74 protein-coding genes and 3 pseudogenes (1 of these 77 running past the window's edge) are annotated in these 93,379 nt (G+C 49.2%); 38 read left to right on the top strand and 39 right to left on the bottom strand.

From position 1 onward, the window contains the following. The first annotated feature begins 489 nt into the window (after positions 1–489). The 11 genes and pseudogenes from BWI97_RS12130 (at position 490) to BWI97_RS28335 (ending at position 13,903) form a co-directional block, all read left to right on the top strand. Positions 490–2,025, top strand: a complete 1,536-nt coding sequence (locus BWI97_RS12130; RefSeq protein WP_102201191.1) for an alpha-N-arabinofuranosidase — start codon at positions 490–492, stop codon at positions 2,023–2,025. Positions 2,026–2,046: 21 nt separating this feature from the next. After that, positions 2,047–3,996, top strand: a complete 1,950-nt coding sequence (locus BWI97_RS12125) for an alpha-L-arabinofuranosidase C-terminal domain-containing protein (RefSeq protein WP_102201190.1) — start codon at positions 2,047–2,049, stop codon at positions 3,994–3,996. A 113-nt stretch (positions 3,997–4,109) separates the two neighbouring features. Then, the gene (locus BWI97_RS12120) at positions 4,110–5,033 is read left to right on the top strand and encodes an arabinan endo-1,5-alpha-L-arabinosidase (RefSeq protein WP_102201189.1); all 924 of its coding nucleotides are present in this window, start codon (positions 4,110–4,112) and stop codon (positions 5,031–5,033) included. Between the two features lie 204 nt (positions 5,034–5,237). Then, the gene (locus BWI97_RS12115; protein ID WP_094810528.1) at positions 5,238–5,933 is read left to right on the top strand and encodes an NUDIX domain-containing protein; all 696 of its coding nucleotides are present in this window, start codon (positions 5,238–5,240) and stop codon (positions 5,931–5,933) included. A 158-nt stretch (positions 5,934–6,091) separates the two neighbouring features. Continuing rightward, entirely contained in the window at positions 6,092–7,756 is a 1,665-nt protein-coding gene (locus tag BWI97_RS12110; RefSeq protein WP_102201188.1) for a ribulokinase, read from the top strand. A 112-nt stretch (positions 7,757–7,868) separates the two neighbouring features. After that, positions 7,869–9,352, top strand: a pseudogene (araA, locus tag BWI97_RS12105) (L-arabinose isomerase). A gap of 318 nt (positions 9,353–9,670) precedes the next feature. After that, positions 9,671–10,372 (top strand): L-ribulose-5-phosphate 4-epimerase, encoded by a 702-nt coding sequence (locus BWI97_RS12100; protein ID WP_094810522.1) that lies wholly within the window; start codon positions 9,671–9,673, stop codon positions 10,370–10,372. A 106-nt stretch (positions 10,373–10,478) separates the two neighbouring features. Continuing rightward, complete coding sequence (locus BWI97_RS12095; protein WP_102201187.1) at positions 10,479–12,134, top strand: sodium/sugar symporter; 1,656 nt, start codon at positions 10,479–10,481, stop codon at positions 12,132–12,134. A gap of 175 nt (positions 12,135–12,309) precedes the next feature. Beyond that, positions 12,310–12,966 carry an HAD family phosphatase gene (locus BWI97_RS12090; protein ID WP_094810518.1) on the top strand — a complete coding sequence of 219 codons (657 nt, stop codon included), beginning with the start codon at positions 12,310–12,312 and terminating at the stop codon, positions 12,964–12,966. Positions 12,967–13,189: 223 nt separating this feature from the next. Further along, positions 13,190–13,435, top strand: a pseudogene (locus BWI97_RS28340) (DUF3667 domain-containing protein); the annotation flags it as partial. Between the two features lie 135 nt (positions 13,436–13,570). Then, positions 13,571–13,903: a hypothetical protein gene (locus BWI97_RS28335; RefSeq protein ID WP_233207826.1), complete on the top strand. Its 333-nt coding sequence runs from the start codon at positions 13,571–13,573 to the stop codon at positions 13,901–13,903. A 353-nt stretch (positions 13,904–14,256) separates the two neighbouring features. Here the strand turns inward: BWI97_RS28335 and BWI97_RS12080 are convergent, their stop codons facing one another. From BWI97_RS12080 to folP, 6 genes are all read right to left on the bottom strand, one after another. Beyond that, the gene (locus tag BWI97_RS12080) at positions 14,257–15,285 is read right to left on the bottom strand and encodes an OmpA family protein (RefSeq protein ID WP_102201185.1); all 1,029 of its coding nucleotides are present in this window, start codon (positions 15,283–15,285) and stop codon (positions 14,257–14,259) included. Positions 15,286–15,909: 624 nt separating this feature from the next. Further along, complete coding sequence (locus BWI97_RS12075; protein WP_102201184.1) at positions 15,910–17,076, bottom strand: metallophosphoesterase; 1,167 nt, start codon at positions 17,074–17,076, stop codon at positions 15,910–15,912. Between the two features lie 140 nt (positions 17,077–17,216). Continuing rightward, positions 17,217–17,696 carry a peptidoglycan-binding protein LysM gene (gene lysM, locus BWI97_RS12070; protein ID WP_102201183.1) on the bottom strand — a complete coding sequence of 160 codons (480 nt, stop codon included), beginning with the start codon at positions 17,694–17,696 and terminating at the stop codon, positions 17,217–17,219. A gap of 124 nt (positions 17,697–17,820) precedes the next feature. Next, complete coding sequence (locus tag BWI97_RS12065; protein ID WP_146010925.1) at positions 17,821–18,867, bottom strand: M15 family metallopeptidase; 1,047 nt, start codon at positions 18,865–18,867, stop codon at positions 17,821–17,823. Continuing rightward, complete coding sequence (locus BWI97_RS12060; RefSeq protein WP_094810508.1) at positions 18,864–19,685, bottom strand: aminotransferase class IV; 822 nt, start codon at positions 19,683–19,685, stop codon at positions 18,864–18,866. The genes BWI97_RS12065 and BWI97_RS12060 overlap by 4 nt, the downstream gene beginning before the upstream one ends. 567 nt (positions 19,686–20,252) lie before the next feature. Continuing rightward, positions 20,253–21,104 carry a dihydropteroate synthase gene (gene folP, locus BWI97_RS12055; protein ID WP_102201182.1) on the bottom strand — a complete coding sequence of 284 codons (852 nt, stop codon included), beginning with the start codon at positions 21,102–21,104 and terminating at the stop codon, positions 20,253–20,255. A 175-nt stretch (positions 21,105–21,279) separates the two neighbouring features. Here folP and atpD point away from each other — a divergent pair, with 175 nt between their 5' ends. From atpD to BWI97_RS12040, 3 genes are all read left to right on the top strand, one after another. Next, on the top strand, positions 21,280–22,797 hold the full coding sequence (gene atpD / locus BWI97_RS12050) for a F0F1 ATP synthase subunit beta (protein ID WP_102201181.1): 1,518 nt from the start codon (positions 21,280–21,282) through the stop codon (positions 22,795–22,797). A 119-nt stretch (positions 22,798–22,916) separates the two neighbouring features. Then, positions 22,917–23,159, top strand: a complete 243-nt coding sequence (gene atpC / locus BWI97_RS12045) for an ATP synthase F1 subunit epsilon (RefSeq protein ID WP_094813947.1) — start codon at positions 22,917–22,919, stop codon at positions 23,157–23,159. Positions 23,160–23,327: 168 nt separating this feature from the next. Continuing rightward, positions 23,328–24,596 carry an OmpA family protein gene (locus BWI97_RS12040; protein WP_094813949.1) on the top strand — a complete coding sequence of 423 codons (1,269 nt, stop codon included), beginning with the start codon at positions 23,328–23,330 and terminating at the stop codon, positions 24,594–24,596. Between the two features lie 20 nt (positions 24,597–24,616). Here BWI97_RS12040 and BWI97_RS12035 read toward each other — a convergent pair whose 3' ends face one another. From BWI97_RS12035 to proS, 9 genes are all read right to left on the bottom strand, one after another. Further along, positions 24,617–26,275: a hypothetical protein gene (locus BWI97_RS12035; protein WP_102201180.1), complete on the bottom strand. Its 1,659-nt coding sequence runs from the start codon at positions 26,273–26,275 to the stop codon at positions 24,617–24,619. An 81-nt stretch (positions 26,276–26,356) separates the two neighbouring features. Beyond that, positions 26,357–28,849, bottom strand: a complete 2,493-nt coding sequence (locus tag BWI97_RS12030; protein ID WP_102201179.1) for a YfhO family protein — start codon at positions 28,847–28,849, stop codon at positions 26,357–26,359. A 219-nt stretch (positions 28,850–29,068) separates the two neighbouring features. Then, positions 29,069–29,239: a twin-arginine translocase TatA/TatE family subunit gene (locus tag BWI97_RS12020; protein WP_102201177.1), complete on the bottom strand. Its 171-nt coding sequence runs from the start codon at positions 29,237–29,239 to the stop codon at positions 29,069–29,071. Between the two features lie 152 nt (positions 29,240–29,391). Beyond that, on the bottom strand, positions 29,392–30,813 hold the full coding sequence (locus BWI97_RS12015) for a TolC family protein (protein WP_233207825.1): 1,422 nt from the start codon (positions 30,811–30,813) through the stop codon (positions 29,392–29,394). Between the two features lie 44 nt (positions 30,814–30,857). After that, a complete protein-coding gene (locus BWI97_RS12010; protein ID WP_102201175.1) occupies positions 30,858–32,225 on the bottom strand; it encodes an HlyD family secretion protein in 1,368 nt (455 codons plus the stop codon). Positions 32,226–32,269: 44 nt separating this feature from the next. After that, complete coding sequence (locus BWI97_RS28330) at positions 32,270–33,583, bottom strand: peptidase domain-containing ABC transporter (RefSeq protein ID WP_233207824.1); 1,314 nt, start codon at positions 33,581–33,583, stop codon at positions 32,270–32,272. Between the two features lie 64 nt (positions 33,584–33,647). Further along, complete coding sequence (locus tag BWI97_RS28325) at positions 33,648–34,382, bottom strand: hypothetical protein (RefSeq protein ID WP_233207823.1); 735 nt, start codon at positions 34,380–34,382, stop codon at positions 33,648–33,650. Positions 34,383–34,648: 266 nt separating this feature from the next. Next, entirely contained in the window at positions 34,649–37,123 is a 2,475-nt protein-coding gene (locus BWI97_RS12000) for a glycoside hydrolase N-terminal domain-containing protein (RefSeq protein ID WP_102201174.1), read from the bottom strand. Between the two features lie 178 nt (positions 37,124–37,301). Continuing rightward, positions 37,302–38,774, bottom strand: coding sequence for a proline--tRNA ligase (proS, locus tag BWI97_RS11995; protein WP_102201173.1), 1,473 nt, complete (start codon positions 38,772–38,774; stop codon positions 37,302–37,304). Between the two features lie 230 nt (positions 38,775–39,004). Between proS and BWI97_RS11990 the strand changes: the two genes are divergently transcribed. Next, the gene (locus BWI97_RS11990) at positions 39,005–40,123 is read left to right on the top strand and encodes a hypothetical protein (RefSeq protein ID WP_102201172.1); all 1,119 of its coding nucleotides are present in this window, start codon (positions 39,005–39,007) and stop codon (positions 40,121–40,123) included. Positions 40,124–40,279: 156 nt separating this feature from the next. Continuing rightward, the gene (locus BWI97_RS11985) at positions 40,280–41,932 is read left to right on the top strand and encodes an OmpP1/FadL family transporter (protein WP_146010924.1); all 1,653 of its coding nucleotides are present in this window, start codon (positions 40,280–40,282) and stop codon (positions 41,930–41,932) included. Positions 41,933–42,000: 68 nt separating this feature from the next. Here the strand turns inward: BWI97_RS11985 and BWI97_RS11980 are convergent, their stop codons facing one another. Beyond that, entirely contained in the window at positions 42,001–42,519 is a 519-nt protein-coding gene (locus BWI97_RS11980) for a shikimate kinase (RefSeq protein WP_102201170.1), read from the bottom strand. 225 nt (positions 42,520–42,744) lie between these two features. After that, positions 42,745–43,842, bottom strand: coding sequence for a BT_3928 family protein (locus BWI97_RS11975; RefSeq protein WP_094808482.1), 1,098 nt, complete (start codon positions 43,840–43,842; stop codon positions 42,745–42,747). Between the two features lie 288 nt (positions 43,843–44,130). Between BWI97_RS11975 and BWI97_RS11970 the strand changes: the two genes are divergently transcribed. The 3 genes from BWI97_RS11970 to BWI97_RS11965 are packed head-to-tail and all read left to right on the top strand — an operon-like array spanning position 44,131 to position 51,594. Next, complete coding sequence (locus tag BWI97_RS11970; RefSeq protein WP_102201169.1) at positions 44,131–49,236, top strand: translocation/assembly module TamB domain-containing protein; 5,106 nt, start codon at positions 44,131–44,133, stop codon at positions 49,234–49,236. 31 nt (positions 49,237–49,267) lie between these two features. After that, positions 49,268–49,843 carry a hypothetical protein gene (locus BWI97_RS28320; RefSeq protein ID WP_233207822.1) on the top strand — a complete coding sequence of 192 codons (576 nt, stop codon included), beginning with the start codon at positions 49,268–49,270 and terminating at the stop codon, positions 49,841–49,843. A gap of 38 nt (positions 49,844–49,881) precedes the next feature. Next, a complete protein-coding gene (locus BWI97_RS11965) occupies positions 49,882–51,594 on the top strand; it encodes a BamA/TamA family outer membrane protein (protein ID WP_233207821.1) in 1,713 nt (570 codons plus the stop codon). 37 nt (positions 51,595–51,631) lie between these two features. On the opposite strand, the gene BWI97_RS11960 is transcribed toward BWI97_RS11965, so the two are convergent. The 3 genes from BWI97_RS11960 to BWI97_RS11950 are packed head-to-tail and all read right to left on the bottom strand — an operon-like array spanning position 51,632 to position 53,477. Next, positions 51,632–52,357, bottom strand: coding sequence for a phosphatase PAP2 family protein (locus tag BWI97_RS11960; RefSeq protein WP_102201168.1), 726 nt, complete (start codon positions 52,355–52,357; stop codon positions 51,632–51,634). Between the two features lie 29 nt (positions 52,358–52,386). Further along, positions 52,387–52,938, bottom strand: a complete 552-nt coding sequence (locus tag BWI97_RS11955; RefSeq protein ID WP_102201194.1) for a DUF1599 domain-containing protein — start codon at positions 52,936–52,938, stop codon at positions 52,387–52,389. Positions 52,939–52,982: 44 nt separating this feature from the next. Then, positions 52,983–53,477, bottom strand: coding sequence for a hypothetical protein (locus BWI97_RS11950; RefSeq protein ID WP_141217319.1), 495 nt, complete (start codon positions 53,475–53,477; stop codon positions 52,983–52,985). A 219-nt stretch (positions 53,478–53,696) separates the two neighbouring features. Here BWI97_RS11950 and BWI97_RS11945 point away from each other — a divergent pair, with 219 nt between their 5' ends. The 5 genes and pseudogenes from BWI97_RS11945 to BWI97_RS11925 all read left to right on the top strand — a co-directional run bounded on the left by BWI97_RS11945 (position 53,697) and on the right by BWI97_RS11925 (position 59,637). After that, positions 53,697–56,138 (top strand): tetratricopeptide repeat protein, encoded by a 2,442-nt coding sequence (locus BWI97_RS11945; protein ID WP_146010923.1) that lies wholly within the window; start codon positions 53,697–53,699, stop codon positions 56,136–56,138. A 282-nt stretch (positions 56,139–56,420) separates the two neighbouring features. Beyond that, positions 56,421–57,293, top strand: a complete 873-nt coding sequence (locus BWI97_RS11940; RefSeq protein WP_102201166.1) for an alpha-1,2-fucosyltransferase — start codon at positions 56,421–56,423, stop codon at positions 57,291–57,293. Positions 57,294–57,368: 75 nt separating this feature from the next. Continuing rightward, positions 57,369–58,379, top strand: a pseudogene (locus tag BWI97_RS11935) (glycosyltransferase); the annotation flags it as partial. Between the two features lie 101 nt (positions 58,380–58,480). Then, complete coding sequence (locus BWI97_RS11930; RefSeq protein WP_094808472.1) at positions 58,481–59,188, top strand: ABC transporter ATP-binding protein; 708 nt, start codon at positions 58,481–58,483, stop codon at positions 59,186–59,188. Positions 59,189–59,226: 38 nt separating this feature from the next. Further along, entirely contained in the window at positions 59,227–59,637 is a 411-nt protein-coding gene (locus BWI97_RS11925) for a DUF4260 domain-containing protein (protein WP_094808493.1), read from the top strand. Here the strand turns inward: BWI97_RS11925 and BWI97_RS11920 are convergent. Together BWI97_RS11920 and BWI97_RS11915 are read right to left on the bottom strand one after the other, a co-directional pair. After that, positions 59,579–59,977 (bottom strand): response regulator, encoded by a 399-nt coding sequence (locus BWI97_RS11920; protein WP_102201165.1) that lies wholly within the window; start codon positions 59,975–59,977, stop codon positions 59,579–59,581. The two genes, BWI97_RS11925 and BWI97_RS11920, sit on opposite strands and share 59 nt — an antisense overlap. Before the next feature lie 111 nt (positions 59,978–60,088). Then, a complete protein-coding gene (locus tag BWI97_RS11915) occupies positions 60,089–60,520 on the bottom strand; it encodes a peptidylprolyl isomerase (protein ID WP_094808492.1) in 432 nt (143 codons plus the stop codon). A gap of 208 nt (positions 60,521–60,728) precedes the next feature. Between BWI97_RS11915 and BWI97_RS11910 the strand changes: the two genes are divergently transcribed. After that, a complete protein-coding gene (locus BWI97_RS11910; RefSeq protein ID WP_102201164.1) occupies positions 60,729–62,045 on the top strand; it encodes a DUF4876 domain-containing protein in 1,317 nt (438 codons plus the stop codon). Between the two features lie 2 nt (positions 62,046–62,047). On the opposite strand, the gene BWI97_RS11905 is transcribed toward BWI97_RS11910, so the two are convergent. Continuing rightward, on the bottom strand, positions 62,048–62,524 hold the full coding sequence (locus BWI97_RS11905) for a hypothetical protein (RefSeq protein WP_094808468.1): 477 nt from the start codon (positions 62,522–62,524) through the stop codon (positions 62,048–62,050). Positions 62,525–62,739: 215 nt separating this feature from the next. Between BWI97_RS11905 and BWI97_RS11900 the strand changes: the two genes are divergently transcribed. Next, positions 62,740–64,230, top strand: a complete 1,491-nt coding sequence (locus tag BWI97_RS11900; protein WP_158242742.1) for a S41 family peptidase — start codon at positions 62,740–62,742, stop codon at positions 64,228–64,230. Between the two features lie 100 nt (positions 64,231–64,330). Here BWI97_RS11900 and BWI97_RS11895 read toward each other — a convergent pair whose 3' ends face one another. From BWI97_RS11895 to rplS, 6 genes are all read right to left on the bottom strand, one after another. Further along, positions 64,331–64,852 carry a DUF6702 family protein gene (locus BWI97_RS11895; protein ID WP_102201163.1) on the bottom strand — a complete coding sequence of 174 codons (522 nt, stop codon included), beginning with the start codon at positions 64,850–64,852 and terminating at the stop codon, positions 64,331–64,333. Then, entirely contained in the window at positions 64,853–66,247 is a 1,395-nt protein-coding gene (gene rseP / locus BWI97_RS11890; protein WP_102201162.1) for an RIP metalloprotease RseP, read from the bottom strand. A gap of 288 nt (positions 66,248–66,535) precedes the next feature. Then, positions 66,536–67,888 carry an L-fucose:H+ symporter permease gene (fucP, locus tag BWI97_RS11885; protein ID WP_102201161.1) on the bottom strand — a complete coding sequence of 451 codons (1,353 nt, stop codon included), beginning with the start codon at positions 67,886–67,888 and terminating at the stop codon, positions 66,536–66,538. A 300-nt stretch (positions 67,889–68,188) separates the two neighbouring features. Further along, on the bottom strand, positions 68,189–68,977 hold the full coding sequence (locus tag BWI97_RS11880) for an SDR family oxidoreductase (RefSeq protein ID WP_102201160.1): 789 nt from the start codon (positions 68,975–68,977) through the stop codon (positions 68,189–68,191). 93 nt (positions 68,978–69,070) lie between these two features. Then, the gene (locus tag BWI97_RS11875) at positions 69,071–69,898 is read right to left on the bottom strand and encodes an amidohydrolase (protein WP_102201159.1); all 828 of its coding nucleotides are present in this window, start codon (positions 69,896–69,898) and stop codon (positions 69,071–69,073) included. Positions 69,899–70,035: 137 nt separating this feature from the next. Next, positions 70,036–70,392 (bottom strand): 50S ribosomal protein L19, encoded by a 357-nt coding sequence (gene rplS, locus BWI97_RS11870; protein ID WP_094814135.1) that lies wholly within the window; start codon positions 70,390–70,392, stop codon positions 70,036–70,038. 213 nt (positions 70,393–70,605) lie between these two features. Between rplS and BWI97_RS11865 the strand changes: the two genes are divergently transcribed. From BWI97_RS11865 to BWI97_RS11835, 7 genes are all read left to right on the top strand, one after another. Then, positions 70,606–71,298: a head GIN domain-containing protein gene (locus tag BWI97_RS11865; protein WP_094814161.1), complete on the top strand. Its 693-nt coding sequence runs from the start codon at positions 70,606–70,608 to the stop codon at positions 71,296–71,298. A 232-nt stretch (positions 71,299–71,530) separates the two neighbouring features. After that, the gene (locus tag BWI97_RS11860) at positions 71,531–71,767 is read left to right on the top strand and encodes an acyl carrier protein (RefSeq protein WP_094814133.1); all 237 of its coding nucleotides are present in this window, start codon (positions 71,531–71,533) and stop codon (positions 71,765–71,767) included. Between the two features lie 162 nt (positions 71,768–71,929). Next, positions 71,930–73,177 (top strand): beta-ketoacyl-ACP synthase II, encoded by a 1,248-nt coding sequence (fabF, locus tag BWI97_RS11855; RefSeq protein WP_094814131.1) that lies wholly within the window; start codon positions 71,930–71,932, stop codon positions 73,175–73,177. 43 nt (positions 73,178–73,220) lie between these two features. After that, positions 73,221–74,006, top strand: coding sequence for a ribonuclease III (gene rnc / locus BWI97_RS11850; protein WP_094814129.1), 786 nt, complete (start codon positions 73,221–73,223; stop codon positions 74,004–74,006). Positions 74,007–74,087: 81 nt separating this feature from the next. Further along, the gene (locus BWI97_RS11845; protein ID WP_102201158.1) at positions 74,088–74,564 is read left to right on the top strand and encodes a DUF456 domain-containing protein; all 477 of its coding nucleotides are present in this window, start codon (positions 74,088–74,090) and stop codon (positions 74,562–74,564) included. 85 nt (positions 74,565–74,649) lie between these two features. After that, on the top strand, positions 74,650–75,630 hold the full coding sequence (hemB, locus tag BWI97_RS11840; protein WP_102201193.1) for a porphobilinogen synthase: 981 nt from the start codon (positions 74,650–74,652) through the stop codon (positions 75,628–75,630). Between the two features lie 69 nt (positions 75,631–75,699). After that, positions 75,700–77,070 (top strand): dihydroorotase, encoded by a 1,371-nt coding sequence (locus BWI97_RS11835; RefSeq protein ID WP_102201157.1) that lies wholly within the window; start codon positions 75,700–75,702, stop codon positions 77,068–77,070. Positions 77,071–77,229: 159 nt separating this feature from the next. Here the strand turns inward: BWI97_RS11835 and BWI97_RS11830 are convergent, their stop codons facing one another. After that, the gene (locus BWI97_RS11830) at positions 77,230–77,457 is read right to left on the bottom strand and encodes a hypothetical protein (protein WP_094814123.1); all 228 of its coding nucleotides are present in this window, start codon (positions 77,455–77,457) and stop codon (positions 77,230–77,232) included. A gap of 63 nt (positions 77,458–77,520) precedes the next feature. On the opposite strand from BWI97_RS11830, the gene BWI97_RS11825 reads away from it, so the two are divergent. The 3 genes from BWI97_RS11825 (at position 77,521) to BWI97_RS11815 (ending at position 81,949) form a co-directional block, all read left to right on the top strand. After that, a complete protein-coding gene (locus BWI97_RS11825; protein ID WP_094814121.1) occupies positions 77,521–78,930 on the top strand; it encodes a BatD family protein in 1,410 nt (469 codons plus the stop codon). A gap of 77 nt (positions 78,931–79,007) precedes the next feature. After that, the gene (gene aroC / locus BWI97_RS11820) at positions 79,008–80,087 is read left to right on the top strand and encodes a chorismate synthase (RefSeq protein ID WP_094814157.1); all 1,080 of its coding nucleotides are present in this window, start codon (positions 79,008–79,010) and stop codon (positions 80,085–80,087) included. Next, positions 80,084–81,949 (top strand): ABC-F family ATP-binding cassette domain-containing protein, encoded by a 1,866-nt coding sequence (locus BWI97_RS11815; protein WP_094814119.1) that lies wholly within the window; start codon positions 80,084–80,086, stop codon positions 81,947–81,949. Before aroC ends, BWI97_RS11815 begins: the two co-directional genes overlap by 4 nt. Before the next feature lie 35 nt (positions 81,950–81,984). Here the strand turns inward: BWI97_RS11815 and BWI97_RS11810 are convergent, their stop codons facing one another. The 5 genes from BWI97_RS11810 to rsmH form a co-directional block, all read right to left on the bottom strand. Next, a complete protein-coding gene (locus BWI97_RS11810) occupies positions 81,985–83,499 on the bottom strand; it encodes a capsule assembly Wzi family protein (protein WP_102201156.1) in 1,515 nt (504 codons plus the stop codon). Between the two features lie 162 nt (positions 83,500–83,661). Beyond that, positions 83,662–85,176: a penicillin-binding protein gene (locus BWI97_RS11805; RefSeq protein ID WP_102201155.1), complete on the bottom strand. Its 1,515-nt coding sequence runs from the start codon at positions 85,174–85,176 to the stop codon at positions 83,662–83,664. A 29-nt stretch (positions 85,177–85,205) separates the two neighbouring features. After that, complete coding sequence (locus BWI97_RS11800; protein ID WP_102201154.1) at positions 85,206–85,928, bottom strand: hypothetical protein; 723 nt, start codon at positions 85,926–85,928, stop codon at positions 85,206–85,208. A gap of 55 nt (positions 85,929–85,983) precedes the next feature. Further along, entirely contained in the window at positions 85,984–86,355 is a 372-nt protein-coding gene (locus BWI97_RS11795) for an FtsL-like putative cell division protein (RefSeq protein ID WP_102201153.1), read from the bottom strand. A gap of 51 nt (positions 86,356–86,406) precedes the next feature. Beyond that, a complete protein-coding gene (rsmH, locus tag BWI97_RS11790) occupies positions 86,407–87,339 on the bottom strand; it encodes a 16S rRNA (cytosine(1402)-N(4))-methyltransferase RsmH (protein WP_233207818.1) in 933 nt (310 codons plus the stop codon). A 282-nt stretch (positions 87,340–87,621) separates the two neighbouring features. Here rsmH and BWI97_RS11785 point away from each other — a divergent pair, with 282 nt between their 5' ends. Then, positions 87,622–88,830: a TlpA disulfide reductase family protein gene (locus BWI97_RS11785; protein ID WP_102201152.1), complete on the top strand. Its 1,209-nt coding sequence runs from the start codon at positions 87,622–87,624 to the stop codon at positions 88,828–88,830. Positions 88,831–88,904: 74 nt separating this feature from the next. On the opposite strand, the gene BWI97_RS11780 is transcribed toward BWI97_RS11785, so the two are convergent. After that, a complete protein-coding gene (locus BWI97_RS11780) occupies positions 88,905–89,561 on the bottom strand; it encodes an ATP-binding cassette domain-containing protein (RefSeq protein ID WP_102201151.1) in 657 nt (218 codons plus the stop codon). Continuing rightward, the gene (locus BWI97_RS11775) at positions 89,558–89,860 is read right to left on the bottom strand and encodes a hypothetical protein (RefSeq protein WP_102201150.1); all 303 of its coding nucleotides are present in this window, start codon (positions 89,858–89,860) and stop codon (positions 89,558–89,560) included. The genes BWI97_RS11780 and BWI97_RS11775 overlap by 4 nt, the downstream gene beginning before the upstream one ends. Before the next feature lie 345 nt (positions 89,861–90,205). Between BWI97_RS11775 and BWI97_RS11770 the strand changes: the two genes are divergently transcribed. Next, positions 90,206–91,255 (top strand): calcium:proton antiporter, encoded by a 1,050-nt coding sequence (locus BWI97_RS11770; protein ID WP_233207817.1) that lies wholly within the window; start codon positions 90,206–90,208, stop codon positions 91,253–91,255. A gap of 119 nt (positions 91,256–91,374) precedes the next feature. On the opposite strand, the gene BWI97_RS11765 is transcribed toward BWI97_RS11770, so the two are convergent. Both BWI97_RS11765 and BWI97_RS11760 read right to left on the bottom strand, forming a co-directional pair. Then, positions 91,375–92,619, bottom strand: coding sequence for an efflux RND transporter periplasmic adaptor subunit (locus tag BWI97_RS11765; RefSeq protein WP_102201149.1), 1,245 nt, complete (start codon positions 92,617–92,619; stop codon positions 91,375–91,377). Between the two features lie 44 nt (positions 92,620–92,663). After that, positions 92,664–93,379, bottom strand: the 3' end of a protein-coding gene (locus BWI97_RS11760) for a CusA/CzcA family heavy metal efflux RND transporter (protein ID WP_102201148.1). Its footprint extends 3,622 nt past the window's final position; only the last 716 of its 4,338 coding nucleotides appear in the window; the start codon falls outside the window, past its right edge — the gene reads right to left on this strand; it ends in the stop codon at positions 92,664–92,666.

Below are 93,379 nucleotides of genomic sequence, written 5' to 3'. Positions count from 1 at the left end.
AGGGAAAAATTACGCGTATGGCCGAATCGGGGTAAAACGGCCGGGGTGGCCGAATTGCTGTACTCGCCCGTGCAGGAAATTAAATGGTAAAGTAAACAAACCGATCGTCCCCAAATAGAGGGTTTAAGGATTCGCTCGTACTCATTCATTCCATGCTACCGTATCGAATGAATGGGTACGAATGAATTCAGTTGAGGTTAGTGCGAAAGTGTTTACAGGATCATGAAAATCCGTGAATCGGGGCTGGATTGAATCCTATTCAGGTAAAGACACGAAAGAATTACTGCTACAAATCTTTCAGGTAGATGACATTAAACACTATTTTGACTATATTTTTTTAGATGTCTTGCAGAAATGTCAAAATAAAGGAATAAACAGGTAAACCGTAGGGAGTCAAACCCTTTTCAACCTTTTACTTTTGAAGGTAGTATCGTAGCGTTGAACAAGAACATTTCGCCTAAACACATTGAATCGCGGCCTTGACTTACTATGAAAAAAGCACTTACTACGCTAGCCTGTGCGTTGGTTTCCAGCTGGGCGGTTGCCCAAAATCAGCTGACGATCAGTACTTCTTCGGAAAACGTTATCATTGACAAACACATTTACGGCCACTTTGCTGAACACCTTGGACGCTGTATTTACGACGGCATTTACGTGGGGGAAAAGAATACAAAAATTCCCAATCAAAAAGGCATACGCAACGATCTGGTCGATGCTCTCAAGAAATTGAAAATACCCAACCTTCGCTGGCCCGGCGGCTGTTTTGCGGATACCTATCACTGGAAAGATGGCATTGGCCCCAAGGGCAAGCGTCCGTCCATGGTCAATACCTGGTGGGGTGGGGTAACGGAAGATAACAGCTTCGGTACGCACGACTTCCTCGACTTGTGCGAACGCCTGGGAGCGGAGCCGTATCTGGCGGGTAACGTCGGTAGTGGAACAGTTCAGGAACTGACCGAATGGGTACAGTACGTGAACTTTGAAGGCAAAAGCCCCATGTCGAACCTGCGGCAGGAAAACGGCCGGGCAAAACCCTGGAATGTTAAATATTGGGGGGTCGGTAACGAAGCCTGGGGCTGCGGCGGTAATATGAAGCCCGAATATTACGCCAACGAATACCGTAAGTACGCCACCTTTATGCCGGACGGCAATGGAGCCAAGTTGTTCCGAATCGCCTCCGGGGCCAATTCCGCCGACTACAACTGGACGGAAGTGCTCATGCGGGACATTCCCCATGAATTACTGGCGGGGGTGGCTCTGCACCACTATTCAGTAACGAACTGGCAGAAAAAAGGACCTTCGACGGAATTCGACGAAAAACAGTATTTCGGCACGATGAAGCAGGCTTTGTTTATGGAAGAACTCGTCCAGAAGCACAGTGCCATCATGGACAAGTACGACCCGAAGAAAAAAGTAGCTCTGGTGGTGGACGAATGGGGCGGCTGGTACGAGGTAGAGCCGGGAACCAATCCGGGTTTTCTGTACCAGCAGAATACCATCCGGGATGCCATGATTGCGGGCGTAACCCTGAACATTTTCCATAACCACGCCGACCGGATTCGGATGGCCAATCTGGCTCAGGTCGTGAACGTACTACAGTCGGTTATTCTAACGAAGGGCGAAAAAATGATCCTGACGCCTACGTACCACGTCATGGAAATGTACAACGTGCACCAGGACGCCACCCTGCTACCTGTTCAGTTGAAAAGCAACGATTACAACTTCGAATCAGATAAGCTGAAAGCCGTTTCGGCGTCGGCATCAAAAAATAAAAGTGGTTTGACGCACGTATCACTGGTGAACATTGATCCGAAAAAAGAGCAGGATATCATCGTGGATCTGAAAGGAATGAACCTGGAAACGGTAAGCGGTCGGATACTGTCTTCCGGCAAATTACAGGATTACAACACCTTCGAAAATCCTAACAAAATACATCCGGTTGCGTTCAACGGAGCGAGCCTGTCGGGCAATCAGCTGAAGGTAAAACTTCCTCCGGCGTCCGTCGTCGTACTGGAACTCAAGTAAACAACATTAACCGCATACGTAATGCAAAAGTGGTATACAACCGTGTTGGCTCTGGGTTTAGCCGGACAGGTACTAGCTCAGAATCCGCTGGTGGTGAAAGTGAATCAGCCCAAAGCAGAGATTCAACCGACCATGTGGGGCCTGTTTTTCGAGGATATTAACATGGGAGCTGACGGCGGCCTGTACGCCGAACTCATCAAAAACCGCTCTTTTGAGTTCGAGTCTCCGATGATGGGCTGGAAAGAGCAGAAAAACCCGAAATCAACCGTGTTGGTACTCAACCGGCAGGATCAGCCCGAAAACCCCCGGTTCATTCGCGTGAAGACCGAAGGGGGGAAGTACGGGTTGACCAACGAAGGTTTTCGGGGGATGGGCGTTAAACAGGGCGTTGGCTACGATTTTTCCGTACTCTCGCGAAACGTCGAAGGAAATCTGACGCTGAAACTCGAACTCGTGAAACCCGACGGTCAGGTACTCGGCACGGCTTCGTTGCCCCTCAACAGTACCGACTGGGAAAAGCATTCCGTACGTTTCACGTCGAATGGTACCGAGCCCAAAGCCAGGCTCAATCTCTGGTTTGAAGGAACCGGAACGGCTGATCTGGACATGCTTTCGCTTTTCCCGCAGGACACCTGGAAAAACCGTCCGGGCGGCTTACGGGCCGATCTGGTCCAGTTGCTGGCCGATATGAAACCCGGTTTTCTGCGGTTTCCCGGGGGCTGCATCGTGGAAGGCATGGACCTGAGCAATCGGTATCAGTGGAAGAAGACGGTAGGACCGTTGGAAGGTCGTGAAGTAGCGATTAACCGCTGGAATAAGGAATTCAAACACCGGCTGACGCCCGATTATTTCCAGACGTTTGGACTGGGTTTCTTCGAATACTTCCAGCTGGCGGAGGACATTGGAGCTGAACCCCTGCCCATTCTGAATTGCGGCATGGCCTGTCAGTACAACACGGCGGAAGTAGTACCGGTCGAGGAACTGGATCCGTACGTACAGGATGCTCTGGATCTGATTGAATTCGCGAATGGATCGACGGACACCAAATGGGGAAAACTCCGAGCAGACATGGGGCACCCGGCTCCGTTCAACCTCAAGTTACTGGGGGTCGGTAACGAGCAGTGGGGACCGCAATACATTGATCGGTACGTAGTCTTTGAGAAAGCGATCAAGTCCAAATACCCGGAGGTTCGCCTGATTTCGAGTGCCGGACCAAATCCGGATGGGGAAGTCTTCGGTTTTCTCAATGGGAAATTACGATCGCTGAAAGCCGATATTATCGACGAGCATTACTACCGCAAGCCCGAGTGGTTTCTGGAAAATGCCACGCGTTACGACGATTACGATCGCAACGGTCCCAAGATTTTCGCCGGCGAGTACGCGTCTCAAAGTAAAGATATTGCCAGTCCTGAGAACCGGAATACCTGGCTTTGTGCCCTATCGGAAGCGGCTTTCATGACGGGTCTGGAACGGAACGCCGATGTTGTGCACATGGCCTCGTACGCTCCGCTGTTTGCCCACGCCGACGGCTGGCAATGGACGCCTGACCTGATCTGGATGAACAACCTGCAGTCGTACGGAACGCCCAACTATTACGTGCAGAAGCTGTATTCGACCAATAAGGGTACCAAAGTGCTGCCCATTCTTTCCAATAATCAATTGATTACGGGCAAGGAACAACTGTACGCATCGGCTACCTGGGACGAACCGACGAAAGAGGTAATTCTGAAACTCGTCAACGCTTCCAGTCAGCCTCAAACGCATACGGTCAATCTGGAAGGTGTCAAAAAACTGGGAAATAAAGGCAAACGATTTACGCTGAAAAGTAGCGAACCGGGAGCCGTGAATAGCTTCGATCAGCCCAAGCAGGTGAGTCCGACGGAGGAAGAGCTGGCCGTAAAAGGAACGAAGCTCAACCTGACACTGGCTCCGCAGTCATTCACGGTTGTACGGGTAAAAGTAGTAAAGTAGTACTTGTTCTGTTGGTGCTCATGCAAGGCCGGGTTTGGTAATCCCGGCCTTCTTTTTAAGTCGACTACAAGATTGAAATTCAGATTTCCTACGCTAAACCTCTGGACTATTCTATGCTTCGCTGGCTTTTGTTTCTTCTACCGGTATGGGCTTTCTCGCAGGCTCCTGCTACGCACGATCCGAGTACCATTCTAAAAGAGGGCGATAAGTACTATTTCTTCTCAACCGGGCACGGCATCACAGTACACACCTCCACGGATTTAAAAAGCTGGCAGCAAAGCGAACCGGTATTCAAAAAGGGTACCTGGCCGGAATGGATCAACACCAGCGTTCCCGGGTTCAAAGGCCACTTCTGGGCTCCCGATCTGCTATTTATGAATGGAAAGTATTATCTGTACTATTCCTGTTCAACGTTTGGGGCTTCGACTTCGGCTTTGGGACTGGCGACGAACGTCACGCTCGATGCCGCTTCCCCGCAGTACCAGTGGCAGGATCAGGGCCTGGTGATCGAATCCAGCGACCGTAAAGGCTATAATGCCATCGACCCCAATCTGTTTCACGATACGGACGGCAGAGTTTATCTAACGTACGGTTCGTTTTTTGGTGGAATTGCGACGGTGGAACTGGATACGTCAACCGGAAAAATCAAGACGGGAGCTACGCTAACGAAAGTCGCGGGCGGCAACGCTTCGGACTGGGAAGCCGCCTGCCTGATCAAAGAAGGAAAGTACTATTACCTGTTCGTCAATAACGGTCTATGCTGTAAGGGAGTAAATAGTACGTATACCATCGTAGTAGGCCGCTCGGAACAACCCTTGGGCCCATTTCTGGATGATACGGGTAAAGATCTGACCAAGGGAGGAGGAACGATAGTACTGCGAACGTCAGGAGAGTTTATTGGTCCGGGCCACGTGGGATTACTCGCTGAGAAACGACTGGTATCTACCCATTACTACGATGCTAATGATAATGGTAAATCGAAACTGCGATTACTGAAGCTTCAGTTTAAAAAGGGCTGGCCGATACTAACTCCCTAAGTTTAGGCATCAAAACCAAGCTAACGGACTTCGCATTTGGTTACAAGCTATCGTTAAAACGTAGTAGTGAACCGCCCGTCCATTCCTATCTTTATTTCCCATTTCGAAGCTTAAATAATTTTAAAAAATATATGGTAAATACAAAAATATTGTGTTATTTCGACACGATTTAAGCGTATTGTTCCGCAGCCACCTTGTACCTCCATGCTTCTAAAGTATCCTCATTCCAACCGCGTGCTGGTTGCCACCGATTGTATCATTTTTGGCTTCGATGGCGAGGAACTGAAGTTGTTAGTCATTAAACGGAACTTCGAGCCGGAGCAGGGAAAATGGTCTCTGATGGGCGGATTTTTGAATGAAAACGAAGATCTGGAAGTAGGGGCCAAACGCATTTTGCATGAACTGACGGGCCTGGAGAATGTGTACATGGAACAACTGCATACCTTCGGTGAGGTGCAGCGTGATCCAGTCGAGCGGACCGTATCCGTCAGTTTTTACGCGTTAATCAACATCTCCGACCATGACGCAGAATTAGCCCGTTCGAAAAATGCGTACTGGCAAAGTCTGGAAACCATGCCGGATCTGATTTTCGATCACGGCCGGATGGTACAAATGGCCCTGCAACGTCTGCGGTACAAAGCGGCCCTGCACCCCATTGGTTTTGAGTTACTTCCCGAAAAATTTACGATTCCTCAGCTACAGCGTTTATACGAAGCCATTTACAGTCAGGCTTTCGACCGCCGGAATTTCAGCCGTAAGATTCTTTCCACGAAACTGCTGAAAGATACAGGCGAAAAAAACGAACAGAGTCTGACGAAAAAAGCCATCCTGTACCGACTCGATCAGGAACGATACCAGAAACAGTTTAATGCTTTCCTTCACTTTATCAGTGATTTTTAATCGCCAGATTGTAAGGTTTTCAAAGGCGAACCAACGTCTTGAGTAGAGTCAAGAAGCGAGAGGAAATACAGGTTCAAGCCATAAAAAATGCAGGAAAAAGCGTCGAATGGCGTCCGTGTACGATAATGAATGTGTCAGATTAACACTTTAGCATACAAATGGAAACAAAATACGTCATTGGCGTAGACTACGGAACGGATTCCGTACGGGCTCTGGTCCTGAATGCTCAGACGGGAGCGGAGGTAGGAACGGCGGTATACGAGTACCCCCGCTGGAAACAGGGTTTGTACTGTGATGCTCCACATTCCCAGTTTCGCCAGCATCCCCTGGATTATCTGGAAGGATTGGAATTTTCTATCAAAGGAGCCCTGGCCAATACTACGGACGAAGTACGTCAGAACGTAGTTGGGATCTCCGTAGACACCACGGGTTCCACCCCCGGCCCGGTGGATGAAAACGGTACGCCCTTGTCCTTGTTGCCCGAATTTGCCGAGAATCCCAATGGTATGTTCATCCTCTGGAAGGATCATACGGCGAATAAGGAAGCTCAGGAAATCAACGATTTAGCCCATTCCTGGGACCTTGATTTTACGAAGTACGTCGGTGGTATCTATTCTTCCGAGTGGTTCTGGGCAAAGATTCTGCGTACACTTCGCGTGGATGAAAAAGTACGGGAAAAAGCGTTTTCCTGGGTGGAACATTGCGACTGGGTGTCGGCCGTTTTGACGGGAAATACGAACCCATTGACGCTGAAACGCAGCCGTTGTGCCGCCGGCCATAAAGCCCTCTGGCACGAAGACTTCGACGGGCTGCCTTCCGAAGAATTCCTGACTCAACTCGATCCGCTACTGACGGGTATTCGTGGTCGCCTTTTCCACGAGACCTATACGTCGGACGAAGCCATGGGCAAAATCTCGAAGGAATGGGCTGAAAAGCTGGGTATTTCCGATGAGGCTATCATTGGCGTAGGAGCTTTCGATGCCCACATGGGAGCCGTAGGCGGTACCATTGAAGCTTATTCGCTTTGCAAAGTGATCGGTACGTCTACCTGCGATATGCTGGTAGCTCCGACGGAAGAAATCGGTAATCTGCTGGTACGCGGCATCTGCGGTCAGGTGGATGGTTCGGTCATTCCCGGTATGTTGGGGATGGAGGCGGGGATGTCGGCCTACGGGGATATTTACGCCTGGCTGCAACGCCTGGTATTGCAACCCGTTCGCGAATTGCTCGGCGAGGAAGCAGCCGAAACGCTGCGTAAACAACTCATTCCGCACTTATCCGAAAAAGCGGCTCAACTACCCGTGACCGAAAACGATGCCGTCGCGATCGACTGGTTCAACGGTCGCCGCACGCCCGACGCTAATCATACGCTAAAGGGAGCCATCATGGGCCTGAATCTGGGAAGTGATACCGCTCGGGTATTCAAAGCTCTGGTGGAAGCAACGGCTTACGGATCCAAAAATATCGTGGATCGTTTCGTGCAGGAAGGCGTCCCCATCAAGCAGGTCATTGCCATTGGTGGCGTAGCCCGCAAGTCGGCTTTTGCCATGCAAACCCTGGCGAACGTGCTGGACATGCCCATCAAAATTGCCAAATCCGATCAGGCCTGTGCCCTGGGTGCGGCCATGTTTGCCTCCGTGGCAGCGGGTCTGTACGCCAACGTGAGCGAGGCTCAGGAAGCCATGTCTTCCGGGTTCGATGCCATTTACGAACCACAGCCAGATAAGGTGGAAGTTTATAAAGTGCTCTATCAAAAGTTCCTGGAACTTGGTCAGTTTGTGGAGTTTGGCCCGCAGGAGCCGGCGATACTCGGGCATTCGTAAGGTGAAGTCCAAATTCACTACAGGTTAATTCGGGATTTGCAATCCGGAAGCAAACGCTCAGGAATTTATAATTCCAGTATAAACTAGTCATTGATATTCAGAAGTATACACCATGATTGACTTAAAACAATTTGAAGTCTGGTTCGTAACGGGTAGCCAGCATTTGTACGGCGAAGAAACGCTTCGTCAGGTAGATGAACATTCTAAAACCATCGCCGAGCATCTGGATCGGTCGTTGCCCGTACGGGTGGTTTTCAAACCCGTTGTGAAGACTTCGGAAGAAATTTACCGCATTATTCAGGAGGCCAACGTAGCTCCGAACTGTGCCGGGATCATTACCTGGATGCACACGTTTTCGCCCGCTAAAATGTGGATTCTGGGGTTGAAAGCTCTGCAAAAGCCCATGCTGCATTTGCATACGCAATTCAACCGGGATATTCCCTGGGGTGAAATCGATATGGATTTCATGAACCTGAACCAGTCGGCCCACGGGGACCGCGAATTCGGTTTCATGATGTCCCGGATGCGACTGAACCGGAAAGTGGTGGTCGGTCACTGGGAGCAGGAAGATGTAATTGCACAAATCAGCACCTGGGCTCGCGTATCGGCGGCTCGTTACGAAATGCAGGGCATGAAAGTCGTTCGTTTCGGCGACAACATGCGATACGTAGCCGTCACGGATGGAAACAAAGTATCCGCGGAAATGACCTTCGGGTACTCGGTGAATACGCACGGCGTTGGTGATCTGGTACAGGTCGTAAACCAGATTTCGGACGCGGAAATCGACCGACTGGTTGCCGTTTACGAAGAAGAATACCACGTGGTAAACTCGCTTCGGCAAAATGGTGAATTCCGCCAGTCGCTGCGGGAAGCGGCTCGTATCGAGCTGGGGCTGAAAGCATTCCTGGAAGACGGAAATTTCAAAGCCTATACCGATACCTTCGAAGACCTGCACGGACTGGTCCAATTGCCCGGTATTGCTTCGCAGCGACTGATGGCGGCGGGTTACGGTTTCGGTGGCGAGGGCGACTGGAAAACGGCGGCGATGGTACGTACCATGAAACCATGGCAAGCGGTCTGCCGGGCGGTAACTCGTTCATGGAAGATTATACCTACCACTTCAATCCGGCGAATAAACTCGTACTGGGTTCACACATGCTGGAAATCTGTCCGTCGATTGCCGACGCTCAGCCTTCCTGCGAAATTCATCCGCTGGGTATCGGTGGTAAAGCCGATCCGGTGCGTCTGGTATTCAATTCAGCGGCGGGTCCGGCGATCAACGTTTCAATCATCGACGTTGGAAACCGTTTCCGGATTCTGGTGAACGAAGTAGAAGCCGTAGCCGCTCAGGAAGAACTGCCCAAGCTGCCCGTGGCCCGCGTGCTGTGGAAACCCCAGCCCGATATGCAAACGGGTTGTGCGGCCTGGATTCTGGCTGGCGGTGCTCACCATACGGTATACAGCCAGAACCTGACGACGGAATACATCGAGGACTTCGCCGATATGTTCGGTACCGAACTCGTAGTCATTGATAAAGATACTACCCTGCGTCAGCTCAAAAACGAGCTTCGCTGGAATGACGTAACGTATCGCTAGTAGGAGGGGAAGTTTGAGGTTTGAGTAGGTTTGAAGGGTATAACGTTTGAGCGTTTTGAAGTTTGGAAAGTATAAGGTTTGAAAAGGGTTAGGTTGACAGGAGTAGAACGGGACCGTTTCGGGTTCGTGCATTCCTGAATAACAAGGACTTTTCAAAAAACAGACCTTATACTTTTCAAACCTACTCCAACCCGTAAGATCAGGTTATAAAGGAAAACACTCTTTCAAACCTTCTACTCTTCAAACGTCAAACCTCTTATACTTCTCAAACTCACTCAGACTGCAACCCCCTGCCAGCTTACTCAACATTCAAACCCCATGAGTTATCAAAGCTTAAAAGAAGAGTGCTACGAGGCGAATATGCTGCTACCCAAGCTCAATCTCGTTGTATTTACGTTCGGCAATGCTTCGGTAGTAGACCGGGAGAAGGGCGTATTTGCCATCAAACCCTCGGGTGTACCCTACGAATTTTTGCGTCCCGAAGACATCGTCATCTGTGATTTCGATGCCCAGGTAGTCGAAGGTACCAAACGTCCTTCGTCGGATACGAAGACGCACGCCGTACTCTTCAAAAACTGGGAAAAGATCGGTGGCATTGTGCATACGCACAGTACGTACGCAACGGCCTGGGCTCAGGCTCAGCTGGATATTCCGATTCTGGGAACGACCCACGCCGATCACCTGACCACGGATATTCCCTGTGCTCCGCCGATGGACGATGAAATGATCAAAGGCAACTACGAATACGAAACCGGTTATCAGGTTCTCAACGAATTTGAGCGGCGTAACCTTTCCTACGAAGAAGTCGAGATGGTTCTACTGGGCAATCACGCTCCGTTTACCTGGGGAAAAACGGCGGAAAAAGCCGTGTATAATGCCGGTGTACTCGAAGCTGTGGCCCAGATGGCGTATTTGTCCTGTACCCTGCGTCCGGACGTGCCCCGCCTGAAACAGACGCTGATTGACAAACACTTTTTCCGGAAACACGGGAAAGATGCTTACTACGGACAAGGCTGCTAAGCAATTCTAACCCACGAAAAAACACGTATCGCTATGGACGATGCCGTCGGTAGCGGTACGTTTAACAATCCCCTTCTGCAAAACTAATCTTACTCTAAACCCATTTATGACACTCGGTCTTGAATCGCTGGACTACACGATTTTCCTGGTTTATTTCGTGATAGTGGCCGTATACGGTTACTGGGTCTTCAAAAACAAAGGCAAACAAACCGCCGACTCCAAGGATTTTTTCCTGGCGGAAGGTTCGCTTACCTGGTGGGCCATTGGTTCCTCCATCATTGCTTCTAATATTTCTGCCGAACAGTTTATCGGTATGAGCGGTCAGGCTTTTCAATTGGGGCTGGCGATTTCGGTTTACGAATTAGTCGGTGCGTTTTCCCTGATTATCATCGCCGTGTACTTCCTGCCGATGTACATCAAGAACAAGATTTACACCATGCCGCAATTCCTGCAGGTTCGTTACGACGGACGGCTGGCAACGATCATGGCAGTATTCTGGCTCTTGCTGTACATCCTCGTCAACCTGACCTCGATTATTTACCTGGGTGCCATCAGTCTGGAAAAAATGACGGGTTTTGGCTTCATGCCCTCAGCTATTTTCCTGACGGTTTTTGCGGTATTTATCACGCTAGGTGGGATGAAGGTAATCGGTTACACCGACGTGATTCAGGTAGTCTGTCTGGTAGTAGGGGGTCTGGCTACGACCTATCTGGCTCTGGATTTGCTGTCCGACCGGGTGGGTACGGGAGCAGGCGTTTTTGAAGGGTTGGGGCTGTTGAAAGAAAAAGCCGACAGTCACATGCACATGGTCTTTTCGCCGGGCGAGTATCAGGTACACGACGGTCGCGGTGGCTTCATTGATGCCTACAATCAGTTACCGGGTCTGATGATGTTCATCATTGGTGGTCAGTGGATTGTGAACTTTAACTACTTCGGCTGTAACCAGTACATCACGCAACGGGCTCTCGGAGCCGACCTCAAAACGGCCCGAAACGGTCTGCTGTTTGCTTCTTTCCTGAAAGTTATGATGCCTTTCATCGTGGTATTACCCGGTTTAGCGGCGTACGTTTTGTTCCAGGAAAATGCGGATCCGGCGATTGTGAGCGGCATTACTGAAGGAGGCGTCGTCAAACCTGATAACTCCTATCCGGTACTGCTGAACCTGTTACCTACGGGCTTGAAAGGACTGGCCTTCGCAGCTCTGACGGCGGCTATTGTAGCTTCACTGGCTGGAAAAGCGAACAGTATCTCGACCATTTACGTACTCGATATTCACAAGAAATTCTTCAATGCCAATTTAAACGAAAAGCAGACCGTACGCCTGGGTCGTCTTTCCATCGTAGTGGCATTTGCTATCGCGTTGCTGCTGAGTCCGTTCCTGCGGAACTTTGGTCAGGGCTTTGAGTACATTCAGGAATATACAGGCTTCATTTCACCGGGTATTCTCGCGATTTTCCTACTGGGTTTCTTCTGGAACAAAGCCACGGCCAATGGTGCTTTGGTGTCGGCTCTGCTGAGTATTCCACTCTCAACGCTGTTCAAATATCAGGCTCCGGATATGCCCTTCCTCAACCGGATGGGTACGGTATTCTGGATTTGCGTAGCGGTGCACGTAGCCATCAGTTTACTGGAATCCAAGGGTAAGGCCAACCCCAAAGCCTTTGCTGTTGAATCCAGCTGGTTTAAAGTATCCACCTCCTTCCTCGTTGGTGCCCTGACTATTACCGGGTTGATTCTGACGATTTATGGGGTCTTCTATTAAGCGTTGTTACGTTTTGAGTTTAGGGTTTAGAGTTGTTTTCTCCCAAATCGTTCATGATTCGTTTTTGGAATTATAACCTACTGAGAAATCAGAAAGCTCGAGATAGAGGTAAAGAGGGGATAATTAACTCTAAACCCGAAACCCCAAACTCAAAACCCACCATTACCTTTGCCGCATGAAAAAGAAAGCTTTGATCTTCGATATGGATGGGACGATGGTGGATAACATGATGGTGCACCACCACGCCTGGCAGTCGAAACTGGCCGAGGTAGGGAAGGAGCTGACGCTGGATGAAGTCATTGCTACCTGCCACGGTATGAATGACGATATTCTGGTTCGGATCTTCGGCGACCAGTATGCGTTTGAAGAACGCGACCGCATTTCCGCCGAGAAGGAAGCCCGCTACCGGGAAATTTTCCTGGAGCAGCTTCGCCTCATTGATGGTTTACCCGAGTTACTGGCCAGAGCCGCTGAACTGGATATTCCGATGGGCATCGGTACGGCGGCCCGGTACGAAAACGTGGATTACGTGCTGGATAATCTCAACATTCGGCATTACTTCAAAGCCATCGTTTGTGATCGGGACGTCAAGAAAGGCAAGCCCGATCCCAGCGTATTTTTCCAGGTTGCTCAAACACTGGGTGTAGAACCCGAGGAATGTCTGGTGTTCGAAGATTCCCCCACGGGAGCCCGTACGGCCTTCAACGCCGGGATGGAAGCCATCATCCTGACAACCACGCACAAAGCCGAAGAATTCGAAACATTTACCAGCGTTCGGAAATGCGTGAAGGACTATACGGAGCTTGATCTGGAAGAAGAATTAGCGAAGTAATAGGGTATAAAATAGTAGTACGAGATTTCGATTTTACTTAACGGCAGGTTCCTACCTGCCGTTTTTTTATTGAATAAAGATTTAATACATTGATAACCAGTGAACTGCTGAGTTATTAAATGTAATTTTCTTACATTTACAAAATGTGCGTATTAAATTTCATCTTTTAAATACCCAATCCTAGTACGCCGTATCCAGTACTTGAAGATCGAATCCCCTACCTATGAATTGTAAAAATTGTAACACGGAAATTAACTCAAATTACTGCCCTGGGTGCGGACAACCAGCTAAACTCAAACGGATTGACGGGCATTACATCGTGCATGAAATTGAACATGTGCTCCACTTTGAACGTGGTATCTTATACACGATTAGAGAACTTTTAACGCATCCTGGCCAAAATGTAAGAAACTATATTTCAGATAACAGAAGTCGGCTCGTTAAACCCATTATTTTCATTATTGTTACCTCTCTAATCTATACGATTGTAAGTCATTTTTTTCATATCGAAAATTCGTATATACAATATAATGAAATAACAAAAACTACCGTTAGCGTAGTCTTTAAATGGATTCAGGATCACTATGGGTACTCCAATATTATCATGGGGGTATTCATTGCTGGTTGGTTAAAGGTTTTCTTTAGAAAGTATGATTATAATTTTTTTGAAATACTTATTCTCTTATGTTTTGTAATTGGAATGAGTATGTTGATTTATACCCTTTTTGCAATTTTTCAGGGAGTAACGGGTTTTAGACTGATGCAGATCGGAGGTATGATCAGTATTGTGTATAATACCTGGGCCATTGGTCAATTTTTTGATAAGAAAAAAGTAGGAAGTTATATCAAAGCACTGGCTTCTTACCTCTTAGGAATGATCACCTTTATGTTAACAGGCGTTTTTATGGGAATAGCCATTGACACGTTGATGAGGTAGTTAAATAGTACTGTTTATAGGTTCGTAATAGATTTAAATGAAATGGTTTAACTTGTTCATTGGAAAGAAAACTACTTAAGTATTTTATTAATCCTAACTTAAATATTTTTACTTGATTAAAATACAGTTGAAATAAGGTTAGATACCTTACAAATCTCCTGCTAAAGTTTGGTATAGATACGTTAATAACAAAGAGCTACTTCGCGTATCGAAGTAGCTCTTTGTTATTAAAATAAAAACTATTTTAAAGCTATAGTAAACCTTGCCTAATTTAAGAATCGATCATCGTATGAAACGCTGATTCTGGAAGGCGGTACCGTTTACTACGTTAAGCCAAGGCAACCGTTGTACGGCTACATTTTTACTAGTTCTACGCGTCGATTCTTGGCTTTATGTTCTTCCGAATCATTCGGTACTAACGGTTTTTGTGCACCATATCCGACGGCTTTCAAGCGGGAAGGATTGGTGCCGGACGCGACTAATGCCTGTAGTACAGTTTTAGCCCGATCTTCCGACAGCTTCTTGTTGTGGTCCGCATTGCCGGTATCATCGGTATGCCCTTCGATGCTAAGCTTAAGGCCTTTATCGCTGTTGAGGACTTTCTCGATTTCCTTCACTGCTTCCTGTCCCTCTGGTTTCAACGTGGCCTTGTCGACATCAAAGTTAATATACAGGACCGCTTTTCCTTTTTCCGCCAGCTGGCTCTGGATTTGATCGGCTTTCAGCAGGGTAATGGTTTGCTTGAACGCTTCCTTTTGCAGGATATTGAGTTTACCGGAAGCACTGTTCCCGCTGAGCTGAATATAGATGTCGCCACCATCCACCCGGCGAATTACGTACACTTTTATGTTTTCTTCGGTATAACCGATCGAGCCATCTTCGCCTAAGTAAGGGGCCTGATTGTGGTAACGCTCGTATTCTGCACTGGTAATTTCACCATCAAAGACCTTGACGCCACCCACTTTAGTGATGGCGTCATCGTAGCTTTTTTCAAAATAGGGCAGTGACCACTCCTCCGTGCTACCCGGCTGCGTAACGATATAACTCTTCCAGACTTTTCCTTCCAGCGGCGTCATGACACCGTTTAATGCAAAGAACAATTTGTCAAAAGACCGCTGGACGGGCTTGTTTTGTTCGGCTAAGCCCTTGGGAAGGCTAAAAAAGGGAAAGGCTTCGAGGGGATGAGTAGATACCGGAAGGGTACTCACATCAAAAGGTTTGGCAGTCGCTGTACCCGAGGGCTCGGCTTTGGGCTCCGTTTCATTGGATTGGACGGCCTCGGTAGCTTTCTCATTTTCCTTACCGGACTTCTGGCAGGATGTACTTGAAATAATCCACCCAAAGCAAGCCAGCAGAAGCAGTGATTTGAAGGATCTGATCATAAGCGGTTGTACGTTTAGCGTCTGTTAAAAGAAAAAAGGTTGAGCGTGGCGGCAGTGTTGAGGATTAGCCAAACACCGCGTCTTTTAATCGGCGGTAATTTGGGCCTTACCGGAGTAGTAATGCAAGCCTAAGCGGACTATCGGCAAAATAGGAAAGGTATCCTGCCGATAGTCTGGACCAGCGGTTCGGGCGATCATTCGTTTAGTCCTGATTGGTAGCGACCACTGACTTTTGATCCTGTTTCCTGCAAAAGGTAAAACGACCCAGGATCATTTTCTGCTTTTCGCCGGCTAACTTACTACCGTCTGGCTCGAAGGTGAGTAGATGTGATTACCCCGGATTTACTTCCCCAGGAAAGCCTTTAAAAATGACGGAATGTCAAGGCGTGAAGTTTGGATTTCCCAGTGTTTAGCTTTTCCCGAAGTCAACATTTGTACGGATAATAGAATAGCAGGAAGTGACCTTAGGGTAAGGTTACCCAAAAGTGTTTAAGCGTTAATCCAGAAGATATTTACTCGGAACTTTAGCCAGTTATAACCGATGACGGTTCACCTTCTAATGAGGTAGGGGTAGAGTAATAGGGTCGAATCTATACGCTCATTCAATTTTGCTCAATCTTGTTATTACACCGCATCCGCCTTTTCCACAATCACTGCCCCCTTTTCTACCCGCCAGTTCTCCTGAAAAATCATGGTATCCTCTACGTCGATGTACTTCATTACGGCATTCGGGCCCTGTAGCGTCAGGTAGGCGAAGCCGTTGTAGCTCACATCCCGACGGCGAAGACGAGTCCGGATGCGGTCGTCCATGAAGTAGATTGGATCGTGAGTTTCGGGGGCTTTGAGTTCTACGGGCATACCGCCGTGGCCGATGCAGCGGCCGTGTACGGTCAGGCTGTTTTTCAGTTCCTGCGTATGATAAATCACCATGCGATGTTCGTGTCCGTAAATCCACGCGACGGGACGGTTGGCTTCGCCCAGAATCTCGCGGAGCTGCTCACCGGGCTTGGGAAAGGCATTTCTGAACACCGAAAAAACGGGATGGTGACTCAGAAAAATAAGGCCGCGGCTATCGCTGGCATCACCCATTTTTACCTGCTCCCGTAACCATTGCACCTGCGAATCTTTCAGCCGACAGTCCGGTGGGTTGATGATTTCCATGATCGGATTTCGTACGGAGGTATAACCCGTATCCAGTCCAATGATCCGCCAGTGATCGTTTTCCATACAGAAAAATCCCGCCTTCTGCGAAACGCGTACACCCGCCTGATCGACGCCCATGCGGGGAAGCAATTCTTCAAAGTAACCACGACCGTTGGAGTACATCTCATGATTCCCCGACAGAGCCAGACTGCCCTGCGTACCCCAGGGCCAGGAAGCATCCGGATTCAGAAAGTTGGCCCGTATCTCTTTCGGAGCCCCGACGAAATAGACGTCTCCCAGGTGTAAGGTATAGTCGGCCTGATACCGGGCTACCAGGCGTCCCACCAGATCGGATTCAATGGTATCCGTGGCCCAGTCGGAAAGCAGGGCCAGGGTCGCATCGTTTGGAATTTGATACACACCCGAATCCCCGTCCTTGGGATACGACTGATACGGATAGCGTTTCCCGAATCGACTTTTAAAATAATGGTAGACGAAACCGAAGAAATTCGACCAGAAAAACTGCCGGAGTTTATAAGTGACGGTATCCGTTGGTACTACCTCTTCCTCAAACTCATTTTGCAGGGTTTTGAGGTGGTTTTCTACCTTGTTATGACTCAGATTAACGTATTGCTTGCTGGAACGCACGGATGATCAGTTTTGCAGAGAAACATTTCTTTAGAAGAATTACCAAAAGCCAGCGAAGATGTTTTCACATGAGAAAATCTTAATAATAAAAAACGTCCCTTCCGGTGAGAAAGGGACGTTTTTGTACGCAAATCAAAGGACTAGCTCTCCAGCGGTGGAATCCGCAGTACCTGACCGGGATAGATCAGATCGGGATCTTTCAGCATGGGCTTGTTAGCTTCAAAAATGACGGGGTATTTCATGACATCGCCATAAAACTTACCCGCAATTTTAGAGAGTGAATCGCCTTTTTCTACGGTGTGATACTGAGCCTCGGGTTTCGGAGCCGTCACGCGGATGCGGTTGTCTACCTGTTCTACGCCGGTGACATTACCCACGGTCAGGGCAATTTTTTCAGCGTCTTCCTGCTTGTCTACTTCGCCTTCCAAAACAACTGTTGAACCAGCAGTTTTGATCGTCAGGTTTTTGTAGGTCAGACCCAGGCTTTTTACTTTTTGTAACAAAGCTCCGGCACGCAGCGGTTCTACTTCTTCCGGCTTGGCCTGAGCTACTTTGGTTTCTTCATCTTTACTACCAAAGAGGTTTTCGCCGACCCCCTTCATGAATGAAATCAGTCCCATAAGGATTGAGAGTTAAGGTTGAATATAAGTGAGTATTCCTAGAAATATGGAAAATGTCATTCCAGCACATCTTCAGATCAGGAACGGGCGAAAAGTAAGTATTTTTCCGGAAACTATTGAGGAATTACTGCCAAATTCCCAAGCGGTACGAAATCAACAACTCGTTGCCCCGCCAGAAGGATAAGCGTTGATTCCGTAAATCGCCGAAAATCAGTACGTCTTCTGAGGTAAGCGAGGGGACTTTCGCCAGCTGAGGCAACGAAGTTTTTAACGAATCTCCTTGACAGGCACAGGGCATCCGTTGCCGGAATTCGTTGAGGATCATTAATAAAGCTTTGGTGTCTTCAACTTCATTTTCCCGATTATTCTCAATTTTTTGCCGTACGCGTCGCAGGTAATTTTCGTAAAAAGGCTCAAACTCAAAGCGGAGCATGGGGAAATCCCGCAGAAATACCGCCGCGTTTTTGTACAGTTGAAAGTGGGGAGGATCGACAAAACCCACAAAATTTCCGCCCCATATTAATTGATAGTACGGCGTCAATTCCCCAATGGCCTCGTAGGGACCCGCGTTACGGACCAGGCGGCCCCGCCGGAAAAAGCCCAGGTCAGCAGCCAGTCCCAGCTGGTGAAACGAAATGGGAGCCATACTACGGCCTCGCCCCAACAGTTTGGTCTGTAATTCCGCACTTCGCAGGTCGGAAATCACTTTTATTTCATAATTCGGCAACTGACGACGCAGCGAATCCACGAGTGAATCCCGGCGAGTCAGAAATACTTCACGCGTGGTATTGAGCAGCCAGGACCAGCGATCGTACAGATAAATGGGCTCGTCGGTTGCCGAAGCGAGGTACGTGTGCCGTTGTATACTGTCTAAAGGTGTAGTGGGGGAGCCTAGCGAGTCCGCGATTGAACCCGTCCGATGCGAACCCAGAAACCGAACCGTACCTTTTTCATCCGCCACAAAGGCCAGCACGCGGTTGACGCCAATGGTTTTTTCGCGGATACTGTCCGTGCTGTACAGGGGAAGAATCAAATCATACAGGCTTAAAGCACTAACGCGTTGAGTACTGTCACAACGCAAAGCTTCCCAGCCGGGCAGGGCCTGCGGGAGTTGCCCGCAAGCCTGAAAGATAGTTCCGAAAAACAGGCAAAAGTGAATGAATCGCTTCAAATCGTTTCTTGTTCGTACTTTAAAAAAAGCTCGTAAAGCTTACGGGTAACGGCCCCCGGCTGTCCGGTTCCGATGGGTTTCTGATCAATTTTAGTAACGGGTACAATCCGTTTGGTCGATCCGGTGGTGAAAAGCTCGTCGGCCTGCAGCGTCTCTTCCAGCGTAACCGGACGCTCTTCCACCCGCATAATCTGGGGAGCAAATTGCAGGATGTGTTTCCGGGTAATGCCGCGTAACATGCCTTCGGCAGGTGTAATGAGCGTATCGCCTTTGACCACAAACACATTGGAACGGGACGATTCGGTAATCAGACCGTTTTCGTAATACAATACGTCGTCGGCTCCTATTTCGCGTTGCTTTCGTAATAAATAAATCGGCAACAGGTAATCGAGTGACTTGACTTCAGCCAGCTGACGTTGGTGTTCGACGCTCATGAAGTGCAGGCCTTCGTCCGGACTTTTGAACTCGAAGGGCTTCGGAATGACGAAGAAATTGGGCGTTTCGGCGGGAGCAAACCCATCCGGTGAATAACCACCCGTAAGCACCAGCTTCAAACCCAGCAGAGCATGCGGATTCAGACGAATCAGTTCGGCAATGATTTCGCGAAGCTGTTCCCGACTGGCGGGAATCGTCAAGCCCATCAGTTCCGCTGAACGCTCAAAGCGGTCGAGGTGGTCTTCCTGAAAAATGGGCTGACCGTCCATGGCCCGGAAAAAATCAAAAATGCCATAGGCCCGCAACAGGCCCAGGTCGGTAATATGAAGTTGGGCTTGTTCTTCGGGAACGAACGAACCGTTGACAAAAAAAGTAGCTGCCATGTTGAAGAAAGATATCGTCGGTCAAAGATAAGGATGGGATTTTTGATTCTTTCCCAAAGACTAATGATTACGTTTTGTAAGCAAGGTTTGATTAGTGTCTGGGTATTCTGTGTAGGAGTAGTTTAAAACCAACAACTTTTGATTACAGGGGCACTATATCGTTCTGCTGAGTTGGCTGGTTTTTCAGTCCGCATGGAATGCGATAGGACGGGGATCGGGTGTATGCCGTCTAATAGGGTATTCGATTGTCTTCTATGAACCTATAACTAACAACCATCAACTTTCAAAAGATGTCAGAAAATTGAAAACCTCTCCCGCCCGGAAGCCATTCCATGGCGGCAACTGAACGACCTACGGCAGCCGCAATGCGGTGGGCCAGAGGAGGCGGTCGCCCCCATGGAATGGTTAGTCGTGGAGAGGTCCAGCCTGGAAGGCTTCCGGGCTATCGAACAGCCCTGTCTATAGTACTAAACTCCGTCCAGGTGAATAACGAAATTTAGTAAAAGCAACAGGCGATGGGAATAAGCTACTAGCCCAAACAAGGCCCAGATACATTCTGGCCAACCGCTAGGTCTTCTGCATCCACTCCATAATCTGAATCACCTCACAGGCTTCCCGTACATCATGCACCCGCAGGATCTTCGCTCCTTTTTGCAGAGCAATCGTATTGAGCACCGTCGTACCGTTGAGAGCTTCGGCGGGAGGAATACCCAGTTTTTTCCAGATCATACTCTTGCGGGATAGGCCAATCAGGAGCGGTAACTGAAAAATTTGCAGGGCTTCGGACTGAGCCAGCAACTCATAATTCTGATCCGCATTTTTGGCAAAACCAAAACCGGGGTCCAGAATAATATCCTTGATGCCGGCCTGCCGGGCCAGGTGTACCCGTTGAGCCAGTTCATCGATGACCTCCGTCAGCAGGTTTTGGTATTGATTCAGACTGCCCATCGTCTGGGGTGTCCCCCGCATGTGCATGAGTACGTAGGGCACGTTGAGTTCGGCAACAGTGGTAAACATCGCCTCGTCCAGTAAACCACCTGACACATCGTTGACCAGTACTGCTCCCGCTTCAACGGCCCGGCGGGCAACGCCCGAACGGAAGGTATCCACCGAAATCAATGCTTCGGGAAAGGCTTCTAAAATGGTATCTATGGCAAGTACAACCCGACGGACTTCTTCTGCTTCCGAAACTTCGGCCGCACCGGGCCGGGTGGAGTACCCGCCAATATCCAGAAAAGTAGCCCCTGCAGACAGCATCTGCTGAGCCTGCTGGCGAATCCGATCCGGGTCTTCAAAACGGCTGCCCGCGTGGAAGGAATCGGGCGTAATATTGAGTATTCCCATCACGACCGGCTTTTCCAGTGAGACGATTCGCCCCCGGCAATTAAGGGTAAATGGGGTAGAAAGGAGTGCTTGCATGGCGTAAAATTACGATCAGAAGGGTCGAAAAAGGGCCTATCATCCAATTCTGACAACTATATAATAGCTATTCAGGAATTTTCCCGGAAATATCCAATATTGACTTTGGCAATCCGCGAATCGTGGGCTATTTTTGCGGGCAAATTTGCAATCTCCCAGTAACTACTCATATTCAATGGCAAACGCAGTCAATAAAGGTAAGATTACCCAAGTGATCGGACCGGTTGTGGACGTGAGTTTCGAAGAAGAAGGTTCGTCCTTGCCGGCAATCCTTGATGCCCTCGAAGTAACGAAACCCAACGGTCAGAAAGTCGTCCTGGAAGTACAACAGCACTTAGGCGAAGACCGCGTACGTGCGATCGCCATGGACGCGACCGAAGGTTTGTATCGGGGTATTGAGGTGCTTCACTTTGGTTCGACCATTGTAATGCCATCCGGCGATGCCATCCGTGGTCGCCTCTTTAACGTGGTAGGTGATGCCATCGACGGTATGCCACAACCCAGTGCACAAGACAGCCTCTCCATTCACCGGAACGCTCCCAAGTTCGACGAACTGGCTACTTCAACGGAAGTATTGTTCACGGGTATTAAAGTAATCGATTTGCTCGCTCCTTACGTAAAAGGAGGTAAAATTGGTCTGTTCGGTGGTGCCGGTGTAGGTAAAACCGTATTGATCCAGGAGCTGATCAACAACATTGCTAAAGTATACGGTGGTTTGTCCGTATTCGCTGGTGTAGGTGAACGTACGCGGGAAGGAAATGACCTGCTTCGCGAGTTTATTGAATCAGGCGTAATCAAGTACGGCGAAGCCTTCAACCACTCCATGGAAGCGGGTGGATGGGATCTGTCGAAAGTAGACGACGAAGCGTTGAAAGATTCCAAAGCTACGCTCGTGTTCGGACAGATGAACGAGCCTCCGGGAGCACGTGCACGGGTAGCCCTATCGGGTCTGACCGTAGCTGAGCACTTCCGCGATGGTGACGGCGAAGGTCAGGGTCGCGACATCCTGTTCTTCATCGACAACATCTTCCGCTTTACGCAGGCTGGTTCTGAAGTATCGGCTCTATTAGGCCGGATGCCTTCAGCCGTAGGGTATCAGCCCACGCTGGCTACCGAAATGGGTGCCATGCAGGAGCGGATTACGTCAACCAAGCGTGGTTCCATTACTTCCGTACAGGCCGTTTACGTACCTGCGGATGACTTGACTGACCCCGCTCCGGCAACGACGTTTGCTCACTTGGATGCTACCACGGTATTGAGCCGTAAACTTTCTTCGCTGGGTATCTATCCCGCCGTGGATCCGCTGGATTCAACCAGTCGTATCCTGAGCCCGGATGTATTGGGTGATGCTCACTACAACTGTGCAATGGCCGTGAAAATGATTCTGCAACGGTATAACGAATTGCAGGACATTATCGCCATCCTTGGTCTGGACGAATTGTCAGAGGAAGATAAACAAACGGTATCACGGGCTCGTCGCGTACAACGCTTCCTGTCTCAGCCCTTCCACGTAGCCGAGCAGTTTACGGGTCTGAAAGGCGTATTCGTTTCGATTGAAGAAACCATCAAAGGCTTCAACAAAATCATGTCGGGTGATTACGATCACCTGCCAGAAGCGGCATTCAACCTGGTAGGTACGATCGAAGACGCGGTCGTAAAAGGGGAGAAACTGCTGGCAGAAGCTTCTAGATAGTTTACAGTTTTTGGTTTTCAGTTGACAGCGAAAGCTTGGTGAGCCTTTACAGTCAACTGAAAACCGCAAACTGAAAACCGCAACGGCGGCCGCTGTAAACTCAAAACAGAAGACTGACTATGTTCATCGAAATCATTACTCCCGATAAGAAAGTTTTTGCCGGAGAGGCTACTTCGGCTTCATTTCCGGGTACGCAGGGTTCCTTTCAGATCTTAAACCATCACGCCCCCCTGGTGAGTACACTGGGTAAAGGCGAAGTGATCGTAGAATCAAAAGAGGGCCAGAAAACGTACATCGTAGATGGGGGCGTAGTGGAAGTACTCAACAATAAGATTCTGGTTCTGGCCGAAGCCATTTTATAAGAGCTGTGCTAACGTTTCGTGCGTTAGTCGCTGATAGTCCCGCAAGTTTTAAAACCTGCGGGACTATTTTTTTTGCCGTTTATCCGAAAGCGGGAATTTGGTAGTTTTGCTCCGAAAATATTTGGATGAAGTTCGGCGTTAACGAAGGTATTTTAAGTACAACATTCCATGAAAAAGCGACTACTTTTTAGTTTGATCGGGGCTCTGTTGCTCGGAGCCGTGCAGGCCCAGGTGACAGTGAAACCCCGGGTGGAAGGGCAAACGGCCGCGGATGTGTTCATTACCAAGGTAGAGCTAACCAGCCAGTTTACCATTGTGTACATGCGGTACGAAGATCCGCCACTGAATATTCAGGACCGCTGGTTGCGAAAACTGAATCCGCAAATGCAGGAGACGTCGTACAGCAACGTCGCCGTTGATCCAGAGAGCGATTTACGGGTGAATCAGAAGGGAAATTTGTACTCATTCAAGTTCATCAAGGCCGTAGGCATCCCGGTAAGACCCGATAAACGGGACGTACAGCCGGGGGACGTGATCAGTTTCGCGGTGTATTTCGAACGTCTCGAACCCGGCATGGAGGATTTTGATCTCTTCGAATGCCGGGATCGGGCAAACGGTTGGCGGTGCTGGAATTTTTATCACATTCATATTAAAAATCCAGCGGACAAAACGAAAAAGGATACAAAAGCTCCAGCGGTTGCTCAGGCCTCTAAAAAAACGCCTGAAGTCGCCACGGTGTTGCTGAGTGGTCAGGTGTACGACGCCGTAACGAAAGAACCGCTGGAAGGGAAAATCGCTGTATTGCGGGCGGGAGCGAAAGCAGATACGCTTCGAACCATTGGTAGTACGGGCGTTTTTCGGAAAAGCGTACGACCCGGAAGTTATCAGCTTTCAACGGTAGTACCGGGTTACGAAACGATGACGGCGACGGTAACGGTGAAGGATAATGCCGTAGAAAAAGACTTCTATTTACGTACGGGGAAAAGACAATCTGCACCCGCCGTTGCTCCGCCCGTAGCGACTGCTCCGGTTAAGCCAACACCTCCACCCGCGACTACATCATCGTCTATGGAAGATTTGAAAGCGGAAGTAGGCTCCAAGATTGAATTGAAGAACATTCTCTTTGAAACCGGCAAAGCCGTACTACTCATCGAATCGCAGGAAAATCTGGCTCAGGTGGTTGCGTGGATGAAGAAAAATCCGACGGTTGAAATCCGACTCGAAGGCCATACGGATGCCATCGGCGATTCGCAGAAAAACATGGAATTATCCATCGAACGGGTGGAAACCGTTAAACGGTACCTCGTCACTAATGGGATTAACGCCTCGCGTATCGAGGCGAAAGGCTTCGGTGATACGCGGCCGCTGAGTACTGCTAAAAGTGATCAGGAACGCAAGGTCAACCGACGGGTTGAACTCATCGTAACCAAGAAGTGATAGATCAGGTAGAGACGCGATTATCGCGTCTCTACTGCTTTAAAACCTTCCGATAAAGTGGTTCCCCGCAAACGCAGCGAAGGATTATAATACGGAGAGCAGGGCAGGGCCGCATCCTGGCAACTACTCCAATACCCCTTGATGCCGTGAATCACGCGGGGATCGTCCGTGGCGACGTACATTCGCTGGCCCTGTAACGGGTAGGAAGTCAGCTGAGCCGCTGGATACGCATCAGGAAATACCAGCGGACTGGCTTGCCGCTTGAAAGAGGCATACAGCAGGGCCAAACTCAATACGCCAACGATTCCAAAACGGTACAAAGCGGGGACGGCCCTTGGATAGGGAAGATACCCTACGACCAGAGCCGCGATGATGAAACCCATACCAAAGCGGAATTCCGGAGCCGTGATAAACCAGAAAGCCACTCCGGCGTACGCCGTCACCAGTACCCAAAACCAGTTGGGATACTGCATCAGAAAAGCAACCGTCTTCTTCCAGCGAAAACTGGCAAATAGCGGCCAGCCAAACAGGCATACCAGCAGCAATTGATCGGGTACGAGTTGTTGGGTAAACCAGTACGGTACCCAACTGAAATCGAATAGTCCCTGCACCGGACTAAGTTTCGTACCGCCCGAAAGATTCAGTAATCCTTGTTCAATGACGATTTTAGGTACTTTCCAGTCGAACGAAAACCAGTCGAGTAAGGGGGAAGTCGTAGGGTACAGGATATAACCCGTCAGAATTACATTGGCCGTCAGCCACCAGAGCAGCGGGAGCAGTCCTACTGCAATCAGGCGGGGCAGGAAGGCGTAATCTTTCTTGCGAAACGCATCAACGAATAAAAGAAGGGGAATGAGTAGAGCGACGAGTGTACTCATTTTGATGGTAAACGCCAGCAACGTCAGCCACACCATCAGCAGGCGTTCGGACGGATTGGCGGGGGCTTCCATTTGCCGGATCAGCAGGAAAAAAAGTAAACCCACCAGCAACTGAGCCGGGTGGTCGGGACTCGGCGAAGCGAGCCGCCAGTGCGAATGCCACAGGTACCATACCCCCAGTACTACAATGAGTACTTCACTGGGTTTGAAGCGTACGTTTCGTAAAAGGAGCAAGGCCCAGCACCAGACTACCGCCATGAGCCAGCCATTGAGCACGTGAAAGGCATCGCCCCCCAGAAATCGCAGGCTGAAAAAAGCCTCGGTCAGAAAGGACGCGTTGTTGAAGCCAAAGCGATAGTTTACGTTAGCCAGCCCCGGTACCACGGCGTATTCCGAAATCCAGCGAATCATGGGAGCGTGGTAGCCACCCGTATCCGCTACGCGGGGCAGGTGCGTTGTACGGGTCAGAATGACGAGAAAACCAAGTAAACTCACTACCCAGAAGAGCCAGGAACGCGGTAGCTGTAGTGTCCGAACGACGCTAAGCCAGTAGTTTCGACGAACCCAGCCGCCTATCAATAGTCCTGTTAATACCAACAGGTGAACCGCTTGCCCTACGGGGACCAACAGCCAGCCATAGCCCAATCCATTCATCAGACCCGCCCAGCCGAGTATTGCCAGAAAAGGAAGCGGCACCTCCAGAGAAGTACGGCCCAGTTTCTGAAAGCCCATTCGTACCAGATCTCCCGCCAGAAGACAAAGCAGCGAGATGTACAGCCAGAGCAGCAGGGTAATCAGCATGAGAAAACAAGGTTAAACCGGGGTAACACAAATGGCTGATGCAAGCACCAGCCATTGTTTAAAAATAGTACAAAGATACGCTTACTTCCGTCGGGAATCAATGACTACGCCCGCGACGATGAGCAGGATCAGGGCAATGTTGCTGATCAGATCAATCGTCATCCCGGTTTTCCAGACGGGGGGATCGAACTTGAATTCAATCGTATGCGTACCCGCCGGAATGCGTAAACCGCGTAAGAGGTAGTTCACCCGGATGTGCGGCACTTCCTTGCCATCGATGTAGGATTTCCAGTCGGTATTGCCTTTGTAGAAAATTTCCGAAAATACGGCCAGCTGTTCGCTCTTCGCCTTACTCTCGTACTTGAGTTGATCGGGTTGGTAAGCAACCAGTTGAATCGTATTTGTAGAATCGTACTGAATAGTCGTCAGACCTTTCAGATCACCCGCGTACCGTTGATCAATCACGGCCGTTTGTTTGGGATTGAGCGTTTGCAAAGCCGTCATTTCCGCATTGGCATCGGGAACCAGACGGTAATTTTGCACGAACCAGGCATTACCCAAAGCTTCGGGATTCTGCTGGGCGACGTCCTGGTTGCTCTGCGGATCGCGTTGAATAACGTACTTGGCGTTGAGCATGTTAATAACGCCCATGAAGTTTTTGGGCAACGCATACTCCATCAATTCCGAGTATCGCTTGAGTTTAGCCGCGTGGTATCCGCCCAGGGATTTGTGGAAGTACGAAGCAGTAGCATCGCTCATGAAGTTACTACGGTTATCCATGACCCGGTAACTCAGACTTTTATCCTGCAAAATCTGTTCGTCCACGGGCGAAGGAGCAATCCGCTCCTGTGCCTGCCGCTTGGTGGTAAAGTCGTCGTTATTGAAATATCGCTTGTCGATGAAGAAGAGATCGAAGTACGTTAGTGCAATCAGAGCGACGACCAGTACCATTTCTTTTACCTTGTTCGTCACGTACAACCACACCAAACCTGCTGCCAGTACGATAAAAATCAGGGTACGCAACGCATCGGCCCGAAGAATGGAACCCCGATCTTCAATCAAAGCCCGCAAAATGTCCGGACCAAATGCCGGATCGCCGAACATTTGTCCGAGCATTGTGCTCTCGTTAGGCTTACGTAGTTCGAGGATGGAAGGGCCCACCAGCCACAACAGCAGAGCCAGACCACCGGTAAGGGCAAAGCTGGCGATGAGTCCGGTTTTGATTTCGGCAAAGCTGGGCTTTCGTGTGAGTAAGACCTCGATGGCCAGCACCGCCAGTAAAGCCAGCAGAAACTGAATGATACTGAGCGTCATGGTAACCGCCCGGAACTTGTTATAGAGCGGGAAGTGATCGAACATGAAGTCACCGAAGGCCGCAAAGTTTTTACCCCAGGCAATGAACAGCATCAGGATCGTAGCTCCCAGGACCCACCATTTGATGCGATGCTGAACGATAAACATGCCCAGAACGGCCAGGAAAATCAGTACTGCACCCGCGTAAGCCGGACCACCATTGATGGGGAGATCACCCCAGTAGGTGTACATGCCATTTTCGACAATCTGCTTGGCCTGAGTCGGATCAAGTCCACGTTGTACCAGGAGTTTATACGTATCAGATCCATCCGTCAACGGTTCAACGGTAGCTCCGCCGTAGACGCGGGGAATCAGTAAAGTCAGGGTTTCTCCGACTCCATAACTGTATTCAAACGCATAGCTGCGATCCAGACCGTTTTGGGGAGCGGTAGTTGCTTCTGCCGTTGGAGCCGCCTGGCCGGGTTGGGTAGGTTTGGCCAGGGTAAGTTCGGTTTTGCCACGAGTGGTTTCTTTCGTATAGTCCAGCGTGACCAGCAAACGGCCACCGTAGCTGCCGATACCAATAGCCGCCGAAACCGCCAGGACAATACCCGTCGTGATCAGGTTTTTGAGTCGACCTTCCTTAATCTGAACCACGGCTTCCATAATAATATAGGGAACCAGGGCCAGACCGAAATAGTAGGTAATCTGTAAGTGATTCGAGGCTAGTTCCAGACAGAGAAACAAGGCCGTAACCGCTCCGCCGATCCAGTATCTGCCCCGTAAAGCCAGCATTACCCCAGCCAGAATACCCGGCATATAAGCCAGAGCGTACATTTTGGAAACGTGTCCGGCTTTAATGAAAATCATGTTGTATGAACCGAAGGCAAACGCTACGGCTCCAAGTACCGCCAGCCAACGGCGTACGCCCATGGTAGTCAGCAGTACGTACATACCCAGCATCATCAGAAAAACGATGCGGATGGTTTCGGGAATGATGAGTAAGGTAACGGCTACAGTCTTACCGACGAAGGTGTACGGGTAATCGCCGGCCACCATGTAGGCGGGCATCCCACTGAACATGGAATTGGTCCAGAGAGCCCAGCGGCCCGTTGCTTTGTAAAATTCATTGAGTTCCTGAGCACCCGCCTGGGCCTGCTGAATATCGTGCATACCCAGCACCTTGCCCTGCAAATTGGGCGAAGCGTATAGAGCAGCGAGTACAAACAGAACCAGTAGGGCGAGTAAATGAGGGAGTAACTTGCTTAGCGTGGATTTCATGCGTGCAGAGATAGAAACCACAAAAATAGAAGATACGGCAGACTGTGAAGCGTTGCAGGAGAAAAAGGTTTACTGGACGGAGACTGTAGCAGGAATAAATGTACGACGTACCCTACAGAGAACGGATGAACCAGATAGAAATCATGAGCAAGCGGAAGGGGGCAACAAAAAAAGCTTACTCCACTAAAGAAGTAAGCTTTTTATAGGGTCCATACGAAACTATTCTTTCGTCGAATTTTCGATATTCTCCCGAATTTCTTTAGATGCATCCTTGAATTCACGGATACCTTTACCCAGCCCCCGTGCGAGCTCGGGAATTTTCTTGGCTCCGAAAAGCAGAACAAAAGCCCCAACGATAAGGGCGATTTCGGGTCCTCCCATTCCAAACATAGCGATGGTCGTTTTTTAGTGAATAAAATTGCTAGGATAAAAGTACATACTAAAACCATTGCTTGTTTAGTGCACTTGTCCTATTAGCTAAGAATCAGCCTAATTAGTTTCAAAAAAATGAAAATTTAAGGTAATCTTAATCGAAAACAGCCCTATTGTTGCGGATTTCCACCGGCGGCGTACAGACTGTTAGCCCAGGCTTTCGCGTACTTCGCCCGCAGAGACTCCGTCTTGATTTGCATATCAATCAGCTTGCTTTCCTGCGTATTGACTAAGAAAAGGGTACTCTCTCCGATGTCAAATTTCTGCTGTTCGGCCCGTACCAGCAGCAACTGATTGGCCGTTGCCTGACCTTGCGTCTCGGCCTGTTGCTGCAAAGCCCGGGCTTCATTGAATACCTGCCGAACAGTGATCGTAATCAAACGCCGGGTCTGTTGCTGATCAAATCGCATATCGGCCTGTTTAATGCGAACCTGCTGGAGTTTGCCCCGTTCCTTTCGTAGAAACAGCGGGAAACTCACTTCAGCACCAACTTTGTAATTATTGGTAAGCCACCAGCCCGCGTCATACGATTTGCCGACCGCTACGGGTTCGCGAATGAAGTTATAATTGACATTAACCGTCGGTAAAAGCTGATTTTGCCGGAATCGTCGCTCAATGTCCAATTGCTGGAGTTTGAAATCCAGCTTGATCAGATCCGGATGTTGTCGGTTCGCCCGAGCCAGTAACTCGTCGAGCTGCTCCTGAGTAGGTTCGGGAATGGTTACACCCCCCGGAATCGCGTTTTCGGGCAATTCTACGGGTTCGTTGTTCTCGTTCCAGAGATTATTCGAAATGCCCAGTCGGGTATTCTGGAATTCCAGCAACGCGGCCTGATAGGAAGCCAGACGTTCTTGTACCGTGATTTTAGCCTGCACGGAATCAATGGCGGCCAGGTCACCAATTTCCACGCGTTGCTTGACCGCCCGGTATCGAATATCAGCCAGATTGAGCCCATCCGCCGTAAATCGAAACTGCTGGTAGGCAAAATACCAGTCCCAGTACGTCTTGGCAGCATCGTACATGGTTTTGTTGATCAACTTCTGACGATCCGCTTCGGCAATATTCTGGAGTAGCTTGGCCTGCCGTAACGTTGAGCGGCGAGCATCAATCAGCAATCCCTGAGCCAGGGGTACGCTCAATCCCGCATACACCAACCCAGCATCGGGCGTGTAATACTGCGGATTGATGTATGGCCCCGTGTTCCGGTCATAACCCGCTTTCAGGTCAATACCCGTCCAGGTCGGTATTTTCAGCGAATTTTCCCAGTGATTATAGTATTCCTTGTCCTTATACTCTTTCCGACTGAAATCCGAGGCCAGTTTCGGATCGAACATGCCGCGGGCCTGTAGCAATTCGGTACGGGCGTCGGCTGGAATCAAGTCCGCCTGTTTTACAATGGGGTGGTATCTTAAAATCAAATCTGCATAATCACTGAAACTAAAAATGCGTACTGAATCCTGAGCCCACAGTGGAGCGGCAACGGCTGTCCAAAGGAAGAAAACCAAGGTAAAAACGCCAGTTCTGGGCGGCAAGACCGTAGGGATACGCCCCCCAGACCAGCGAGCAATTAGAAACCTCATTTTTTCGCCCCCTTTCCGGCGTAATCGCCTTTGGGCTCCTCTTTTAAGCTAGGTGGGAAGCCGTTAAGTTGTCGCCAGATTTCGTACCACACCGGTACGCTGTCGAGCATGACCCAACCGTACACACCCGAACCCAGTCGCAATTGAGCGGGCCAGGGGTGATCCCGACGTTCTTCTACTTTCTCCGTCACCAGAATTCGGTATTCGCCACTGGTCGAGTTTACCTGGTCAATAACGGCTACACGACCCCCGAAGGTACCCACACTGACGGAAGGCCAACCCGAAAACTGCAGGGCGGGCCAGCCATCAAACTGAATTCGTACTTCACGACCTTTCTGAATCAGCGGCACGTCCATGGCTTTGATATACAACTCAACTGCCATTTGAGGATTTTGCGGCTGTAAGGTACAGATGGGTTCCCCTTCTTTAATGGTTTCACCAACCCCGGCTTTCAGGGCTTTCACCACGATACCCCCCTGCGGAGCCCGTAACACGTACTGGTTGCGGCGAACATTGACGTTGGCTACTTTATTCCGTAGTTCCGAAAGCTCTTTCTGACCATCGCCCAGCGATGAAACAGCTGAACTTCGATCGGATAATGATTTGGCAATTTCCTTCTGATAATCAGCCTCAATCGAATTAAGCTCGATCCTGGAGTTGATTAGGTCCTGTCGGGAGATATTGAGTTTATTCTGAGCAGAAACCACTTTTGCCTGAGCCGCCTGAAAGGTAAGTTCACGACCTTCAAGGTCCGTTTTCGAAAACAGACCCTGTTGGTACCCTTGCTGAAAACGCTCAAACCGTACTTCAGCAATTCGGAACTGAATACGCTCATTGGCCAGGTCAACGCTATCTGACTGAACTTTGGCCTGTGCCTGTAGCACTTTGTTACGGGCCTTTTCCAGACTCAACCGCAGGGCGTTTCGTAGGGCAGTCAACTGGTTTTCTACGGCTTCAATTTTGTTCTCGTACCCATCCACGGCCGTTTCTTTGGCATCGACCTGTTCGGACAAACGCAGGGGTAGATTCGGATCAAAATATTCATCCTTGATCTCCGATAACGTTAAAATGGTGTCGCCTTTTTGTACGGCCTGTCCCTCGCGAACGTGCCATTTTTCGATACGTCCGGCAATAATATTTTGTACCGTCTGCGGACGATCCTGGGGCGTTAGGGCCGTGACCGTACCCGTTCCATTGATATTCTGCTGCCAGGGCATGAACAGTACAATGAAGAGTACGGACAGAATACCCACAATCCAGCGGGCCAGCTTCCGACCCGTCCGGTGGGTAGAAAGCGTTTTGAGGGACTGAATTTCGTTTTCCGAAAGATCCGGGTCCACTCGTTTGGGAGATATGTTAAGCATGGTTTGAGTTGAGTTAAACGTTTTCAGCAGCTGAAAACAAATGACTAATACGGTCCGTCACTGACAATTTTTCCATTTTCCAGAATCAGCACGCGATCGCAGGCGGCCAACACTTCCGGATCGTGCGAAATAGTGATAAAGGTCCAGGGATGAGCTTTGTCGCATACAAACTTGATGAGTTTCAGCTTTTCTTCCCGGTCCAGTAAGCCATAAAAGTCCGTAAACATCAATAGTTTAGGGCGTTCTACAATACAACGGGCGGCTGTAACTTTCGCCTTAAAGCTCTCAGAAAACCGTTGACCCTCGGCCAGCATTGGGGTGTTAATACCATCGGGAAGCTGACCGATTTTATCCGTCAGACCGAGGTTTTCAAGCGTCCAGCGAATATCATCCAGCGAAATATTCGTACGGCCCATCGTAATGTTTTCGAAAATGGTTCCGTCAAAAATTTCATTGGGTGCTACGTTTTTCGCCACCGCATTCCGAAAATCGTTCAGATGAATGTCTCGCAACGAAAAGCCATTAACTGAAATACTGCCATCGTATTCCGTCATTAAACCACTCAGTAACGTTAGCAGTGTATTTTTACCGCCTCCGTTCGAGCCCGTAATCGCCACACGTTCCCCCTGTTTGATGGAGAAACTCAGGTTTTGCAGAACGGGACGTTTGCCATCCGGGTAGCGGAATGAAAGGTTGTGCACCTCTAAAGCCAGATTCTGTTTATTAATCGGCATCCGTAAGCCTCCTTCCCGTTCGAGTGGCAGATCGGTAACATTCCCCATCTTTTCGGTAGCCGTTACCAAATCAAAGATGGTATCAATACTCGTGATCAGTTTTTCTACGGAGTTGACGATCAATACAATAATAATGTCGGAAGCAACAAACTGACCGAGTGTAATCTGCCGGTCAACCACCAGGAAAATACCCAGAATCAGTAGTGCTGCGATGACCAGAGTTTTGAAGGCCACCATATAGTAAAAAATCCGCAACAGAATTTTGAAGTGTTTCTGCCGGTAAAGCAGGTAACGACTTACCAGCTCATCCATTTTCTGTACGGGCAGGTTCGTATTGCCAATTACCTTAAAGCTGAATAAGGTACGGGCAATGTCTTCGAGCCACTGAGCAACCTTGTACTTGTATTTGGATTCATACAAACTGGTCTCCAAACCTTTGCTGGCATTAAAGCGAAATACCAGAAAGATGAGTAAAATTGTCAACAACCCAAAAACAATGAACATGGGGTGATACGCAAAGAGCAGTAGCAGACCAAAAGCAATCTGAATGACAGCTCCCGTAATATCGATAAGGATTTTAGGTAATGCCTTTTGTACGGTCAGGATGTCAAAAAAGCGGTTCATTAGCTCTGGAGCATAGTACCGGTTGAGTGCTTCCACTTTAATCCTCGGAATCCGGTAAACAAACTCAAAAGCTGCTTTTGCGAAAATGCGTTGTTGCAAAACTTCCACAATTGATACCTGGACGATCTGTAAAATCCCCGTAATGAGTACCTACAATAACCAGAGCCGCCAGCAGGTACACGGAAGAAAAGACCAATCCCCCCTGAATCAGTCCGACGATCGCCTGGCTACCCAGGGGTAAGCTCAGAGCAATCAATCCGGAAACGATGGCGTAGAGGTACAGATAATAGATGTCCCGCCGTTCGTTTCTGAACAATTGCAGCGTACGCTGCCAGGGCGTCATGTGCTTTTCGTTCGTGCTGGAATCATCACTGGCCAGAGGCTGAATCGGAAATGCGGTTAAAAACAACACTTTTCCGTTGTCGTTCTTTGCGGGCGTCAGGCCTTCGCCACTGATAAGTTCGGGGCCATGGTCATTAATGGCGTAGTGATAGGGTTTCCCTTTTTTCAGATCCCGGCCCGCAATGATGGGACGCATCCCCTCGGATGTCTGGTCAAAAAAGACAAATGGATGCTCGCTGTTTTCTTTCCAGTCCCAGAATTCGTTTTCAGCTTTCTCGTGTTTCACCAGAGCCAGGTTCACACTGAAGGCCTGTTCGATCAGATCTCCTACGAAAACTTCTAGTGTTTCGGGTTCGTAGGTGGAGGCAGAATGATTGGAAGAAGCAAGCGTTGGGGTTTCGGGGAAAAAGAGTTCGGCTAGTTTCCGAACAGTATGGTCTAATACGGGAATGGTCATATAGTTAAATATTCAAATGAGGGGTCACTTGAAAAGGGAAATGGGTTTAAAGTTTTAGGGTTTTTAACCCATCTATTTCTTATAAATCAATGCCAGCATAGTGCTTCACCAACAATGACTAACGACAAAACTAAATCTGTGGGTTCCTGAAGAAAAGATTCTCATTAACTTCTAATAATTTCAGTCTCTACACTTTAGCGAGGGAAACGAAAAAAGGTACGGAAACTTTGCTTCCGTACCTTTTAAAAGATGTTTGATGAGGAGAACTACTTCGAAACGAGTTCGTAAGTTTTTCCTGCCTGCGTAGGGAATGAGAGTAGGTAATACGAACCTGACTGTTCGGCCTGCGTACGTAGTCCTTTAACGGACAGGGGCTGAGCCGAACGAATTTTGCAGGGTTCCCCATTCAGCGATTTGATCGTAGCCGTCGTTAACTTGCCGTTTTTCCACTGCATGGCTAATTCAAAGCCTCCACGAGCCCGCAGACCCTGCACCTGACCGGCTTTCCAGGCGTCAGGCAGAGCGGCCAGGAGGTGAATGTCGTCCAAATGACTTTGGACCAGCATTTCAGTCATACCTGCCGTACCGCCGAAATTACCGTCGATTTGGAAGGGCGGGTGAGCATCGAAAAAGTTAGGATATGTACCCCCGCCGCGTTGATAAGCAGTTCCGTTTTCTCTCGTGTAACGAAGGAGCTGCCGAACCAGCGAATAGGCATGGTTCCCGTCGAGCAAACGAGCCCAGAAGTTGATTTTCCAGGCTTTACTCCAACCCGTACCTTCATCGCCGCGTAACTCGAGGCTACGGCGGGCGGCCTGAGCAAACTCAGGCGTGCTCAGCGGGGCAATCTGCCGTCCGGGATGCAGGCCAAACAGGTGTGAAACGTGCCGGTGGTGAGGGTCCTGATCCTCCCAGTCCTTGTACCATTCCTGTAGGTTGCCTTTATGACCGATATGGAGCGGTAAGAGCTTTTTCTTCTTTTCGATCAGCAGGTTGCGGAATTCCGTATCCGTCCCCAGGGTTTGCGAAGCTTCAATCAGATTGGTAAACAAGTCCCAGATAATCGACATATCCATCGTGGAGCCAACCGTTACGTAAGCCGGTTTGCCCTTGGAGTCCAGGAACGAGTTTTCGGGAGAAGTCGAGGGCGAGGTAATCAGATAACCATCCTTATCTTCGACCAGATAGCCCAGCAAAAAAGTAGCGGCTCCTTTCATGAGCGGATAAGCCGTTTCTTTCAGGAACTGGCGATCACCCGTAAAGCGGTAATGTTCCCACAAGTGCTGCGAAAGCCAGCCTGCCGCTTCATTCCAGTTGGCCCACATCGGATCGCCATCGCCCATATCGCCCACGGCGTTGGACAACGCCCAGATGTCCGTATTATGGTGAGCCACCCAGCCCGGAAGTTTATAATAGGTCTGAGCCGTTTGCTTACCCGTTTTGGATAAATCTTTAATGAGTTCGAACAGCGGCTGGTGCAGTTCTGAAAGATTAGTCACTTCAGCGGGCCAGTAATTCATCTGCGTATTGATGTTGATCGTGAAGTTTGAACTCCACGGGGCCCGCATATGCTGATTCCAGATGCCCTGTAGGTTGGCTGGCGTACCACCGGGCCGCGAACTCGAAATGAGCAGATAGCGACCGTAATGGAAGTACAGCGTTTCCACCCCTGGATCGTACGTACCCTTGCCGTATTGCTCCAATCGCTGATCGGAAGGTAAAGCCAGGTTGGGGTTGGTACGGGTAGAATCCGTTAGCGTGAAGGAGAATCGGTTGAAATACTTTTGATAATCAGCTGTATGCTTACTCAATAAACGATTGTACGGCTGTGTGGCAGCTTGATTGAGGTACTGAGCGGCCAGTTTGGCTTCGTCTTTGCCCTCTTTGTCGGGGCATTTGTCAAAGCCGTTAAAACTGGTGGCTGCGGATACCAGCAAGACCACTTCCGACGCATTACGTACGTGAATGCCTGCCGTATCCGTCTGTACCTGTCCCTGCACGGGCAGAGCTTTGATCCGAAACTGGTACCGCATGCCATTGCAGCCCGCCGGATCGTCGTAAATGATGGGATTTCGGCCGGGGGCGTTGTAGTAATTCGGATCAACGTGGGCCGGAGCTTTGCCTTTCACAATCAGCTCATTCGTACCCTGCGTCTGCTTCTCGAATCGTAGCTTGCTGCTGCCTTTTACGTCAAAGTTAAGTTGACCGGACTTGCTGGCTTTCAGGCGAATGACAAGTACCTGGTCCGGAGCAGAGCTGAACACTTCCCGGGTATACTCGGTGCCGTTGACTGTAAAACGCGTGGTAGCCAGAGCCTTGCTCAGGTCCAGATCACGCGTGTAGCTGGACGGTTGTTGTCCCTTTAAATCCTGTTGAATGAGCAGATCGCCTAGCGGCAAATACGTTTGGGTATAACGGCCCTGCATTTTCTTCAGCAGTTGTACTGCTTTGGGATACTCCTCAGCCGCCAGAGCTTCCCGCACCTGGGGCAAGTACGTATAGGCGTTAGGGTTTTCGTTTGGTTTGACGGGGCCTCCCGACCAAAGTGTACTTTCATTAAGCTGGATGAGTTCCTGAGCGGGGCGTCCAAAAACCATCGCACCCAGTCGACCATTGCCTACAGGAAGGGCTTCCGTCCAGACTTCGGCAGGTTGTTGGTACCAAAGTTTGAGATTTGACTGACTTAGAGCAGGAAAGAAGGTAAAGGCAAAGAGGAGCGTACCAGCCAGTTGCTTAATCATGCAAAGGTTATTTTGAATGAAGTTCAGAGAAAGGAACGTGAGTCATCGACAGACGTCCTTTATGAACATAAGAGGGCTAGCGACTCGCTTGATACTCTAGGAAAGTAAACTATTTTGTAAAAAACAGGCAAGAAAACCAGGAGAAGTGTACTACTTCTCCTGGGAATAATCAAATTAATTAGTACGCCCGGGCAAAAATCACGCGGCGTTTGGAAGGCTTACCGGAGAATACGCAGGCACCTTCTTCTTCGGCAGCATCCAGGGGAATGCAACGAATGGTGGCCTTGGTAGCTTCCTTGATTTGCTCTTCCGTTTCGGAGGTTTCATCCCAGTGAGCCAGCAGGAAACCACCTGTTTCAATTTTCTCCTGAAACTCCTCCCAGGTATCCACTTTGAACGTGTTTTCTTCCCGGAATTTCAGGGCTTTCTGATAGATGTTGGTCTGAATTTCTTCCAGCAAGGACTGAATTGTATCGGCTACACCTTCAATCGATACGATCTGTTTTTCTTTCGTATCCCGACGGGCCAGTTCAGTCGTACCATTTTCCAGATCACGGGCTCCAATGGCCATCCGTACGGGTACGCCGCGAAGTTCGTACTCGGCGAATTTCCAGCCGGGTTTTTCGTTGGTAGAATCGTCGAATTTTACCGAAATTCCTCTGGACTTCAGATCTTTGATGATGGGTTCCAGCCGGTCGTAGATGGCATTCAATTGTTCATCATTCCGGAAAATGGGAACGATCACGACCTGAATCGGAGCCAGTTTGGGAGGTAGTACCAAACCCTGATCATCCGAGTGAGCCATAATCAAAGCTCCCATCAGACGCGTAGAGACGCCCCAGCTCGTTCCCCACACGTAGTCGAGTTTATTATCTTTACCCAGGAATTGTACGTCGAAAGCTTTCGCGAAGTTCTGCCCCAGAAAGTGGGAAGTACCCGCTTGTAGTGCTTTTCCATCCTGCATCATGGCTTCGATACAGTACGTTTCTACGGCTCCGGCAAAGCGTTCGTTGGGCGTTTTTACGCCGCGAATGACCGGCAGAGCGAGCCACTCTTCGGCGAACTTGGCGTACACTTCCAGCATTTGTTCCGCTTCGGCTACCGCTTCTTCCGAGGTAGCGTGGGCGGTGTGGCCTTCCTGCCAGAGGAATTCCGCCGTACGCAGGAAAAGCCGCGTACGCATCTCCCACCGAACCACGTTGGCCCACTGGTTGATGAGTAAAGGCAGGTCGCGGTAGGACTGTACCCAGTTTTTATACGTGCTCCAGATGACCGTTTCTGACGTAGGCCGAACGATGAGTTCTTCCTCCAGTTTTGCCTCAGGATCAACGGTTACACCCGAACCATCCGGGGCGTTTTTGAGACGATAGTGGGTAACAACCGCACACTCTTTGGCGAAGCCCTCAACGTGGCTCGCTTCTTTTGACAGGTACGACTTGGGAATGAACAACGGGAAGTACGCGTTGACGTGCCCGGTTTCCTTGAACTTATCGTCGAGAGCCCGTTGCATTTTTTCCCAAATGGAGTACCCATAGGGCTTGATGACCATACAGCCCCGTACTGCTGAGTTTTCGGCCAGATCGGCTCGTTTCACCAGATCAAGGTACCACTCGGAGTAGTCGTCAGTGCGGGAGGTAATGCCTTTGCTCATGGAATTTTTTTTAAGTGCTCCGTGTTAACTAAGAAGAGATAGTTAATTGATTTTCAATTACTAATTTCCTCGATTCTTTAACACGTAGCGTCAAATGTTAAAATTGTCGTTAATAAAAGTTAAAGTCTTTTTAGAGGATTGCAAAGATACATTTTAGCCTTAAGTTTGTAACAGTCACACTGAATACTGTCACACACAAGGGCAAATTCAACTTGAAAACGTCTACGATTATGAAAATGAGGAATGTTTCTAAATACCTGGCTGTCGCTGTATTGGCAGGTGTTTGGGGGTGTAGCCCCAAAGCTACGCAACGTTCCTACGTGTATGATGACCTCTATTCTTCTTCTTCGGATGTCCGGGCAATTGCCTACAGTAACAAGCAGAACGACGTAATTGAAGAGCAGACCAAAGGGGAAAACCTCGCGGAGAACGAATATTACAACCAATCGCTGGCTGATAAATATAACAACCGGCGTTACCTGGGTTCGACGTATGACAACCTGGTAAATGGTAATGCGTATAACAACTACGCCTATAACTCAGGCTACGGCAACTGGAATCCTAATGGATGGAATTCCTGGAACAGCTGGAACAACTGGGGCTTCCCGATGTACGGTGGTTTCAATGGGCTGGGTGGTTTTGGCCCTGGTCTGTCCATTGGTTTAGGCATCGGCAGCAGCTTCTATCGTCCCTGGAGTAACTTTGGTTACGGAGGCATGTGGGGTTGGAATGATCCCTTCTACGGGGGTATGGCCTATAATCCTTACTACTACAATTCCTGGGGATATTATCCTTCGTACTTTGGTGGTTTGGGTGGTTATCCCTACTATGGTGGTTACTACGGTGGCGGCTATTACGGAGGTGGTGGAGTTGTCGTTGTGAAACCCGGTACGGGCGACAATTCAGGTTCGTCTTATGCTCGTCCACGAAACACGAACTATGGCCGTTCACAGTCTGCCTATAATAGCAATTTTAACCGGAGTCCTATCGTAGGAAGCTCAGCGGATTCACGGGGCGGTCGGACCAGTGCCTACAACAATGCTGCGTCGGGCAACAACAGTTATTACTCACGTCCGCGTCGTGAAGCGGCCAGTTATTCGGATTATAACTCCGGTAACAGCAATTCATACCGTAGCGGTAACGGAACGGTAAATCGTCAGAACAATACGTATTCCCGGGGCTGGAATAGCGATAACAACTCGCGTTCGAACAACTGGAATAATAACAGCAATAATTCTTTTAATAATAACTCGAACATGAGCCGTAGTTATTCAGCTCCTGCCTCTTCTGGCGGTGGCGGCGGCGGTAGCATCGGTGGTGGTGGAGCTCGTTCACGTGGACCACGCTAGTTCGCTTAACAAACTTTAACGCTTAAAAAACCCCGTCAATCGGCATGATTTGACGGGGTTTTCGTTATTTAAGAGCGGAATTAACCGCTTTCGTTACTGGCATTGCTTTTTGGCTTAGCCTTACATGTACTTTGATCGAGTCTCTTACTGCTGACCATGAAACGTCTTACTTATTTAGCAACTCTGGTATTACTTTCAGGAGCTGCCTATGCTCAGGACAATAATTACGAGTCATTGTCCCGAATGTTTTCCCAAACGAATCCACAAGGCTCTGCCCGGATGCAGGCCTTGGGCGGTAATCACTCAGCAATTGGGGCAGATGTCTCGAACATTAGTGGAAACCCGGCTGGTTTAGGGTTTTACACGCGATCGGAACTCAGCATTTCACCCATGTTTAGCACGAGTAACAATGCGTCTCAATACATTAACAATACGCAAAATGCCAGTGCTAATCAACTCGCTTTAGGCAACCTCGGCGTTGTATTTTCGAGTAAAAACCGAAATCCGGTTCGCTCGGGCGGCTGGCAGGGTGGTTCCTTTGGGATCAGTTATTCCAGACAGAATATCTTTAAGAATACCGTCCGTTTTGGAGCTCGCAACGAATTTAGCTCCATGTCTGACTTTTTTGCGGAATACGCCAATCAGGAAGCAACCGGATCGCAACAGGGGGTAGTTGTAGGAGATTTCAAAAATGATTTATACAACAACGGGACCGTATTTGATTTTCCCACCTCCATGTACTACTACGGTCTGGTGATCGATCCGCAGCCCGGCAGTCAGATTGGTTATCCCTACAGCGGCATAGAGGCAGGAAAGACCGCCAACCAGAATTTCGTGTCTACCAGTACGGGACACACCAGTGGCTGGAATTTTGCCTATGGAGCCAATTACATGAACAAACTGTACATTGGCGTGGGCTTTTCGCTAGCCCGGATGAATTATACCAATACAAAAACCATGAATGAGGATTTTGACAATGCAGGGGGCGTCAGTGGTTTCTCGTATACGAATGATTTATCAACGAACGGCAGAGGCTTTAATTTATCCGGCGGGTTAATTTATCGGCCCAACGACCTGTTACGAATTGGGGTTTCGGTGACTAGCCCAACCTGGTTCAACATTACGGAATCGGCGGGACAAGGTTTACAGACCCGTCTGGCTCGTCCTTTTGAGGTAAGTGCTGGTACGTTCCCTGAATATAGCTCCGATTTACCGGATGTTTTGCGTAGAAACGGATACGGTATAAATACCAGTAATGGCGTCAACTACATTACGGGCGTCCCCAGCTTATCGGTATTGCCTTTTGAGTCCAGCTATCGTCTGCGTACGCCAACCAAACTGACCGGGGGTGTTGGCTTATTTTTCGGTAAAAATGGCTTCATTTCGGCGGATGCTGAGTACGTGAATTACACGGGAATGAAATTGTCTTCGGATGATCAGAATGCTTCCCAGGACTTGAGAGATGGCTACAGTAACTCTCTGATTCGAAATACGTATCGCAACGTAGTGAACCTGAAAGTCGGGGGTGAATATCGGATCGATAAAGTTAGTCTGCGGGCGGGGGTAAGTTATTACCAGGACCCCTACAAGCAGATTGCCCAGTTCAATTCCTTAGATCGTAGTCGCTACATTTATTCTGCGGGCGTAGGGTACAAAACTGACCGCTTTTACATTGATGCGGCTGTTACCCACGGGCAGCAGACGACTGCTTACTCTCCTTACATTTTAGCGAATACGAACGATTATGCGTCGGCTAAAATTAAGAACCAGACGACGAATGCGATTTTAACGCTTGGCACGTACTTCTGAGTAGGAAAGTCTGAATCAAAAAGGACGCTGTCTGTAACAGCGTCCTTTTTGATTGCATATGCGTTGGGTTAGGAAATAACTTGCAAATGACGAAGAATTTCAAGCAGATTTTGGACATCTGTTTCGCCAGCAATGGTTACATCGGCCTGTTCATAATAGCTTCTTCGATGGCCAATTTTCTTTTCCAGCGTTACCAGCAATTCCTCCGGATTTTCAGCACTCAGTAGAGGACGATCGTTTTTCCGGGTATGTAAAATCCGGTCGGCCAGAACACGCGGTGGAACGTCCAGAAAGATGCTAAACCCCTGTTCTTTGATGTAAGCCATATTGTCGTGGAAACAAGGTACGCCGCCACCCGTCGAAACGACTAGTCCGGTATCCTGGGGTAAGCTACGCAAGAGGTCACTTTCTACCGTACGGAAATAGGCTTCTCCCTTCAGATTAAAAATTTCGGCAATGGTGAGCAATTCGCGGATTTCGATCCGTTTATCCATGTCCACAAATTCATAGCCAATTTCACGAGCCAGCGTTCGCCCCAGTGTACTTTTCCCGGACGAAGGCATGCCGAGTAGAAAAATATTCTTCATATACGTTTTTTAGGGAGGGAGGAGGATTTAAAAAAATAATCGGATTTAGTAACGGGTGGGTTCAGTAAAGCCCGATAATTGAAAGGGCCATCAGGCTCCTGATGAAATGAGTAATGAATAGGAACGATCCATTGTCCAGAGCGAAAGCCGTATGAATGTGAAAATCAGTAGCTACTGATAACCTGCCCGGCAGCAGCTGTTCCCCGCTCTGGTAAAAGAGCAACATTAGGGAGCTACTTTTTCCAGAATGGTTTCTTTGGAAGGAACGCTCGCATAACTCCACTTACCGCGTACGGTGCCCTTTGAAAGCAGCCACAAACCGGGATTACTCCGTACAATAGTCTTGAGAACTTTAAAATCAGCGAAAAAATAAGGTACGGCCAATTGATGTTCATGGCGAAATCGATTAAAGTCTTCCTCGGTTGAAGAAGTCAGAATGGCGGGTTGAATGCTCGTGCCTTCCAAACTTTTCAGTAACGTTTTAATTTCGTCCAGTGTACCAAGATGGGCTTTATTGACATCCTGAATGATCAGAAAGAAGTGATTTCCCTGAAAAGAAGCCTGCGTGTAGTCCGTATCGCCATTCCACAAACGGTAATCGGTAATGCGGGGGCCCGCATCCGGATTCAGTGGGCCAACCATTTCTTTAAACAAGTAGGTCGTATCACTGGGATACTCGTCGAACTCGCTTTCCTTGCCATCTTTTTCCATGCGATACTTAAAACGGAAAGGCTCGCGATTCTTCATGTTGTTGGGAATATTTTCGCCTACGGCATACGCCAGTCCATCGTAGGGAGGCAGATAGCGAACGGCATACCAACCCAGCCCGATGCAGAACAAAACGGCAATCAGCATAATCCCCGTGGTATGGGTATCCCGAAATACCGTACGTTGCCACAACACAACCAACAGTAAAACCAGTAAGACAATGTCTTTCCAGAAGGAAGTCCAGGGTTGCAACTTGATCATTTCCCCAAAACAGCCGCAGTCAGTCACTTTATTGAAATAGGCTGAATAAAAGGTAAGGAAGGCGAAGAAGGTACACAGCAGCACCAGAAACCAGGCTGTACGCCGAAGCTTCCACTGCACCAGCAGGGCTACCCCTGCGAGAATTTCCAGGGAACAAAGTACGATGGAGAAGAACAGGGCATACGGTACCAGAGCTTCCCAGAATCCCGCCATGAACGAAAAATCCTGAGCAAAAACTTCAAAGTACTCTTCCAGCTTGATTTGGGTACCAACGGGATCATTAAGCTTAATTAAACCTGAGAAGATGAAAATGATCCCGACCACAATTCGGCTCAGGTGAGCAAGTAATTTCATAGGCCAACACAAACAAGTGAGGAGAGCAATGATATAAACCGGTAGAACTCGACCGCATAGACAAAGGTAAAAGGCTAAGCGAAGAGTATAAAGGGTTTTTATGGATGATTCAGGAAATTAGGTACTGATAACTCTTCCTTGAAAAATTGTGGAATATAATACTCACATTGAGGTTTTTTTGAAAATAACTTTGAAAGTATTCCCCAAGTTGTTGCCTGTTTCTGGAATGGAGTATCCCTTTTGAGTAATATAAGTAGCTATAAGCCGCGGTTGATGTAAAAGGTATCTATGAAGATAAAAAAAGTACTAAAAATTACACTGTTGTCCATTGGGGGGCTATTGATTACGATCATAGCCTTCTTACTGGTATTGGGGTTAACGGACTGGGGCCAAACGTTTGTAACCCGGCAAGTCAATCGGTATCTGGCTACCAAACTTAAGACTCCCTTTGGCATTGGCCGGATCAGCTATCAGATTCCTGATTGGATTCAGCTCGAAGATGTATACTTCCAGACCCCTAAAGGCGATACACTACTCAGTGGGGGGCGGATGCGGGTAGATCTGGATATGCTGGGATTGATTCAGGGCCGTATCGCTCTAAACGCGATTGAACTGGATAAAATCCGGCTAAACGTAACCCGAACTTTACCCGACACGGCTTTCAACTTCAACTTCCTGATTAATGCTTTTGCTTCGGGCAAACCCGCTGATCCAGCAGATACTACCTCGGCACCCCTTCAACTGAGCCTTTCGGAAGTAGGACTCAATGACGTACGTATTCGCTATGTGGATGACATCGCCGGAGCCGATGTACGGCTGGTGGTAGATACCTTACGTGGAAAATTTGATGAAATAAATCCGGCCGAATCCCGGTATCACGTAGCGGAGATTAAATCCAGCGGCCTAACGGCGTATGCCCGCCTGTACCCAGGCATCGACATTCCCAATAAAGTAAATGACGCGGCTACGGTACCCGGCGATACGATGGATTTACGCATGGGTGACTGGCAACTCAGTCGCACCAACTGGGACGTAAACGTCGAAACGGCTCAGTTCCGTACCAAAGGCAAAGTAGGCCAGTTGAATCTGGCTGGCGATCAATTGTATTTAGAAGGACAGCAGGCTCTGATTCGGTCGCTGGAACTGATGAATTCCGAAATCACGGCTACGCTAGGCAAATCAGCTCCCAAGCCGGAAGCTCCGCCCGCTCCCAATAATAAAGAAAAACCGCAGGACCCCAACGCTGGCTGGAAAGCCTCGCTGGGGCGAGTTCGTTTTGCGAACAATCATATCAAATTCGATAACGAAAACGCTCCACGCCAGGCCCGGGGACTGGATTATGGGCACATGGATATTCAGGGCTTTACGCTGGCCGGTGAAAATCTGGTATATCAGCCCAACCTGATCAAGGCTCAGTTGCGGGGTGGCAGTTTCAAGGAAAAGAGTGGCCTGAATCTGCAACGCTTTGCGGCGGATGTCTTTTACAGTCCGCAACAAATTGGACTGACCAATTTCATTTTACAGACACCGGGTACCTTACTCAAAGATCGGCTCGTCATCAAGTTTGATTCGCTGGGACAACTAACGCGGGCGGCCGAAGCCAAACGTGTACTGGTGGATGTAAATATGGTGGAAAACAAAGTTTCGTTTGCCGATGTACTGACGATTATGCCTACGCTGGCGAACACACCGCCCCTGAAAGGAAACGAGCGGGCGGTAGTTAATGCGACCATTCAGGCGAAGGGTACACTGGCGAATCTGAACCTGCCCCAGGTGGAGTTTTCTGTACTCTCAGCTACCCGTATCAAAGCCCGTGGACGGGTTTCGTATCCGACGGATCCCGCCAAAATGGGACTGGATATTGTGCTGGAAAACGCAACGACTAGTTCGGCGGACGTGAAAAAACTGGCTCCCAAAGGCTCACTGCCCGATTCCATCAGTATTCCTTCCCAACTGAAACTAACGGGCCAGGCGAAAGGCCGTCTGAACAATATTGATCTGGATATTGCCCTCAATACTTCCTACGGAAACGTGACCTTTGACGGAGCCCTGAAAAACTTCGTAACGGGTAAAAATCAGGTATACGCCGGAAAAGCTACCCTGGATCGCCTCGATCTGGGCAAGTGGCTGGGGCAACCTAAACAGTACGGAGCGATAACGGCTACCGCTACAGTAGATGGACGTGGAATTGATCCGAAAACGATGGCCACTTCGTTCGATCTGAACGTTCCGGAAGCTACCTATAATGGGTACACCTATCGACAGTTTGCTGCTAAGGGAAGTCTGAATCAGGGGCTGCTGGATGTACAGGGTGGCATCAACGATCCCAATGCCCGGTTGAATCTGAATGTCAACGCCAATATGAAAGAAGAGTATCCCAGTGTGAAGGGTACCCTGGCGGTTCAGCAACTGGATTTGTATGCCCTGAAACTCTACGCGGAGCCTTTCCAGGTACAGGGCAATGTGCAGATGGATTTTGCCTCGACAAATCCCGAAAAACTGATTGGTACGCTCCGAACGGAAAATCTTAACCTGCAACTCAAAGGCCAGAACTATCCCGTTGATTCACTGTATCTGACGGCCAATGCCGAGGGTACCAGCAAAACCATCATGGCCCGTACGCCCTTTGTCGATCTGGACCTGGGCGGAAACTTCCAGTATGCCGACCTGGCTGCTGCTGCCATGACGGAAGTGAATAAATACGTAACTCTGCCTGATACGACCATTAAGGCTCCCAAATCAGCGACGGACTTTACGTTGCGAATGCGGGTACGCCAACATCCGCTATTACTGGCGTTTGTACCGGGTTTGTCCCGGCTGGAGCCCGTGAAAATCGAGGCTACCCTTGATAGCAAACGGGCGGATTCGACGCTTAACGTTTCCGTAACTGCCGGTACCATTGAATACGATACCACGGTAGTCTCGGGAGCGAATCTGAAACTGAGTGGAAATGGGCGGCAACTGGTACTGGACGGGCAGGTAGGGGAAGTACGGACGCAGTCTATGCACTTGTATCCCACGAGTATTTCCGCTTCGGCAGCTGACAATCAGGTACGCTTCAAAGTCATCAATAAAGATTCGGTGAATGCCGATCGTTTCGGAATTGCGGGTCGGGTAGCGATTCAACAGAATGCGTATGAATTGCACCTGGATCGGCAGGCGTTATTGACCAACTATCGATACTGGACTTCCGATACGACGGGCTATATCCGCTACAGTAAAGAAGGGGTACTGGCCGAAAACTTCGTGCTGGAAACCAATAATCAATCACTGGCGATCAACAGTACCGAACCGCGTCCGAATGCCCCTTTGCACGTACAGCTTAAAAACCTGATTCTGTCCGATCTGGCAACACTGGCCAATCAGGATAGTACACTGGTAGGAGGTACCCTGAATGGCGATGTGGTGGTGAAAGACTACCTGGGTACGGACAAGAAACTCAGCTTTACTGGCGACTTAAAAATCGACAGTCTGGACGTGATGCAAAAGGCTTTGGGAACTTTGGAGGCCCGTTTTGCTAATCAGGATGACAATCGGATTGGAGTTGAAGCCAACCTGAAGGGAGCGACGAACGACTTGCACGTAGGTGGTTTTTACAATCCTTCTTCGACCGATAAAGCTCTCGATCTAAAGGTAGAGCTGCGGCGACTGGATACGCGAACGATTGAAGCCTTTAGTTTTGGACAACTACGGCAGGCCAAAGGCCAATTACAGGGGGAAATGACCGTGAAAGGAGCCGTTGCCAAACCTCGCCTGAATGGACAGATCAGCTTCCAGGACGTTGGATTCAACCTGGCTTTCGTAAATGCTTCCTATCAGATTGATGATGAAACGATTGTGTTCGACGACGAAACCATCCGCCTCAACAAATTTGATTTAAAAGACAGTCTGGGTCGTATGCTGACTACGGATGGAACGGTAAACATCGCCAATCTGCCCGATGTGAAGTACAGCCTGCAGGTAACGGCCAATCAGTTTAGTGTACTGAATGCCTCCCGCCGCGATAATGATCTGGTGTACGGAAACGCCACGCTGACGGCTGACCTCCGCATCCGCGGTACGGGCAGCAAACCTTCCATCGTGGGTAACCTGAAAATTGATGATGGCAGTGATGTAACGATGATCGTTCCTAATTCAGGGCCCTCGGCTGAAGATGCCGAAGGGATCATCACCTTTATTCAGCCCAATGATACGACCGCTCTGGCCCGTTACTTAATACGGCCCAAACGCGATACGCTCAATACAAAGGTTCGCTTCGACCAATTAGCCAATTCCAGTATTTCGCTGAATCTGGAAGTAACAGAGGCCTCTGAGTTTAGCGTAGTGGTGGACGAGCAGAGTGGGGATAATTTACGCGTGAAAGGAAACGCCCGTTTGAACGTAACCATGGATGAATCGGGCACACTGGGCATTTTTGGTCGCTATGATGTAACCGAAGGAGCGTATTCTTTGACCTATCAGGTACTTAAACGGAATTTCAACATTCAGAAAGGAAGTAACATTGTTTTTGCCGGTGACCCTTTAAAAGCGGACCTCGACATTACAGCCTTATACCGGGTGAATGCACGAGCATCCGAACTGATAGAAAACGAAACCACTAATAAAGAAAAAGGTAATGCACAAGATGAAGACTCCAGTAAGCCATCTGAACTGGAAATGCGTAATGCGTACGCCAATAAATTGCCATTTAATGTTGCTCTGAAAATGCAAGGTAATTTGGCCGCACCAGAATTAAGCTTTGATATTGATCTGGTCGAAAATGCACTGGGTATCGATGCTCAGATTCGGGAAGCCGTAGAAGGCAAACTAACTCAATTCCGCCAGGACGAATCTGAAATTAACAAGCAGGTTTTTGCCCTGCTGGTACTGGGTAACTTCCTGCCGCAGAACTCATTCGACTTTTTCTCAGGCAGCGGGGGAGGCTTCAATGCTGAAAGCCTGGCCCGTAGTAGTGTTAGTAAAATTCTATCACAACAGCTCGATCGACTGGCTTCTAATGTGATTAAAGGGGTGGACCTCAACATTGGCCTCAACTCTTCCAGCGATTATGCAAATAATAATGAGAAGGCCGCCGCAGGCTCTACTGCTACTAGAACGGACTTAAACGTAGGATTATCGAAAAGTTTCTTTAATGGTCGTTTGTCAGTAAGTGTAGGTAAAAACTTTGTATTGGAAGACAACACGGGTATTCAGAGAGGTAATGCTCAGGTTTTCGACAACCTGTCCATTAATTATAATATTACCCGTGATGGCCGGTACATGGTTCGAGCGTATCGCGTCAACGAACTGGAAAATGTTATTGAAGGCTACGTGATTGAGACGGGTATCGGTTTCGTAATCAACCTGGATTACAACACGTTCCGGCAAATATTCGGCAAGAAAAAAATTGAATAACAGATTCGAACCACTTTAACCATATCATCCCTTGAAGTATTCGGTTTACAAAAGTCTCTTTGCACTGGTCATTACTACTCTGGTTGTGAGTTGTAATGTGAAAAAGTATATACCGGAAAAAGAACGATTATATAGCGGCACTGAGATTGAAATGTTGCCTTTTGAAGGGGTCAGTAAAAAAGATCGCAAAGCCTTACAGGGGGAGCTGGCTGGTTTAGCCCGGCCCAAACCCAATAGCCAGATCTTTGGTTTTCCGTATCGTGTATGGTTATACTACGTCATTGGAGAGCCTAAAAAAGACTCCAGCTTTAGAGCAAGCTTGCGTCGAAAATTAGGACAAGAGCCTGTATTTGCCAATTCTCGATCCGTCGTTACGAACGCCAACATTTGGAAAGCCTTTCTGCAAAATGAAGGATATTTTCACTCCGAAGTAGCAGGAAAACTGGAAGAGAAGGGGTACAAAGCGAAAGGGATTTATCAGGTACGAGTTCATCGTCGCTATACGCTTGACTCCGTACGTTTCGTTACGGATACCGCTCTGGTGGGAAAAGATTTTAAGCTGACTCAGGAGAAGACTTTACTAAAACCTCCGGTACCGTATCGGTAGATAATCTAAAGCTGGAACGTGAGCGAATCACCCAGGAGATGAAGCGAAAAGGGTACTATTACTTTAACCCAGATTATGTTGCTATTCTTGGTGATACCAACACGAATAACTACAAAGCCAAGCTTTATCTAGCTCTGAAACCGGAAATGCCCGAGGCGGCGGCTCGACAGTATTATATTCGAAATGTGTATATCTATCCTAATTATACACTTAATAATGCGGTACAGGATACCAATCGGCGGGAAGCTTTTCGTACTACTGCGGGTTTTCAGGTAGTAGATTCTTCCAGAACCTACGATGAACGACTATTCCATAATGTTATTGGATTTAAGCCAGGTCGGCGGTACAATAGCCGTGTTCAGGACATCACACTATCCCGACTCATTAACTTAGGAACTTTTAAGTTTGTGCGTAATCGTTTTGCACCTGATACCCAGGGTGACTCTACGGTCCTGGATGTCCACTACTATCTGACGCCTTATCCTAAGAAATCGCTGCGAGCTGAAATCGCAGGTACTTCCAAATCCAATAGTTTGGCCGGTTCTCAGTTGACGCTGAGCTGGCGAAACCGTAACTTTTTCAAACGGGCTGAACTATTAACCATTAATGCTACGGGTGGTATTGAGGCTCAGTTAGGGGCAGGCGGACAAGGGGTATCGAACTTCAGCTACGGACTGAATGCTACACTTACATTCCCACGACTGGTTAGCCCTATTGCCATTGATTACGATCGACGGCAAGTACTGCCTAAAACCAACCTTACCTTAGGTTATCAGGCGATTGTACGGCGGCAGTTTTACCGGTTGAATTCATTTACGGGCTCCTTCGGCTATGCCTTCCGGGGAAGTAGTAAGGTAGAACACACGCTTATTCCCTTAAGTCTGACTTACGTGTATGTTCCTACTAATAGTTTGGGCGATTTGTATTATGAAGCCATCACTGACCCAGCATTAGCCAGTCAGTACATCGCTATTGTACAAAATCAGCAACTTATTCCGAGTAGCTTGTATACTCTGCACTTCAACTCCTCACCGCAAAGTCAATCTCGGTATTCCCAACAGTTGATTTTTAATTTTGAACCGGCGGGTAATGCAGCAGGATTACTATTTAAAGACGGTAATGGAGATGGGCAAAAGAAAGTATTCGACGTGGCCTTTTCTCAATACGTGCGTGCTGATATTGATACCCGGCATTATTTGCGTCTTACACCATCGACTACCTGGGCTTCTCGGGTATTTGCTGGAGCGGGTCTTCCCTATGGAAATTCCTCAAGCTTGCCTTTTGTAAAACAGTATTTTGTGGGGGGAAGTAATAGTATTCGTGCCTTCCGTCCGCGGGGTATTGGGCCAGGTCGGTATCTGCGACCCGCTGGCCGGACCGTTCTGCTGCAAGATGGGGGAGGTGATATTAAAATGGAAGCGAATACGGAGCTGCGAACCAAATTCAACAAGTTTCTGCAAGGAGCCTTGTTTGTCGATGCCGGGAACGTCTGGATGTACAAAGACCCAACGTTGTACGGAGAAACGGCCGTTTTTTCTAAAGACTTTCTCAAGGAAGTAGCTATTGGGGCCGGGATTGGCTTACGTTTAGACGTAACCTATTTCGTGTTACGCTTTGACTTGGCTACGCCGTTACGAAACCCCGCTCTGGCAGAAAATGAACGCTGGGTACTTGATAAAATCAATTTTCGGGATCGTGACTGGCGGAAAGACAACCTGATTCTAAATATTGCCGTCGGTTATCCCTTCTAAGTTTCTGTAACGTCCCGAATTGCTTCGGGACGTTTTTTTATAGAGGCATTACCATCGCTACGCCGTAGGCTGATCCGGAATAGTAGGGCATCAGGGCCATGTTTTTCTGCCGAAATAGTTTTCGTAATATCTTCCGTTGAATCCAGGGATAAATGCGGTACACACCTTCCGTTGCTGCGATACTGAGGCCTGCACTGAAAAGGACATCCGCCAGCCAATGTTCGTTATTGATCACGCGTAAAGAGGCTACGCCCGTAGCTACGCCGTAACCGCCGATGCTGTACCAAATGCTTCGTTCGCCATACTCTTTAGCCAGAACGGCCGCCCCCGTAAAGGCAAACGTGGTATGACCGGAGGGAAAGGAAAGGTTATCTTCTCCATTCGGACGAGGATAACGTACCAGATGTTTCATGCCCTGCGTAACACTCTGAGCAACTCCCTGGGATAGTACCATCAGAATCAACTGATCCTTCAGAGCGTGTTTCCCCTTTACACCTAAAGCCCCTAAACCCAGAGGAACCAAGGTAGGAACGTATTGCAGGTAATCGTCAGCGGGTGTATGAAAGTTGGGGAATGCCGAGCGGACCTCTCTTCGCACCTCCCGACTGATCGCTCCCTGCGTCACCAGTCCGGCCGTCATCAGCGTCACCGGAGCTATAAACGATTTCCAGACGGGTTTCTTGCGAGCAGTAGAGTCAATTTGAGCATAAACGCCCGTGTGTAAACCCAGGTATAGGCAAAGCAAGAGTAGTAAACGCAGCATACAGTGGGGGGTGGTTAAGGGAAATCCGTTTACTGCTCGGCTTGAGCCTGGGACATCAGAATGAGGCAGAAAACCGAGTAATTAATCATATCCCGGTAGTTAGCATCCACGCCTTCGGAGACGAGCGTTTGTCCACCTAAGTCTTCAATTTGCTTGGTACGCAGCAATTTCATCAGAATAATATCGGTCATGGAAGCCACCCGCATCATTCGCCAGGCTTCACCGTAATCGTGGTTTTTATCGAGCAACAGGTGAATGGTTTCGTTCACTTCCTGATCGTACAGGGCCGAGAGTTCGTCCGTTGGAATCTCCATGCGAGGGTCATCCGCCAGGCGAAGCTGAATGAGAGCCATGAGGCAGTAATTGATGATGCCGATAAACTCAGGCGTAATGCCTTCGCCTACCCGCGAAACGCCCGTTTCCTGCAATTGTCGGATTCGCTGGGCTTTGATGTAAATCTGATCCGTCAGACTGGGTAGCCGCAGAATACGCCAGGCCGTACCGTAGTCGCGGTTTTTCTTCAAAAAAAGGTCTTTACACGTAGCGACAACGTGCCGATATTCTACTTCCGTCTGAGTCATGAGCATACACAAATAAAACAATAAACAACAAAGGTGCAGGGCACTTAGCGTTTTCGCAACAAATGATACAGGTTGTTTCCGAAGATCAACGCCAATAAAGTCACGGCCAGCCAGTAGGCCCAGCCCCAGTGGATGGTAAAAAGACGGATGAATTGCAAGTCTTCCTTATTGAGAGGATTCAGATCGGCTGAGGCGGTATCAAGAATGGTATCAAAATCGGAGAGGTGGTAGTGGAGAATTCCTAAAGCAACCAGACTAAGTCCTGACAGAAGCAGGCTGCCCAGCGGAGCCATGCGTTTGGGAGCCCAGGAAACGCCTAATCCTAAAGCACAACAGAGGATGACCGCGGCCGCGGCGGGTTGCATCGGAACACGGCGGGACTGCGTCAGAGCAGCATTTCCGTTCTGACCAAACTCTTCAATATCGGCATTGCTCAGCCCTTCCGTCCATTTGGGAATAACGGGGTCCGGCTTTCCTCCTTTCACCAGCGTCCAGCCCGAAATGGTAGCCACGGGTTCATCATTGCAACTGATCGTCATGAAGTTGAAAAAGAAACAGAGCAGTACGAGAAGAAAACCACTGGAACTGAAGAGCTTTAACACTGATTGGGATGAAAACATACAAATGGAGGAGGAAATTGAAAAACAAAGTTCGCGATCCGGAGGGCCTATAGTCAATAGAAACGTTCTTTGTATCGTTTTAATTTCATCTCATTTATTCATAATTACCCACCGGAAGCTCCGGAACTTTACCTTGCTATGCAAGCAACTACTTTTTGGCGTGCCTGGCCCCGGTCGTACCAGAGGCTATTTTATGTAAGTCTTTTCATCTTCATCGCAGCTCTGCTCGGATGGGCTTTCTTTGCCTTTCAGGGCGTTGATTCGGTTATTCACTGGGACGTATTGAGCGAACTAGGCGAGATGCCCTTTGTCTTTGATCAGTTTCAGGCCGGAGGCTCGTCCTTTCAGATTCCGGCCACGGCCTACGCCCTGACCGAACAGTTTGTGGCTTCGCCCATGTCGGTATTGCATCCCGTAAACGACTGGATTTGTCTGGGCTTGGCCCTGCTGGGCTGTATACTGGCCTTGGCCGCCAGTACGGCTTTGCCACGGTTGTGGTATTTCGGAGCTACCACGGTGTTGATCATCCTCCTGAGTACGCTGCAACTGGATGCCGTTTGGGGCCGAACGGATCGTCTGGTTACCATGCTGGTCGTAGCACCTTTAGTGGGCCTGAGTTTCTATTTTCATGCCTTTCGTACCTACGCCAGTTTGACCGTACGGGTTGTAGCCTTTGCCGTATTGAGTGGGCTCATACTGACTCTATTCTGTACCCTAGGAAAAGCTACCCCGGCTGATCTGCTGGCCTTTGGCTATCCCGCCGGAATGGTGCTGGTAGTGGCGTTTTCCTTCTGGATCTCTTTCGAAATTATGATTGGTCTGGTCTGGTTAGCGACGAGTCAGTCGGGTCGGAATAGCCTGCCTAACTTTGCTTTTCTATGCCTTTTTTATCTGGGAAACCTAGTTCTGACGCAGCTGCACAATACGAAAATGATCGACTGGAATCTGTTGTACGTGAGTCCATTCGTAGTCTTTGGGATTTCAGCGATTCTGGGCATCTGGGGACAAAAGAAACGCGATGATCAGGAGGCCGCTTCCTGGCCCTATGCCCCGCAGGGGTCGCTGCTGTACCTGGGACTGGCCGCCGTCAGCTTCTCCGTACTGGCGTACGTAAACAGTACCGCCAATGATCCGGCCATTGAAGCCCTGGAGGATGCGATCAGCTATACGCACCTGACGGGTGGTGTCTTGTTCTTCTTTTACGTGTTTTTCAATTTCGGAACGCTCATGCGGGATGGAAAGCCAGTATATCGGGTGTTGTTCAAACCGGCGTATTTCAATCGTTTTCACGTCCGTGGATTATCCGTTATTCTAACCATTCTTCTGTTATACAACAACCATTTTTTCCCCATTCAGCAGGCCGTAGCGGGTTATTACAACACCCAGGGCGATTTGGCAACAGCCCGGCAGGATTATCGCCTGGCCGAAACCTTTTACCAGCAGGGCGTAACCTTCGAATTCCAGAATCATAAATCCAATTACGGATTGGCTTCACTGGCCTGGATACAAGGCGATTTTGCGTCAGCGGCCCGGTTTTTCCGGCAGGCTCTGGCCAAGCAGCCCTCGCCTTATGCCTACGCGGGTCTGACGCGGAGTTTGATGAATGAAGATTTGGCTTTTGATGCTTTTTTTACCGCTCGTGAAGCCCAGCAACGGTTTCCCAGTACGGGTGAACTCCTGTCAAATCTGGCGTATCTGCACGCCAAAGCCAATGGCCTGGATTCGGCTCGTTACTACTACGAAAAAGCGATTGATTTAACCAATCAGTCGGGCGTACCCACCACGAACCTGATGGCTCTGTACTTGCGAAAAGGAGACTGGAAAGCCGCCGAAACCTTGGCGGAGCAACGGGCTTCGGCGTATGTGCCGGTGCAGGTCAACCAGTCGGCTCTAGCCTTGATTACGGAAAAAACGACGGAGCCCTCACTTTCCGTAAGCCGTGATTCCGTACTAACCCTGGCCGAATTCGCCCTACTTTCCAATGCGTCGCTGGCTCAGCTCAAAGCCGAGAAAATGCCCTTCGTAACGGAGGCTGCCCTACAAACCTTCATTCAGAAAGAAGACAACGTCTCGTATGCGGACGATTTGCAGTATTTGAGTGCCCTGCTTGCGTATTACCACGGCAATAAATTGCAGGGACTTGACTTGCTTTCGGCCCGAGCCATGGCTGATACGGCAGCCAGCGGCGATCGTTGGCGAAAACCACTGGCGGCGTTCCTGAACCGGGAAATTTCGCTCGAACAGGAAGCTCCAAAAAGCTGGACGGGCGACGGTTCGGGAGAATTGCTGCGAAATCCGTTAAACGTGAAAGTATTACAACGATTCACGGCTGAAGCAAACCGTAGAAATCAGCCCCAACAGGCGTACAATGCGTTGTTCAATGCTCTGCGTTACCGGGAAGATTCTCCCGAGATTGTACAGCTTTACATCATCCAGTGTCTGGATATGGGACTGACCAACTATGCGGCCGATAAGCTACGTATTCTTCAGGAAAACAATCCCGCGGCTTACGGACAGTTCTTACCTACGTATCAACAAAAGCTGGCTTTGATAGAAAAACGGCGGAATGATTTTCAGTAAGCAAGCGATGGCTGTCAGCGTATAGCTACTTTTTGCTGAAATAAAGTGCAGATTCAAGGTAAACAGCCCCGTATGACAAGCGGGGCTTATTTTTTAATTTCGAAGCCCCGTTTCGTCCAAGTATTCGTATCTGAAGCGTCGGTACCGTAACATTATTTTGCCCTTTGAGTACCGTTTATTTTATAACTACGGCTGGTACACGTATTTTACAGAAAATTAACCGTTGTTCATTCCCTTAACTCGGAAATCCGGTATTACTCCGCCACGTAAAAACCGTTGTAAATGATCATAAGTAGGATTACCAGTGGACTTGGAAATCAGCTTTTTCAATACGCTGTAGCCCGGCATCTGGCTTTGAAAAACCAGGCTCGCCTGTACCTGGATCTGAGCTATTTCATGCAGGAATATGCTACGGATACACCCCGCAAGTTCAAGCTGAACCATTTTTCGGTTCCGCTCCACTTGTTGCAGGATTCTCCCTTGCTGTATGTCTCAAAGGCGACGAAGTTATTGCCAAACCGGAGCCTGCCACCCCTGTTCCGTTTTCTGAAAGAACCACATTTCCATTTTGACCCTACGGTACCACAAACCCGGGGTGCCTGTATTACGCTCGATGGCTTCTGGCAGTCCGAACGATACTTTGCGGAGAGTGCAGCGGTGATCCGGCAGGATTTAACGCTCCAGACGGTACCGAGTCCGGAGTTTGAAGGATATGAACAGCAGATCAAAACCGCGGCTGCCCCGGTTTCTGTACACGTTCGACGGGGTGATTACGTACATCACCCGGAGTTCAGTCAAACCTTTGGTTTTCTGGGATTGGGCTATTATCAGCGGGCTTTAGCTCAGTTGAATCAGTATGTGGCGAATCCACAATTTTACGTATTCAGCGATGAACCGGATTGGGTTCGCGAAAACCTGAATCTGCCCGAAACGGCTGTGTTTGTGCGTAATACCGGCCCAAATGCCGATGTGGCTGATTTGGTACTGATGAGTCGCTGCCGGCACCACATCATTGCCAACAGTTCATTTAGTTGGTGGGGAGCCTGGTTAAATCCTAATCCGGCTAAGCAGGTCATTGCTCCAGCCCGCTGGTATAAAAACCAGCCTACCTGGGATACCAAAGATCTGGTACCAGTTAGTTGGATTAAAGTATAAACGCCTCCGTTCAGCAAACGCAGGCATTGGTACGCCTCCTTATGTAATCGCTTACTTTCTCCGCCAGGAACCCGTATGTCCACCTTATTTATTGATCATCAGAAATTTACTACGCAGAAATACGGGGGCATAAGTCGCTACTTCGCTACCATTCTGGAAGGCATCCGGCACACGGCTGATATGCAGTATCAGCTCGGCGTTTTGCATACCAAAAACCATTACCTGCATCAGGAACCCCTACCCATAAAAGGCTCATTGTACGACCGTCTATTTAGCAAAAAGCCCAGTTACGATTATCAGCTCAATCAATACTATTGCAAGCAATTACTGAAGAAAAACGCGTTTGATGTTTTTCATCCTACCTACTACGATCCTTATTTTCTGCCCTATTTGAAGAAGCCGCTGGTTGTTACGATTCACGACATGACCTACGAGCGGATGCCGGAATACTTCTGGGCCCAGGACCCGCTAACCCAGCAGAAGCGGCTGAATATCGAACGGGCCGACAAAATCATTGCGATTTCCGAAACCACGAAAAAGGATCTGCTCGAACTGTTTCCCGTCGATCCGGCTAAAGTACAGGTCATTTACCACGGGATCGAAATTGACCAGCCGCTTGAGGTACAGGTCCTGCCGAACCTGCCGGAGTCATACGTATTGTTCGTGGGTGACCGGAGTGGCTATAAAAACTTCTATCTGTTTTTCAATGCATTCAGGGAAATAGCTTCGCGTATGCCGGATCTGCATTTAATTCTTACGGGGGGCGGTCCCATTCAGGTGGCCGAACGCGAGCTGATCCAGCGATTAGGCCTAAGCGACCGCGTACGACACATAAATGCCACTGATCAAGAATTAAATTTTTGTACCAGAATTCGCAGTTATTTGTGTATCCATCGCTATACGAAGGCTTCGGACTGCCGATTCTGGAAGCATTTAAAGCCGGTTGCCCGATGCTACTTAGCGATACGGAGTGCTTCCGCGAAGTAGCCGCTGACGCTGCCGTATACTTTAAAGCGACCGATCTTGAAGATCTGATTCATACCTTGGAAACGACGCTGATGGATACCGAATTGAAAAAACAGCTTGTAGCTCGCGGAACAGAACGATTGAAACGTTTCCAGCTACGGGATTGCATTGATCAGACGCTGGCCGTATATCGGTCACTGGCGTAAGCCTGTACATGTCCCATGAACATCATCGAAACCAGACAAATCCGCAAACGCTACGTAATGGGCACCGAAGTAGTGGAAGCTCTCAAGGAAATTACCATTGCCATTGAAAAGGGCGAATACGTGGCGTTTATGGGGCCGTCGGGTTCGGGCAAGAGTACGCTGATGAACATCGTGGGATGTCTGGATACGCCTACTTCGGGTTCGTATATTCTGAATGGGCAGGATGTGAGTCGCATGGGTGAAAACGAATTGGCCGAAATTCGGAATAAGGAAATCGGCTTTGTTTTTCAGACGTTCAACCTGCTGCCCCGGCAAACAGCCCTCGAAAACGTGGCTCTGCCCTTGATTTATGCGGGATACTCCAAAGCGGATCGCATCGAAAAAGCCATGTTGACGCTGAAAGGCGTAGGGTTGGAAAACCGGGCTCATCACCGCCCGAATGAGCTTTCAGGTGGACAGCGACAACGCGTAGCGGTAGCTCGGGCCTTGGTCAATGATCCTTCCATTCTACTGGCCGATGAACCTACCGGAAACCTGGATACGAAAACCAGTTACGAAATCATGGATTTGTTCGACCAGTTGTACTCCAAAGGCAACACGATTGTCATGGTAACGCACGAAGAGGACATTGCTCAGTATTCGCACCGCATCATCCGGCTTCGCGATGGCGTCATTGAGAGTGATCTGGTGAATGAAGACGTACGTAAGCCCAAGTTGCTGTAAAGGATTGTCTTCGCTTGAACTCTATAAACGTCTGAATGATGAAAAACTGGTTACGTTCCGAGGAAGTCATCCAATTTTTGATTTCCATTCTTGTCTTCAGCCAGATGGAATTTGCCTGGTGGGTATTTCCGGCAGTGCTGTTGATACCAGATCTTTCGATGCTAGGGTACGCAATTTCGACCAGAATAGGAGCTTTCACTTACAACTTAGGTCATCATAAAGGGTTGGCACTGGCAGTACTGACGTTAGGCTGGTATGAGCAGCAATCCACTGTGGAACTGGCCGGCTTGATCCTCTTTGCTCATTCCTGTATGGATCGGATGCTGGGCTACGGACTAAAGTATACGGACGATTTCAGGCATACCCATCTGGGCTGGCTGCCCGGCGGAGCTAAACCTCATCACGCCAGCAGGGACTCAGCGAAGCCAGAACTTCGGTCAGACGATTAAAATCACTCGGTTTGGTAAGAAAACCCATCGCTCCCAAAGCCAGGACTTTCTCTCTTTCACGCGTACTGCTGGAAGTAGTCAGGATAATGACGGGAATTTCACCCCACTGCGGGTTGGTTTTGAGTACCTGAAGGGTTTCAAAACCGTTCATGCGGGGCATGTTTAAATCCAGAAAAATAAGGGTAGGAAACTGCCAATCAGACAGGCGTTGTAAATGATGAATCAGTTCTTCACCATTCGTAAAAAAGTTGATTTCACAATCGGCGTTTTCACTCAGACCCTGTTCGGCAAAAAACCGGTCATCTTCGTCATCATCAACCAGGTACACACGCTGTTTCATATAGTTTTTGGGTAATAAATGGTATGCCCTAAACTACAAAAAAAGACGGAAAGTTCGGTGTGAAAAACCGCGGGCTACGATTATACGTAACCTGCGGTTTTTTTTATCTAATTAGTCGACGCTAACCAGTTCAATTTCAAAAACCAGATCCTGTCCAGCCAGTGGATGATTGGCATCTACGGAAATTTTGTCTTCCGATACGCTCGTCACCGTTACGGGTACAACCTGACCTTCGCCATCAGCGTGCATATTGAGCTGCATACCTACTTCGAAAGGAATATCTTTAGGTAAATCACTGCGATTAAATTCGAAAACCAGATTTTCATCTGACGGGCCGTACGCTTCTGCTACCGGAATGTGAACCGTTTTCTTTTCCCCCACCTGCATCCCTGTAATACCTGAATCGAAACCGGCGATAACCATTCCGCTACCCAGCGTGAATTCCAGCGGTTCCCGTCCAGCAGATGAATCAAAAACGACTCCACTGGTTAATTTTCCTGTGTAATGAACGCGAACTTTGTCGCCCGATTTAGCTTGCATGATAGACAAGTTTTTTAAACGATGAAAAAAATAAAGTCTGAAATGGACACTTCAGTACGCCTTTCAGACTACGTATAGGAGCTATAACAATCCTAAAAAAGATAGACCACTCCGGGTGGTGTGGAAAACCCGGGCAAAGGTAGCCTAAATTTTCATTCCGGCCTTTTCTGTGTACTTTTGAAGCCATTAGGTGTGCTCTATTAGACCCGTCATGAAAGGTATTTATTTCTGGTATAGCTTATTCGTGCTTTGGATTGGACTGGTTTCCTGCCGCCTGGAACTGGATCCGGCTCTGGATGTAACCACGATTCAAATCAAGATAGAACTGGAGCCGACGTTGAAAAACGCGGGACTTTCACCCCTGGGTACCGAAGTCATCCTGGAAGACCGCAGTGGCAAAGGACCCTGGCGGGCTATCGCCAATGCCGAAGGAATCGTCCGTTTTGAGGAGATGGTGGGAGGCACCTACCAGGTAAAAGCCCGCCGTCTGATTCAAATGGATGAATACCGGGCTCATACGGGTATTCCCGTAGATGAAGACGTGATCCTGATGGATTCGCTGATAAATCAGGACTTTAGTCTGGCCGGACCACAGCAGGCTACCCTAATGTTAAAAGTAAATCCGCAGGGGGGCTGGCTGATTAAGCAGGTTTATTACGCGGGGTCGGATACGCTGAACGGAGCCGGCATTCGCGATCAGTTTGTGGAGTTATACAACAATTCCAACGCCGATCTGTACGCCGATAGCCTGTGCATTGGGTTTCTGAGTGGCGTGCATTCGAAAACCATACCTGACGAATACCTGGTTGCCGCAACGGGCCAGTACGACTGGAGTAAATCACTGAATATTCCGGAATCCTCGAAAGCAACGGCCAATACCGAGTATAGCTACGCTCATACCGTGGTTATGATTCCGGGTACGGGCACCCAGTACCGCGTCCGACCGGGCGAAAGTATCGTTATTGCTCAAAACGCCCAGAATCATAAAATAGGTTATACCACGACAGATGGCAGGAAACTGGTCACCAAAAGACCCGAATTGACGGTTGATTTGAGCACCGCTAATTTCGAAGTAGTAGTAAACCGGCGAACGACGGATGTAGATAATATCGCCGTACCCAACCTGCAGGTAATTTACTGTGCCCATCTTGCCTGGGAAATGAACCCGGGCGGAACCGACGCAATCGTCCTGTTCCGAACCAGAGCCAACGTTTCACAATGGCCCAAAGTACCCACACCGAACGTACGTATCGTAAATAGCAGCACCACGCTTCAGGTACAGATTCCGAATCAGTATATACTCGATGGTGTGGATTTGCAGCAGGGCAGTACGCTTGTGTATCCCAAAAAACTACCCCCCACCATCGATGCTACGGGTCAGTATGTACCGAAAGGAGCGTACTCTTCGCAGTCACTCATTCGTCGAACCAGCAAAACGATTGGCTTGCGGCGGGTTCTTATGAACTCACAAAATTCTAAAAGTGACTTTGGTCATTTTGACGTGGCTCAGCCCCGGAGTTTTCAGTAAAGCTATATCGCAAGCGAAAGCTCAGGCGTATGCTCAAAGTCGGGCAGGGGCAGGGCTTCCAGTAACTCTTCTTCCAGAACAAAAGCCCAGGTTTGCAGATAGAGCATCACATCTTCCCGAACATTATGCCGCATTTGGTTCCGGCGTTCCAGCGGAATCCGGTTCTTGACTTTTGGATCTGAAAGTCGTTCCAGATGTTGTAAATCAGTTGTGGTAAGCCCGTATTGCAAAAGATCAGCAATGAGCAAATCCATGGGTAGACCGCTCGTGGGGCAAAACTCTTCCACTTGTTCCCGCCAGTCGCCACGGCCCTGCAGGGCATACGCATGAATATCGGCTTTGGTGAGCTGCGTTAGCTCCTGAGCCAGATTGCCGCAATTACAGGCTCCCATATGACCCCACATGTAGGGTTTACCGCCGTCCAGATTCCGTGCCGTTCTTCGCAGGGCTGCAATCAGAGTAAGATTAGCCGTCGCCATACCTTTTTGGGGTTGATTTCGTTTATATAAAATTAAGACCGTTTGGAATTAATCGGTTCCAAACGTGTTAAGAATTTGTATTTTTACTCCGCATGAGTAGCTGACAATCAGGCTACAGGAGCAAGGATTTTTCTGAAATGACTTTACTATTCTCCGAAAAAAGGTACGCCATTGCTGTTAATCTATTGATGCGTAAAACTGTATTCCGGCTATCTATGAAAAGTCTGATTGGTTTGTTGCTGATTGGAATAGGCCTGTCAGCCTGTTCTCCGCGATCGTATTCGCCCCAGCGTACGTATCAGCCGCAACAATTACAAAAAGATTTTCAAATCATGCGAGCCAGCCTGGAGGCTGGGCATCCGGGCTTGTACTGGTATACTCCGAAAGCAAAGCTCGATTCGGCTTTCGACGCGACGGCTCAAAACCTGAATCGACCCATGACGGAAGTTGAATTCAGACGTCAGCTTGACCCTCTGGTTGAGTTGATTCACTGCGGCCACACCAACGTGCGGGGATCGAGAAGTTTTGAGCGTTGGCGAAAACGCCATACGCCCAAGGATTTTCCGTTGAGTGTGTTTGAAATGACCGACCGGATTTTCGTCTCGTCCAATTTCAGTAATCAGCCGGAGCTTTGGAAAGGACAGGAAGTCGTAAAAATAGATGGTCGTCCCGCCGGCGAAGTGTACCATACCTTACGTAGTCTGGTGATTTCGGACGGCTATAATCAAACCTTCAAGAACACGACGATCCTGAATAATTTCCCGATGTATTACCGATACTGGTACGGCGAAAAAGAAAACTACGAGGTAACCGTGCTCGATTCGCTGAAGCAGGAAAAGACGTATCACGTTCACTGGAGAAAAGAAGAGAAGGCCAAAGGGGTCGTGATTCCGTCCGTTCGGCCCGTTACGGGACAGGTTCGGCCTGCCAGCGTTCCTGCTCCGATGAAATTATACGGCAATCGACACGCCCGGCTGTCAATTTCTTCACGGGATTCCAGCGTTGCTATTCTGGATTTGAATACCTTCAGTATTAATAATTATCGGCGGTTGTTTCGTCGATTGTTCCGGCAAATTGAACGCAACCATGTTCAACACCTGGTGCTGGACTTACGCAACAACGGGGGTGGTCGCGTAGCGGCAAGTAACCTGCTGATGCGGTATGTGATGGACCAGCCCTTTCAGGCGTATCAGTCGGTAGAGAGCTTACCACATTCCTCTACCTATAACCGCTATACTAACGAGCGACTGGCCCGTACCGTTATGATGAAAGTGGTGGCTAAAAGGCTGCCCGACGGTCGCCGGATTATTCGTCATGCCACGCGTACGCAAAAGCCGATTCGCAGGTATGGATACCGCGGCGATGTATACATTCTGACGAATGGAGGATCGTTCTCGGCGTCTTCCATTACAGCGGCCAATTTACAGTTCTGGAAGCGGGCCGTCATCATTGGTCGGGAGACGGGCGGAGGTCGTAATGGCTGTACGGCCTGGACTATTCCCTATCTGACATTACCGCAAAGCCATCTACGCATCCGGTTTCCGCTGTTCAAAGCCTTAACGGCTGTAACTGATCCGAACGAAGGGCATGGGGTGATCCCCGATCACCCGATCACTTTTACTGCGATCGACTTCCTGGCCAATCAGGATCCGGATATGGAGAAAGTGTATGAGTTGCTGCGAGGGGGACGGCTGGTGAAGGAGTAAAGATGTTGAGTTGCGTAGTAGTGAAACGAATAGCTACCAAACAAACGCACGGAGTGGTATACCCCTCTGCCGGCTTTGTTTGGTAGCTAAGAAACGTTTTTTATTCGATTACACGAGTCGGTATTTTCTCATTAAAAAGGAAATACTTTTTTTCGGAGCCAAAGGTCAGATTTACAATGTTTTGCTGATCATCAAAAATATCCGTTAGAGCCGATTGCTGAAGTTTGCAGCCTTTAATGGTCTCCGTAAAGGGCATTTCCACAAAAATCCAGGTGGCATCGACTTCATTCTGTTTTCCGACGTACTGATAAGCTTTCGCCTGACCCGCCGCGTTTAAAAACTTGTAGTGCTTACGGATGTACGCCTCAACCAGCCGATCGTTCTGATCCTTGTCCTGAATACGGATTTTAGCTCCCGACCGACCTTTATTCAAGGCCGTTTCCAGATCATCGGTAAACAGCTTGATTTCTACTTCAAATACCTTGTTCCGAACATCATAACGCATTTCGGTCAGGCTGTTGTGGAAATCATGTTTATTCCGGTGAAAGGCAGAAAACAACGGTACACAAACCAAGATCAGTACTACACTCAGCCAGGGCCGCAGGTTTAGACACTTCATCATTTACTTAAACAAGTCATTACCAATCGCAAATACCATCAGACCTAGCAATAAAATGGTACCAATTTGCTGAGCCCGTTCGAGGAATTTTTCCGAAGGAGCCCGGCGGAAAATCATTTCATAAAGCAGGAAAATAACGTGACCACCGTCGAGGGCCGGAATCGGCAGGGCATTCATGAAGGCCAAAGCCATCGAAAGCAGACCCGTTACCGTCCAGAAGTGGTTCCAGTCCCAGATATCACCGTATAATTTACTGATTCCTACGGGGCCGCTAATGGCATCGCTGGCGGCTACTTCACCTTTAAAAATCTTACCAAAACCTTTTACGTTTTTCGCCACTACGTCGAAAGCATCGTACGTACCCGCTGCTACAGCCTGACCGAAATTATAATCCACGTGAGCTGGCGTCTGTAAGGGCGTCCGGTTCAGGAAAACCATCAGTTTACCTTCGGGAGTTACGCGGGGTTTAAGCGTCAGCATCTTACCTTTCCGATCAACCACCACGTCGATAACTTTGCCTTTATTCGCCGCTACCGTTTGAGAAAATTCGTGGTAATATGTCAGGGGCTTACCATTAATACTAACCACTTTGTCGCCTTCCTTCATACCCGCTTCGTAGGCTGGTAGGTTCTGCTTTTTCTCGCCTAGAATCTTGGCAAACAAACCCGGTTTTTCCGGTTCGGCTACTTTTACCACTTCGCCCAGAGTGGCGAAGGTGCTGATGAAACGTTCGGGGTTATTATCCCGAGCCAGCAGACCCGCCAAATCGTTCCGGATGGGAATGACCAGCTCTTTGCCATCCCGTTCGACGGTGTAATTGCTGTTGGATTCAAGCAGAACCTGACCAACTACATCCTGACGGAAGTCTTCAATCGGCTGACCGTTTACCTTCACAATTTTATCCCCCGTACGTAGCCCGATTTCCTGAGCCAGTTCGCCCGCTACAATCCCGTTCTTGTTTACCTCGGACACGGGAATGTAATTGTATCCGTTCTGATACGAGAGGGATGAGAAAATGATAATTCCCGTGATGACGTTGACAATGATTCCTCCCAACATGACCAAGAGACGTTGCCAGGCGGGTTTGGAGCGGAATTCCCAGGGCTGGGGTTCAGAAGCCAACTGATTGGCTTCCTGCGTTTCATCCACCATCCCGTCAATCTGAACGTAACCTCCTAAGGGGAACCAGCCAATACCATATTCGGTATCCCCAATTTTCTTCTTCCAAAGGGCGAAGTTGGCAACGTTAGGCAGGGGGAAAAGGAAATCAAAAAAGATATAAAACTTGTTGACGCGGATTTTGAAAAGTTTGGCAAAGAAGAAGTGACCAAACTCGTGTAAACCTACCAGTATCGAAAGGCCCAGCAATAACTGCCCGGCCATAATCCATCCACTCATTCGATTTAGTTTTCAGTTTTTAGTGTTCAGGTTTGCGGTTCTCTCATGGAACGATTCACAGCTCCATAATCGTCTATGCTTTCGGTCAGGATAGGAAGGGTAGGTAAAAAAAACTACTACTATCTTAAACAAATTGAAAACAGACCATTGCAAACTATCTATATAAACACAAAGATAGGGGGAAAGGATCGGCTTTAAGAAAAATTTAGATAGAAGGAAAGCTCTAAATGACCGGAAGCCGGTGGGGTTCCGGCTTCTGGCGATAAATTGGGAAATGAATCTCACCTACTAATCAGCTTTGTAGCCTTTAATGGCAAAAAACACGACATAAGCAAAGCAGACAAAGGGCACCAGCAAGGCCATAGCAGCTCCGGAAGGAAAAAGTAAACCCGCTACCAGGGGTAACACCGCTCCGCCCACGATACTCATGATGATTAAAGAGGAGGCCATCTTTGCTTCAACGCCCAGATTTTTGGTCGCTAAGGCGAAAATGGTGGGGAACATGATGGACTGGCAGAAGTACGTCATGCTCAGGCAAATCACGGCGACCAGACCACCCGCAAGGCCAGCAACGGCTACGAAAGCCACAGCGGCTACGGAGTAAATCGTAAGTACACGTTGGGCGGGCATTCGGGTCATGAGGGAAGTACCTACAAAGCGACCCAGCATAAACAGTACCAGTGCAAACGAAGCGTGGAATCCAGCGATCTGGGTATTGGAAAGCGAAGAGGCGTCCAGTCCACTGACACTGCTGATGATTTTCATCCAGCCTTCGGCCAGAACCCAGTGAGTTTCCCGGGAGAAATCCAGCTTGAAGTCCACGAAATAGCCCCAGAGTACGGACTGAGCACCCACGTTGGCGAATTGAGCAATAATGCCGTATACCAGGTGTTTGTGGCGGAATAGGTGCGTAATGGAGATTTTTCCGGCTGATTTTTCTTCTTCTGCCCCCACTTCTGGCATTTTCACTACCGCAAAGATCAAGGCTACAAAAGCTACGATGGAGCCAATGGCCAGATAAGGTCCCTGCACCGAAAGAGCTTCCTGTACCCGTATGGCCTCTACCTCGGCAGCGGGCATGGCCGCCAGCATTTCAGGCGTGTACTCGGTTTGGGAGAAGATGAACAACGCTCCGATAATGGGACCTAAGATCAGACTGATCCCGTTGAAAGACTGGGAAAAATTCAATCGCCATTCTGACGTTTCCGGATCGCCCAATACCGTTACATACAGGTTCGCTGCCGTTTCCAGAAAGGCAATGCCACTGGCAATCATGAAGAGAGCAAAGAGGAAGAATCCGTACACGCGGGCACTGGCGGCGGGGTAAAACAGAAAGGCTCCGGCCGCGTACAGAATCAGGCCAAAGAGAATGCCTTTCTTGTAGCCGAACTTTCGCATGACGTATCCCGCCGGGAGAGCCATGAAGAAATAGCCCAGATAAAAAGCGAAATCAACAATACCAGCCTGAAAACGGCTTAAGTCCAGAGCAATCTGGAATTGTTTAATCAACGAGCCATTCAGCGAGTTGGCAAGTCCCCATAAAAAAAACAGGCTCGTAACCAGAGCAAAGGGAATCAGATAACTGCCAGAAGCCGAGCCATCTTTAATTTTTACTTTTTCAGACGATGGTCCAAGTGCCATGAAAGGAAGGATTAGAGGGAGAATTAATTACTAAGGGTGAGGAGGTGGTGACGTCTAGGATTGCAGGAGGTGTAAAAGGGCTTGAAGTTGGAAACGTGTAAGGTTTGATAAGTGTGAAGGTTGAGGTTTGACGCGTGCCGCGACTATGGATTTACGGCAGGATACAGCCTCTAACCATTTGTCAGCAGGTATTACCCTGGAACATTACTAAAAACAGTCCCATCGTTTCAGACCGCGAGTTCTTTCAAACCTTAATCATTAAACTTTTCAAACCCTTCTTAAACCTTTCAAACTCCCTAATTAAGCATTTGCCAGAGCCCGGTCCAGGTGTACGTATCCACCGTCCACGTGAATGAGCTGACCGGTGGTATGACTGGATTTGTCGGATAACAAAAAGGCGACCGTAGTACCAAGTTCTTCGGTGGTGGTCATGCGTTGCTGTAAGGGAATGTTGCGGGTAATTTCCTTGAGTTTTTCTTCCGGGTTGGGTAAGCCATTGATCCAGCGTTCGTACAGGGGCGTCCAGCTTTCGGCTACAATCACTGCGTTGACCCGAACATTGTATTTGAGTAGCTCAACGGCCCATTCGCGGGTAAGTGCATTCCGGCCACCGTTCGCGGCGGCATAGGCAGACGTACCTCCCTGACCCGTTTCAGCCGTTTTTGAGCCAATATTGACAATGGCTCCCTGCGATGCTTTCAGAGCAGGCAAGGCATACTGAGCCATCAGGTAGTAATGAATCAGGTTTTTGTGCAGTGAAGCTATAAAGTCTTCATAGGTACCATTTTCCAGACCTACTCCATCGTTTACCCCGGCGTTGTTGACCAGTCCATCGATGACACCAAACTTCTCCAACGTCAATCGAACAGCCTTTTCACATTCGCTGGGCTGGGTCAATTCGGCAGGTACCTGAAAGGCCTGACTGCCCGCCGCTTCAATGGCTGCTACTGTTTTCAAATTATCGGACTCACTACGACCAATAATGACCGGAATCGCTCCTTCGGCAGCCAGCACTTGACTAATTCCTTCGCCAATGCCTTTGGCACCGCCCGTAACAATGATGACTTTATTGGATAGGTTTAGATTCATTACGAATGCGTTAAATGTTCTTAAGGGATCTGTTGCTTAGTAACGATACCAAGCCTGACTATACCAAAAGAGCCTAATCGTAGTAAGATAACCTTATAAACTATAAAATTCAGTAGCCGTGATTCCCCAGAACTGAGCTTTTTCAGTTTCCGAAAACGGTTCCATGTATTCGTTTAGTATCTCTACCCAGCGTTCGTAAGCGGAAGCAACCAGACAAACGGGCCAATCGGAACCAAACATGGTACGGGAAGTACCAAAGGATTCGAAAATAACGTCCAGATAGGGGCGAAGCTGTTTAAGCGACCATTTTTCCCAGTCGGCTTCCGTCACCAGTCCGGATACTTTGCAGCAAACATTTTCGCGTTTACCCAGCGACTGAATATCGGCGGTCCATTTTTCCAGTTCGCCCTGTTTAATCAGGGGTTTCGCTCCGTGATCGACCACGAAGCGGTTATAGGGCAGACGCGTAGCGAGTTCGCGGGCGACGGGCAGGTGCTTTGGATAAATCAATACATCATAGGTATAGCCATACTCACCAAGGGTCCGTACGCCTTCCATAAACTCCGTCCGAAGCAGAAACAGATCATCCGGCTCTGCTTGTACGATATGACGAAAACCTTTGAGTTTAGGAAACGCCCGAAACATTTCAAGGCGTTCACTCAGAGTCTCTGACCGTAAATCCACCCAGCCTACCACGCCTTTGATAAAATCGTGTTGTTCCGCCAGGGAAAGCAGAAATTCCGTTTCAGCTTCGGATTGATCGGATTGGACGGCTATCGTGCCATCAATGCCCGTTTTCTGAAGGAGTGGCTGGAGGTCTTCCGGAAAAAAATCCCGGCGGATGGCCTGCATGGCGGGAGTAATCCAGGCATCCCGAATAGGATCATACTGCCAGAAGTGCTGATGTGAGTCAATTTTCATGTGTCTAGAGAGGAATAGCTAAAATCAGTATAGGCAAGGATGGTAAAAATAAAGAAGGAAAGCGTAAAACCTTTGGATTGGGTACAAAAAAAGGTCGTTCTGTACAGGAACGACCTTTAAAAGGGAGTAGCTCAAGGCTATTTTTTCTTTTCTTTGATTTTGGCAGCCTTACCTTGTTTGCCACGCAGGTAGTACAGACGAGCACGACGTACCAGACCGCGACGTACCACTTCGATTTTGTCGATGTTGGGCGAAAGAAGGGGGAAGATACGCTCTACGCCAACGCCATTAGATACTTTACGTACCGTAAACGTTTCGCCATTCGTACCAGAATTTTTGCGTTGAATTACCGCACCAGTGAAAACCTGGATACGTTCTTTATTTCCTTCACGAATTTTTACGTGAACGTTAAGCGTATCGCCAGATTTGAAATCGGGGATGTCGGTCCGGCGAGCTGAATTATCAGCTTCTACCAGTTTGATCAGATCACTCATGATCTCTGAAAGAGTTTTGTTAAAATGGTCTAACTCATTGATAGATCGGCAACATCGAATCCCACAGGTCGAGCGGTTGCCGAAATGAGCCGCAAAGATACGGATTCTTTTGGCAGGTACAAAAGTCCGGTATTTTTTAATTCGCTATGCAACAAATCTTTAAGCGAAAACATCTTTCCGTCCTACACTCACCATGAAACCTTGTCAGCCGTGATGAATACCAAACACGTAACCTCCGTATTCTTTTTCCTGAGCCTGCTAGTGGCTACCTCAGTAGGAGCACAGACCAGAAAAACATTCAATCTAAGTAATTTTGACCGTCTGGATTTAGGATCAGCCTTTATCATTGACGTAAAGCCGGGTAGTTTCAACGTAGAAGTGGAAGGCGAACAGAAAGACCTCGACGAGCTGGAGGCCAACGTCAGCAGCGGTCAGCTTCGGATTCGGTACCGGGAAAGCAATCGGCGTTCGAATAATCGTCAGCGTGTACACGTCCACATCACCATGCCCGCCCTGACGGGTGTACGATTCAGTGGAGCTTCCCAGGCCAAAGTAGCGGGTTTCGGTAGCCAAAATCGGATGAACATTGATATTTCCGGAGCTTCTCAGGTCAGCATTGATACGCGGGCCAAACAGGTACAAATGGATTTGTCCGGTGCTTCTCAGGTTACTTTAAACGGAAATGCGGAAAGTCTTGACGGAAAAATTTCGGGAGCTACCATCTTTAAAGGCGAAGAATTTAAAGTTAGTCAGGCGAACGTAAATGTTTCCGGAGCCAGCTCGGCCCGCGTCTACGTAACCGAAAAATTAGTGGCCGATGCCAGTGGAGCCAGTCAGGTGCGATATCGGGGCCGTCCGTCCGTAACTGCCAATACCTCAGGAGCTAGCCAGGTTTCGAACGAATAAAAATTCCTTTCTGTATACGACTGAAAAGAGAAAAGTCAGACCGGCTTTCTCTTTTTTTATGCATTAGAATTTTATTAGAAAAGGGGAGGAAAAAGCCGATCAATGCCGATTGAATCGAATTTTAAAACCGAAAAAAAAATTTAATAAACGCTCGCTCTGAAAAATATGTTTGACAATCTGCATTCAAGTAATTTTCTTTGCGACGTTTTTTGAACCAAATCACTCAAACACAATGTCAGAAATCTCGGCTAAAGTCAAGCAGATTATCGTTGACAAATTGGGCGTGGAGGAGTCGGAAGTGACGCCGGAAGCTAGCTTTACGAATGACCTCGGGGCTGACTCGCTCGATACCGTGGAACTCATCATGGAATTTGAAAAAGAATTCAATGTGTCTATTCCCGACGATCAGGCTGAAACGATCACGACGGTCGGTCAGGCTGTTGCCTATCTGGAAGAACACGCCAAGTAAGTAACATCTATCAGCGGTGCTAATTTGGAAAAAGGCATTTCGGTGCCTCTTTTCGGATTAGCACATTTTTTTGATTCTGTTGGTTCGGATTTTTCTTGCTAAACAAACTCTCGATACAAGAGGCAAGTCAATCACTGAACCTGATTATAAAACTATTACGCTATGCAATTGAAGCGAGTTGTTGTCACTGGACTAGGAGCTCTTACCCCCATAGGAAATACGGTAGAGGAATACTGGGACGGACTGACCCGAGGCGTCAGCGGTGCCAATCTCATTACGCGGTTCGATGCCACCCGTTTCCGTACCAAATTTGCCTGTGAGGTAAAAAACTTTGACGTACAGGCGTACATTCCTCGCCAGGAGGCCCGCAAGATGGACTGGTTTACCCAGTACGCCGTCGTAACCGCCGATGAGGCGATTGCGGACGCGGGCATCGATAAAGAAAAAGTAGACCTTGATCGCGTAGGCGTAATCTGGGGTGCCGGTATCGGTGGACTCAAAACGTTTGAGGATGAAGTACTGAATTTTGGCGGGGGCGATGGAAACCCCCGGTTCAATCCCTTCTTTATCCCCAAAATGATTGCGGATAGTTCCGCCGGACTGATCTCCATCCGTCACGGATTTCGCGGACCTACCTACGTCACCGTATCGGCCTGTGCTTCTTCAGGAAATGCCCTGATCGACGCGTTTAATTACATCCGTTTGGGTAAGATGGATATTTGCGTATCCGGTGGATCGGAAGCGGCTGTTACACAGGCGGGTGTGGGTGGTTTTAACGCCCTGAAAGCCCTTTCCGAACGCAATGACGATTTCGCCACGGCTTCCCGCCCCTACGACAAAGACCGCGAGGGTTTTGTATTGGGTGAAGGTGGAGCCGCTCTGATTCTGGAAGAGTACGAGCATGCCGTAGCCCGTGGAGCAAAAATCTACTGCGAAATCATGGGTGGCGGAATGTCATCCGATGCGTATCACATTACAGCTCCCCATCCGGACGGACGTGGTGCCTATATGTGTATGAAGCTGGCTTTGGAAGACGCTGAATTGCCTTTAGAATCAGTCGATTACATTAACACCCACGGTACATCTACGCCCATCGGCGATCCGCAGGAACTAAAGGCCATTGAGCGTTTGTTCGGCGAACATGCTACCAAGCTGAATATCAGTTCCACGAAATCCATGACCGGTCACCTGTTAGGGGGAGCGGCTGCGATTGAAGCGGTAGCTGCAATTCTGGCGATTAAAAATCAGTTGATACCGCCTACGATCAACCATTTTACGGACGATCCTGATATTAATCCAAATTTAAACCTTACCTTCAATGAGCCCCAGGCCCGGAAGGTAGAAGTGGCGATTAGCAACACTTTTGGTTTTGGCGGACACAACACTTGCGTTGTTTTCAAGAAAGTATAGTCGGGTTGAGCCGTGGGTTGCTGACCTACGGCTCAGCCAATAAATGTTTTACACTGTGCTGCTACCGCTATTCGTTTCTACGGTCTTTGACCCTCTGACCCAGTTTTTCAGATCACCGTCCGACAAGGATAAAAAGCTGAAGAAAGCGGTAGCTACGCTTATCGGTACCCGTCCGTCCAATGTGGAACTATACCGGCTGGCGTTTATGCATACGTCGGTGAGTAAGCCCGTCAACGGCAAAGATCTCCGACTTTCCAACGAACGGCTCGAATACCTGGGCGATGCGGTGCTGGGTATGGTCGTGGCCGAGTATCTCTTCAAAAAGTATCCGTACAAAGACGAAGGTTTCCTGACCGAAATCCGCTCCCGGATTGTCAATCGCGAATCGCTTAATCTGGTGGCTCGTAAACTGGGACTGGATACGCTGGTGGAATACGACCCGAATCGCCGGACCGTACTGGCCCGTACGTCCATGTACGGCGATGCTCTGGAAGCATTCGTAGGAGCAATTTACCTGGATAAAGGATTTCAGTTTACCAAGAAATTTATTTTGAAACGACTGCTTTCCAGTTATTTCGATCTGGATAAAGTGGTAGAAACCAATATCAATTACAAGTCGCAGATCATCGAATGGGCTCAGCGGGAAGGTCGCGACCTTCGCTTTGAGGTAACGGAAAAAGGATCTGCCCGACATAAGGAATTCATTGCCGAACTCATGGTCGATAACGAAGTATTCGCCACGGGTACCGGGTTCAATAAAAAGAAAGCCGAGCAGTCGGCTTCCGAAAAAGCCATCGAAAAACTGAACCTGGTTAAGCCAGTCAGTTAAGTTGGTACTTCTTTTTTTGTGAAAAAGCTATCCCGAACGGATGGCTTTTTTTATTTTCAGGCCAATAACCTCTAAAAACGTATGGAAATTTTATTAGTCATTCTGGGCGTACTGGCCCTGCTCGTTGGTTTGGCCGGAGCCGTTCTGCCTTTGCCCGGTCCACCGCTGAGTTTTTTAGGCTTGCTACTATTGCACTGGTCAGGGCGGGCCACGTTTTCTTCCACCACCCTCATTGTTCTCGGGATCGTTACGTTCATCATTGCCGTACTGGATTATCTGGTACCCATTTGGGGCGTACGAAAATTTGGCGGTACCACCTACGGCACGTACGGCACTACCATTGGACTTATCCTGGGTTTAATCCTGCCCATTCCCGGAGGGATGTTTGTGGGAGCCTTTGTGGGAGCGATGGGCGGAGAAATGTACGGCGGTATGGCTTCAGGCAAAGCCATGCGGGCTGCGTTTGGCTCCTTTCTGGGCTTCATGGCGGGTATGTTTATGAAGGTCGTTTTGTGTCTGGTTATGATTGGGTACGCCATCGCCGCTTTTATCAAGTAACCTCGAACGATTTCAACTTTTCTGTCCTTCTCAAACCGTAGGAGCCGTACCTTTGCGGCAGTTTTTCACGTATCCTGTAGTAGCTATGCATATATTACGTCGTCCCCGTCGGTTGCGTACAAGTGCCGCGGTGCGAGCGTTGGTTGAAGAAACGAGCGTTTCGGTAAATGATCTCATTCTGCCGGTTTTTGTGGTAGAAGGACAAAATGTAAAACGAGAAGTAGCTTCGATGCCGGGTGTGTATCGACATTCGCTGGATAATTTGCTGGATGAAATCGGCCAGTGCCAGGACTTAGGCATCAAAGCTTTTGATTTATTTCCCGGTTTGGATGAATCCAAAAAAGATAAGTACGCCAGTGAAAGCTGGCGGGAGGGTAGCATGTATCTGGAAGCCATTCATGCGGTGAAGAGTAAGTACCCGGACGTAGTAGTCATGACGGACGTAGCCATGGACCCTTACAGCTCGGATGGGCACGATGGGTACGTAGAGAATGGTGAGATTCTGAACGACGAAACGCTGGAATACTTAGGCAAAATGGGTGTTGCTCAGGCTCAGGCGGGTGCCGACATTCTCGGGCCTTCGGATATGATGGACGGTCGGGTCGGGTACCTGCGGGAGAAACTCGATGACGCCGGATTTTCGAAAGTAGCGATCATGTCGTACACAGCCAAGTACGCGTCGGCTCTGTACAGTCCTTTCCGGGATGCCCTGGAATCAGCCCCCAAGTTCGGCGACAAGAAAACATATCAGATGAATCCGGCCAACATCAAGGAGGCTTTGATTGAAGCCGAACTCGATTACGCCGAAGGAGCCGATTATTTGATGGTGAAGCCCGCCATGCTGTATCTGGACATCATCAAGATGTTGAATGATAACTTCGCTCTGCCCATTGCTGCGTACAATATTTCGGGTGAATACTCCATGATCAAAGCCGCCGCCCAGAAAGGCTGGATTGACGGGGATCGGGTGATGCTCGAAACGCTGACGTCCATCAAACGGGCGGGAGCAAAGATTATTCTGACGTACTTCGCGAAGGAGTTTGCTCAAATCCAGCAACAACGATAAGTTCTTTTGAATACTTTCCGGATGCCCTGTCTGCTTGCATACAGGGCATCTTTTTAGCCAGACCTTCTTATGTCTTCACTTCTTATTCTTAATACTCAGCTGGTCAACGAAGGACAGATTCGCCCGGCGGACGTATTCATCAAAGATGGGTTCATTGAAAAAATCGGTACGGGCCTTTCCGGACTGAACGCCGATCAGGTCATTGATGCCAAAGGCCAGTATCTGTTACCCGGTGTCATTGACGACCAGGTACATTTCCGGGAACCGGGCCTTACGCACAAGGCGACCATCCGATCGGAAGCCCGGGCGGCGGTTTCCGGTGGCGTGACGAGCTTTATGGAAATGCCTAATACCGTTCCTAATGCACTCACGCAGGAACTGCTGGCCGATAAGTACGCGATTGCTAATCGTAGTTCCCTTGCTAATTACTCCTTCTTTATGGGAGCCTCGAACGACAATTACGACGAGGTCATGCGGACGGACGCTACGCAGGTTTGCGGTGTAAAAATTTTCATGGGATCATCGACGGGCAATATGCTGGTAGATAACCCAGTCGTACTAGGAAAACTTTTCGCCAACGCACCGTACCTAATTGCTACGCACTGTGAAGATGAAGCCACAATTCGGGCCAATGTAGCGGCCTATAAGGAACGGTACGGTGACGATGCCCCCGCCCGCGTACACCCCGAAATCCGGAATGAAGAGGCGTGTTACAAATCCAGCTCCATGGCGGTAGAACTAGCCAAACAGCACGGTACGCGTTTGCACGTTCTGCATCTTACGACTGGCGAAGAAACGGCCTTGTTTGACAAAGGCTATTACGGATATTCTGATGCCGAAAGCGTAAAACGCAAACACCAGAAACACATTACGTCGGAAGTCTGTGTACACCACCTCTGGTTTGATGCCCGCGATTACGAACGCCTGGGCAATCAGATCAAGTGTAATCCGGCGATTAAAGCCGATGATCACAAGCAACAACTGTTACAGGCTCTGCTCGATGACCGAATCGACGTAATCGCTACGGACCACGCTCCCCACACCTGGGAAGAAAAACAACAGTCGTACTGGCAGGCCCCCTCGGGTTTACCGCTGGTGCAGCATCCCCTGCTACTGATGCTGGAGTTTTATCAGGACGGAAAAATTTCTTTGGAAACCATCGTTCGAAAAATGTCACACGCCGTAGCCGATTGTTTCCGGATGGAAAAACGGGGCTACATCCGCGAAGGCTACTGGGCCGATCTGGTGCTGGTGGATCTAAATCGTCCCAATGTGGTTACGAAAGAAAGCCTGAACTTTCAATGTGGCTGGTCGCCGCTGGAAGGATACAACTTCCGCTCCGCCGTTACGCATACCATCGTATCGGGTCACGTGGCGTACGCGAATGGAGCATTCAACGAAGAAAAAACGGGCGAACGCCTGACGTTCATCCCCGCGTAACGTATAGCGGGTAGATGAATCTAGCGTATCCCTTGGTAAGAATGCTTTCTTATGCAATAAGCATTCTTCAATATTCTGATTATAAATACGTTACCTAAGAAACAAAAATCCTCGTCGGAAACCCGACGAGGATTCTGATGTCCCTAAAATCATCACAAACTATTCTCTGGCAAATCGCAGGCGACGGAAACGGACCGTAGCAAAACAGCGACGTAAAATGCGGTAGTATATTTTACCAAACAGGGTATAGCACCATTGTTTGAGTTCTTTAACTTCAGCAGGAATCAATTGGCGTAAGGCTTTACGCAGTTCTTTTTCGAATAAATGAGCGTCAAAACTTACTTTCTGGAGAATGATCTTGACATATTCCAATACCGTGATGGACATGGCATAATTGGTTTAAGGTTTAACAAATGGCTGGGCCATTAGTTTCGGCCTATCTTTGTAACGATGAAGGCACGACAAATATATTTAATTATCCTACTTTTTTATTGTTCTTTTTCAAGAATTTTTGTTTTTGCCCAGCAAAACGCGATTCGCATTGAATTAGGGCCTTCTTCTATACCTGCCGGCAAGCCCTATACGATCACCGTAGTCATCACGGGGAGCGAACAACGCGAGTACGATCGCTTCCCGGATGTCATGGGAATGAGCCGCCGGGGCACCACCACTACTACTTCCAGTACCACCGTAGGCAATCGTACGGAAATAGTACAACGCATCACTCAAAATTATATTCCAAACCAACCGGGAAATTACGCTGTCACGCCATTTACCATGAATGTAAATGGGCAGACCGTTCAATCGATGGGTGGAATTGTCATTGTGACCGATGCCGTTGCCAAAGAGACAGTGTCAGAAGAAGAGGAGGAAGCCGTTGAACCCACGCCTGCGGATGCCAAAGCGTCCGCGTTTTTACTCCTCAGTTCCAACCGCAGTCAGGTCTACGCGGGCGAAGGCTTTAACCTGAGTTTGGGCTTTTTTGTTGCGGATGATAATCCCCTGGAAATGGGTTTCTATGCGTTAAACCTGCAATTAGGGGCTATTCTCAAGCAGATACGACCCGCAAACTGCTGGGAAGAAAATTTTGGTATACGCGGCGAACCCCAGGTGTTTGAAACCACGATTAATGGCCGAAGGTACACCGAGTACCGGCTCTTTCAGGCAGTATATTTTCCGTTGAATACGGAGCCGATCCAGTTTCCTGCCGTAAGTCTGAAAATGAGCGTGACTGATGAAAAGTCGAAAAAACAGTCTTTTCTGACGTTTCATAGTAAACCTCTCGTCATTCGTCCCGTCCCGCTGCCCCAGGATGCCCGCCGCAATCAGGCCGTTACTGGGGAATATTCGGTACGGGAACAACTTAGTACCCGGGTCGTACAAACGGGGAAAACGATTCAGTACAAAATCACGATAAACGGCATTGGTAACCTAACCCCGATTCTGATTCCAACGCCCGAAAATGATAACTTTTTTGATTTTTACCCACCCACCATCCAGCAATCCATTACGCGTCGACGGAGCCGGGTGAGTGGCGAAAAAACTTTTACTTTTCAGATCATTCCCAAACAGGCCGGAAACTTCCCGTTAAGCATGTATTTTCGCTGGATATTTTTCAATCCACGAACCGGCCGCTACGTCAACTGGCAGTCGAATATGGTTCTGAAAAGTCAGGGTGAAAAAATTACCAATACCGATTCGGATGCACTGGCGGGTTCGCTCTTCAGTAATCTTGAAAACCTGGACAGTACGAAACCCTTCGTGAATGTTCAGCATACCATTCTGAGTTTGGCGAATGGGCTACTGGCGATTATGGCTTTGGGAATGGTGTATATTTTCATACGAGGGAAACGCGGCTAGCCGACCCTCGTTTACGGTTTTGTCTTCTATTTCGGATGGCTGACTACGGTCAGCTGATCCTCAAACAGTACGAATTTATGTCCAGTACATACGGTACGTTATTTAAAATCAGCACGTTTGGTGAATCCCACGGAAAAGCGATCGGTGTCGTAATCGACGGTTGTCCGGCCGGAATCACCTTCGATGAAGCCTTTATTCAGCAGGACCTGGATCGGCGTAAACCCGGCCAGTCCCGCATTACTACGCAACGCAAAGAATCCGATACGTTTCAGGTCCTGTCGGGGGTATTCGAAGGCAAGACAACGGGTACACCCATCGGCCTGATGATTCCGAACGAAGATCAGCGGTCCAAAGATTACAGCCACATTTCCGAGCAGTTCCGGCCTTCGCACGCGGACTACACCTACACGGCCAAGTACGGCGTTCGCGATTACCGGGGTGGGGGACGTTCGTCCGCCCGCGAAACGGCGGCTCGGGTGGCAGCAGGAGCCCTGGCGAAACTGGTACTTCAGCAATTGGGTGTATCGATTCAGGCCTACGTATCGCAGGTGGGAAAGCTGAAAATGGAAATTCCCTATCAGCAGTTGAATCTGGCTCTGGCGGAGGAAAACGCCGTACGTTGCCCTGATCCCGAGGTAGCCGAGCAGATGTTCGCGTACATTGACGAAACCCGTAAAAAGGGCGATAGCATCGGTGGCGTAGTATCCTGCGTGTGTACGGGCGTTCCGGCGGGCTGGGGCGAACCCGTGTTTGACAAGTTGCACGCAGAATTAGGCAAAGCCATGCTTTCCATTAACGCCGTGAAAGGTTTTGAATACGGTTCTGGCTTTGCGGGTGTTGAACAATACGGCTCAGAACATAACGATGAGTACTACACCGACGAAACGGGCAAGGTACGCACGCGGACCAACCTTTCCGGCGGTATTCAGGGGGGTATTTCGAACGGGGAAGACATTTATTTCCGCGTAGCTTTCAAACCCGTAGCTACGATTATGCAGGATCAGGAATCGGTGGATGTCCACGGAAATCCGGCCGTCGTATCGGGCAAAGGGCGACACGACCCCTGCGTGGTACCCCGGGCTGTACCCATCGTAGAGGCGATGGCGGCCTTAGTATTAGTGGATTTTTATTTGTTGAATCAGGCGAGGAAGGCATGAATTATTTATCCGCCGAAGGGCTCTCGAAATCAACGGGAGAACGCTGGCTTTTCAGAAATATCACGTTTGGCTTAAGTAAGGGCGACAAAGTTGCCCTGGTGGGTCGAAACGGAACGGGTAAAACGTCTTTGATGGACGTACTGGCTGGTTTACAGACTGCCGAAGAAGGAACCGTCAGTATTCGTAAGGAAGTACGGGTTGGGTATCTCAATCAGCAACCGAATCTGGATGAAAACCAGACCGTACTGGATACGCTGTTCCTCGGCGACACCCCCCTGCTGCAGGCCATTCGGGCGTATGAACTGGCTCTGATCGATGGCACGGATCAGCAACTGGCCGACGCTGCCGAGCAAATGGAAGTACAGAAGGCCTGGGATTACGAATCGAAAGTAAAGCAGGTACTGGGCCGACTCGGCGTAGCTGAATCCAACTTTGACAAGCAGGTAGGACAGCTTTCGGGGGGCCAGCGGAAGCGGGTGGCTCTGGCTAAAGTACTGCTCGACGAGCCGGATTTACTTATTCTGGATGAGCCTACCAACCACCTGGATCTGGAAGCGATCGAGTGGCTGGAAAATTACCTGGGTACGGCGAATATGACGCTGTTACTCGTGACGCACGACCGCTATTTCCTGGATCGGGTGTGTACGGAAATCCTGGAGCTGGACGAGGGAAATATCTACCGATACAAGGGTAACTATTCCTATTTTCTGGAACGCCAGTCGGAACGCCATGCATCGGAATCCGCGAGTGTGGATAAAGCCCAAAACCTGCTCCGTCGCGAACTGGAGTGGATGCGGCGGCAACCCAAGGCCCGGGGTACGAAAGCCCAGTACCGCATTGATGCCTTTTACGACTTACAGGATAAGGCAAATCAGGGGCGGAAGGAGTCGAACGTGGAGCTGAACATTGGCATGGCCCGGCTGGGTAGCAAGATTATCGAGCTGGAACATATCAAAAAGGCTTTTGGCGATCTGAAAATCGTCGAGGACTTTGAATACGTGTTTCGCCGTCGCGAGCGGGTAGGGATTGTGGGAAAGAACGGGGTGGGGAAATCTACGTTTCTGGACATTTTGACGGGAGAACAGCAAGCCGACTCCGGCGTGATCAGTGTCGGAGAAACGGTTCGGTTTGGTTATTATACGCAAAGTGAACCGACGTTTAAGCCCGGACAGCGAGTCATCGACGTAGTAAAAGACATTGCGGAGGTCGTTACGCTGGGTTCCGGTGAGACGATTACGGCCAGTCAGTTTCTGCAACATTTTTTATTCGATCCGAAGAAGCAATACACCAATGTAGAAAAGCTTTCGGGGGGTGAAAAACGTCGCTTGCAACTGTTGCAGGTCCTGATTCAGAACCCGAACTTTCTGATTCTGGATGAGCCCACGAACGATCTGGACATCCAGACGCTGAATGTACTGGAAGATTATCTGCTCCAGTTTGCGGGCTGTCTGGTACTGGTTTCTCACGACCGCTATTTCATGGACCGTCTGGTAGAGCACTTGTTTGTTTTTGAAGGTGAAGGAAGAATCAGGGATTTCCCCGGCAACTATACCGATTATCGCGAAAACCTGAGTAGTGCCCCTGTTGTTGAACCGACAAAACCCAAAGTCGAAGCTCCTAAACCGGCTTCTACGCCAGCTCCGGTTTCCACGAAACGAAAGCTGAGTTACAAGGAACAGCGGGAATTGGAAACGCTCGAAAAGGAAATTACCGAACTGGAGGGACAACGGGCAGCTATTACTGAACAAATGAACGCCGGCGAAGGCGATTATCAACAGATTACGCTGTGGTCCAAAGAGATTGAGGAAATCAACGTTCAGCTCGAAGAAAAAGAATTTCGCTGGATGGAATTATCGGAATAAGGAAACGGACGGTTCGCCGTCCGTTTTTTGTTTGTTCACCAGCGATGGGATCGGTACTTCAGCCGATACCGGGCGATTTCCGGAATGTCTTCATCCGCAAATCCCCAGCTTTTCCGAATGCCCATGGAGAAGCCCCAGCTTTGCGGATAAACGTCACCGAAATCGGCAGCTCCACTAGCCAGTAGTTCAGAGCCTTTTAGAAACCATACTGGTTTGCGTAATTCCAGCAGTAGACTAACTTGTTGCTTTGCCCGTGTGTACGGGGATTCGGGCGTTCCGTCGGAGTGAAGGTAGGTAAATCGACCGTTGAAGGTATAGCCTTGCCCCAGTGAACCATCCAGGCCCAAGTGTACCGCTGAGAGTAGATTGTCTTTGGTGAAAAGCCCTTCAGCCGCACGAGTTGGGGCCAGAAGTGGTGTACCTAGGGTTCGTTCACGATAGGACCAGCCCTGTTGGTACTGTCGGTGGTTAAAGTAGTTCTCTTCCCAGACGGGCCCTTGGCCAAAGGGCGAACCTTTTCGTCCCTGATTTTTGGTGTACAGAACCTCCACCACGAGCTTACGGATGACGGGAGTGTCGGTACCATCGGTAGTGATACTAACGCCAGTAAGTCCATCCCGCCAGTTGGCTAAATGCAGCAGCGACGGCATTTCGTAGGGCTGTTGGCGGTAAAAAAGGAAGCGATGCCCGTTCGTTTGAAGTTGAAGGGCGGCATCAACGGAGCCTACATGATTACCTACCCGTTCACGAAAATCATACGGATTATACGCGGCATTTTTCCCTCGCCCAGCCGTTACTACGCTCCAGAAAGCTGCTGCGTCTTTGGGAAGGGAGCCGTTGGGTTGAAAGTACTCCGTTTGCGTGGGTGAAGGACTCGTACGCAGGCTGGGAGCATAACCTCCCCACTGGACCTGATGGTTGATGCCCAAAAAGGTTTGCAAACGGGCGGTAGGCTTTCCCAAACGCAGATAAAACGTTTTCTGATGCAGGTACGACCGGCGTACAAAAGCAGTTCGGTCGTCGAGCCAGCCGTGTGCCCAGACGGCCTGAAAAGCCAGTCGATCATTTAGGAGAGACGTCCAGTTAGGAAAGCCGATCTGTATCTTGGGTACGGGCATCGCGTTACCCGACCAACTGTACGGACCCACGCCCAGCGTAGAATCGGCCAGTCCAAACGTTTCTTTCCGTTTTCCGATGTACACTTCCAGAGCACCCCAGCGGGATTTGAGGTACAATTCAGGCAAGAGAATCTGATTGGTGGCTCCGGCATTCGTGGTCACGTTGACACCGTATCCCCAGTCCCAGGACTTACGTCGCAGGTAAGGTCGGGTTTTACTGGGTCGCTGGTAATCCGCTGCGATCGAAAAGCTGGCTTGAGTTACCGGACCTTGTGCAGGAATGGTACAGTATTGACGAGCCTGCATCCAGAAAGGGAGGTTTCCCCCCGCCAGAAGTTGAAGCCTTGCTGTATAGGTTTCATTGTCTTTAAAAATACCCTGAGCGAAAAGACTGGTTGGAAGCAGAACAAGAAGGAGAGAAGTACGGAACATAGATCAAGTAGGTGGATAACTTGATCTAATGTATAAGTATATAGTACTGGTTTTTGATTATGGATAGCTGTACTTATTTATCGGCAGGCTGGATAAAAGAAGAAGGTCATGAACCCATCTGGTGAACGGGACCCATGACCTTCTTCAATACTGTTAAACGATTTAATGTAATTCGAGCGTAATGCTTTTTTCGGCGGGTTCCGTACCCGGTTCCAGCGACTGGGCCGTCACATGGCCGCGACCCGTGTACAGAACTTTGTACCCCCGATTCTCGAGCACATACAACGCATCCCGCAGGCTCATGCCTTTTAGGTTGGGTACCCGTTGCGTACTGCCCCGGGGCACTTCATCCCAGCCACTAGCCGAAGTTTTAACGTTGAAACTCCTGGCAATGGATTGCAGATCCTGGGGATGGGAACTGGCCAGTTCGTCCTGCCATTCGCTGCTGTGCTGAGCTTTGCCGCGTAAGGTGCGGTGCATATTCAAATCCAGAGCGTGTACCTTATCCGCAATTTCGCGGAATACTGGAGCTGCGGCCGTGCCGCCGTACGCCGATTGTCCCGTCAGCGGATTATGCGGTTCATCCAGTGATACCAGAATGGTGTACTGCGGTTTTTCTACTGGGAAATAGCCAATGAACGAGGAGTAGTAGTTATTCGTTTTCAGCTTCCCGTTGAATTTCTTGGACGTACCCGTTTTTCCCGCAATCCTATAGTTGGGATTACGAATGCTACGAGCCGTTCCGTGAGCGTCTTCGAGTACATCCGTGAGCATTTTCTGGACAATCTTGAGGGTCTTTTCCGAACAAATGGGCTTCGAATCCCGACGCTGGGTCTGCGTGAAATCTTTTTCGACCAGATCGCCGCGTTTCGCCGTTTTTACGATGATGGGCTGAATCCAGTATCCATTGTTGGCAACTGCATTGTAGAACGACAACATCTGCAAGGCTGAAAGTCGCATTTCCTCGCCAATAGACATGGTCGGCAGCGTTTTCTTGCTGTACAGGCGGTGCGTCGTCCGGTGGAACTCGGGTAGTTCATTACCACGGCTTACCTCTACCTGGAAGCCGAGTTTGTCGGCCAGGTGAAACTGTTCGAGGTAATCGATGAATTTATCGGGTTTACTGGCGAAATGCTGAACAAGTACTTTGGCCATCCCCACGTTCGAGGAACGAATAAACGCATCATGGATGGAAATGACGCCGTACCCTGAGTTGTTGGAATCGTGCAGGTGCAGGTAGCGACCGCCCGTCGTATTGACCAGATCATTGGGCGAAATGTTGGTTTCCTCAAATACGGCCATCATCGTAGCCAGCTTGAAGGTCGAACCCGGAGCAATCCGGAAGTTCACCGCAAAGTTCTGATCATCCACGTACGTACTATCCTTCACGTGGTGCAGGTTGGCAATAGCCTTGATTTCACCCGTTCGGGTTTCCATGACAATCGCTACGCCGTACTTGGCTTTGTACTGCTTCACGGCTTTCAGTAAAGCGGCTTCCGTAACATCCTGCATGTTGATGTTCAGGGTGGTATGCAAATCCAGGCCGGGTACGGGATGGTGCTCTTCGGATTCGTTGAGGGGTCGCCAGCTGCCGCGAAGATTCTCGAACCAGCCGTGTCCTTCCTGACCCACCAGTAGTCGGTTAAAGCTCTTTTCGATGCCCGTTGATCCCCGCATGACGGCCACGGCTGAACCGTTGGGGTCTTTTACCAGGGAGTCGTCGGTTTTCCCAGAATACGCGAAGCCGTATTCCGGAAGGGTTTTTCACGATTGGGTACCAGCTCAAAGTTCAAACCCGTAGCGAAAAGCTTGACGCGGTGCAGGGGCTGCCATTTAAAGCGGAATTTTCGCCGATTCAGGGCTTTATCTTCGGCCCGTTCTTCGGGCGTAGCCTTGCGAATACTCGCCCACTGCGTTTGCTCGAAAAACCATTTTTTCTTCTCGTATGCGATGGGCCGGGGACTGATCGAAAGGTACCGGGGTTCGATCTTCCACAGGGCCGTATCGGTCTGAGCCTGGTTATAGGCCATCACTTCGAGCAGTCGACTTCGAGCGGTGAGGATGCGTTTGCGAAGGGTGGAAGCCGGTTCACCGAGCATACTACTCAGGTGAATCGTAAGCGAATCCAGGTTTTTATAGAAGTGAGCCGAATCGGCGGAGTGCCGAACGGTCACACTCAAATCAATGCCCACCCGGTATTCGGGTACGGAGGTAACGAGTAAGCTTCCATCGTCCGAGAAAATGTTACCACGGGTGGCCGGAATGATGCGGTAACGCGTATTTTCTGCCCGGCTTTTCCATTCGGGGCCTTCTACCTGCTGCACGTAAACGATACGGGCCGCAATGGCAATACTAAACACCAATAGCCCCGCCGAGACGATCACACTGCGGAAAAAAATCCGGCGTTTTAAATTCAATGCTTCAGCCATGGAATGAAGGTTGCGTTAGATAGGTCCGATGATTGCGTACTGAAATCTGGGAAAATTATTCGGGTTGAACGGGCTTTTTCGTGGGTAAAACGACTTTGACGGGCGGTTGTTCGTTGCGGTAATCACGCAGGCCCATGGGGGTTACTTTCTGCACGATCCGCGACTGCCGCGATTCCTGCATCAGCTTGGATTTTTCAAACGCCAGTTCGGCGTTGAGTTCACTGATTTCCCGACGCGTACGGTCCGTATCCCGAATGAGCGATTCACCGTGCAGTACCCAGGCTACGTAACTAATCATCAGTACCACGACCAGACCTGCATTGAGCAGCTTCTGATTGGCATTGGCCGGGCCCGCCCACTGACTCACCCGGAGCAGTTTAAAAATGGGCTCTAAGAAATGCGAGCGTTTACTTTTCTCCGAAGACATACCTCCAACAATCGGGATTCAAAATCTGGTAAATAGCTTTTCTGACGGGATTTATTCCAGTTCATTCGGCTCGGCAATGCGTAATTTGGCACTGCGGGCCCGGGGGTTCAGAGCTAGTTCTTCCTCGCTGGCTTCAATGGGCTTGCGGGTGACGGAGCGGAGTGGCTTGAGTTCATTCCCGTAGAGGTCTTTCTCGGCTTCGCCCTGAAATTTACCCGCCCGAATGAAGTTTTTAACCAGCCGGTCTTCCAGGGAATGATAGCTCATCACGACCAGCCGTCCACCAGGAGCGAGCACTTCGGGTACCTGTTCGAGAAATTCTTCGAGTACCTTCATTTCTTCGTTCACTTCAATGCGGATGGCCTGGAAAACCTGGGCGAAATACTTAAACTCCTTCCCACGGGGGGCGTACTTCTGTAATACGGATTTTAAATCCTGTACGGTTTCAATGGTCTGATTCTGACGGGCCGCGAATACCGCGTTGGCCAGCGTACGGGCATTTTTGATTTCTCCGTATAAACCAAATAGTTTATGAAGCTGGGCTTCGTCGTATTCGTTGATGACCTCCTTGGCCGAAAACTCCGCCTGCGGATTCATTCGCATATCCAGCGGACCGTCGAAGCGGGTTGAGAAGCCCCGTTCGGGTACGTCGATCTGGTGGGAGGAAATACCCAGATCGGCCAGAATGCCGTCCACCTGACGAACTCCGTGTACGCGGAGGAATTTTTTAAGATAACGGAAATTGGCATCAATAAACGTAAACCGCTTATCGTCGATGTGACGGGCCTCGGCCTTGGCGTCGGGGTCCTGATCGAAACTATAGAGCCGTCCCGTAGGCCCCAGCTGCTGTAAAATGGCTCGCGAATGGCCTCCACCACCGAAGGTCACATCTACGTAAGTGCCTTCCGGCCGTAGGTGAAGCCCTTCAAGACACTGGCTGAGCATAACGGGCTGATGGTAGTCGGGCGTAGGTTGTGAAGGCATGTACTGACGAAATGCTGTAAACGAAATGAATGTAAAATACGTCTGATATAAACCCGGAGAAGAGCGAATCTTCCCTGAAAAAGTAAAAATTCTTTAAAAATAAGGCTTAGGTTCTTGTGATGGAACTTTCCTTCGTACTTTATGCCTTTTGCTAACGATTTTATGGGCGGGTATTAAGTTACAAGATTAACAAAATTTACAATTGTAAATCAACGCTCTGGTAAATCAATTTTTAGAAGACGTATTAAAAGGATTTAAATCGCTGATAATCAATCTTCCCTCATGAAAAAAATCTTCTTACTGGGCTTAGGACTTTGGGGCACGCTGAATGGCTTTGCTCAGACACCAGTAAAAAAAGGAATTTGGCGGGCTGAAATCTTTAACAAGGGTGGAGCCCTGCCGTTCGGTCTGCAAATCGAGACTGCCGGAAAAGCGAATACGTATTCCGTGTGGGCCATCAACGGCAAAGAGCGACTGAAAATGGACCAGTCGACCTTGCAGGGCGATTCGTTGCATATTCCGATGGATTTGTTCGATGCCGAACTGGTTGGAAAAGTATCCGGAAATCAGTTGACGGGCGTTTACAAGAAAAAACGCGGTAAGCAAACCCTCACCATTCCGTTCCGGGCGGAGTACGGGAAAACCTACCGCTTTGCGGCTCAGCCTCAGCCGACGCAGTGGAAAATTGCGGGCAAATACGCCACCACTTTTGGCGAGAGTTCAAAAGCCGTCGGCATCTTCGAGCAATCGGGTAGTCGGGTCGCCGCCACGTTCTTAACGCCTACCGGGGACTATCGGTACCTTGACGGCGATATTATCGGCGATAGTCTGTTTCTGTCGGCTTACGACGGTTCGCACCTGATGCTTTTCAAAGCTAAACTGGAAAAAGATAAAATTGCAGGGCAGTTGTTTAGCGGGATGAGTGGGCAAACGCCTTTTGTATCGCTGAAAGATGAAACGGCGTCTTTACCCGACGAAAAATCGCTGACCTTCCTGAAGCCGGGTTACGACAAAGTATCCTTTAGCTTCCCTGAGGCAGAAACGGGTAAACCGCTGACGCTCGACGATCCACGTTTCAAAGGCAAAGTGGTTATTCTACAGATCATGGGTTCGTGGTGCCCGAATTGCATGGATGAAACAAACTTCATTGTACCCTGGTACAACAAGAATAAAAAACGCGGGGTTGAGGTAATAGGCCTTTCCTACGAACGCAGCGGCGAGTATCAGGTGGCTAAGCCCAAGTTGATCCGTATGATTGACCGCTTCAAAATTCCTTATCCGGTGGTACTGGCTGGGGTAGCGGATCAGACGGCTTCTGCGAGCTTACCGATGCTGAATAAAATCATGGGTTACCCCACGACGATTTACATCGACAAAACGGGCAAAGTCCGTGAAATCCATACCGGCTTCTCGGGTCCGGGTACGGGTAAGTACTACGATCAGTACGTCGAAGATTTTAATCGTTTGATGGATAAACTGCTGGCTGAATAGTCCGAACGATTCGGTTTGAAAAGCGTCGCTGAACTACCCAAGTTCAGCGACGCTTTTTTTATAATTTGGAAAACTTATTCGTGCAAATAACCCCAGCGGATCAATTCATCGGGGTGTTGAATCAGATAGGTTCGCTGGTTGGCAAGCAAGTACAGCGAATCGCTGATGGAGGTGATCGAGCGGTATCGATGATCCGTCAGAATAATACCTTTTCGTGTTTTTTCCTGTTGAAGCAATTCATGGAGCCGTTCAACCGCTACGGGAGAAAGAAAGGAAAAGGGCTCATCCAGCAACACAAAAGAGACGGGGCGGAAGAGCACTAAAAGGGTTTCGATTAACCTTCGTTCGCCGCCCGATACTTGGTCCATGCGTTGGGAAGACAAAGGCTTTAATTCAGGCATGAGATTCTGTAGTACCTGAATATTAGTATCGTATAGATCAAATACGGTTTTTACCCGGAAGGCGTCCGGTACAAAGGCCTGTTGGGGCAAGTAGGCCGCCAGGCCTTTTACGGAAAGTAAATCAGGTACCCACTCGCCATTTACCCGAACCGACTTGAATTCAGCGGGAATAGCTCCAAAAATGGCTTGTAGAAAGCTACTTTTTCCGTTCCCGTTTCGGCCTAGTAAACCGGTAATCTTTCCGGTTTCTGCATGAATAAAACCTCCACTGATGACTACTCGCTCCTGAAACTGGATGCGTACACTGTCGGCCGCTACATGCTGAATCATAACCAGAAAGAAGTGAATTGAAGGAGCAGGAGAAAACCCGTAAAGTCAATCAATAGTAAGGCGAGCAGAATCTCCCATTCGTGCAGATTCAGATTATACAGGAAGAAGAAGCGGTGCCGATAGGTATAACGGTACAGGATCAGGCTCAAACTTCCTAAAAGTAGTTTCAGGAAGCAAAGCACACCCCATTCATGCGTAGGGCTAAAAGCCATAAGACCGCACAAACCCAAAGAGATAGCGACCGGAAATCCCGCCAACTGCGTATAGAAAAGAAGGAGAGCGTGTAGTTTTCGTTGCATATGGAAAGCTACGGTCTTTTTCAAACGTTTGCTTACGTCTTAACAAACATTAGCACCAGCAGTACGCAATCGGGTAACTCCAGGAATGACGATAAAAGAGGCCGAAAGTAGAGTCATAGCCTATAGTGATAACCGTTAGAGGTACCCGTCTATAAATTCTTTACAGGCAAGATCTTTTAGGGCTTTCTGGAGAAATTCCATCAAAAATTTACAACAGAGCAGCGGGGATGAAAGTTGTAAGTATAGATGGATTGTTAATACATGTATCCGTTTTAGTTAATTATTGACGACTTCTATAAACTTTTTTATAAGATGCTATCAAATTTAAGGCTTCCCTTATGGTCAATGCTTAGCCCGGTTGCTGCCTGGGCTCTTTATTTTGGTGAAACGTTGGGATTTGGATTATGGTATGATTTGCTACTGGCTGTGGCCTTAATCAGTACGGTTTTGGCGGCTGTTCAACACGCTGAGGTCATTGCCCATCGTGTGGGCGAACCAGCGGGAACGCTCGTGTTGGCTGTAGCAATCACCATTATTGAAGTGGGATTGATTGTTTCGCTTATGATTGCCGGCGGGTCCGACTCGGGGGCACTGGCGAGAGACACGGTTTTTGCCGCAATCATGATTATTCTAACCGGAATCGTTGGGTTATGTCTGTTGGTAGGCGGGGTTAAGTATCAGGAACAACAGTTTGGCCGCTATGGGGTTAGTACGGCACTTGTTACGTTATCGGCCATTTCGATCTTAACTCTGGTTTTACCCAATTTCACCATCAGTATTCCCGGCCCCTTTTATAATAATAGCCAGCTGATGTTCGTAGCGGTCATTTCGCTGGTGTTATACGGTACATTTGTGCTGGTACAAACGGTGCGACATCGGGGGTATTTTCTACCGGAAGATATAGAACATATGGTAGAAGAACCCGTGGAAGAACCTTCAGGAGCTACGGCTCTGGCTAGTGTTATACTGCTATTGGCTTGTTTGGCTGCTGTGGTTTTCATTGCGAAATTACTGGCCCCTACCATTGAACAGGGCGTGGTTCATATGGGGGCTCCCGAATCAGTAGTTGGTGTTATTGTAGCCGCCATTATTTTGCTGCCGGAGGGATTATCAGCCTACCGGGCCGCCCGAAGAAACCAGTTGCAAACGAGCCTGAACCTGGCCCTGGGATCCGCATTAGCCAGTATCGGTCTGACGATTCCTGCCGTTGCCATCGTGGCCATGTGCACGGGTCTGACGATCACGCTGGGCATTGATATGAAATCAACCGTACTGCTTATCCTGGCCCTTTTCACGGTCACCTTATCCTTCGGTACGGGACGTACGACCATCATGCAGGGGGTGGTTTTACTGGTTCTTTTCGCTGTCTATCTGTTTACGACGATTGTGCCCTGAGAAAGATTAAAGCAGTACTCCGTTTAGTAGTATGATTAAAAGCAAATAGGCCCGCGACGAAATCGCGGGCCTATTTGCTTGTCAGACTTCAACCATTCATGAATAGTAGCAACATTCAATTAATGCGAATGCCCATGCTCACTGTTATTCATCACCGAAAGCAAATCATACGCCCCTTTCACCACAATGGTATTGGGCTTGACGGCCTCCGGTAGTTTTACTTCCACGAAGCCATTTTGTGCCAGTCCGGTTTGAATTTCCAGGCGTTTAAAGGGGTAATGCGTACCGCCTTCTTCTTTGTGGGCTCCCTCGGAAACGAAGATGTACTGCTTATCACCGGAACGAACGATTGCCGATTCGGGGAGGGTAGCCACCTCCGTACTGCCGCCCGAAATCTGAGCCGTCAGGTACGTGCCGGGTACCAGTTCGCGGCTGGTCTGATCCAGTTTGCAAAGGACTTTCACGGCTCGCTCCGGCGTAATTTCCCGCCCAATCAGTAAGACCGTCGCCGTTCGCGGGGTGGTTTCATGGCCGAGTTGTAGCTGGACTTTTTGTCCCGTACGAAGTTTGGAAAGATCCTTTTCGAAAACCGTCAGTTCGGCCTGCACGAAACGCGTATCCGCTAGTTCGGCCAGCATTTCGTTGGCTTGTACAGCCTTTCCCGTATTCACGTTCACGTGGGTCACGTAACCGCTGGAGGAAGCCCGTACCGCAATGCGATTCTGAATGCCTTTGCTCACCGCTGCGGGCGTCAGTTGCAGCAAACTTAACTTCTGACGAAGTCCCTGCAAACGGGCCTGTAGACCCTGTAATTCAGCACTGCTTCGTTGAAATGTCTTTGCTGCCGAAACGTTTTCCCGGCTTAATTCAGACTGCCGCTGGTTTTCTTTTTCAGTGTAAGCCAGCTGACTTTGAGCTTCCAGGTACTCCTGTTGCAGGGTGATAAATTCCGGATTTTCCAGCGTTAACAGCACTTCGCCTTTGTTGATCCATTTTCCGGGAAGCAGCGTAGTACTGCGAACAATGCCGCCGTAGGGAAACGAAATACTGATTTGCTGTTGCGGCGGCATGGACAGTACACCCGTCACCTGAATGGTACCGGCCATCGCTTTTTGTTGTACTGAACCCAGCGTAATCTGAGCGGCTTTGTACTGCGTTTCGGTCAGCTCGGCTTCTTCGGCTTCGTGACCTTCTTCTTCATCGTGGTGATGATCGTGATCACCGTGATTATGGCCCTCATGATCATGGCCGGCCTCGCCGTGTTCGTGGGCATGACCCGCGTGTTCCGTTTCGGAAGTTTTTTTCTGACAGCTACCGAGGTATAATCCCAGGGTCAGCAACAGGAGAAAACGATAGGATTTCATAAGTAGAATACGTTTGAAGAGCGGTCTCAATGAGAGCCGCTGTCTTATTTAATGCCCAGGACGAGTTCGAGCCGAAGGACGTTTTGATTGTACTCCTGAATGGTCTGGATGTAGCCGATTCGCAGATCGTTTGCGGTACTGATGCCCTGCAAATACTCGACGTAACCCATTTCACCCGCCTGAAAGCCCCGGTTTACCTGTCGAATGATTTCCTCGGCCTGGGGTAAGGCAGCTTCGGTATAGTAATCCAGCGTTTGCTGGAGTTTCTGAATTTCCTGCACCAGGGACGCCAGTTCGCCCTGAATATTCTTCTGTTGCTGATCGAACTGCTGTTGCTGGGCCTGCATACTGAGTTCAGCCGCGGCCACCCGCGAACGGTACGCCTTGCCAAACAGCGGGAAACTAATGCCCACCTGAGCGGCGTGAAACCGATTGGCACTTGAGGCCGCATCCGTCGTAGGTGCTCCCAGCTTTACGGCTCCAATCAGGCTTTGATTGGTATAGGCCAGCGAAAAATCCGGCAAACGATTGGCCCGTTGCAGCTTGCGTTCGGCTTCGGCCAGCCTGATTTGTTGCGTATACCAGGCAAGTACGGGGTTATTTGTGATCTGAGTGGTATCGGGCAAGTTCTTGGGAGCAAACGTCGCTGCTTCAATCGTGACGGGCTGATCGGCAAAAAGCAGCGTCTGTAAGCGGCGACTGGCAATCCGGATGTCGGCTTCGTTCTGGGTTCGCTGGGTCTGTACCTGACGTAACCGCG

Source organism: Siphonobacter sp. BAB-5405, assembly GCF_002872335.1.
In the GTDB taxonomy this organism is placed as follows: Bacteria; Bacteroidota; Bacteroidia; order Cytophagales; family Spirosomataceae; genus Siphonobacter.
Note: the sequence above shows the minus strand (reverse complement) of the source record. Positions and strands in the feature narration are given on the sequence as shown.

Coding starts and splice junctions, on each gene's coding strand:
- folP (WP_102201182.1), bottom strand. CDS start 21,104: ATGCAAGCACTCCTTTCTACCCCATTTACCCTTAATTGCCGGGGGCGA.
- fucP (WP_102201161.1), bottom strand. CDS start 67,888: ATGGCACTTGGACCATCGTCTGAAAAAGTAAAAATTAAAGATGGCTCG.
- BWI97_RS28330 (WP_233207824.1), bottom strand. CDS start 33,583: ATGAACCGCTTTTTTGACATCCTGACCGTACAAAAGGCATTACCTAAA.
- BWI97_RS12090 (WP_094810518.1), top strand. CDS start 12,310: ATGAAAAAGAAAGCTTTGATCTTCGATATGGATGGGACGATGGTGGAT.
- BWI97_RS11925 (WP_094808493.1), top strand. CDS start 59,227: ATGAAAAACTGGTTACGTTCCGAGGAAGTCATCCAATTTTTGATTTCC.
- BWI97_RS11835 (WP_102201157.1), top strand. CDS start 75,700: ATGTCTTCACTTCTTATTCTTAATACTCAGCTGGTCAACGAAGGACAG.
- BWI97_RS12120 (WP_102201189.1), top strand. CDS start 4,110: ATGCTTCGCTGGCTTTTGTTTCTTCTACCGGTATGGGCTTTCTCGCAG.
- BWI97_RS12095 (WP_102201187.1), top strand. CDS start 10,479: ATGACACTCGGTCTTGAATCGCTGGACTACACGATTTTCCTGGTTTAT.
- BWI97_RS12100 (WP_094810522.1), top strand. CDS start 9,671: ATGAGTTATCAAAGCTTAAAAGAAGAGTGCTACGAGGCGAATATGCTG.
- BWI97_RS11920 (WP_102201165.1), bottom strand. CDS start 59,977: ATGAAACAGCGTGTGTACCTGGTTGATGATGACGAAGATGACCGGTTT.
- rsmH (WP_233207818.1), bottom strand. CDS start 87,339: ATGCCTTCACAACCTACGCCCGACTACCATCAGCCCGTTATGCTCAGC.
- BWI97_RS12030 (WP_102201179.1), bottom strand. CDS start 28,849: ATGAAATCCACGCTAAGCAAGTTACTCCCTCATTTACTCGCCCTACTG.
- BWI97_RS11860 (WP_094814133.1), top strand. CDS start 71,531: ATGTCAGAAATCTCGGCTAAAGTCAAGCAGATTATCGTTGACAAATTG.
- BWI97_RS11865 (WP_094814161.1), top strand. CDS start 70,606: ATGAATACCAAACACGTAACCTCCGTATTCTTTTTCCTGAGCCTGCTA.
- BWI97_RS11800 (WP_102201154.1), bottom strand. CDS start 85,928: ATGGCTGAAGCATTGAATTTAAAACGCCGGATTTTTTTCCGCAGTGTG.
- BWI97_RS12010 (WP_102201175.1), bottom strand. CDS start 32,225: ATGCTTAACATATCTCCCAAACGAGTGGACCCGGATCTTTCGGAAAAC.
- BWI97_RS11845 (WP_102201158.1), top strand. CDS start 74,088: ATGGAAATTTTATTAGTCATTCTGGGCGTACTGGCCCTGCTCGTTGGT.
- BWI97_RS11810 (WP_102201156.1), bottom strand. CDS start 83,499: ATGTTCCGTACTTCTCTCCTTCTTGTTCTGCTTCCAACCAGTCTTTTC.
- BWI97_RS11955 (WP_102201194.1), bottom strand. CDS start 52,938: ATGACTCAGACGGAAGTAGAATATCGGCACGTTGTCGCTACGTGTAAA.
- BWI97_RS12035 (WP_102201180.1), bottom strand. CDS start 26,275: ATGCTGATTACCCTGCTGCTCTGGCTGTACATCTCGCTGCTTTGTCTT.
- atpD (WP_102201181.1), top strand. CDS start 21,280: ATGGCAAACGCAGTCAATAAAGGTAAGATTACCCAAGTGATCGGACCG.
- BWI97_RS12115 (WP_094810528.1), top strand. CDS start 5,238: ATGCTTCTAAAGTATCCTCATTCCAACCGCGTGCTGGTTGCCACCGAT.
- BWI97_RS11765 (WP_102201149.1), bottom strand. CDS start 92,619: ATGAAATCCTATCGTTTTCTCCTGTTGCTGACCCTGGGATTATACCTC.
- BWI97_RS11815 (WP_094814119.1), top strand. CDS start 80,084: ATGAATTATTTATCCGCCGAAGGGCTCTCGAAATCAACGGGAGAACGC.
- rplS (WP_094814135.1), bottom strand. CDS start 70,392: ATGAGTGATCTGATCAAACTGGTAGAAGCTGATAATTCAGCTCGCCGG.
- BWI97_RS11795 (WP_102201153.1), bottom strand. CDS start 86,355: ATGTCTTCGGAGAAAAGTAAACGCTCGCATTTCTTAGAGCCCATTTTT.
- BWI97_RS11825 (WP_094814121.1), top strand. CDS start 77,521: ATGAAGGCACGACAAATATATTTAATTATCCTACTTTTTTATTGTTCT.
- rseP (WP_102201162.1), bottom strand. CDS start 66,247: ATGAGTGGATGGATTATGGCCGGGCAGTTATTGCTGGGCCTTTCGATA.
- BWI97_RS11805 (WP_102201155.1), bottom strand. CDS start 85,176: ATGCGGGGATCAACGGGCATCGAAAAGAGCTTTAACCGACTACTGGTG.
- BWI97_RS11980 (WP_102201170.1), bottom strand. CDS start 42,519: ATGAAGAATATTTTTCTACTCGGCATGCCTTCGTCCGGGAAAAGTACA.
- proS (WP_102201173.1), bottom strand. CDS start 38,774: ATGAGCAAAGGCATTACCTCCCGCACTGACGACTACTCCGAGTGGTAC.
- BWI97_RS11965 (WP_233207821.1), top strand. CDS start 49,882: ATGAAGCGAAAAGGGTACTATTACTTTAACCCAGATTATGTTGCTATT.
- BWI97_RS11770 (WP_233207817.1), top strand. CDS start 90,206: ATGCTTAGCCCGGTTGCTGCCTGGGCTCTTTATTTTGGTGAAACGTTG.
- BWI97_RS12080 (WP_102201185.1), bottom strand. CDS start 15,285: ATGATCAGATCCTTCAAATCACTGCTTCTGCTGGCTTGCTTTGGGTGG.
- BWI97_RS11900 (WP_158242742.1), top strand. CDS start 62,740: ATGAAAAGTCTGATTGGTTTGTTGCTGATTGGAATAGGCCTGTCAGCC.
- hemB (WP_102201193.1), top strand. CDS start 74,650: ATGCATATATTACGTCGTCCCCGTCGGTTGCGTACAAGTGCCGCGGTG.
- BWI97_RS11975 (WP_094808482.1), bottom strand. CDS start 43,842: ATGAAATTACTTGCTCACCTGAGCCGAATTGTGGTCGGGATCATTTTC.
- BWI97_RS11950 (WP_141217319.1), bottom strand. CDS start 53,477: ATGACGATCAGTTGCAATGATGAACCCGTGGCTACCATTTCGGGCTGG.
- BWI97_RS11910 (WP_102201164.1), top strand. CDS start 60,729: ATGAAAGGTATTTATTTCTGGTATAGCTTATTCGTGCTTTGGATTGGA.
- BWI97_RS11780 (WP_102201151.1), bottom strand. CDS start 89,561: ATGATTCAGCATGTAGCGGCCGACAGTGTACGCATCCAGTTTCAGGAG.
- BWI97_RS12020 (WP_102201177.1), bottom strand. CDS start 29,239: ATGTTTGGAATGGGAGGACCCGAAATCGCCCTTATCGTTGGGGCTTTT.
- BWI97_RS11875 (WP_102201159.1), bottom strand. CDS start 69,898: ATGAAAATTGACTCACATCAGCACTTCTGGCAGTATGATCCTATTCGG.
- BWI97_RS11985 (WP_146010924.1), top strand. CDS start 40,280: ATGAAACGTCTTACTTATTTAGCAACTCTGGTATTACTTTCAGGAGCT.
- BWI97_RS12040 (WP_094813949.1), top strand. CDS start 23,328: ATGAAAAAGCGACTACTTTTTAGTTTGATCGGGGCTCTGTTGCTCGGA.
- rnc (WP_094814129.1), top strand. CDS start 73,221: ATGTTTTACACTGTGCTGCTACCGCTATTCGTTTCTACGGTCTTTGAC.
- lysM (WP_102201183.1), bottom strand. CDS start 17,696: ATGGGACTGATTTCATTCATGAAGGGGGTCGGCGAAAACCTCTTTGGT.
- BWI97_RS11970 (WP_102201169.1), top strand. CDS start 44,131: ATGAAGATAAAAAAAGTACTAAAAATTACACTGTTGTCCATTGGGGGG.
- BWI97_RS11990 (WP_102201172.1), top strand. CDS start 39,005: ATGAAAATGAGGAATGTTTCTAAATACCTGGCTGTCGCTGTATTGGCA.
- BWI97_RS11785 (WP_102201152.1), top strand. CDS start 87,622: ATGAAAAAAATCTTCTTACTGGGCTTAGGACTTTGGGGCACGCTGAAT.
- BWI97_RS11945 (WP_146010923.1), top strand. CDS start 53,697: ATGCAAGCAACTACTTTTTGGCGTGCCTGGCCCCGGTCGTACCAGAGG.
- atpC (WP_094813947.1), top strand. CDS start 22,917: ATGTTCATCGAAATCATTACTCCCGATAAGAAAGTTTTTGCCGGAGAG.
- BWI97_RS11930 (WP_094808472.1), top strand. CDS start 58,481: ATGAACATCATCGAAACCAGACAAATCCGCAAACGCTACGTAATGGGC.
- BWI97_RS11895 (WP_102201163.1), bottom strand. CDS start 64,852: ATGATGAAGTGTCTAAACCTGCGGCCCTGGCTGAGTGTAGTACTGATC.
- BWI97_RS28325 (WP_233207823.1), bottom strand. CDS start 34,382: ATGACCATTCCCGTATTAGACCATACTGTTCGGAAACTAGCCGAACTC.
- BWI97_RS11940 (WP_102201166.1), top strand. CDS start 56,421: ATGATCATAAGTAGGATTACCAGTGGACTTGGAAATCAGCTTTTTCAA.
- BWI97_RS28335 (WP_233207826.1), top strand. CDS start 13,571: ATGGGGGTATTCATTGCTGGTTGGTTAAAGGTTTTCTTTAGAAAGTAT.
- BWI97_RS11775 (WP_102201150.1), bottom strand. CDS start 89,860: ATGCAACGAAAACTACACGCTCTCCTTCTTTTCTATACGCAGTTGGCG.
- fabF (WP_094814131.1), top strand. CDS start 71,930: ATGCAATTGAAGCGAGTTGTTGTCACTGGACTAGGAGCTCTTACCCCC.
- BWI97_RS12000 (WP_102201174.1), bottom strand. CDS start 37,123: ATGATTAAGCAACTGGCTGGTACGCTCCTCTTTGCCTTTACCTTCTTT.
- BWI97_RS12110 (WP_102201188.1), top strand. CDS start 6,092: ATGGAAACAAAATACGTCATTGGCGTAGACTACGGAACGGATTCCGTA.
- BWI97_RS12130 (WP_102201191.1), top strand. CDS start 490: ATGAAAAAAGCACTTACTACGCTAGCCTGTGCGTTGGTTTCCAGCTGG.
- BWI97_RS11830 (WP_094814123.1), bottom strand. CDS start 77,457: ATGTCCATCACGGTATTGGAATATGTCAAGATCATTCTCCAGAAAGTA.
- BWI97_RS12060 (WP_094810508.1), bottom strand. CDS start 19,685: ATGGCAGCTACTTTTTTTGTCAACGGTTCGTTCGTTCCCGAAGAACAA.
- BWI97_RS11960 (WP_102201168.1), bottom strand. CDS start 52,357: ATGCTGCGTTTACTACTCTTGCTTTGCCTATACCTGGGTTTACACACG.
- BWI97_RS11905 (WP_094808468.1), bottom strand. CDS start 62,524: ATGGCGACGGCTAATCTTACTCTGATTGCAGCCCTGCGAAGAACGGCA.
- BWI97_RS11880 (WP_102201160.1), bottom strand. CDS start 68,977: ATGAATCTAAACCTATCCAATAAAGTCATCATTGTTACGGGCGGTGCC.
- BWI97_RS12125 (WP_102201190.1), top strand. CDS start 2,047: ATGCAAAAGTGGTATACAACCGTGTTGGCTCTGGGTTTAGCCGGACAG.
- aroC (WP_094814157.1), top strand. CDS start 79,008: ATGTCCAGTACATACGGTACGTTATTTAAAATCAGCACGTTTGGTGAA.